114 protein-coding genes, 2 tRNA genes and 1 pseudogene (1 of these 117 running past the window's edge) are annotated in these 110,948 nt (G+C 65.5%); 55 read left to right on the top strand and 62 right to left on the bottom strand.

What is annotated here, in order from left to right; all coding sequences use genetic code 11:
- From ACXYMN_RS10280 to ACXYMN_RS10260, 5 genes are all read right to left on the bottom strand, one after another.
- Positions 1–958 carry the 5' portion of a phage portal protein gene (locus tag ACXYMN_RS10280; RefSeq protein ID WP_459013527.1) on the bottom strand. 227 nt of this gene lie to the left of the window's left edge, so the window shows 958 of its 1,185 coding nt (coding positions 1–958); its start codon is at positions 956–958; its stop codon lies off the left edge, out of view.
- A gap of 163 nt (positions 959–1,121) precedes the next feature.
- Positions 1,122–2,405, bottom strand: a complete 1,284-nt coding sequence (locus tag ACXYMN_RS10275) for a DNA-packaging protein (RefSeq protein ID WP_459013526.1) — start codon at positions 2,403–2,405, stop codon at positions 1,122–1,124.
- Positions 2,383–2,730: a hypothetical protein gene (locus ACXYMN_RS10270; protein ID WP_459013525.1), complete on the bottom strand. Its 348-nt coding sequence runs from the start codon at positions 2,728–2,730 to the stop codon at positions 2,383–2,385. Before ACXYMN_RS10270 ends, ACXYMN_RS10275 begins: the two co-directional genes overlap by 23 nt.
- A gap of 166 nt (positions 2,731–2,896) precedes the next feature.
- Complete coding sequence (locus tag ACXYMN_RS10265; RefSeq protein ID WP_459013808.1) at positions 2,897–4,636, bottom strand: SLC13 family permease; 1,740 nt, start codon at positions 4,634–4,636, stop codon at positions 2,897–2,899.
- Positions 4,637–4,751: 115 nt separating this feature from the next.
- Positions 4,752–5,576, bottom strand: a complete 825-nt coding sequence (locus ACXYMN_RS10260) for a TIGR00282 family metallophosphoesterase (RefSeq protein WP_459013524.1) — start codon at positions 5,574–5,576, stop codon at positions 4,752–4,754.
- A gap of 316 nt (positions 5,577–5,892) precedes the next feature.
- Between ACXYMN_RS10260 and cobT the strand changes: the two genes are divergently transcribed.
- From cobT to ACXYMN_RS10245, 3 genes are all read left to right on the top strand, one after another.
- Positions 5,893–7,767 carry a cobaltochelatase subunit CobT gene (gene cobT / locus ACXYMN_RS10255; protein WP_459013523.1) on the top strand — a complete coding sequence of 625 codons (1,875 nt, stop codon included), beginning with the start codon at positions 5,893–5,895 and terminating at the stop codon, positions 7,765–7,767.
- A gap of 135 nt (positions 7,768–7,902) precedes the next feature.
- Positions 7,903–9,708 (top strand): aminopeptidase P family protein, encoded by a 1,806-nt coding sequence (locus ACXYMN_RS10250; protein ID WP_459013522.1) that lies wholly within the window; start codon positions 7,903–7,905, stop codon positions 9,706–9,708.
- A 67-nt stretch (positions 9,709–9,775) separates the two neighbouring features.
- Entirely contained in the window at positions 9,776–10,120 is a 345-nt protein-coding gene (locus ACXYMN_RS10245; protein ID WP_459013521.1) for a DUF427 domain-containing protein, read from the top strand.
- A gap of 96 nt (positions 10,121–10,216) precedes the next feature.
- Here the strand turns inward: ACXYMN_RS10245 and ACXYMN_RS10240 are convergent, their stop codons facing one another.
- The 18 genes from ACXYMN_RS10240 to ACXYMN_RS10155 all read right to left on the bottom strand — a co-directional run bounded on the left by ACXYMN_RS10240 (position 10,217) and on the right by ACXYMN_RS10155 (position 29,724).
- The gene (locus ACXYMN_RS10240) at positions 10,217–11,923 is read right to left on the bottom strand and encodes a chloride channel protein (protein WP_459013520.1); all 1,707 of its coding nucleotides are present in this window, start codon (positions 11,921–11,923) and stop codon (positions 10,217–10,219) included.
- A gap of 58 nt (positions 11,924–11,981) precedes the next feature.
- Positions 11,982–13,628, bottom strand: coding sequence for a DNA repair protein RecN (gene recN, locus ACXYMN_RS10235; protein WP_459013519.1), 1,647 nt, complete (start codon positions 13,626–13,628; stop codon positions 11,982–11,984).
- A 38-nt stretch (positions 13,629–13,666) separates the two neighbouring features.
- A complete protein-coding gene (locus ACXYMN_RS10230) occupies positions 13,667–14,554 on the bottom strand; it encodes an outer membrane protein assembly factor BamD (protein WP_459013518.1) in 888 nt (295 codons plus the stop codon).
- Between the two features lie 121 nt (positions 14,555–14,675).
- A complete protein-coding gene (lpxC, locus tag ACXYMN_RS10225) occupies positions 14,676–15,596 on the bottom strand; it encodes a UDP-3-O-acyl-N-acetylglucosamine deacetylase (protein WP_459013517.1) in 921 nt (306 codons plus the stop codon).
- Positions 15,597–15,812: 216 nt separating this feature from the next.
- Positions 15,813–17,444 carry a cell division protein FtsZ gene (ftsZ, locus tag ACXYMN_RS10220; protein WP_459013516.1) on the bottom strand — a complete coding sequence of 544 codons (1,632 nt, stop codon included), beginning with the start codon at positions 17,442–17,444 and terminating at the stop codon, positions 15,813–15,815.
- A gap of 173 nt (positions 17,445–17,617) precedes the next feature.
- Positions 17,618–18,952, bottom strand: a complete 1,335-nt coding sequence (gene ftsA, locus ACXYMN_RS10215) for a cell division protein FtsA (protein WP_459013515.1) — start codon at positions 18,950–18,952, stop codon at positions 17,618–17,620.
- Positions 18,953–18,959: 7 nt separating this feature from the next.
- The gene (locus ACXYMN_RS10210) at positions 18,960–19,823 is read right to left on the bottom strand and encodes a cell division protein FtsQ/DivIB (protein ID WP_459013513.1); all 864 of its coding nucleotides are present in this window, start codon (positions 19,821–19,823) and stop codon (positions 18,960–18,962) included.
- Entirely contained in the window at positions 19,811–20,725 is a 915-nt protein-coding gene (locus ACXYMN_RS10205) for a D-alanine--D-alanine ligase (protein WP_459013512.1), read from the bottom strand. The genes ACXYMN_RS10210 and ACXYMN_RS10205 overlap by 13 nt, the downstream gene beginning before the upstream one ends.
- Positions 20,726–20,771: 46 nt before the next feature.
- Positions 20,772–21,746, bottom strand: a complete 975-nt coding sequence (gene murB, locus ACXYMN_RS10200; RefSeq protein WP_459013511.1) for a UDP-N-acetylmuramate dehydrogenase — start codon at positions 21,744–21,746, stop codon at positions 20,772–20,774.
- A 100-nt stretch (positions 21,747–21,846) separates the two neighbouring features.
- A complete protein-coding gene (locus ACXYMN_RS10195) occupies positions 21,847–22,101 on the bottom strand; it encodes a DUF2484 family protein (protein ID WP_459013510.1) in 255 nt (84 codons plus the stop codon).
- Entirely contained in the window at positions 22,098–22,352 is a 255-nt protein-coding gene (locus ACXYMN_RS10190; RefSeq protein ID WP_459013508.1) for a DUF2484 family protein, read from the bottom strand. The genes ACXYMN_RS10195 and ACXYMN_RS10190 overlap by 4 nt, the downstream gene beginning before the upstream one ends.
- A gap of 3 nt (positions 22,353–22,355) precedes the next feature.
- On the bottom strand, positions 22,356–23,759 hold the full coding sequence (gene murC / locus ACXYMN_RS10185; RefSeq protein ID WP_459013507.1) for a UDP-N-acetylmuramate--L-alanine ligase: 1,404 nt from the start codon (positions 23,757–23,759) through the stop codon (positions 22,356–22,358).
- Positions 23,756–24,865, bottom strand: a complete 1,110-nt coding sequence (locus tag ACXYMN_RS10180; RefSeq protein WP_459013506.1) for a UDP-N-acetylglucosamine--N-acetylmuramyl-(pentapeptide) pyrophosphoryl-undecaprenol N-acetylglucosamine transferase — start codon at positions 24,863–24,865, stop codon at positions 23,756–23,758. Before ACXYMN_RS10180 ends, murC begins: the two co-directional genes overlap by 4 nt.
- Before the next feature lie 35 nt (positions 24,866–24,900).
- A complete protein-coding gene (ftsW, locus tag ACXYMN_RS10175; RefSeq protein ID WP_459013505.1) occupies positions 24,901–26,067 on the bottom strand; it encodes a putative lipid II flippase FtsW in 1,167 nt (388 codons plus the stop codon).
- A gap of 301 nt (positions 26,068–26,368) precedes the next feature.
- Complete coding sequence (locus tag ACXYMN_RS10170) at positions 26,369–26,896, bottom strand: peroxiredoxin-like family protein (RefSeq protein WP_459013504.1); 528 nt, start codon at positions 26,894–26,896, stop codon at positions 26,369–26,371.
- A 72-nt stretch (positions 26,897–26,968) separates the two neighbouring features.
- Positions 26,969–27,931, bottom strand: coding sequence for a nuclear transport factor 2 family protein (locus tag ACXYMN_RS10165; protein ID WP_459013503.1), 963 nt, complete (start codon positions 27,929–27,931; stop codon positions 26,969–26,971).
- Between the two features lie 75 nt (positions 27,932–28,006).
- A complete protein-coding gene (locus ACXYMN_RS10160; protein ID WP_459013502.1) occupies positions 28,007–28,975 on the bottom strand; it encodes an alpha/beta hydrolase in 969 nt (322 codons plus the stop codon).
- Entirely contained in the window at positions 28,972–29,724 is a 753-nt protein-coding gene (locus ACXYMN_RS10155; RefSeq protein WP_459013501.1) for an alpha/beta hydrolase, read from the bottom strand. Before ACXYMN_RS10155 ends, ACXYMN_RS10160 begins: the two co-directional genes overlap by 4 nt.
- Before the next feature lie 144 nt (positions 29,725–29,868).
- Between ACXYMN_RS10155 and ACXYMN_RS10150 the strand changes: the two genes are divergently transcribed.
- Both ACXYMN_RS10150 and ACXYMN_RS10145 read left to right on the top strand, forming a co-directional pair.
- Positions 29,869–30,624, top strand: coding sequence for an ArsR/SmtB family transcription factor (locus tag ACXYMN_RS10150; protein WP_459013499.1), 756 nt, complete (start codon positions 29,869–29,871; stop codon positions 30,622–30,624).
- Complete coding sequence (locus ACXYMN_RS10145) at positions 30,621–31,019, top strand: MAPEG family protein (protein WP_459013498.1); 399 nt, start codon at positions 30,621–30,623, stop codon at positions 31,017–31,019. The genes ACXYMN_RS10150 and ACXYMN_RS10145 overlap by 4 nt, the downstream gene beginning before the upstream one ends.
- Positions 31,020–31,062: 43 nt before the next feature.
- Here the strand turns inward: ACXYMN_RS10145 and ACXYMN_RS10140 are convergent, their stop codons facing one another.
- Positions 31,063–32,325: an MFS transporter gene (locus tag ACXYMN_RS10140; RefSeq protein ID WP_459013497.1), complete on the bottom strand. Its 1,263-nt coding sequence runs from the start codon at positions 32,323–32,325 to the stop codon at positions 31,063–31,065.
- Positions 32,326–32,474: 149 nt separating this feature from the next.
- Here ACXYMN_RS10140 and thrS point away from each other — a divergent pair, with 149 nt between their 5' ends.
- From thrS to ACXYMN_RS10115, 5 genes are all read left to right on the top strand, one after another.
- Positions 32,475–34,418 (top strand): threonine--tRNA ligase, encoded by a 1,944-nt coding sequence (gene thrS, locus ACXYMN_RS10135; protein WP_459013496.1) that lies wholly within the window; start codon positions 32,475–32,477, stop codon positions 34,416–34,418.
- A 331-nt stretch (positions 34,419–34,749) separates the two neighbouring features.
- On the top strand, positions 34,750–35,049 hold the full coding sequence (locus ACXYMN_RS10130) for a BufA1 family periplasmic bufferin-type metallophore (RefSeq protein WP_459013495.1): 300 nt from the start codon (positions 34,750–34,752) through the stop codon (positions 35,047–35,049).
- Positions 35,050–35,122: 73 nt separating this feature from the next.
- Positions 35,123–35,980, top strand: a complete 858-nt coding sequence (gene bufB / locus ACXYMN_RS10125; protein ID WP_459013494.1) for an MNIO family bufferin maturase — start codon at positions 35,123–35,125, stop codon at positions 35,978–35,980.
- Positions 35,977–36,714, top strand: a complete 738-nt coding sequence (locus ACXYMN_RS10120) for an HvfC/BufC family peptide modification chaperone (protein WP_459013493.1) — start codon at positions 35,977–35,979, stop codon at positions 36,712–36,714. Before bufB ends, ACXYMN_RS10120 begins: the two co-directional genes overlap by 4 nt.
- 11 nt (positions 36,715–36,725) lie before the next feature.
- Positions 36,726–37,280 (top strand): DoxX family protein, encoded by a 555-nt coding sequence (locus tag ACXYMN_RS10115; protein WP_459013492.1) that lies wholly within the window; start codon positions 36,726–36,728, stop codon positions 37,278–37,280.
- On the opposite strand, the gene ACXYMN_RS10110 is transcribed toward ACXYMN_RS10115, so the two are convergent.
- Complete coding sequence (locus ACXYMN_RS10110) at positions 37,281–37,595, bottom strand: ArsC/Spx/MgsR family protein (RefSeq protein ID WP_459013490.1); 315 nt, start codon at positions 37,593–37,595, stop codon at positions 37,281–37,283. It abuts the gene before it with no gap.
- A gap of 43 nt (positions 37,596–37,638) precedes the next feature.
- Complete coding sequence (locus ACXYMN_RS10105; RefSeq protein WP_459013489.1) at positions 37,639–38,544, bottom strand: LysR family transcriptional regulator; 906 nt, start codon at positions 38,542–38,544, stop codon at positions 37,639–37,641.
- A 96-nt stretch (positions 38,545–38,640) separates the two neighbouring features.
- Here ACXYMN_RS10105 and metF point away from each other — a divergent pair, with 96 nt between their 5' ends.
- Positions 38,641–39,510: a methylenetetrahydrofolate reductase [NAD(P)H] gene (metF, locus tag ACXYMN_RS10100; protein ID WP_459013488.1), complete on the top strand. Its 870-nt coding sequence runs from the start codon at positions 38,641–38,643 to the stop codon at positions 39,508–39,510.
- Positions 39,511–39,555: 45 nt separating this feature from the next.
- On the opposite strand, the gene ACXYMN_RS10095 is transcribed toward metF, so the two are convergent.
- From ACXYMN_RS10095 to ACXYMN_RS10080, 4 genes are all read right to left on the bottom strand, one after another.
- Entirely contained in the window at positions 39,556–40,806 is a 1,251-nt protein-coding gene (locus ACXYMN_RS10095; RefSeq protein ID WP_459013487.1) for a GNAT family N-acetyltransferase, read from the bottom strand.
- A gap of 311 nt (positions 40,807–41,117) precedes the next feature.
- Entirely contained in the window at positions 41,118–41,342 is a 225-nt protein-coding gene (locus tag ACXYMN_RS10090; RefSeq protein ID WP_459013807.1) for a DUF2842 domain-containing protein, read from the bottom strand.
- Positions 41,343–41,370: 28 nt separating this feature from the next.
- On the bottom strand, positions 41,371–42,666 hold the full coding sequence (locus ACXYMN_RS10085; RefSeq protein ID WP_459013486.1) for an adenylosuccinate synthase: 1,296 nt from the start codon (positions 42,664–42,666) through the stop codon (positions 41,371–41,373).
- 102 nt (positions 42,667–42,768) lie between these two features.
- The gene (locus tag ACXYMN_RS10080) at positions 42,769–43,257 is read right to left on the bottom strand and encodes a cupin domain-containing protein (RefSeq protein ID WP_459013485.1); all 489 of its coding nucleotides are present in this window, start codon (positions 43,255–43,257) and stop codon (positions 42,769–42,771) included.
- Between the two features lie 154 nt (positions 43,258–43,411).
- On the opposite strand from ACXYMN_RS10080, the gene secG reads away from it, so the two are divergent.
- From secG to ACXYMN_RS10005, 15 genes are all read left to right on the top strand, one after another.
- Positions 43,412–43,789, top strand: a complete 378-nt coding sequence (gene secG / locus ACXYMN_RS10075) for a preprotein translocase subunit SecG (protein ID WP_459013484.1) — start codon at positions 43,412–43,414, stop codon at positions 43,787–43,789.
- A gap of 250 nt (positions 43,790–44,039) precedes the next feature.
- Complete coding sequence (locus tag ACXYMN_RS10070; protein WP_459013483.1) at positions 44,040–45,683, top strand: CTP synthase; 1,644 nt, start codon at positions 44,040–44,042, stop codon at positions 45,681–45,683.
- Positions 45,684–45,689: 6 nt separating this feature from the next.
- Entirely contained in the window at positions 45,690–46,439 is a 750-nt protein-coding gene (locus ACXYMN_RS10065) for a hypothetical protein (protein WP_459013482.1), read from the top strand.
- Between the two features lie 352 nt (positions 46,440–46,791).
- The gene (locus ACXYMN_RS10060) at positions 46,792–47,556 is read left to right on the top strand and encodes a 23S rRNA (adenine(2030)-N(6))-methyltransferase RlmJ (RefSeq protein ID WP_459013481.1); all 765 of its coding nucleotides are present in this window, start codon (positions 46,792–46,794) and stop codon (positions 47,554–47,556) included.
- A gap of 176 nt (positions 47,557–47,732) precedes the next feature.
- Positions 47,733–48,149, top strand: coding sequence for a tellurite resistance TerB family protein (locus ACXYMN_RS10055; RefSeq protein ID WP_459013480.1), 417 nt, complete (start codon positions 47,733–47,735; stop codon positions 48,147–48,149).
- Between the two features lie 39 nt (positions 48,150–48,188).
- A complete protein-coding gene (locus ACXYMN_RS10050; RefSeq protein ID WP_459013479.1) occupies positions 48,189–48,635 on the top strand; it encodes a tellurite resistance TerB family protein in 447 nt (148 codons plus the stop codon).
- A 137-nt stretch (positions 48,636–48,772) separates the two neighbouring features.
- On the top strand, positions 48,773–49,549 hold the full coding sequence (locus ACXYMN_RS10045; protein WP_459013478.1) for an ABC transporter ATP-binding protein: 777 nt from the start codon (positions 48,773–48,775) through the stop codon (positions 49,547–49,549).
- Positions 49,550–49,578: 29 nt separating this feature from the next.
- Complete coding sequence (locus ACXYMN_RS10040; RefSeq protein WP_459013477.1) at positions 49,579–50,307, top strand: transporter substrate-binding domain-containing protein; 729 nt, start codon at positions 49,579–49,581, stop codon at positions 50,305–50,307.
- 88 nt (positions 50,308–50,395) lie between these two features.
- On the top strand, positions 50,396–51,277 hold the full coding sequence (locus ACXYMN_RS10035; RefSeq protein WP_459013476.1) for an ABC transporter permease: 882 nt from the start codon (positions 50,396–50,398) through the stop codon (positions 51,275–51,277).
- On the top strand, positions 51,274–52,080 hold the full coding sequence (locus ACXYMN_RS10030) for an ABC transporter permease (RefSeq protein ID WP_459013475.1): 807 nt from the start codon (positions 51,274–51,276) through the stop codon (positions 52,078–52,080). Before ACXYMN_RS10035 ends, ACXYMN_RS10030 begins: the two co-directional genes overlap by 4 nt.
- A 248-nt stretch (positions 52,081–52,328) precedes the next feature.
- The gene (locus ACXYMN_RS10025) at positions 52,329–53,663 is read left to right on the top strand and encodes a glutamine synthetase family protein (protein WP_459013806.1); all 1,335 of its coding nucleotides are present in this window, start codon (positions 52,329–52,331) and stop codon (positions 53,661–53,663) included.
- Positions 53,664–53,749: 86 nt separating this feature from the next.
- Entirely contained in the window at positions 53,750–54,439 is a 690-nt protein-coding gene (locus ACXYMN_RS10020) for a type 1 glutamine amidotransferase (protein ID WP_459013474.1), read from the top strand.
- Complete coding sequence (locus ACXYMN_RS10015; RefSeq protein ID WP_459013473.1) at positions 54,432–55,793, top strand: glutamine synthetase family protein; 1,362 nt, start codon at positions 54,432–54,434, stop codon at positions 55,791–55,793. The genes ACXYMN_RS10020 and ACXYMN_RS10015 overlap by 8 nt, the downstream gene beginning before the upstream one ends.
- An 83-nt stretch (positions 55,794–55,876) precedes the next feature.
- Entirely contained in the window at positions 55,877–57,181 is a 1,305-nt protein-coding gene (locus ACXYMN_RS10010; protein ID WP_459013472.1) for an NAD(P)/FAD-dependent oxidoreductase, read from the top strand.
- An 88-nt stretch (positions 57,182–57,269) separates the two neighbouring features.
- Entirely contained in the window at positions 57,270–58,460 is a 1,191-nt protein-coding gene (locus ACXYMN_RS10005; RefSeq protein WP_459013470.1) for a DegT/DnrJ/EryC1/StrS family aminotransferase, read from the top strand.
- 3 nt (positions 58,461–58,463) lie between these two features.
- Here the strand turns inward: ACXYMN_RS10005 and phaR are convergent, their stop codons facing one another.
- From phaR to phaC, 3 genes are all read right to left on the bottom strand, one after another.
- Positions 58,464–59,012 (bottom strand): polyhydroxyalkanoate synthesis repressor PhaR, encoded by a 549-nt coding sequence (phaR, locus tag ACXYMN_RS10000; protein ID WP_459013468.1) that lies wholly within the window; start codon positions 59,010–59,012, stop codon positions 58,464–58,466.
- A gap of 213 nt (positions 59,013–59,225) precedes the next feature.
- On the bottom strand, positions 59,226–59,675 hold the full coding sequence (locus ACXYMN_RS09995) for a phasin, PhaP (protein ID WP_459013467.1): 450 nt from the start codon (positions 59,673–59,675) through the stop codon (positions 59,226–59,228).
- A gap of 417 nt (positions 59,676–60,092) precedes the next feature.
- Positions 60,093–61,898, bottom strand: a complete 1,806-nt coding sequence (phaC, locus tag ACXYMN_RS09990; RefSeq protein ID WP_459013466.1) for a class I poly(R)-hydroxyalkanoic acid synthase — start codon at positions 61,896–61,898, stop codon at positions 60,093–60,095.
- A gap of 108 nt (positions 61,899–62,006) precedes the next feature.
- Here phaC and phaZ point away from each other — a divergent pair.
- Positions 62,007–63,269, top strand: a pseudogene (gene phaZ / locus ACXYMN_RS09985) (polyhydroxyalkanoate depolymerase); the annotation flags it as partial.
- A gap of 613 nt (positions 63,270–63,882) precedes the next feature.
- Positions 63,883–64,302, top strand: a complete 420-nt coding sequence (locus ACXYMN_RS09980; RefSeq protein WP_459013465.1) for a universal stress protein — start codon at positions 63,883–63,885, stop codon at positions 64,300–64,302.
- An 83-nt stretch (positions 64,303–64,385) separates the two neighbouring features.
- On the opposite strand, the gene rpoH is transcribed toward ACXYMN_RS09980, so the two are convergent.
- Together rpoH and ACXYMN_RS09970 are read right to left on the bottom strand one after the other, a co-directional pair.
- A complete protein-coding gene (gene rpoH, locus ACXYMN_RS09975; RefSeq protein ID WP_459013464.1) occupies positions 64,386–65,282 on the bottom strand; it encodes an RNA polymerase sigma factor RpoH in 897 nt (298 codons plus the stop codon).
- A 158-nt stretch (positions 65,283–65,440) separates the two neighbouring features.
- Positions 65,441–66,472: an RluA family pseudouridine synthase gene (locus ACXYMN_RS09970; protein WP_459013463.1), complete on the bottom strand. Its 1,032-nt coding sequence runs from the start codon at positions 66,470–66,472 to the stop codon at positions 65,441–65,443.
- Between ACXYMN_RS09970 and ACXYMN_RS09965 the strand changes: the two genes are divergently transcribed.
- Complete coding sequence (locus ACXYMN_RS09965) at positions 66,471–66,779, top strand: DUF6476 family protein (RefSeq protein WP_459013462.1); 309 nt, start codon at positions 66,471–66,473, stop codon at positions 66,777–66,779. The two genes, ACXYMN_RS09970 and ACXYMN_RS09965, sit on opposite strands and share 2 nt — an antisense overlap.
- Positions 66,780–67,069: 290 nt before the next feature.
- Here ACXYMN_RS09965 and ACXYMN_RS09960 read toward each other — a convergent pair whose 3' ends face one another.
- On the bottom strand, positions 67,070–69,073 hold the full coding sequence (locus tag ACXYMN_RS09960; protein ID WP_459013461.1) for an ATP-binding protein: 2,004 nt from the start codon (positions 69,071–69,073) through the stop codon (positions 67,070–67,072).
- Positions 69,074–69,727: 654 nt separating this feature from the next.
- On the opposite strand from ACXYMN_RS09960, the gene ACXYMN_RS09955 reads away from it, so the two are divergent.
- Positions 69,728–70,162: a response regulator gene (locus ACXYMN_RS09955; RefSeq protein ID WP_459013460.1), complete on the top strand. Its 435-nt coding sequence runs from the start codon at positions 69,728–69,730 to the stop codon at positions 70,160–70,162.
- Between the two features lie 309 nt (positions 70,163–70,471).
- Here the strand turns inward: ACXYMN_RS09955 and ACXYMN_RS09950 are convergent.
- Positions 70,472–70,548 (bottom strand) — tRNA-His (locus ACXYMN_RS09950).
- Between the two features lie 169 nt (positions 70,549–70,717).
- On the opposite strand from ACXYMN_RS09950, the gene ACXYMN_RS09945 reads away from it, so the two are divergent.
- On the top strand, positions 70,718–70,918 hold the full coding sequence (locus ACXYMN_RS09945; protein WP_459013459.1) for a DUF6324 family protein: 201 nt from the start codon (positions 70,718–70,720) through the stop codon (positions 70,916–70,918).
- Here ACXYMN_RS09945 and ACXYMN_RS09940 read toward each other — a convergent pair.
- Positions 70,896–71,396, bottom strand: a complete 501-nt coding sequence (locus ACXYMN_RS09940) for an MmcB family DNA repair protein (RefSeq protein ID WP_459013458.1) — start codon at positions 71,394–71,396, stop codon at positions 70,896–70,898. The genes ACXYMN_RS09945 and ACXYMN_RS09940 overlap by 23 nt on opposite strands.
- Positions 71,397–71,486: 90 nt before the next feature.
- On the opposite strand from ACXYMN_RS09940, the gene ACXYMN_RS09935 reads away from it, so the two are divergent.
- From ACXYMN_RS09935 to ACXYMN_RS09925, 3 genes are read left to right on the top strand one after another with little or no spacing between them, the layout of a single operon-like run.
- A complete protein-coding gene (locus ACXYMN_RS09935) occupies positions 71,487–72,842 on the top strand; it encodes a hypothetical protein (protein WP_459013457.1) in 1,356 nt (451 codons plus the stop codon).
- Entirely contained in the window at positions 72,839–73,576 is a 738-nt protein-coding gene (locus ACXYMN_RS09930; protein ID WP_459013456.1) for a COG3904 family protein, read from the top strand. The genes ACXYMN_RS09935 and ACXYMN_RS09930 overlap by 4 nt, the downstream gene beginning before the upstream one ends.
- Before the next feature lie 6 nt (positions 73,577–73,582).
- A complete protein-coding gene (locus ACXYMN_RS09925) occupies positions 73,583–73,960 on the top strand; it encodes a VOC family protein (RefSeq protein WP_459013455.1) in 378 nt (125 codons plus the stop codon).
- 296 nt (positions 73,961–74,256) lie between these two features.
- On the opposite strand, the gene ACXYMN_RS09920 is transcribed toward ACXYMN_RS09925, so the two are convergent.
- From ACXYMN_RS09920 to ribB, 4 genes are all read right to left on the bottom strand, one after another.
- The gene (locus tag ACXYMN_RS09920; protein ID WP_459013454.1) at positions 74,257–74,574 is read right to left on the bottom strand and encodes a hypothetical protein; all 318 of its coding nucleotides are present in this window, start codon (positions 74,572–74,574) and stop codon (positions 74,257–74,259) included.
- Positions 74,575–74,662: 88 nt separating this feature from the next.
- Positions 74,663–75,157 (bottom strand): transcription antitermination factor NusB, encoded by a 495-nt coding sequence (nusB, locus tag ACXYMN_RS09915; protein ID WP_459013453.1) that lies wholly within the window; start codon positions 75,155–75,157, stop codon positions 74,663–74,665.
- Positions 75,154–75,705, bottom strand: coding sequence for a 6,7-dimethyl-8-ribityllumazine synthase (locus ACXYMN_RS09910; protein ID WP_459013452.1), 552 nt, complete (start codon positions 75,703–75,705; stop codon positions 75,154–75,156). The genes nusB and ACXYMN_RS09910 overlap by 4 nt, the downstream gene beginning before the upstream one ends.
- Positions 75,705–76,832 (bottom strand): 3,4-dihydroxy-2-butanone-4-phosphate synthase, encoded by a 1,128-nt coding sequence (ribB, locus tag ACXYMN_RS09905; protein WP_459013451.1) that lies wholly within the window; start codon positions 76,830–76,832, stop codon positions 75,705–75,707. Before ribB ends, ACXYMN_RS09910 begins: the two co-directional genes overlap by 1 nt.
- Positions 76,833–77,169: 337 nt before the next feature.
- On the opposite strand from ribB, the gene ACXYMN_RS09900 reads away from it, so the two are divergent.
- From ACXYMN_RS09900 to ACXYMN_RS09885, 4 genes are all read left to right on the top strand, one after another.
- Positions 77,170–77,670: a type III secretion system chaperone family protein gene (locus tag ACXYMN_RS09900; protein WP_459013450.1), complete on the top strand. Its 501-nt coding sequence runs from the start codon at positions 77,170–77,172 to the stop codon at positions 77,668–77,670.
- A gap of 164 nt (positions 77,671–77,834) precedes the next feature.
- Positions 77,835–78,647 carry a pyrroline-5-carboxylate reductase gene (gene proC, locus ACXYMN_RS09895; protein ID WP_459013448.1) on the top strand — a complete coding sequence of 271 codons (813 nt, stop codon included), beginning with the start codon at positions 77,835–77,837 and terminating at the stop codon, positions 78,645–78,647.
- Positions 78,644–78,982 carry a tRNA-binding protein gene (locus ACXYMN_RS09890; RefSeq protein ID WP_459013447.1) on the top strand — a complete coding sequence of 113 codons (339 nt, stop codon included), beginning with the start codon at positions 78,644–78,646 and terminating at the stop codon, positions 78,980–78,982. Before proC ends, ACXYMN_RS09890 begins: the two co-directional genes overlap by 4 nt.
- 70 nt (positions 78,983–79,052) lie before the next feature.
- Positions 79,053–80,186 carry a beta-ketoacyl-ACP synthase III gene (locus ACXYMN_RS09885; protein ID WP_459013446.1) on the top strand — a complete coding sequence of 378 codons (1,134 nt, stop codon included), beginning with the start codon at positions 79,053–79,055 and terminating at the stop codon, positions 80,184–80,186.
- 140 nt (positions 80,187–80,326) lie between these two features.
- Here ACXYMN_RS09885 and ACXYMN_RS09880 read toward each other — a convergent pair whose 3' ends face one another.
- From ACXYMN_RS09880 to ACXYMN_RS09865, 4 genes are all read right to left on the bottom strand, one after another.
- Positions 80,327–80,953, bottom strand: a complete 627-nt coding sequence (locus ACXYMN_RS09880) for a thymidine kinase (protein ID WP_459013444.1) — start codon at positions 80,951–80,953, stop codon at positions 80,327–80,329.
- 276 nt (positions 80,954–81,229) lie between these two features.
- Positions 81,230–82,588 carry a 30S ribosomal protein S12 methylthiotransferase RimO gene (gene rimO / locus ACXYMN_RS09875; protein WP_459013443.1) on the bottom strand — a complete coding sequence of 453 codons (1,359 nt, stop codon included), beginning with the start codon at positions 82,586–82,588 and terminating at the stop codon, positions 81,230–81,232.
- A 50-nt stretch (positions 82,589–82,638) separates the two neighbouring features.
- Positions 82,639–83,019: a glyoxalase superfamily protein gene (locus ACXYMN_RS09870; RefSeq protein ID WP_459013442.1), complete on the bottom strand. Its 381-nt coding sequence runs from the start codon at positions 83,017–83,019 to the stop codon at positions 82,639–82,641.
- Complete coding sequence (locus tag ACXYMN_RS09865) at positions 83,003–83,572, bottom strand: GcrA family cell cycle regulator (protein WP_459013441.1); 570 nt, start codon at positions 83,570–83,572, stop codon at positions 83,003–83,005. The genes ACXYMN_RS09870 and ACXYMN_RS09865 overlap by 17 nt, the downstream gene beginning before the upstream one ends.
- A gap of 103 nt (positions 83,573–83,675) precedes the next feature.
- On the opposite strand from ACXYMN_RS09865, the gene ACXYMN_RS09860 reads away from it, so the two are divergent.
- Positions 83,676–84,485: an ABC transporter permease gene (locus tag ACXYMN_RS09860; RefSeq protein WP_459013440.1), complete on the top strand. Its 810-nt coding sequence runs from the start codon at positions 83,676–83,678 to the stop codon at positions 84,483–84,485.
- A 55-nt stretch (positions 84,486–84,540) separates the two neighbouring features.
- On the opposite strand, the gene ACXYMN_RS09855 is transcribed toward ACXYMN_RS09860, so the two are convergent.
- Genes ACXYMN_RS09855 through dapF form a run of 3 tightly spaced genes read right to left on the bottom strand, consistent with a single transcriptional unit; the run spans position 84,541 to position 87,365 of the window.
- Positions 84,541–85,236, bottom strand: coding sequence for a CDP-alcohol phosphatidyltransferase family protein (locus ACXYMN_RS09855; RefSeq protein WP_459013439.1), 696 nt, complete (start codon positions 85,234–85,236; stop codon positions 84,541–84,543).
- A 39-nt stretch (positions 85,237–85,275) separates the two neighbouring features.
- Entirely contained in the window at positions 85,276–86,535 is a 1,260-nt protein-coding gene (gene mtaB / locus ACXYMN_RS09850; RefSeq protein WP_459013438.1) for a tRNA (N(6)-L-threonylcarbamoyladenosine(37)-C(2))-methylthiotransferase MtaB, read from the bottom strand.
- On the bottom strand, positions 86,532–87,365 hold the full coding sequence (gene dapF, locus ACXYMN_RS09845; protein ID WP_459013437.1) for a diaminopimelate epimerase: 834 nt from the start codon (positions 87,363–87,365) through the stop codon (positions 86,532–86,534). Before dapF ends, mtaB begins: the two co-directional genes overlap by 4 nt.
- A gap of 116 nt (positions 87,366–87,481) precedes the next feature.
- Between dapF and ACXYMN_RS09840 the strand changes: the two genes are divergently transcribed.
- From ACXYMN_RS09840 to ACXYMN_RS09830, 3 genes are all read left to right on the top strand, one after another.
- Positions 87,482–87,557, top strand: a tRNA-Lys gene (locus ACXYMN_RS09840).
- 194 nt (positions 87,558–87,751) lie between these two features.
- A complete protein-coding gene (locus ACXYMN_RS09835) occupies positions 87,752–88,126 on the top strand; it encodes a TraR/DksA family transcriptional regulator (RefSeq protein ID WP_459013436.1) in 375 nt (124 codons plus the stop codon).
- A 15-nt stretch (positions 88,127–88,141) separates the two neighbouring features.
- Positions 88,142–88,657 (top strand): VIT1/CCC1 transporter family protein, encoded by a 516-nt coding sequence (locus ACXYMN_RS09830; protein ID WP_459013435.1) that lies wholly within the window; start codon positions 88,142–88,144, stop codon positions 88,655–88,657.
- Between the two features lie 84 nt (positions 88,658–88,741).
- Here ACXYMN_RS09830 and ACXYMN_RS09825 read toward each other — a convergent pair whose 3' ends face one another.
- On the bottom strand, positions 88,742–88,987 hold the full coding sequence (locus ACXYMN_RS09825) for an accessory factor UbiK family protein (protein WP_459013434.1): 246 nt from the start codon (positions 88,985–88,987) through the stop codon (positions 88,742–88,744).
- A 91-nt stretch (positions 88,988–89,078) separates the two neighbouring features.
- On the opposite strand from ACXYMN_RS09825, the gene lgt reads away from it, so the two are divergent.
- From lgt to ACXYMN_RS09800, 5 genes are all read left to right on the top strand, one after another.
- Positions 89,079–89,963 carry a prolipoprotein diacylglyceryl transferase gene (lgt, locus tag ACXYMN_RS09820; protein ID WP_459013433.1) on the top strand — a complete coding sequence of 295 codons (885 nt, stop codon included), beginning with the start codon at positions 89,079–89,081 and terminating at the stop codon, positions 89,961–89,963.
- Complete coding sequence (locus ACXYMN_RS09815; RefSeq protein WP_459013432.1) at positions 89,960–91,024, top strand: class I SAM-dependent methyltransferase; 1,065 nt, start codon at positions 89,960–89,962, stop codon at positions 91,022–91,024. Before lgt ends, ACXYMN_RS09815 begins: the two co-directional genes overlap by 4 nt.
- Complete coding sequence (gene pgeF, locus ACXYMN_RS09810; protein WP_459013431.1) at positions 91,021–91,776, top strand: peptidoglycan editing factor PgeF; 756 nt, start codon at positions 91,021–91,023, stop codon at positions 91,774–91,776. The genes ACXYMN_RS09815 and pgeF overlap by 4 nt, the downstream gene beginning before the upstream one ends.
- Positions 91,777–92,000: 224 nt before the next feature.
- Positions 92,001–92,153 (top strand): hypothetical protein, encoded by a 153-nt coding sequence (locus ACXYMN_RS09805; RefSeq protein ID WP_459013430.1) that lies wholly within the window; start codon positions 92,001–92,003, stop codon positions 92,151–92,153.
- A gap of 420 nt (positions 92,154–92,573) precedes the next feature.
- Complete coding sequence (locus ACXYMN_RS09800; protein WP_459013429.1) at positions 92,574–93,176, top strand: Hint domain-containing protein; 603 nt, start codon at positions 92,574–92,576, stop codon at positions 93,174–93,176.
- A 74-nt stretch (positions 93,177–93,250) separates the two neighbouring features.
- Here ACXYMN_RS09800 and ACXYMN_RS09795 read toward each other — a convergent pair whose 3' ends face one another.
- Positions 93,251–93,751, bottom strand: a complete 501-nt coding sequence (locus ACXYMN_RS09795; protein WP_459013428.1) for an Lrp/AsnC family transcriptional regulator — start codon at positions 93,749–93,751, stop codon at positions 93,251–93,253.
- A 208-nt stretch (positions 93,752–93,959) separates the two neighbouring features.
- Between ACXYMN_RS09795 and trxB the strand changes: the two genes are divergently transcribed.
- Positions 93,960–94,967 (top strand): thioredoxin-disulfide reductase, encoded by a 1,008-nt coding sequence (gene trxB / locus ACXYMN_RS09790; RefSeq protein ID WP_459013427.1) that lies wholly within the window; start codon positions 93,960–93,962, stop codon positions 94,965–94,967.
- Positions 94,968–95,138: 171 nt separating this feature from the next.
- Positions 95,139–96,860, top strand: a complete 1,722-nt coding sequence (locus ACXYMN_RS09785) for a bifunctional sulfate adenylyltransferase/adenylylsulfate kinase (protein ID WP_459013426.1) — start codon at positions 95,139–95,141, stop codon at positions 96,858–96,860.
- A 526-nt stretch (positions 96,861–97,386) separates the two neighbouring features.
- On the opposite strand, the gene ACXYMN_RS09780 is transcribed toward ACXYMN_RS09785, so the two are convergent.
- Positions 97,387–97,614 (bottom strand): DUF1150 family protein, encoded by a 228-nt coding sequence (locus ACXYMN_RS09780; RefSeq protein ID WP_459013425.1) that lies wholly within the window; start codon positions 97,612–97,614, stop codon positions 97,387–97,389.
- Between the two features lie 4 nt (positions 97,615–97,618).
- Positions 97,619–98,029 (bottom strand): Hsp20 family protein, encoded by a 411-nt coding sequence (locus tag ACXYMN_RS09775; protein WP_459013424.1) that lies wholly within the window; start codon positions 98,027–98,029, stop codon positions 97,619–97,621.
- Between the two features lie 175 nt (positions 98,030–98,204).
- Between ACXYMN_RS09775 and ACXYMN_RS09770 the strand changes: the two genes are divergently transcribed.
- The 3 genes from ACXYMN_RS09770 to ACXYMN_RS09760 all read left to right on the top strand — a co-directional run bounded on the left by ACXYMN_RS09770 (position 98,205) and on the right by ACXYMN_RS09760 (position 100,108).
- Positions 98,205–98,429, top strand: a complete 225-nt coding sequence (locus ACXYMN_RS09770; RefSeq protein WP_459013423.1) for a YdcH family protein — start codon at positions 98,205–98,207, stop codon at positions 98,427–98,429.
- A gap of 49 nt (positions 98,430–98,478) precedes the next feature.
- Positions 98,479–98,973, top strand: a complete 495-nt coding sequence (gene purE / locus ACXYMN_RS09765) for a 5-(carboxyamino)imidazole ribonucleotide mutase (protein ID WP_459013422.1) — start codon at positions 98,479–98,481, stop codon at positions 98,971–98,973.
- A gap of 61 nt (positions 98,974–99,034) precedes the next feature.
- A complete protein-coding gene (locus ACXYMN_RS09760) occupies positions 99,035–100,108 on the top strand; it encodes a 5-(carboxyamino)imidazole ribonucleotide synthase (RefSeq protein ID WP_459013421.1) in 1,074 nt (357 codons plus the stop codon).
- On the opposite strand, the gene ACXYMN_RS09755 is transcribed toward ACXYMN_RS09760, so the two are convergent.
- The 7 genes from ACXYMN_RS09755 to ACXYMN_RS09725 all read right to left on the bottom strand — a co-directional run bounded on the left by ACXYMN_RS09755 (position 100,095) and on the right by ACXYMN_RS09725 (position 106,423).
- On the bottom strand, positions 100,095–101,240 hold the full coding sequence (locus ACXYMN_RS09755; protein ID WP_459013420.1) for an alpha-D-ribose 1-methylphosphonate 5-triphosphate diphosphatase: 1,146 nt from the start codon (positions 101,238–101,240) through the stop codon (positions 100,095–100,097). The genes ACXYMN_RS09760 and ACXYMN_RS09755 overlap by 14 nt on opposite strands.
- Positions 101,233–101,982 (bottom strand): alpha/beta fold hydrolase, encoded by a 750-nt coding sequence (locus ACXYMN_RS09750; RefSeq protein ID WP_459013419.1) that lies wholly within the window; start codon positions 101,980–101,982, stop codon positions 101,233–101,235. The genes ACXYMN_RS09755 and ACXYMN_RS09750 overlap by 8 nt, the downstream gene beginning before the upstream one ends.
- Positions 101,983–102,000: 18 nt before the next feature.
- Positions 102,001–102,894 (bottom strand): DMT family transporter, encoded by an 894-nt coding sequence (locus ACXYMN_RS09745; RefSeq protein WP_459013417.1) that lies wholly within the window; start codon positions 102,892–102,894, stop codon positions 102,001–102,003.
- The gene (locus ACXYMN_RS09740; RefSeq protein ID WP_459013416.1) at positions 102,885–103,367 is read right to left on the bottom strand and encodes a GNAT family N-acetyltransferase; all 483 of its coding nucleotides are present in this window, start codon (positions 103,365–103,367) and stop codon (positions 102,885–102,887) included. The genes ACXYMN_RS09745 and ACXYMN_RS09740 overlap by 10 nt, the downstream gene beginning before the upstream one ends.
- Positions 103,368–103,569: 202 nt before the next feature.
- A complete protein-coding gene (gene groL, locus ACXYMN_RS09735; protein ID WP_459013415.1) occupies positions 103,570–105,213 on the bottom strand; it encodes a chaperonin GroEL in 1,644 nt (547 codons plus the stop codon).
- 52 nt (positions 105,214–105,265) lie between these two features.
- On the bottom strand, positions 105,266–105,553 hold the full coding sequence (locus tag ACXYMN_RS09730; RefSeq protein WP_459013414.1) for a co-chaperone GroES: 288 nt from the start codon (positions 105,551–105,553) through the stop codon (positions 105,266–105,268).
- Between the two features lie 195 nt (positions 105,554–105,748).
- Positions 105,749–106,423: a DUF2161 domain-containing phosphodiesterase gene (locus ACXYMN_RS09725; RefSeq protein ID WP_459013413.1), complete on the bottom strand. Its 675-nt coding sequence runs from the start codon at positions 106,421–106,423 to the stop codon at positions 105,749–105,751.
- Positions 106,424–106,503: 80 nt separating this feature from the next.
- On the opposite strand from ACXYMN_RS09725, the gene ACXYMN_RS09720 reads away from it, so the two are divergent.
- Positions 106,504–107,505, top strand: a complete 1,002-nt coding sequence (locus ACXYMN_RS09720; RefSeq protein WP_459013411.1) for a TraB/GumN family protein — start codon at positions 106,504–106,506, stop codon at positions 107,503–107,505.
- Here the strand turns inward: ACXYMN_RS09720 and ACXYMN_RS09715 are convergent.
- On the bottom strand, positions 107,502–109,523 hold the full coding sequence (locus ACXYMN_RS09715) for a M3 family metallopeptidase (protein ID WP_459013410.1): 2,022 nt from the start codon (positions 109,521–109,523) through the stop codon (positions 107,502–107,504). The genes ACXYMN_RS09720 and ACXYMN_RS09715 overlap by 4 nt on opposite strands.
- 325 nt (positions 109,524–109,848) lie before the next feature.
- Positions 109,849–109,992, bottom strand: coding sequence for a hypothetical protein (locus ACXYMN_RS09710; protein WP_459013409.1), 144 nt, complete (start codon positions 109,990–109,992; stop codon positions 109,849–109,851).
- A gap of 434 nt (positions 109,993–110,426) precedes the next feature.
- Here ACXYMN_RS09710 and ACXYMN_RS09705 point away from each other — a divergent pair, with 434 nt between their 5' ends.
- Positions 110,427–110,549, top strand: a complete 123-nt coding sequence (locus tag ACXYMN_RS09705; RefSeq protein ID WP_459013407.1) for a DUF2783 domain-containing protein — start codon at positions 110,427–110,429, stop codon at positions 110,547–110,549.
- Between the two features lie 228 nt (positions 110,550–110,777).
- Positions 110,778–110,948: homogentisate 1,2-dioxygenase (locus ACXYMN_RS09700; RefSeq protein WP_459013805.1), on the top strand; the 171-nt coding region annotated here is incomplete at its 3' end.

Here is a 110,948-nt window from a genome sequence, read left to right as displayed (position 1 = left end):
GCCGGTAGAAGGCCCGGTGCGCTTCCTGGTAATTGGCGAAGGTCGCCTCTCCGGGAATGCCCAGCAGCATCGGTGGCACCCCGAAGGCGACGGCAATTTCGCGCGCGGCGGCTTCCTTGGACTTGTGAAACTCCATGTCCGACGGCGAAAACCCCATCGGTTTCCAGTCGAGCCCGCCTTCCAGCAGCATGGGCCGCCCGGCGTTGCGCGCACCCTGGTGATGTGCCTCCATCTCGCCGACGAGCCGGTCGTACTGCTCGGGGCTCAGCGATCCGTATCCGTCGCCACCGGTATAGACGATGGCCCCGGACGGGCGGGCGGCATTGTCCAGCAGTCCCTTCGACCAGCGCGAGGCCGAATTGTGCACATCCATCGCCTGAGCGGCGGCCTGCATCGGCGACAGGCCATAATGGTCGTCCTGCGGATTGAATGACTTGATGTGGCAGATCGGCCCGAGCTCTCCGGTCATGTCAAAGCGGTGCTTGCGCGCGCCGACGCTGTATTCATACGCCACCGGCCAGCCGTCATTGCCCGGGATCAGCCGCATCCGGTCGGACCGCAGCACGTGCAACTCGTAAGGCAGGCCCGCGCCACCGCTCACCGCCTCGAGGTAGCCGTCGCCCGACAGCAGCAACTGGCCATACAGCGCCTCGAGCAGTTCCGCCCGTCCCTGCCCCGGGTTGGGCTGGCGCAGCAGCGCCGTCAGCGGGTGCGTGTCATAGCGACGTTCCTCATCCTGCAACACCAGCGGCAGGGCGGCGGCGGCCTCGGCGATCAACTTGACCGCGCGAAAACCCACCGGGTTGCCCGAAAAGCCGGTCTTGGTCAGCGACACGGTGTCCCGCGGGGTCCAGGCAACACGGCCCGAGCTTGCGTAAGCGATGACCGGACCGGTGGCCGATGCCTTGGTCTCGGGCAGGACGCTCTGGGCTTTGCCACGGAAAAGCTGAAACACCATGCGGGCTCACTCCTGATTATCACTGGGGCATCGCGCCCCGGGGTCACTGGCGTCCGGGGCGTTGACCCCTCAGCCGATGAAATGAGGTTTAGAGATCGGGGGTTAACGGCGGTTAAGGGGTGCGTTCGGGGCGTCCGGCGGGGCGCAACACCCCGCCGCCCAGTCACAACCCCCGCAGGCCAGGGCGCGCCTTGCGGGTGTTGCGCAGCATCAGATCGGTCAGCGCCCAGACCAGCGCGTCGACCCGGTCGGGCGATCCCTTGCCGTCATACCCGGTCTGCGTCATGCGGCACATCTGGTCCTCGAGCTGGCCCAGACCCCGCAGGTGCCGCACGTGCCCGCGTTCGTAAAGCGCCGCCACCGGTTCGGCCCGCGCAACCTTGCCGCGCGCCGCATGGACCTTGGTCACCGGCACATCCGGATCGACCGAGCGCAGCACCTCCTCGACCATGTCGCCGCCCTGGTTGACCTCGGCGACCAGCCGGTCGGCCTGCCACCGCGCCATTGCCGCGATCGCCGCCTCCGCCCAGGCGGCGGGCCGGACACCCTGAACCGTGGCATCCTCCAGAACCACCGCCACCCCATCGCCGGTCACGCCCGCCACGATGATCCCGCAGGCATCCGACCCCGCATGCCCCGACGCCGGTGGATCCACCGCCACGATCACGCGCACCATCTCGGGCGGGCGTTCCACATGCCCCGCCTCGATCATGCCCGATGTCCAGAGCGCGCCCTCCGCCTCTTCGATCAGCAGTCCGTCGAGTTCCTGCCGTCCAAGCCTCGTGTCCCCATAGCGCGTCTGCACTTCCTCAAGGAACGATGCCGCGAGGTTGGCGCGATTGGCCTCGGTCGCGGCATGGGTGACAGCGGTCGTCTTGCGGCCCAGCAGGTCCTTCAGCACCGCGACATTGCGCGGCGTGGTGGTCACGCAGACCTGCGGATGGGTCCCGAGCCGCAGGGCGAATTGCAGCATGTCCCAAACCGCTTCGCCCTTTTTCCACTTGGCCAGCTCATCCGCCCAGGCCCCGTCGAATTGCGGGCCTCGCAGCGCTTCCGGCTCATGCGCCGAAAACGCCATCGCCTCGGCACCGTTGGGCCAGACCAGGCAATGCCGCGTCGCCAGCCACTTCGGTCGCCGGTCGGGCGGACAGCAGGCCAGGATGCCGCTGTCGCCGAACACCATGACCTCACGCACCTGGTCCAGCGTTTCCCCCAGCAGTGCGATCCTGCGGCAGCGGCCAGGATCGAGGGGTCGTGCCCCCTCGACCTGCGCGCGCACCCACTCGGACCCGGCGCGGGTCTTGCCCGCACCGCGCCCGCCCATGATCACCCAGCTTTTCCACGCGCCCTCGGGCGGGACCTGGTGCGCCATCGCCCAGACCTCGAACAGGTAGGGCAGCGCGATCTGGGTGCCGACGCCCAGTTCAGTCAGGCTCCCCGCGCGCACAGCCGCATTGCGGCAATCGCGCAAGACGGCAGCGCAGCTCTTCTCTGGATTTTTCGAGGTCGAGGCCCCAGGCCCCGGCGATACCGGCCTTTTCGCGTTCGATCTTGACAAGTTCTGCCTCCGTTTCGCGCAGTTGTCTGAGCCAGTAACGCGCCTCTTCGAGGATGCGCTTGCCCTGTGCCTTGTCCTCTTTGGTCATTTCGTCGGCGCGCACCTTCTGTCTGAGGTCCTTCAGCGCCATCCGCAGTTCAGCCAGTGTCTCGAGGAACTCCTCCCGTTCCTCTTCCAGCGCCGACGCGCGGATCTCTGGGGTGATCAGGCTCATATGCTCGATCCTTTCTTGAGGGCGGTCCGCAGACCGGAACACCGCCAGAACCGCCATCCGGCACAATGCCGCCGGGCTTCCCGTCGTCTCGCGATGTTCGATTGGTTTTACGGAAAGGACGTCCGGATTGTCTTACAGGGGCGCACGGCCCTCCGGACAGACGACCTCAGGGCGTGAGCGGCCAGAGCATCGGGATCAGGAACGACGCCACGATGCCGATCACCAGGTTCATCGGCACGCCGACACGAATGAAATCCGTAAAGCTGTAGCCCCCGGGGCCATAGACCAGCGTGTTGGTCTGATACCCGATCGGCGTGGCAAAGGCGCAGGACGCCGCCACCATGACCGCCACCACAAGTGGCCTCGGGTCGACGCCAAGCACGTCGGCCAGCGTGATGGCGATCGGGGTCATGACCACGGCGACCGCATTGTTGGAAACCAGTTCGGTCAGGATGCTGGTCAGGAAAAACACCGCGAGCACCACGAACACGCCGTCCAATCCGCGCATCCACGGGGCAACCCAGTTGGCGATCATCTCGACCGCGCCGGTCTCGTCCAGCGCCGCTCCGATGGCGAGCATGGCGAAGATCAGCGCCAGCAACTGCCCCTCGACGAAGGAAAACGCCTCGTCGGCATCGATGCACCGGGTCAGCAGCACCACCGCCACCGCGACGATGGCCAGGGCCAGGATCGGTGCCATGCCCAGCGCCGACAGCACCACGATGCCCGCCAGCGCGCCCAGCGCAACCGGCGCATGACTGCGCCGAAACGCCCGCGCCGAGGGCTGGGCGACGTCGACCAGCGCCATCTCGTCCGCAAGCCGCTTGATGTCGTCCGGTGTGCCTTCGATCAACAGCGTATCGCCGACCCGCACCACCAGCTCGTCCAGTTGCCGTCCAATATTCTGGTTCCGCCGGTGTACCGCCAGCGGGTAGACGCCAAAGCGCCGCCGCAACCGCAATGCACCCAGCGACCGCCCGACCATCTTGCAGCCCGGCGTGATCAGCACCTCCACGGTCGTCGTCTCCACCGACGAGACCTGATCGACCCGCTTCAGCGACTTGTTGCGCTGCAGGCTCAGGATCTCGGTCATCTGGGTGCGCAGCACGATGCGGTCGCCGACCGCCAGCGTCACCGCCTTCAGGTTGCGTCGCAGCGACTCGTCGCCCCGGATCACGTCCACCAGCCGCACCCCGTCGCGCTTGAACAGCTGCACGCTCAGAACGTCGCGGTCGATCAGGTTCGAGTCGGGCGGAATGACCACTTCGGTAAAGAATTTCATCCGCGACCGGTCGGACAACATGCCCGCCATGCTGGTCCGGTCGGGCAGCAGAATCGGCCCGAGCACGAACAGATAGGCCATCCCGACAAGAACCAGAACAATCGCCAGCGGTGTGATCTCGAAGATGGTAAACGGCTCGAGCCCGCGGGCACGTGCCACACCATCGACCAGCAGGTTGGTCGAGGTGCCGATCAGCGTCAGCGTGCCGCCAAGAATGGCCGCATAGCTCAGCGGGATCAGCAGTTTCGACGGGGCCACGCCCAACGTGCGCGACAATTGCACGAAGATCGGCAGCATGACGACCACGACCGGCGTGTTGTTCATGAAGGCCGAGGCCAGGACCACCACCGCCATGATCCCGATCATCGCCGACTTGGGGTGCTTCTCGGCGCGCGACTGCGCATAGGAGGTAAAGGCGTCCAACGCGCCGGTGCGCACCAGCGCACCCATGACGATGAACATCGCGGCAATGGTCCAGGGCGCGGGGTTCGACAGCACCGCAAGCGCGCTGTCATAGGGCAGAACGCCCAGCACCAGAAGCGTCGCAACACCCCCCATGGCGACCACCTCGACCGGGTAGATCTCGGACACGAACAGCGCGAACATCACGAGGATCACACCCATGGTGACATAGGCCGCCGTTTCCTGGCCGAACTGAAAAATCTCCATGCGTTCTGCTATCCCGCCGCGATCATCGTGCCATATTGACGAGTGTCAGGCGCGCCGACAAGGCGGTGCGTCAGCGCGGTGCCTCGGGCCCGGCCTGTTCCAGCCGACCACCCTGGCGCACCATCGCGATCCGGGTGGCATGGCCGGTGCGGTCATCGGTCTCCACATAGACGCCCGACAGCGTGGCCGCGCCCAGCGCCGGTTGGAACCGCGCCTTGGGCATGCCGGTGATGAAGCGTCGCAGCGGCTCTTCCTTGTCCATGCCGATCACCGAATCGTAGTCGCCGCACATGCCCGCGTCGGACATGAAGCCGGTGCCGCGCGGCAGGATCTGCGCATCCGCCGTCGGCACATGGGTATGGGTTCCGACCACAAGGCTCGCCTTGCCGTCGCAGAAATGCCCCATCGCCATCTTCTCCGACGTCGCCTCGCAATGCACGTCGACAAGGATGGCCTTGGCCTGACCGCCCAGCGGATGGGCCTTGAGAACGCGCTCGAGATGACTGAACGGATCATCAAAGGGCCGCTTCATGAAAACCTGCCCCAGAACCTGCACGACCAGGACCTTGCGGCCGCGCCGGTCCTCGAACAGGCGAAACCCGCGTCCGGGGGCCACCTTGGAAAAGTTCAAGGGCCGGATGATCCGGGTATCCGCCTCGACGCCCTGCAACATGTCCTTCTGGTCGAAGGCATGATCGCCCAGCGTCACGCAATCCGCCCCGGCCTCGAACAGCAGCTTCGCATGCGCCGTGGTAAGCCCCGCCCCGTTGGACGCGTTTTCCCCGTTGACCACGACGAAATCCAGCTTCCAGGCCTCGCGCAGGGCGGGCAAGCGGTCGCTGACCGCCTGTCGGCCCGCGCGGCCCATGACATCTCCGAGAAACAACAAATTCATGCCGCCCCGAGTGCGCGAGCCACGCCGCTTTTGCAAGTCCCTTGTGGCCGGGGCCCCCGCGTTGATGCCGCAAAACGCCGTGCCCTCACGATCGGACCGAAAATACTCCGGAGAGCACGAGAGGCAGCGCCTCTCGTCGCCCGCTTGCGGGCGCCTTGCACAGCGGCGGGCCGCATGTCTCGAACGAGCCGCGGCGCGGCCCCCGTTCCCATGCTTGCAGCGCAGGGCCTGCGCGTCCAGTGTCGCGCAAGACCAGTGTCGCGCAAGGCTCCGAGCGCCCCTTGCGTTTCCGCGGTGCACGAAGGAAAAAGAGGCCATGTCAAAAAGCTCCGACAATCCCGCCGATCCGTTCAAGAAGGCGCTCGCCGAGGCCACCAAGGTGATGGCCCACGACCCCGACCTGACCGTCAGCTACACGGTCGATCCGTCGGGCGTGTCGGGCGACGCCATGCGCCTGCCGCAGGTCTCGCGCCGGATGGGCCGCGACGAGGTGCTGCTGGCCCGCGGCACCGCCGATGCGCTGGCGCTCTATCGCCGTTATCACGACGCGGGCACCCATGCGCGATACTCGCCGCAGGGCGACATGGCCCGCGAGATCTACGAAGCGATGGAAACCGCCCGCTGCGAGGCGATGGGCGCGCGGGACATGCCGGGCACCGCGGGCAATATCGACGCCAAGATCGGCCATGAGGCGCTCCGCAAGGGCTATGACCAGATCCGCGACGCCTCGGACGTGCCCCTGCCGCAGGCGCTCAACTACCTCGTCCGCCATCTCGCCACCGGTCGCGATCTGCCGCCCGGCGCGCAGAACGTCATGGATCTCTGGCGCAACCACATCGAGGACCAGGCCGGCACCACGCTCGACAATCTCGGCGACAAACTGGCCGATCAGTCCGAGTTCGCCCGCTTCACCCGCAAGATGATCACCGATCTGGGCTATGGCGACCAGCTTGGCGACGATCCCGACGATCTCGACGACGAGTCGCAGGATGACGCCGACGAGGGCGGCGAGGAACAGGACGACCAGAACCAGGGCGACGAGGACAGCGGCGAGGAAGACGCCGACGCCTCCCCCGAGCAAAGCCAGGAACAGACCCAGGACGCCAGCCAGGCGCAGGTCTCAATGGAGGATGTGGGCGATCAGGATCAGGCCGATGAGGTCGAGATGCCCGAGGGCGAATCCCCGATGGAGCCGCCGGCCCCCCAGCCGGTGTCGGATGCCGATCCCAACTACCGCGTCTACACCGCCGAATTCGACGAGGAGATCAAGGCCGAGGAACTGGCCGAGCCCGCCGAGCTCGAACGCTTGCGCGCCTATCTCGACCAGCAGCTCGATCCGCTGAAGGGCGCCGTGTCGCGGCTGGCCAACAAGCTGCAGCGTCGCCTGCAGGCGCAGCAGAACCGTTCGTGGGAGTTTGACCTAGAAGAAGGCATACTCGATGCGGGCAGGCTTGCCCGGGTCGTTTCGAACCCGACCACACCGTTGTCTTTCAAGGTCGAGAAGGACATGGAATTTCGCGATACGGTCGTGACCCTGCTTCTGGACAACTCCGGCTCCATGCGGGGACGGCCGATCTCGATCGCGGCGATCTGCGCCGACGTCCTGGCCCGCACGCTCGAGCGCTGCGACGTCAAGGTCGAGATCCTCGGATTCACGACCCGGGCGTGGAAGGGCGGCCAAAGCCGAGAGAAATGGCTCAATTCGGGCCGCGAACAGCAACCCGGACGGCTGAACGACCTGCGCCACATCATCTACAAGGCCGCCGACGCGCCCTGGCGACGGGCGCGGGCCAACCTCGGTCTGATGATGAAAGAGGGCCTCTTGAAGGAAAACATCGACGGCGAGGCGCTCGAATGGGCGCATCGGCGGCTTGCGGGGCGACCCGAGGCGCGGCGCATCCTGATGGTGATTTCCGACGGCGCGCCGGTCGATGACAGCACGCTGTCGGTCAATCCCGCAAATTACCTGGAAAAACACCTGCGCGACGTCATCGCCATGGTCGAGCGCCGCCGCCAGGTCGAGCTGCTGGCCATCGGCATCGGCCATGACGTGACGCGCTATTACGACCGCGCGGTGACCATCACGGATGTCGAGCAACTGGCCGGAGCGATGACCGAACAGCTGGCGTCGCTGTTTGACAGCGACCCGCGCGCCCGTGCCCGGCTGTTGGGCATGAAACGCGCATCGTGATCAGGGGTTTCGGATCGGCTTGACGCCGACCCGACCCTCCCCCCCCCCCCCCCCCCCGGCCCCCTTGCCGCCGGTCGGGACGGCTGGCAGCGTGGGATTTGCGTATTTGGAAAATGGAAAGACGGGGGCAGGGGCATGAGCGGCACGGACAGCGCAGCGTTTCAGAGCTTTGCGGAAACGGCGCGGCCCGAGCAGGGGCCGCCGCGGCTGGCGGCGCTTCGGTGCGAAATGGATCGCAACGGCCTGGATGGATTCGTGGTGCCGAAGGCCGACGCGCACCAGGGGGAATACGTGGCCCCGAGGGACGACCGCCTGGCCTGGCTGACCGGGTTCACCGGATCCGCAGGGCACTGCGTGGTTCTGGCCGAGGCCGCGGGGGTCTTTGTCGATGGTCGCTACCGGGTGCAGGTCCGGGCGCAGGTTGCCGATGAGTTCACGCCGGTCGACTGGCCGGAGGTGTCGCTTGCGGCCTGGATCAACAAGACCGCGCCCCCCGATGCGGCCATCGGCATCGATCCGTGGCTGGTCAGCGTCGATCAGGCCGACCGGCTGACGGCAGAGCTTGCGACAGCGCGGATCCTGCGGACCGACAACCTGGTCGACCGCATCTGGGACGACCAGCCGGGCCCGCCGATGGGCGCGGTGTCGGTGCACCCGCTCGACCTTGCCGGCGAACCCCATGCCGACAAGATCGGGCGGCTGGCCCGGGCGCTGGGTGCCGCCGATCACTTCGTTCTGACCCTGCCGGACAGCATTGCATGGCTGCTGAATATCCGCGGCAGCGACATTCCGAGAAACCCGGTCGCGCACGGATTTGCCATCCTGCACCGCACCGGCCGGGTCACGCTGTTCATGGCCGAGGAGAAGCTGCAGGGACTGGGTGGCCATCTGGGGGCAAGCGTGACAGTCGCCGCGCCGTCGGAGTTTCTGACACAGCTTGCGGGTCTCGACGGCTGTGTCGGAATTGATCCGGTCTCCTGCCCGCTGGCGGTGGCGGATGCGCTCGAGGCCGCGGAGGTGCCCGTGCACCGGGCCGACGATCCCTGCATCCTGCCCAAGGCCTGCAAGTCCGAGACCGAGATCGCCGGCGCGCGCGCCGCGCATCTGCGCGACGGCATCGCCATGTGCCGCTTTCTGGCATGGCTCGATCGGACAGCCCCGGGCGCGTTGACGGAAACGGACGTTGTCACACGGCTGGAAGGTTTTCGTCGCCAGTCCGAAGACCTGCGCGACATCTCGTTCGAGACCATCGCGGGCGCGGGGCCGCACGGCGCCATCGTGCATTACCGCGTCACCGAAAAAACCGACGCGGCGCTTCGCGACGGCCAGTTGCTGCTGGTCGATTCCGGCGGGCAGTATCGCGACGGCACCACCGACATCACCCGCACCATGGCCATCGGCAGCGTTGGCGACGAAGAGCGGCAGACCTTCACCCGCGTGCTCAAGGGGCTGATTGCAGTGAGCCTGCTGCGCTGGCCCGAAGGGCTGGCCGGGCGTGACATCGACCCTTTTGCCCGCGCGGCCCTGTGGCAGGCGGGCCTTGATTACGGCCACGGCACCGGCCACGGCGTCGGCGCGTATCTGTGCGTACACGAAGGCCCGCAGCGCATCGCGCGCACCGGCACGGTCGCCCTGCAGCCGGGCATGATCCTGTCGAACGAGCCCGGCTTCTACCGCGAAGGCGCCTATGGTATCAGGATCGAGAATCTTGTCGTGGTGCAACCGGCAGTCGGCTTGCCGGGCCAGACTGTCGAGAAGATGCTGTCCTTCGAGACCTTGACCTACGTGCCGATCGACCGGCGCCTGATTGTCGCCGAAATGCTGACCCGGGACGAGCGCGACTGGCTTGATGCCTACCACGCAACGTGCCGGGCACGGCTGGCGGATGCGCTAGACGCTGAAACGCGCGACTGGCTCGAGGCTGCGACAGCACCGCTGTGACGCGATCCGGTCCAAGCCCGACGGTCGCCAAGGCGGGCCACAAAACGAAACAACGAGGAAGACTGCGATGACGAATGATATCACGATCCGCCCCGCCGAGGGCACCTGGGTGGTCCGGGCCGGGGGGGCAGTGCTTGGTGAAAGCAGCGCGGCGCTGGAACTTCACGAAACCGGGCACGCGCCGGTGATCTACTTTCCGCGCCAGGATATCGGCATGGCGTTCCTCGACCGGACCGACAAGACGACGACCTGCCCGAAGAAGGGCGTCGCGCATTACTATTCGATCATGTCGAAATCGAAGACCTATGCCGACGCGGTCTGGACCTACGAGGAACCAGGCGAAAACGCGGCTGACATCAAGGAATACCTGGCGTTCCATGTGCAGGATGGCGTGGCGGTCGAACAGCTCTGATCGGCTTGCCCTGGGGGCCGCGGCTAGGGCCGTGTGCCGACCATCGGGCGTCTGCTGGCAGGACAGTGGCGCACGAGCGCCGCGTGCCGCCACGGGTCAGCTGTGTTCTTCCGCGGCGGTGGCCGCCAGCGCGCGGTTATAGGCCTTGAGCGCGTCGACATGGAACAGGGCGCCCTGCATGACGGGCACGTCTGACTCCGCGTCGCGCTTGACCACGGGCAGGAACGCGACGCCGGACTTCTCGAACATGGGCAGGGCCGTCTCGAGCGTCGAGCTGGCGTTCACGAACAGTTCCTGCTCGATCATGGTCTGGCAGGCTTCCGCGTCGGCAGCCTTCAGATCGGTCGGTTTGCGCATCACGCCCGAGACCCCGAACATCGTCAGCAGATAGGCCTGCGGCCCGGCGGCCAGATGCACGTTGCGCTTCCTGAGCTGGCTGAGAAAGAACGACCGGTCCACCAGTCGCGACGCCACCGAGGTCGACATCGAAACCGACACCATCACCGCCAGCCCGGTCTGCCAGTCGCCGGTCAGTTCGAACACGATCAGCGTGGTCGAGATCGGCGCGCCCAGCACCGCCGCCGCGACCGCCCCCATGCCCGCCAGCGCATAGAGCGTCGAAGAGCCCGACTGATTGGGAAAGATCCCTGTTGCAATCAGCCCGAAGGCCAGCCCGGTCAGCGCCCCGATCATCAGCGAAGGCGAAAAGACGCCGCCGCCCATCCGCCCGCCCAGCGTGATCGCGACCGCCACCACCTTGAGCACGACGAAAATGATTGCCTCGTGGGTCAGCAGGTTGCCGGTCAGCGCCAGCGACGTGGTCTCGTATCCGACGCCGATGATATGCGGATAGAAGATCGCAAGCGCCCCCAGCAGCACCCCTGCCACCGCGGGGCGCAGGAAAAGCGGCAGGCCCAGCCGGCGCTGCAACTCGGTGCCCCAATCGTCGGCCATGAAGATCGCGCGCATGGTCACGGCCGCGATCAGCCCTGCCAGCAGCCCGAGAAGCAGGAAGGCCGGCAACTCGAGGTAGAACTCAACCGTCGTGGTCCCGGCGAGGCGAAATTCGGTGACGTCCCCGAAGGTCAGCCGGTTGATCACGGTACCCGCGGCACTGGCCACCACGATGGGCGCGAAGGCGTGCAGGGCGAAGTGCCGCAACACCACTTCCAGCGCAAACAGCGCACCCGCGATCGGGGCATTGAAACTGGCCGAGACGGCGGCAGCCACCGCGCAGCCCAACAGGTCGCGCCCGGTAATGCCGTCCACCCGCAACAGGTTCGACACCCAACTCGCGATCATCGCCGCGATATGCACCACGGGTCCTTCCCGCCCCGACGATCCGCCGGTCGACAAGGTGATCCACGAACACAGCGCCGACGCGACGCCCGCCTTCTTCTCGACCCGCCCATCGTTGAGCGCGGCCCCTTCGATCACGTCCGACACGGTGCGCACCCGCCCGTCCGGGGTGAAGAAATGCACGATCAGACCGACGGTGATACCGCCCAGGATCGGAATCGTCATGACCCAGTACCACGGCAGCGTCTCGGCAAAGCTCGCCAGAAGGTTGGGGTCCTCGATGCCGTAAAGCGCGGTCTGCAATTTCTCGATCGCCAGCCGGAAACCGATGGCGGCAAAGCCCGCCGCGATGCCGACCAGCAAAGCGATGAACCAGAACTGCACCTGTCCCGGCCCCTCGTGGCGCAGCAGGTCCCAACCGCGTCCGGCGCTGGAACTCAGGCTGCGCCACTGACGTGATAGAAAGGCGGGTTCTGTGATCTGTCGCGATGGGGTTTCGGGCATGATGCCCATCCATAAGCCATTCGCCACATCGCGCGAAAGGGGGGCTGGGACCGATGCGCTATCCCTGCAACAGCGCCCGCGCCGCGGCCCGCGCCTGGCTGGTGACCGTGTCACCCGCGAGCATCCGGGCAATCTCGTGCTCGCGCTCGTCCGCATCGAGGGCGGTGACCGTCGAGGTGGTGACATCGTCGCGGACGTGTTTGGCGACCTGCCAATGGTGCGCACCAAGCGCGGCAACCTGCGGCGAATGGGTGACGACCAGCACCTGCCCGCCGTGGGACAGTGCCGCAAGCCTGCGCCCGACCGCATCCGCCGTGGCCCCGCCGACGCCGCGGTCGATCTCGTCGAAGATCATCGTGCGCCCGGCCTCGCCCTCGGCCAGACAAACCTTCAGCGCCAGCAGGAACCGGCTCAACTCCCCGCCCGAGGCGATCTTGTTCAGCGGGCCGGACGGCGCGCCGGGGTTGGTGGCCACCGTAAAGGCCACCGCATCGCGCCCGTCGGGGCCGGGCTCGGCGTGGCCGATCTCGGTTTCGAAGACCGCGCGCTCCATCTTCAGCGGCGCCAGCTCCGTCGTCACCGCCACATCGAGCCGCCGCGCCGCCGCGCGCCGCCGTTCCGACAGCGCCGCCGCTGCCGCGTCGTAGTCGGCATCGGCTTCTTTCAGTGCGCGTTTCAGCGCGCCGACGTCGTCGGCACCGCGGTCCAGCCGGTCGAGCCGCCCGCGCAAGGTCTCGGCAAACTCCGGCAGCGCGTCCGGGGACACCCCGTGCTTGCGCGCAAGGCCCCGGATCGCAAAGAGCCGCTCCTCGACGGCCTCCAGCTCGCTTGCGTCGAAGCGCAGATCGTCGAGGCAGGCCTCGATCCCCGACACCGCATCCCCCAGCTCGACCATCGACCGCTCCAGCGCCGAAACCGGCGCATCGACCGCGCCGTCCGCCCGGTCGGCCACGCCCTCGAGCCAGCGCAGCGCCTCGCCCATCGCCCCCTCCGCCGCCTCTGACAGCATCTGGTGGGCGCGGGCTATATCGTCGCGGATCTTCTCGGCCCCCTGCATCTTGCGGCGCGCGGCATCCAGCTCTGCATCGTCGCCGGGCTGCGGTGCCAGTGCATCCAGTTCCGCAACCGCATGGCGCAGGAATTCCTCTTCGGCACGCACCTCGGCCAGATCCGCCTCGGCCTGCGCCAGCGCCTTCGCCGCTTCGGCCCTTGCCCGCCATGCCCTGCGCGTATCGGTCAATGCCGCCTCGGCGTCCGCATAGGCGTCCAGCAGCACCCGGTGTCCGCGCGGGTTGAGCAAGCCCCGGTCGTCGTGCTGGCCGTGCAGTTCCACCAGCGTCTCGGACAGCCGCCGCAGCACCTCGCCCGAACAGCGCCGGTCGTTGACCCAGGCGGTCTTGCGCCCGTCGCGTGCATTGACCCGGCGCAATATCAGGTCGTCCTCGACCGGCAGACCCGCATCCTCCAGGATGGCCCGCGCGGGGTGGTCCGGCGACAGATCGAACGCCGCCATGACTTCGCCCTGCGCCGCCCCTTGCCGGACCAGTTCGGCGCGCCCGCGCCAGCCCAGCACGAAGCCCAGCGCATCGAGCAGGATGGACTTGCCCGCCCCGGTTTCCCCGGTCAGCACGTTGAGACCCGGCTGAAACGTCAGGCTCAGCCGATCGATGATCAGCATGTCGTGGATTTCGAGCGCTCGAAGCATGAAGGTTGTCCGTCAGGCCGGGCCGTGGCCCGCCCGCCTCAAAGCCATTCGCCCTTGACGGTCTGGCGATAGATCCGCGCCAGCCAGCTTTCGCCGCGCGCCCGCATCTCGAGCCCCTGCCCCGTCAGCAGCGCGAAGCTGTCCTGATACCATTCGGTCGATTGGTAGTTGTAGCCCAGTATCGCGCCGGCGGTCTGCGCCTCGTCGGTCAGGCCCAGCGACAGATACGCCTCGACCAGCCGGTGCAGCGCCTCGGGCGTGTGCGTGGTGGTCTGGAAATCCTCGACCACGACCCGGAAGCGATTGACCGCGGCGGCGTAGTGCTGACGCTTGAGATAGTAGCGCCCGATCTCCATTTCCTTGCCCGCGAGGTGATCGAAGGCCAAGTCGAACTTCAGGATCGACGAGCGCGCGTATTCGCTTTCGGGATACCGCTCGATAACCGTGCGCAGCGATTGCAGCGCCTGGAAGGTCAGACCCTGATCGCGGCCCACTTCCTCGATCTGGTCGTAATAGCTCAGCGCCAGAAGGTACTGCGCATAGGCGGCATCGTCGTCGAGCGGGTAGAAATCGATATAGCGCTGCGCCGCGGACCGGCTGTTCTCGTAATCGCGATCCTGGTGGTAGGCGAAGGCCTGCATGATCAGCGCGCGCTTGGCGAAGTCGGAATAGGGATACAGCCGCTCGACCTCGGCGAAATACTCTGCGGCGTCATCCGGACGGTTGCGATCCAGCTCGAATTCGCCGCGCTCGAAGATCTGCTGGGCGGTAAAGTTTTCGAGAGGCTGGTCCGACGCTTTCGGCTGGCCGCCGCTGAAGAAGTTGCCGACGCTGCTGCTCACGGAACTGGCCGCGCCGCAGCCCGACAGCGACAACGCAAGACACCCAGCCACGAGTGCCGATTTCACCGATGCGCCCCCTGCCATGCCCGCTCACCTTCGTCCGTCTCAGAGGGCCTTGACGCCCGGTTGTCATCCGGTCCTAGCACATAAATTTCCGGGGCAAAACGCCTTAACGGCATTTCAGGATGGCGTGGCGAAAGGCAACTCAGGCGACCGCCGGAACCTCGTCCAGAACGACACCGAAACCCGGCAGATAGGCGCGCGTCACGCTGTCACAGTCGGCCATGCGATAGGCACCTTCGGTGGTGAACAGCGCCTCGAGCAGCATGTTCGTCATCGAGTGCCCGGCGCGCACACCGGTATAGTGCCCGAGGATCGGCGCACCGGCCAATGCCAGATCGCCCATCGCGTCGAGCATCTTGTGCCGCACCGCCTCGTCCGCGTGGCGCAGGCCGCCCGGGCTCAGCACCTTGTCGCCGTCGACGACAACCGCATTCTCGTAGGTGCCGCCAAGCGCCAGACCCTGCGCCTGCATCGCCTCGACGTCGCTCAGGCGGCAGAACGTCCGGCTGTCGCACAGCTCACGCACGAAGGCTCCGTTGACGAGGTTCAGGCGCTTTGCCTGCGCGCCGATGGCGGCGTCCTCGAAATCAATGTGGAATTCCATCGAAGGCGTGCGGCTCGGTTCCAGCCGCGCCCAGCCGCCTGCGGTCTCGACTGTGACCGACTTCATCACCTCGATCGCGCGGACCGGCGCGTGCAGGCTGCGCAGACCGCGTGCGAGGATGGCCTTGACGAAGGGGGCGGCGCTGCCATCGAGGATCGGCACTTCCGGTCCGTCGATCTCGATCATTGCGTTCTGGATGCCACACCCGGCAAGCGCCGCCATGATGTGTTCGATGGTCGACACCGACACACCGGCGCGGTTGACGATGCGGGTGCACAGCGGCGTGCGTTCCGCCGCGTCCCAGCGGGCGGGCACCAGGGTATCGCCGAGCGAGATGTCGACACGCTTGAACCAGATGCCATGCTCCGCCATCGCAGGCCGAACGGTCATCCGGACCGGGCGGCCCAGATGAAGACCGTGGCCTTCGAATGAAATCGGCGCTTTGAGCGTGGTCTGCAATGTAACCCCTTTACGCACCGGGAACGGCGCATGGTTCGTGTTGTTGACTGATGAACTAGTCGCCCCGGGCGGCGGGCTCAAATCAAGTATTGCAACCGGTTGAAACATGCCCTGTAACATTTGGGCGGACCCCCGCCTACCCACCCTAAATTACGGATAACAAACGAAAAACGCCCCCGAAATTCGGGGGCGTTCTGGCTCGTTTGTGAGGTCGGATCAGTTCGCTTGCCGCCTCAGGAAGGCCGGAATCTCGATCCGGTCCTGATCTTCGTCCTCGTGCTGGTCGACAACCGGATCGGGCTGGCGCGCATGCATCGGAGGCTGGGCCCGACGCGCGGGTGCCGCCGCTTCCTGGCCATGACCGGTCATGCGGTTGATCAGCGAATTGATCCCGAAGCGCGGCTTGTCGGCTTCGGACTGACGGGCCTGCGCCGCGGCCTGCGGACGCGGGGCCGGTCGTGCAGGTGCCTCTTCGCGTGCCCGGTCCGCCGCGGCCTGAAGCCGGGCCAGCGTATCGGCCGACGGCGTTCCGGCAGCCTGCGCGCGCGGTGCGATGAAGGCTTCGGGGTTGGCGTCCATTGTATCGGACTGCGGCTGGAACTCGGCCACGCGCGGCTGATAGGCCGGGGGCGGCAGACCGTCGTCCGGCTCGGCTGCGCGCTCGTCCTCGAAGATGTGCTCCATCTCGTCTTCCGCGGCGGCGCGCTGGCTGTCGATCTCGGAAAACAGCGACGGCTCTTCGTCTTCGTAGGTCTCACGCGACTGCGCGGCAACCGCGGGTGCAGGCTCCGGCTCGGCGGCGCGCGGCTCGGGATGGGACGCCTGCTGCTTGAGCGGCTCGGACAGCTTGCGGCGCGGAACCGCCATTTCCGAGGCCCCTTCCGAGGCATCGATGCCGGTGGCCACGACGCTGACGCGCATCTGACCTTCCAGCGAGTCGTCCAGCGTCGAGCCGACGATGATGTTCGCCTCGGGGTCCACTTCCTCGCGGATGCGGTTGGCCGCTTCGTCGAGTTCGAACAGTGTCAGGTCGTGCCCGCCGGTGATGTTGATCAGAACGCCCTTCGCGCCGCGCAGGCTGATCTCGTCGAGCAGCGGGTTCGCGATGGCCTTCTCGGCGGCCTGGATCGCGCGATCCTCGCCCTCGGCCTCGCCGGTGCCCATCATCGCCTTGCCCATCTCGTCCATGACGGCACGGACGTCGGCGAAATCGAGGTTGATGAGGCCCGGGCGGACCATCAGGTCGGTCACGCCCTTGACGCCCTGGTACAGCACGTCGTCCGCCATCGAGAAGGCCTCGGTGAAGGTCGTGCGCTCATTGGCGAGGCGGAAAAGGTTCTGGTTGGGAATGATGATCAGCGTATCGACGACCTTCTGCAGCGCCTCGACGCCGTCCTCGGCCTGCTTCATCCGCTTCGCGCCTTCGAACTGGAAGGGCTTGGTGACCACGCCGACGGTCAGCACACCCAGTTCGCGCGCCGCCTGCGCGATAATCGGCGCGGCGCCGGTGCCGGTGCCCCCGCCCATGCCCGCGGTGATGAAGCACATATGCGCGCCGGCCAAGTGATCGACGATCTGCTCGATGCTTTCCTCGGCTGCCGCGGCACCGACGCTGGCGCGTGCGCCTGCGCCCAGACCCTCGGTCACCTTCACACCAAGCTGGATGCTGGTATGCGCCCGGCTTTGCTGAAGCGCCTGCGCATCCGTGTTCGCGACCACGAAATCACATCCGACGAGTGATTTCTCGATCATGTTGTTCACGGCATTGCCGCCAGCACCGCCCACACCGAACACGGTGATGCGCGGCTTCAGCTCGTCGTGCCCGGGCACGGAAAGATTCAAAGTCATCGCTAATCCGCCTGATTGTTGTGGACCGATTTCTGGCCCTTTTTCGCCTATTTTCCCCAAGTATTAACGCCGGAAGCGCGTTTCGTCACTAAGAAAACTGCAATTTCCTACCAAATGTGGCATTTTCTGGGCAGTTGTTTGCGGTATTTCGCCGATCTACCGACATATTGCGTTTACCAGTTGTCCCGGAACCATTTGACCGCGCGCTGAAACGACTTCGCGGGCAGCCGGTCCACCGGGATCTCGAAGTCCCACCATTCGTCTTGCGGATGCGCGGCAAAGAGGCACAGCCCCACGGCGCTGGCAAACCCCGGCCCGGTCGCGGCCTGCGGCAGGCCATGCACCCGCATCGGCCGCCCGAGACGCACCTGCTGCCCGAGGATCTTCGCGGCCAGCCCGTCGAGGCCGGGGATCTGGCTGCCCGCGCCGGTCAGCACGATCTGCTGGCTTGGCAGGTGGTCGAACCCCGCCGCATCCAGACGGGCGCGCACTTCCTCCAGGATCTCCTCGACCCGTGGCCGCATGATGCCGATCAGCTCGGCCCGGCTGACGGTGCGGCGGTCATGTTCCCAATCGCCGGTCTCGCCGCCGATCTCGATCATCTCGCGGTCGTCCATGCCGGTGGCGACGACGCCGCCATAAAAAGTCTTGATCCGTTCGGCGGTGGCCATCGGCACCTGCAGGCCCATGGAAATGTCGGATGTGATGTGATCGCCGCCCATGCGCACCGCATCGGCATAGATCATGTGCTTCTTGATGAAGATCGACAGCCCCGTGGCCCCGCCGCCCAGATCGATACAGGCCGCCCCAAGCTCCTGCTCATCCTCGACCAGCGCCGCGATCCCGCTCGAATAGGCAGAGGAGGCAAGCCCCGCGAGTTCCAGATCGCACCGCTTGACGCAATGCGCGAGGTTCTGGATCGCCATGGCGTCGACCGTCAGCATGTGCATGTCGGTTGCCAGGTCCTGCCCGATCTGCCCGCGCGGATCGCTCAGACCCGACCGGTGATCGAGCGCGAAGTTCACCGGTTGCGCGTGCAGCACCTCGCGGCCATCGCCGAAATCGGGCACGTCACAGGCCGACAACACGCGCGCCACGTCCTGTTCGCTGACCTGGGTGCCTTCAAGCTCGACCTGCCCGGCAAGCCCGTAGGACCGCGGCTCGGCCCCGGAGAACGCCGCGATCACATGATCGACCCGGATCTGCGCCATCTTCTGTGCCGCCTGCACCGCGGTTCGGATCGCGCGCTCGGTCTCGCCCATCGCCGCAATCTCGCCGAAACGGACGCCGCGCGACCGCGTTGTCGCCGCGCCGATCACCCGAAACCCCGATTGCCCGGCCAGCGATCCGACGCCCTCGGCTTCCATGTCGCGTGTCGTGCCGTCGAAGCGCAGGATCAGACAGGCGATCTTGGAAGATCCCACATCAAGGATCGCCACAACCCCTCGCTGCATCGCGGCCTTGCGCATGTTGCGCATAGCGCGTTGGGATTCATAGAGCTCGATCATGGCGTTGTCAGTCCCCTGTCTCGATTTGCCGGATGCGCCAGAGGTCCTCCAGCGCGGTTTGTGTCATTCGGAGCGTGGGCCGCTCTCTCAATCTCAGATCGACCGCGACGATGTCGCGTTCCAGCAGGTCGACCGCCTGATCCATCGCGATGGCGCGCTCCAGCGCGCGTACCGGACCGGTTTCGGGCAACAGAATGCGCTGGCGCCGGTCCAGAACAATGTCCCAGCGCCGCTCGCCCATGCGTTCGAGTCCGCGCACACGGTGATGCAGCGGCCCCGCGGCAGCCATCAGGCGCAACGCTTCGTTGACGTGCTGATCGGCCCCGGAACCGGCAATCACCGGCAATGTCGGATGTGTTGCGCGCGCCGCCACGGTGCCGGTCATGACGCCCTCGCGGTCAAGCAGCTCAAGACCCGCCTCGGTCCGCCAAAGCACCACCGGCTCGCGCTTGCGAACGTTGATCTGCAGGATGCCGCCCTGTCGCACGAAGATGCTGGCGCTTTTCACCGCATCGAGCCCGACGATGGTCTGCCGCATCGCATCGAGGTCCAGATCAAAGGACGACACCGGGAAATCGACGGGCACGACGGCGCGAATGCTCTCGGAAATCTCCGCGTCGGCACCGTCGATGGCCATGAGCTTGACCATGAATTCGGGCCGTTCCTCGATGGCGGCGCGCGCATCCGCCCAGGCCAGCGCGATCATCTCGCGGTTTCCGTCGATCGACAGCCACCAGCTTGCCGCCCCGAAGGCCAGCGCGAACGGCAGGCCGACGCGCAGAAGCAGCCGGTACAGCGGTGTCAACATCATCCGCTCGACGCGGTATTTCAACCGCGAGGGGGCCGGATCGAAGCGTGTCATCTCTGACATGAGGCATCCTCCACCATCCACCGGCAAAGCTGCCCGAAGGTCATGCCGACCGCCTGCGCCTGTTCCGGCGACAGCGACGTGGGCGTCATGCCCGGCTGGGTGTTGGTCTCAAGCAGCACCAGCCCGTCAAGGCCGCGCTCCGAATCCCAGCGGAAATCGGTGCGCGTGACGCCGCGGCAACCAAGCGCGTCATGCGCCCGGACCGCATATTCGAGGCAGGCGTCGAACACGTCGCCGGGCACCTCGGCAGGCACCACGTGGCGCGATCCGCCGGGCTTGTACTTGGCGTCGTAGTCGTACCAGCCGTCGGTGATGATGTCGGTGACCGACAGGGCGCGATCGCCCACCACGGTCGTTGTCAATTCGCGGCCCGGCGCAAACGCCTCGACCATGACGATCTCGGGCATGTCATCCGACAGGCGGGGCGGCGCTGCGTCCTCGGCCTCGACCAAGTAGACCCCGACGGACGATCCTTCATTGTAGGGCTTGACCACGTAGGGCGGCGTCATCACATGCGCCGCCATCACCTCGGCCTTCGGGGCCAGGCGGCTCTCGACCACCGGCAGCCCGACATCGCGGTAGACCTGCTTGGTGCGTTCCTTGTCCATCGCCAGCGCCGAGGACAGCACACCCGAATGCGTGTAGGGCAGCCGCAGCCATTCCAGCAGTCCCTGCACGCAGCCATCCTCGCCCCACCTGCCGTGAAGCGCATTGAAGACCACATCCGGGGAAGTCTCTGTCAGACGCGTGACAAGATCGGGGCCCGCATCGACCTCGATCACGTCAAAACCTTCTGCCCTCAAAGCGGCGGCGCATTCCTTGCCGGAACTCAGCGACACCTCCCGCTCCGCAGAAGGTCCGCCCATTATTACCGTCACCTTGGGGTGTGCCCTGCTCGACATCCCCAAAACTGCCTCTGTGCGGGGCTTTGCCCCTTGTTGTATCGCGTCACACCTGCCTGGGGCCGCGATCCTGTTCGTGGGGCTTTTCGCCCTCTTCCACGCGCGCCGGTTCACCGATGCGCATGATTTCCCACTCTAGCTCTATTCCACTGGTTTGGAAAACCTTTTTTCGAACGTCTTCGCCCAGACCCTCCAGGTCCGCCGCCGTCGCGTTGCCGGTATTGACCAGAAAGTTCGGGTGTTTCTCGCTCATCTGCGCGCCACCCCGCCGGGCACCGCGCATGCCCGCCTGGTCGATCACCTTCCAGGCCTTGAGGTCATGCACGTCATCGGCCCGCCCGGTCGAGGAATGCCCCGCCGGGTTGCGGAAGGTCGACCCCGCGGTGCGGTCCTTCGTGGGCTGTGTCGCGTCGCGCTTGGCCAATTGGTCCCGCATGCACGCGGCTAGCGCCTCGGGATCGCCGGTCGCCCCCTCGAAAACCGCCTCGACGATCACCATTCCCTCGGGCAGATCCGTCTGGCGATAGCGAAACCCGAGGTCCCGCGCCGTCAGCGTCACCACCTCTCCCGCGCGTGTCACCGCCGTCGCCTCGACGAACACATCCGCCACATAGGTGCCGTAGCAGCCCGCGTTCATGCACACCGCGCCGCCCACGGCCCCCGGGATCGTGCGCAGAAACGTCAGATCCACACCCGCCTCCGCCGCCTTCCTGGCCACATGCGCATCGAGCGCCGCGGCCCCGGCGCGCACCCGCGTCCCCTCGACCGCGATGCCGTTGAAGCCCCGCCCGAGCCGGATCACCACGGCGCGCAGCCCGCCGTCGCGCACGATCAGGTTCGACCCGACCCCCATCGGAAACACCGCCATATCCGCGGGCAGGTCGCGCAGGAAACCGGCAAGGTCGTCCAGGTCCGCAGGCTGGAAGAACCAGTCCGCCGCCCCGCCGACGCGCAGCCAGGTCAGTTCGGCAAGCGGACGCGCCTGGCTCAGGCGGCCCCGGGTTTGCGGCATCTGCGTCATGCCGCGTCTTGTCCCGCGCCACAGCTCGAACCGCAAGCCCCCCCGGCCGGCCTTTCCATTTTCCAAATACGCAGGAAAACCGACATCGCCGCCCCGCGCCTCATGTGCCGGCGCGGAACTGCCGCCGCAGCCAGCGCCCAAGATAACGCATCGGCCAGCGCAGGACGCTCGCGCCGGCGGCAAAGACCAGCAGGCCGACCCACGGCCCGTTCTGATAGGTCACAAATCCCAGCAGCGGAATGCCAACCGCGATCAGCACGTAGGCCCGGGTCCAGTGATTGTCGCGCGACGGGATCATCGCCAGCACATTGGCGGTCAGCGCCCATACCAGCGCCAGTATCAATGACAGGCTCATTCGGGCACGTCCGGCACCTGCCCGCGCATACGGCCCCAGATATAGCGCACCGGATTGCGGAACATCGACAGAAACGCCGCCAGCCCCGCGATCGCCCATATCGCACCGATGCTCAGCCCGATCCAGACCAGCAGCACCGGTGCCGCGATCATCAGGATCGCCCCGAGCAGATATTGCCGCCGCGTCGGCAGGCACGCGACGATCGTTGCCGCGATCACCCAGAAACATCCCGCCAGCAATGCAGGCGCCATCGTTCAGCCCTCCAGCCGTTTCGGCAGGTTGTTCGCCCAGGCCGAGATCGTGCCCGCGCCCAGGCAAACCACCATGTCGCCCGGTCCTGCCTCCGCCCGGACCAGCGCCTCGAGGTCGTCCTCGTTGCTGATCGCTTGGGCGTTGCGATGGCCGTGCCGGACCAGCCCCGCCACCAGATCGTCCCGGCTTGCACCGGGAACCGGGTCCTCGCCCGCCGCGAAGACGTCGGCAATGGCCACCACGTCGGCTTCGTTGAAGCAGGCGCAGAAATCCTCGAACAGGTTCGCCAGCCGCGAATAGCGATGCGGCTGATGCACCGCGATGACCCGTCCGCGGGTCGCATGGCGCGCGGCCTTGAGCACGGCCTGAATCTCCACCGGGTGGTGACCGTAGTCGTCGATCACCGTGACCCCGCCAACTTCGCCCACCCGGGTAAACCTGCGGTTAACGCCGCCGAATTTCGCCAGCGCGTCACGGATCTCTCCGGTCTTCATGCCCAGATGCCGCGCCACCGCCACCGCCGACAGCGCGTTCGAGACGTTGTGATCGCCCGGCATCGGCAGGCTGCATCCCTCGATCACCTGGCCCTCGGCCTGCAGGGCGATGTCGAACTTCGCCACCCCGGCCTCGTAGCGCAGGTTGATGGCGCGCACATCGGCCTGGGAGTTGAACCCGTAGGTCACCACCCGCCTGTCGGTCAGGCGGCCCACCAGCCGCTGCACCTCTTCGTGGTCGGTGCAGCACACGGCCAGCCCGTAGAACGGGATGTTCGAGACGAAATCCATGAAGCCCTTCTTCAATCGCTCGAAGTCGCCCCAATGCTCCATGTGTTCGGGGTCGATATTGGTCACGATGGCGATGGTGGCGGGCAGCCGGTTGAAGGTGCCGTCGCTTTCGTCGGCCTCGACCACCATCCATTCCCCCTGCCCCATCCGCGCGTTCGACCCGTAGGCGTGGATGATGCCGCCGTTGATCACCGTGGGGTCGATGCCGCCTGCGACCAGAAGTTCCGCCACCAGCGTCGTGGTGGTGGTCTTGCCATGGGTGCCGGCGACGGCGATGTTGGATTTCAGGCGCATCAGTTCGGCCAGCATCTCGGCCCGGCGCACGATCGGCAGCCCCTTGAGCCGCGCGGCATCCAGTTCCACATTGCCGGGCTTGATCGCCGAGGAGATCACCACCACTTCGGCATCGGCGAGGTTCTTGGCGTTCTGGCCCACGTAGATGCGCGCGCCAAGGCTCTCCAGACGTTCGGTGATCTTCGACGCCTTCAGGTCCGATCCCTGCACGCTGTAGCCCAGGTTCAGCAGAACCTCCGCAATGCCCGACATGCCGATGCCGCCGATGCCGACAAAATGGATCGGCCCGACATCGGTGGGCAACTTGGTGGCGGCGGCAGCATTCATCGGGCGGTTTCCTTGTCTTTCAGGGCTTCGACCATGGCGGCCAGGTGCAGCGCGGCGTCGGGTCTGGCCACGCTCAGCGCGGCCTGCGACATCTGCAATGCACCCGCCGGGTTCTGCAGCACGCTCTGGATCGCATCGGTCATGGCGTCGATGGTCAGTTTCGATTCCGGAATGCGGATGGCTGCCCCGGCATCGGTCAGGGCGCGGGCATTGGCGGTCTGGTGATCGCTTGTGGCGGCGGCGTAAGGCACCAGGATCGACGGGCGGCCGATCACCGCCAGGTCCGCCACCGAAGACGCGCCCGCGCGCGAGATCACCAGCTGTGCCTCGCTCATCCGGGCGGGAATATCGTGGAAAAAGGGCTGCACATCGGCGTCGATGCCCTGTTCGGCGTAGAACGCCGACACCCGCGGGCCATCCTCGGCACGGGCCTGATGGCTGACGCGAAGGTGGCGCAGGGTTTCCATCGGCAGGGCCGCGATCGCGGGCGGCACCACGTCCGACAGGATGCGCGCGCCCTGCGATCCACCGATCACCAGCAGCGACATCGGATAATCGCCGGGCGAAATGTAGGCCGCGCCCTGCCGCTCATGCACCGACAGCCGCACCGGGTTGCCGGTATGCACGGCCTCGACACCCTCGGGCAGCACCGTGGGCCAGGTGCCGCAGGCCACCGCATCGACGCGCTTGGCAAACATCGCGTTGACCCGGCCCAGCACGCCGTTCTGTTCGTGGATCATGCGTGGCAACCGCAACAGCGTGGCCGCGGCCAGCGCCGGGATCGACGGATAACCGCCAAATCCCACGACGACGTCGGGGCGATCGCGCCGCATCCGGTTGGCCATGCCGATCACGCCGCCGGTCACCCGGAACGGCACCAGCGCTTTTGCCAGGATATTGCCGCGGGCAAAGGTCGCGCTCGTGACCTCTTCGATCTCGACCGAATGGGGAAAGCCGCCGGTGTAGCGTGCGCCGCGCGCGTCCGTGGACAGTTTGACGCGCCAGCCGCGGCGCAGCATCACTTCGGCAAGCGCCTGCGCCGGAAACATGTGCCCGCCGGTGCCGCCCGCCGCCATGACGAGAAGCGGACGTCCGTCCTGTCCCATATCGCCTTGCTCCTCTGCCTTGCGCGCCGGACTGGTCAGCGCAGCCGACCGCGCAGGATATCACCGATCTCTCCTTGCGGGCGCGTGCGTGTAAAGGCAAGAAGCATGCCGACCGAGATTCCCATCGCGATAAGCGAGGATCCGCCATAGCTCACGAAGGGCAGCGTCATCCCCTTGGCAGGCAGCAGCCGCACCGCGACCCCCATGTTGATCATCGCCTGCACGCCGAACATGCAGGCCAGACCGGTCCCCGCGAGCCGGATAAACGGGTCGCGTTCCTTCATCAGCCGCAGCAGCGACCGGACGACGACACCCGCATAGAGGCAGATGATGAACAGGACAAGCACGAGGCCGTATTCCTCGGCGGCAACGGCGATGATGAAGTCGGTATGGGCATCGGGCAGCGACCATTTCACCTGGCCCTCACCGACGCCGACGCCGAAGAACCCGCCCTCCTGGATGGCATTGGTGGCGTAACCGATCTGCGTCGTCGGATCGATGTCGGGATTGAGAAAACCGTCGATGCGACGGGCAAAATGCTCGGAGTTGTTGTAGGCGAACATGCCGCCCATCACCACGAGGCCGGCCATTCCCAGCAGCAGGAACATCGGCGCACCGGCGACGAAATACATCACGCCCCAGCCGAACAGGACAAGGCAGGCCTGGCCGAAATCGGGCTGCATCGCCAGCATCAGCACGATGGCCATGACCAGAAAGAACGACCACAGACGCCCCGGCGGTCCGCCGATCTCGAGCGCGGCGGCCATCATCCAGGCGGCCACGATGATGAACGTGGGCTTGAGGAATTCCGACGGCTGCACCGAGGCGAAGCCAAGGCTGTACCAGCGCACCGCCCCCTTGCCGAAATCGGTGCCGAAGACCGGCAGGAAGGCCAGCGCCACGAAGGCCGCCAGAAAGCCAAGCACCGCCAGCCTGCGCACCAGAAGCGGCGACATCAGCGAGGTCGCGACAAGCGCGATCAACGCCAGCCCGCCGAACACCGCCTGCCGCTGCACGTAATGGAACGGATCGAACCCGTTCCGCTCGGCCAGCGGCGGCGAGGCCGCGAGGCCCAGCAGGATGCCGATTGCGAAAAGAATGAGGATGCAGGACAGCGACCATTTGTCGATTGTCCGCCACCATTTCGGCAGCACAGGTTCGCTGTCGCGCACCCGGACTGTGCCGTAAACCATTTCGGTCATGGAAAAACCGCCTGAATATCTGCCTCGAACGCCCGGTTTTCCGGGTCTGGCGCGAGCCTAGCCAATTCAGGCGCGCAACGCCAGAAAAACAAGCGGCGGCGCGGCGCATGATGGCGGGCGTCGCAAATATGTTCTCGAAGGGCTTGGGATGACGCGCTTGACGCCCTGTTCCGGTGTCCGCGCGACCCGTGCGACCGCAAGTTGCAGACAACGCGGCCCGGACATCGTTGCAGATGCCCGGGCCGCATGGTCAATCGTTCAGCCCGCCGGTCAGGTCAGCGGGGCTGGTTGCAACGGCAGGTCATGCCGCTTTCAGTGTGCCACGGATCGGATAGTCCTTCTCGCGGATAAATCCGATGCCTTTCATCAGTTTCTGCAGATCGGGCCGCGCGAAAGGCGCGTTCGACAGATCGACGATCTGCACATTGCCTTCCGCGTTCACGACGATCAGTGCGGGCTCGGCAAAGGGGCGGTCGGTTTCCTGCGGGCTGCGCGGCTGCGACACGAACAGACCCAGGGCCTGCATGTCCTCGACGCTCAGATCGTAGCCGATCGGCAGGTTGACCCCGGTTTCGGAGGCGAAAACGCGGGCCTTTTCTTCCGGGTCGGCGGACACCGCCAGCAGATCGACGCCCAGTTCGGCAAAGCGCGGCGCGAGGTCCTGCAATTCCTTGAGGTAGCTTTTGCAGATCGGGCAATGCAGACCGCGATAGACCACGACCATCTGCCAATCGTGCCCGCCCTGCGGCGCACCGAGCTTGGCGCTCTGGCCAGACAGGGTTGAAAGGGTGATGTCGGGAAGGGGGTGTCCGGGGGTAATGCGTGGCATGGATGCTCCTGCGTTCGGGTATAGAGTCACGGACAAATGCGCCGCATCCGTGCCCGTTCCATCACGCTGCTGTCATCCGGTCTGCGCCTTGATCTGCATCCAGATCGCGCTCGGGTCGATCAGGGTCCATTCGCGGCGCAGCCCCCCGGGGCCGAATTCGGCCTGGCTCATGCCCATCACGTGCACCTCCGCGCCGGTGGGCGCGCCGAACAGCCCCGGCCCGTCATGCCGCCCCTCGAGCGACCAGCGCAGGAACGCGCGCGGCGGCAGAAGCGGCGACTCGAGCCCGAACCGATGATGCACCGTGAAGCGCGCCGACGGAAACGCCGCACGCAGACCCAGCCAGAAATGCCGCGCCCCGGCACCGCCCCGCCGGGTGATGCGGCCCGGCAACTCGATCTCGGCGGCGGGATCGGTCTGGTCGTCGAACAGATCGAATCCGCCGTCCATCGCACGCACCAGCAGATCCGCCCAGGCGCGCCCCCAGTCGCTGCCGTTGCCCGGCGCGGTGTAGGCTCCGGGCTCGTCGATGGCGGGCCTGAACGGCGCGCTATCGCGATCGCCCCATTGCAGACGATCGGCTGCCCAGCGTTCCGCATCGAGGCCCAGATCGGCGAAGATCGCGGCGGTGTCGCGCAGCCGCCAGATCTCTCCGATGCAATCGCCCTTGGCGGCCACGTCCATCAGCACCCGGTAGGCGGCGATCCGTCCGGTGGGCGGGCCGTAAAGACCGGCACCGGAATGCACGCCCTCGCAGAACATGCGCGCCGCCCCGGCCCGCGTGCCGCCCGCAATCGCCGTCCAGCCGGCATCCTCGATGTAAAGCTTGCGCTCGGGGAAGGCGGCCATCGGCTGCAAGGCCGCGGTGGCAATCGCCAGCCGCCCCTGCAACAGGTGGTCCGGTCCGCGCAGGATGGCGTCGGCGTGCAGGTGCGCGTCGAACCGCGCCCCGAAGTCGGCCCGCCCCCAGACCGCCGCGATCACGTCCCGCAGCGTGTCGGCGAAATCCACGCCCTTGTCGATCCAGTCTTTCAACGCCCTGTCCCCTGACCTGGTCCCTCGTGTCTCCCGGTCTAGCAAGGTATTGGTTAAATGAGCATTAATACACGTTCAGGGCAATTTCCGCGCCCAGTCCACGATCCGCGACGCGACCGGGTCCGTCATCTCGGGCGACAGCAGATCCCCCGCGATGACATGGGCCTGCGGTTCGGTCCGCTCGGCGTCCACCTGCATGATCTCGACCGGGCCACCCCATGCGGCGGCCACGTCGCGGGTCACGCCCGCATCGACCACCTGGTCGCGATCCGAGAAGACCATCAGCGCGGGCACATCGACATCCCCGTGCGGCAAGCCGCGCGCGATCCTGACGCTTTCGGCCATCGGCAAAAGCGCCACGGTCGGATAGCGCGTTGTCCAATGGGCGCGATGCGCCTCACTGACCGGCTCGAAGCCGCGTTCCCGCCCTGCCACCAACGGCCCCCATAGCCGCACGCCGGGCCATGTCAGGATGGTGGCCGCGCGGTTCCTGACCCGGAAATTGGGCGAAACCATCGCGATCCCGGCAACACCCCCGGACATCCGGGGATCATGCGCGGCAATCGTCGCCAGCGACGCGCCGGTCGAGGTCGCGATGATCAGCACCCGGTCGCCGATGGCCCGCCCGATGGCCAGCGCCTCGGCCACATCCGCCATCCAGTCCGGCAGGCTGGCCCCGGCCAGCGCATCGCCGTCCTGGCCATGCCCGGGCAGCCGCGCGAAATACAGGTTCGCGCCAAGCGCTTCGGCGACACGGTCCGGCACCGGCCGGATCTCCTCGGCGCTGGCGGAAAAGCCGTGCAGGTAGACCACTGCCCAGTCGGTGCGCGTCTCGGACGCTCCGGCCCAGACGACGCGCTTCTCGGTGCCGGGGCGGATGCCGTCGACCTGCGCCTCCGTCGCGCGCAGATAGCCGTCGACCCCATCGGCCAGCCGGGCCTCGTCGAAGACCGCATCGACGCGGACAGGTTCCTTCGGTGCCAGCCAGAGCGCGACCGCAAAGGTCAGACCGACCGCCGCTGCGACATAGCCGACCCAGCTCATCGCCGCGACCCGCACAGCACGCTGTCCACCGCGTCTTCGATCAGCGCCAGGCAAGCGGCGTCCGAGAACCGGTGATCCGCGCCCTTCACGAAGGTCAGTTGCATGTCGGGGCTGTCGATATGATCGAACAGGCGCAGCGCAGTCTCGCGCGTGACCGACGCATCCTCGGAGCCCTGCAACAGCCGTACCGGATAGGGCATCGGCAGGGGCGCGCGCAGAACCAGGTGCTGACGACCGTCCTCGATCAGCCGGCGGGTGACGATATAGGGCGCGTCGTAATCCGACGGCATGGCGATCCGCCCCTCCTCCATCAGCCGCTGCCGATCAGCTTCTGAAAACCCGGCCCAGAAGCCGTCCTCGGTGAAGTCGGGCGCGGCGGCGATCCCGACGAAACCGACGACCTCCGGCAGGCGGCGCGTCAGGATCGACCCGATCCAGCCGCCCATGGACGAGCCCACCAGCAGCACCGGTCCCGGTGCCGCGTGCCGGATCACGACCTCTGCGTCCGCCGCCCAATCGCCGATGGCGCCGGCCACGAAGTCGCCGCCCGACACGCCGTGCCCGGAATAGTCGAGCCGCAGAAAGGCGCGGCCCGCGGCCTTTGCCCAGGCTTCAAGATGCACCGCCTTGGTGCCCGCCATGTCCGACATGTAACCGGACAGAAAGACGATGCACGGACCCTGCCCTTCGGACTTGGCATAGGCCAGATCGCGGCCCCCGGGGCCAGCCGTCCGCTGAATGTCACTCATGTCGCGCCTCGCGTTGCTCTGCCCCACCAACATGCCCTCGGCTGGCCCGATCCGCCAGTCCTGCGCATCCCGCCTGCATCCATCCGGCAGCCAAAATACGTTACCCTATTGTCACGTGACTATAGAATCACGTATAAACATCCCATGGACGCCATTTTCAAAGCCCTCAACGACCCTGCCCGCCGCAAGTTGCTGGACGCGCTCCGGCTCAAGGACGGACAGACGCTGACCGAACTGGAAGAGCAGCTCGATCAAAGCCGGTTCGGCGTGATGAAACACCTCAAGGTTCTGGAAGACGCCCACCTGATCGTCACGCGCAGGCGCGGGCGGTTCAAGGACCACTACCTCAACGTGCTGCCGCTGCAGGAGATGGTGGATCGCTGGGTCCATCCCTTCCTGACCGATCAGGCGCGCGGCCTGTCATCCCTCAAGACCAGACTGGAGAGCCGAGCCATGGCCGAGAAACCCGATTTTGTCATGTCCACATTCATCGACTGCACCCATGATGCGCTTTGGGACGCGCTGACCAGGGGGGCGTCGATCGCCGAATATCACTTTGCCTGTTCCGATGTGACGGGCGACTACACCGCCCCCGGCGATACGGTGGTCTGTCGCTTCCCCAATGGCGACCCGCTGCTGACCAACCGCGTCCTTTCGATCGACCCCAAGACCCGGATCGAGCTGGAATTCGCGCCAAGCTGGGGCGGCGACGACACGCCCTCGCGGTGCATCTACCTGCTCGAGCCGCAAAGCTCGGGCATGAAGCTGACCGTCGAGCACTTCGACATCCCGGCCAGCCAGACGGGCATCGCCGACGGTTGGGCGCGCCTGTTCTCTGGCCTCAAGACCTATGTCGAAACCGGCAAGGGGCACCGCTTTGCGCCAGAGCGCGCGTCATGACCCCCGAACTGACGGTCCTGACCCTCGTGGCGGTCCTCGCGGCGTCGCTCTGGGTGCCTTATATCATCGGCGTGAACGTCACCCATGCGCCGCTGCCCGCCGACAGCCGACCGCACGACCCCGGCAGCCTCGCGCCATGGGTGCACCGGGCCTTCCGTGCGCACCTCAACCTTCTGGAACAGGCTTTGCCATTCGGGTTGGTGGTGATCGTCGCGCATCTTGCAGGTGTGACGAACACGCTGACGGTGACCGCGTGCTGGGAATTCGCGGCCCTGCGCGTGGTTCATGCGGTCTGGATGATCGGCGGCTTTCCGGTCCTCCCGGTCCGACCGCTGATCTTTGTCGGTGGCTGGATCGCGATCCTGGCCATCGCCGTCACGGTGCTGCTGGCCTGATTGCCCGCGGTCATCCGCGGACAACCCGACAGGGCGGGGCGTTTCAGCCCCGCTCTTCCACCTCGTTCAGGCCCAGCGCCACCACGGCCCCCATCGCCGACAGGACCGCGAAGACGCCCAGCGCCACCTCCGGGCCCAGCGCGGCCAACCCGCCGCCCAGCGCGCCGACCAGCAGCAACAGCACGCCGATCGTCGTGTTGGCCAGCGCCGCGTATGAGGCGCGCTGATCTTCCGGCGCCATGTCCACCAGATAGGTCGAGCGACCCGAGCGGACGCCTTCATAGGCGATCTGCAACCCGAACAGGATCACCGGCGTGACCCAGATCGCTTCGGTCAGACCGGCAAGCGATGCCAGCACCGCGACCGCCATCGCAGCCCCGCCGCCAAAGCCGGACAGAGCCAGCACCTTGCGCGACGACCTGTCCGACAACCGGCCCCAGACGTAGGACGACAGAAACGCCGCCGCCGCCGAGGCCAGCAGCAAGGCCCCCAGCTTCTGCAGGGCACCGCCGCCCTCGCCGAGCAGGATCAGGTACGGCGGAGCCAGCGCCGTGGCGGTCAGCAGGCCGCGTGCGGCGATGAACCGGCGGAACTGCGCGTCCCGTTTCAGTGGCGCGAGGTTCAGACCTTCACGTTCAGCAGGCTCCGACGCCTCTTCCTCGAGCCGCGAAAAGACCAGCGCCGCCAGCAACCACAGCACCGCCGCCACGCCGACCGCGATGGCCAGCGGCGTGACCTCCTGCAACAGGCCGGACAGCAGCAGCAGCGCAAAGATCAGCACCCCCGCCGACGACACCGATCCGGCAACGCCGCTGACGGCCCCGCGCCGGGACACCTCGATGGTCTTGCCGAGGATATCCTTGTAGCTCACCGAACAGGCCGCCCGCGACACCGCAAGGATCGCCAGAAACCCGCAGATCGCGATCCCGCCGCGCCAGCCTTCAAGCATCAGGGCGGATACCGCGATTCCCGCCGCGGCCCCCCCCTGACCCAGCGATCCGGCCACCCAGACCCACTTGCGATGCGCCATCTGTTCGACCGTGCCCGCCAGCAGCACCTGCGGCAAAAGCGATCCGGCCTCCCGGATCGGCACCAGCAATCCCACCAGAACCGCCGGTGCACCGATCGCCTGCAGGATCCAGGCCAACACCAGCTTGGGCGAAATCAGACCGTCCGCGACCTTGGTCATCGACAGCGACAGCATGTGCCGCAACCCGTTCCGCGCTTCGCGGGCAGAGGCTTCGCCATCATCATCGGTCAGCTTGCCATAGACGTCTTTCACGCGCGGGTTTGTCTGATCGACCATCGGGATGCCTTGCCTTGCCGTGCTTTGTTGCCACAGACCCGAACCCCCCGCTTGACAGCGGGTTCCCTCGCGCGCCATTCAGTCGCAATACGACATAAACCCGCAACCGGGCGTTCCGTGGGCGCCAAACCGACGAGGAGTGCTGGCCGATGGCCCAGATATCCCTGACTTTCCCCGATGGCAACGCGCGCGACTACGCGGCTGGCGTAACGCCTGCCGACGTGGCCGCGTCGATCTCGAAATCGCTGTCGAAAAAGGCGATCTCGGCAACCGTGAACGGCGCGCACTGGGACCTGCAATGGCCCATCGAGGCCGACTCCGCCATCGCCATCAACACCCTGCAGGACGACGCCCCGGCGCTTGAACTGATCCGTCACGACCTGGCGCATATCATGGCCCGCGCCGTGCAAGAGATCTGGCCCGATGTGCAGGTCACCATCGGCCCCGTCATCGAGAACGGCTGGTACTACGATTTCGACCGTGCCGAACCCTTCACCCCCGAGGATCTGGGCGAGATCGAAAAGCGCATGAAGACGATCATCGCCGCCCGCGATCCGGTCCGCACCGAGATCTGGCCCCGCGACAAGGCCGTCGCGCATTACGAGCAGTCGGGCGAACCCTACAAGGTCGAACTGATCGACGCGATCCCGGGCGATGAACCCCTGCGCATGTACTGGCACGGCGACTGGCAGGACCTCTGCCGTGGCCCGCACCTGCAAAATACCGGTCAGGTGCCCGCCGATGCGTTCAAGCTGATGTCCGTTGCCGGGGCCTACTGGCGCGGCGACAGCGACCGCGCCATGCTTCAGCGCATCTACGGTGTCGGCTTCAAGAACAAGGACGACCTCAAGAAACACCTGCACATGCTGGAAGAGGCGGCCAAGCGTGACCACCGCAAACTCGGCCGCGAGATGGACCTTTTCCACATGCAGGAAGAGGCCCCCGGCCAGATCTTCTGGCACCCGAACGGCTGGTCGATCTACACCCAGCTGCAAGACTACATGCGCCGCCAACAGCGCGCAGGCGGTTATGTCGAGGTCAACACGCCGCAGGTGGTCGACCGCCGCCTCTGGGAGGCATCGGGCCACTGGGAAAAGTACCAGGAGCACATGTTCATCGTCGAGGTCGACGAGGAACATGCCCGCGAAAAGTCGGTAAATGCGCTGAAACCGATGAATTGTCCCTGTCACGTCCAGATATTTAACCAAGGGTTAAAGTCTTACCGCGATCTTCCATTGCGCATGGCCGAATTCGGTTCATGCAACCGATATGAGCCGTCCGGTGCCCTGCATGGCATCATGCGGGTGCGTGGCTTCACCCAGGACGATGCGCATATCTTCTGCAGGGAGGATCAGATCGAAGATGAAACAAGACGATTTATCGACTTTCTCAGCGCCATCTACCGCGATCTCGGATTCAAGGATTTCAAGGTCAAGTTCTCCGACCGCCCCGACACCCGTGCCGGATCCGACGCGGTCTGGGACAAGTCCGAAACCGCCCTCAAATCCGCCACGACTGCCGCGGGTTGTGACTTTTCGCTGAACCCCGGCGAAGGTGCGTTCTACGGGCCGAAGCTTGAGTTTGTGCTGACCGACGCCATCGGGCGCGACTGGCAATGCGGCACGCTGCAGGTCGATTTCGTTCTGCCCGAACGGCTGGACGCGACCTATATCGGCTCGGACGGCGGCAAACACCGCCCCGTCATGCTGCACCGCGCGGTGCTGGGCTCGTTCGAGCGGTTCATCGGCATCCTGATCGAGGAACACGCCGGAAAACTGCCGTTCTGGCTCGCCCCGCGTCAGGTCGTCGTCGCCGCCATCGTGTCCGAGGCGGATGACTACGTGCACGAGGTCGTGGCCGCCCTGCAAAAGGCGGGCGTGCGCGCAGAGGCCGACGTGCGCAACGAAAAGATCAACTACAAGGTCCGCGAACACTCCGTCGGCAAGGTGCCCGTGATCCTCGCCGTCGGACACCGCGAGGTCGAGCAGCGCAGCGTGACCCTGCGCCGCCTGGGGGAAAAACAGACCTCGGTAGAGCCGCTGGACGCGGTCGTGCCGGCGCTTGCACGCGAGGCGACGCCGCCCGATCTCTGACCGCCACCACCGGCTGTAACAATCATGACGCGCGCCGTGAGCCCTGCTCCGGCGCGCGTCTTTCTGGTCCGACGCGCTTGCAACATTCCAGCGCAGGACCCTTGCAGGCTGTAACAATCCTGCGCCGACCCGCCGCGCGCCGACATTACAAACTCGCCTGATACCAAGGGATTGCACGCCGACGCGCCCCGCCCCCGCGTGCGACGCGCGATAAGACGCCCGTGATGCACGGCCCTGTGAATGGCGCGACAGGACGTCGCAGACAAGACTGTTGGCGACCCGGTTGACGCAATCCGCCGGGCGTTTGTCCAAAAACAAGGGGTATGACCTTATGTCCACCACGCTCAAGACCGCCGCCATCATCGGTGCCGTCGCCGCAAGTTTCGCAGCCACCGGCGTCAACGCGCAGGCCAAGGAAAAATGCTTCGGCGTTTCGCTCGCAGGTGAAAACGACTGCGCGGCGGGCCCCGGCACGACCTGCGCCGGCACTTCGAAAGTCGACTACCAGGGCAATGCCTGGACCCTCGTCGATGCCGGCACCTGCACCGAGATCGCGTTGCCCGAAATGGCCGACGGCACCGCCCGCATGGGCGCTTTGGAAGCGCTCGACCGCGACCTGCCCACCAGCTGATGCAAGCGCGGCGCGGGGCACGCGTTCTTCCCCGCCCGCTTCTCCAACCCGCCAAGACACAAGGCCCCGCCCCATGTTCAACCACGGCTTCAAGACGCTCCCGGCGGCCCCCGGCATCGGCTACAAGCCGCAACATTTCGCGGCGCTTTGCGACGATCCCGGCCCGGTCCGCTGGCTCGAGATCCACGCCGAGAACTACATGGGCGACGGTGGCCGCCCCCTGGCGCAGCTGGCGGAACTGGCGCAGCGCTTTGCCCTGTCGGTGCATGGTGTCGGGCTCTCCATCGGCGGCGAGGGCCCGCTCGACCGCGCTCACCTGTCGCGCCTGAAACGCCTGGTCGACCGCATCCGCCCGGCCCGGTTTTCCGAACATCTCGCCTGGTCTACGCACACATCCCGCTATCTCAACGACCTGCTGCCCCTGCCCTATACCCCGGCGACCCTGGCCCGCGTCGCCCGGCATATCGACACGGTGCAACAGACGCTCGGCTGCCAGATGCTGCTCGAAAACCCGTCCTCCTATCTTGCCTTCGAGGCCTCGACCCTGTCCGAGCCCGACTTCCTCGCGGCGCTCGTCGACCGCACCGCCTGCGGCCTGCTGCTCGATGTCAACAACGTGTTCGTCTCCGCCACCAATCTCGATTTTCCGGCCCGTGACTACATCGCCGCCTTTCCGCTCGACGCGGTGGGCGAGATCCATGTGGGCGGTCACGACACCGACGCGGACGACCATGGCGCGCCGCTGCTGATCGACAGCCATGGCCGCGAAGTGGCCGATCCGGTCTGGGCGCTGCTGGCCGATGTCCTGGCCCGCAGCGGGCCGAAACCGGTGCTCATCGAATGGGATACCGACGTGCCCGACTGGCCGGTCCTCGCCGATGAGGCCCGCAGGGCCGAAGAGGTGCTGTCCCGTCAGGTTGCCACAGCATGAGCGTCGAGGCCGCCTTCCACGCATCCCTGCTCGATGCCCGCGCCCCGATCCCGCCGGGTCTGATCGACGGCGCGGGGCGTCCCGCAGGCCGCCGTTTCGCAGTCTACCGCAACAACGTCGCTGTCGCCCTGACCGATGCCATCGAAACCGCGTTTCCCGCCATCACCTCGCTCATCGGTCCGGAAAACATGGCCAGGGTCGCGGGCAGCTATATCCGCGCCGACCTGCCCCGCACCCCTGTCCTGTCGCAATACGGGGCGGGCTTTCCGGACTTCCTCGCCGCCAGCGCGCCGCTGGCGCACCTGCCCTACCTCGCGGACGTGGCCCGGATCGATCTTGCCATGCGCCGGTCCTACCACGCCGCGGATCACACCCCCCTGCCCCGCGACGCGCTCGCCCAACTCGACGCAACCTGCCTCATGGCGACCCGGCTGATGCTCGCGCCCTCGGTGCAGCTTTTGTCGTCGCCCTGGCCGATCCTGCAGATCTGGCGCTTCGCCACCCGCCAAACCACCGAAAAACCCACAGGCGGGCCGCAAGACGTCGTCATCCTGCGCGCCGGGTTCGACCCGGAACCGCACGCCCTCGGCCCCGGGGCGCATGCCTTCCTTTGTGCGCTGCAGGCGGGGCATCCCCTCGCCCGGGCAATCGAGGCCGCGGACCCCGATTTCGACCTCTCCGCCACTCTGACGCTGCTCTTCGCGCAAAACGGTCTTGCCGCCCCTCCGCCATAAGGACAACGCCCATGCTCCGCTCGCTTCTCCTTGCCCCCGCCGACCGGGATGATCGATGGCTGCCGCTTCTGGCGCGGTTCGTCTTCGCCGCGACCCTCCTTTTGTACTTCTGGAAATCGGCGCTGACCAAGCTCGATGGCGGGCCCTTCTCGCTCTCGACCGGGGCCTATGCCCAGATCTTTCCCAAGGCCTTCGAAGCGGTCGGATACGACGTCAGCCAGTTGGGGCTGTTCCACTGGATCGTCGTGATGGCGGGCACCTACGCCGAGTTCTTGCTGCCCGCCCTGCTGGTCATCGGCCTTCTGGCCCGCCCCGCCGCGCTTGGCATGATCGGCTTCATCATCGTCCAGAGCCTGACCGACCTCTTCGGTCACGGCGGCATTGCCGACCCCCAGACCCTCGGCGCCTGGTTCGACCGCGTCCCTGACGGCGTGATCCTCGATCAGCGCGCGTTCTGGTGCGTCACGCTTCTGGTGATCGCGGTCAAGGGGGCCGGTGCCCTGTCGGTCGACCGCGTCCTCGCGCAGCGCACGCGCGCCGGCGGCACGGCTGTTCCGACCCGGTGATCAGACGCCCAGCGCCGCGCGGGTCTGATCGTCAAAACCCAGATACAGCGCATCGCCCGTCGCGATCAGCGGACGTTTCATCAGCGTCGGATAGGTCCCGATCAGCCAGACCGGCGCTTTCTTGCGGTCCTCTTCGGACAGGTCCCGCCATGTGGCCGAGCGTGTGTTCAGAAGGCGGTCGCCGAACGTGTCGAGCGCCGCGTTCAGAACCTCTCCCGGCAGGCCGTCTTCGCGCACATCGACAAATTGCGCATCGGGCAGCGCCTTGCGCGCCTTTCGGCAAGTGTCACAGGTCTTGATGCCATAGATCTTCATCGCGGGCTCTCCTCTCATCTCTCGCGCGGTGCCGCAGGTCGCGCTATGCCGCCTGCAGCCTCTTGGCCTCAACGCGGGCCAGCGCGATCAGGTCCCGCACGTATTGCTTTTCCTGATCGACACTGCGCGTCGCGGCGTAAAGCCTGCGGGTGATGCCCGTCTCGGTCAGGGGCCGCGTCACGTAGTCGGAGTTGTACTTGACCTCGCGCACGACCCAATCGGGCAACACCGCCACGCCCCGGTTCGACGCGACCAGGAGCAGGATCACCGCCGTCAACTCCACCTGCCGGATCGCCGCGGGTTCGACTTTGGCGGGCGTCAGGAGTTGCGAAAAGATGTCCAGACGCGACCGCTCGACCGGATAGGTGATCAGCGTCTGCCCGCGAAAATCCTCGGCTGTGACAAAGGGCTTCTGCGCCAGCGGGTGTGACGCCGCGGCGACGAAGACCGGGTTGTAATCGAAAAGTTCCGTGAAGGTCACGCCCGCCAACTCCTCGGGGTCCGACGACACCACCAGATCGACCTCTTCCTTCAGCAACGCCGGCAGCGCGTCGAAGGCAAGGCCCGGGCGGATGTCCACATCCACATCCGGCCAGGATTTCCGGAACCCCTCGAGCACCGGAAACAGCCATTCGAAACAGGCGTGACACTCGATGGCGATGTGCATCCGCCCGGTCACCCCCTTGCGCAGACCGTCGAACTCCGCCGCCAGCGCCTCGATCTGCGGCAACACCTGTTCGGCCAGCCGCAACAGCCGCAAGCCCGCAGGCGACAGCTTCATCGGCTTCGAACGGCGCACGAACAACTCGACCCCGGCCTGATCCTCAAGCCCCTTGATCTGGTGCGACAGCGCGCTTTGGGTGATATTCAGATGCTCCGCCGCGCGCGCCACGCCGCCGGCATCGTGGATCGCCTTGATGGTTCGAAGATGACGGAATTCGATGTGCATTCGCGGTCCAGCTCATGTTAATCTTTAGTTTTATGAGTTTGTTTCACAAACGCTGGCATGCGACAAGCATCCTCAAGAAATGAAGGAATCGCAAAGATGACCCGCCGCCCTGACGTCTCGTTCGAGTTTTTCCCGCCGCAAACACTGGAGGCGTCTTTCCGTCTCTGGGACACGGTGCAAACCCTTGCTCCCCTCGATCCGCGTTTCGTGTCCGTGACTTACGGTGCGGGCGGCACCACGCGCGAACTGACGCGCGAAGCGGTCGCCACGATCCACAAACACTCGGGCCTGCGCACCGCGGCGCATCTGACCTGCGTCAACGCCACCCGCGAAGAGACGCTCGATATCGCGCGCGGCTTCGCCGAAGTCGGCGTCACCGACATCGTCGCCCTGCGCGGCGACCCGCCCAAGGGCGAAAAAACCTTCACCCCGACCGAAGGCGGCTTTCGTAACAGTTGCGAGTTGATCGCGGCACTGAAGGAAACCGGCGATTTCACCATTCGCGTCGGCGCCTATCCCGACACCCACCCCGAGGCCCCGACCGACACGGCGGATGTCGAATACCTCAAGCGCAAGTTCGATGCCGGTGCGGACGAGGCGCTGACCCAGTTCTTCTTCGAGGCGGACACCTTCTTCCGCTTCCGCGACGCCTGCGCCAAGGCGGGTATCGACAAGCCCATCGTGCCGGGCATCTTCCCGATCGAGAACTGGAAGGGCGCGCGCCGCTTTGCCGAGGCCTGCGGCACCAAGATCCCCGCCTGGGTCATCGAGGCGTTCGAGACCGCGACCCGCGACGGGCGCGAGGACCTGCTGGCCACGGCCCTGTGCAGCGAGCTTTGCTCGAACCTGATCGACGGGGGTGTCGACAAGCTGCATTTCTACACGTTGAACCGCCCCGAACTGACCCGCGATGTCTGCTTCGCGCTTGGCGTCACCCCCGAAGCGCGGCTCGAGAACGTCGCCTGATCGCGCCGCCCTGTGCATCGCCCCGGACCGCCACGTCGCTTTGCGTCAGATCGGCAGCGTCGCAAGGCAGGTGGCACCGGCTTCCGCCTCGTCGACGCGCCCCTTGCGGGCAAACCGGGCGACCTGACGCAGCGCGGGCCTGAGGCAGAGCGGATCGAAATACCCCGTTTGGCCGCGCCCGCGCCGCTGAATGGTCAGATACCCGACCTGAGTGACCTCGGCGCCGAACCGGAACTTGTACTCCTCGTCGCCATGGCAAAAATCGTAGCATTGAAAGCCATGTTCGATCGCCCACTGGATCGAGGCGGCGTGCAGCAACATGCCGACCGAGGCGTCCGGCACGGTTTCGTCCCGACCCGCGACCAAGAAATGCACCCGGTCCATGTCCTGATCCAGCACATGCCCCAGCGCTGCCAGCGGGCGTTCACCGTCCCAGAGCACCGACAGGCAAAGGCAATCGGTCTTGAACGCATTGGCCAGGATCGCGCGATAATTCGCGGCCACGCGCGTGGCCTGCGCCGCCCCTTTCACCGGTGCCCATTTCTGCGTCCAGTGATCGATCAGGATGTCGAGGTCGCGCTGGAACGTGTCCGCATCCGAAAAGGTGACGCGCCAGGCGCCGTTCTTGAAATGCCGCCGCCAAAGCCGCCGCAGCTTTTGGCGGGTGTTGCGCGACGGCAGCGCCGACAGGTAGGTCTCGAAACTCTCGGGCAGGGTCACGCGCGGACAGGCCAGGTTGTCGACCACCCCCTTGTTGATCCGGTATTCGGGAAAGTCGACCTTGAAGCCACTGTCCCCGGCGAAGGCCTCGGCGAAGTGCCGTAGCCGCGTCTCCGTGGCCTCGTAGCGCATCTCGAAGCTGATCCACGGCATTTCCTTCAGCGCGGCCCCGGTGATCCGGATCGCGTCGGGGTCGTAGTCCGGATGACAAAGCCAGCCGACATATTCCGACCGGATCAACCGCCCCGCGGGTTCGACCGCCGTGCGGAATTCGCCCCGGCGCGCCACCCAGCTTGTCTTGATCCGCAGCGGCAGAATGCAGACCGGCGCGTCGCCCTGTGCTGCGTCCCGCACCACCAGAACGCGCCATTCCTCGGGGTTGTCGCGAAACACCCGGTTCAGCCACGTCCAGCTGAGAAACACCGTGCAATGGGGGTCCGCGGCCTCAAGCGCCTGCCAGTCGAACTTCATCGCCCGAAACGCCGGGTAGGTCTCGACGACGCTGACGCTGAAAGCATGATCGCCGATCGCAAAGACCGACGCCGTATCTGCGTTTATCGAACTTCCATCAGGCATGTCTCATCCCCGCACCACAAATTTTGCAAAGCGCTTTGCAACACGCGCCGCATCCTCCGCCGCAAGGCGCCCACGCCCTGCGGTTGGCGCAGCCATCAGCGGTGAATTGGCGGATCCCTGCGTCGGGCCCGCGCATCGCGCATCGTATCTCGCCGTTCCGCTGCTAAACTGGCCGTTTCTGAACATTCCACTGCTCCCTGCGCGCAGCATGCAAAAGGCAAGCGGCAGGAAATATGCAAAATTGAGGCTATTTCAGGAAAGGCCCGGGCCCGCCTTGTGCGCCACGGCGGTGAGGCGGCGCGCGGCGGACATCACTGTCCGGCGCTGTCGTCACCCGGATCATGCTGCCCGACGCCAAGAAACACCCACTTGAACGGCAGCGCCCAGAGGATGCCCAGCACCGCGTAGATCAGCAGCTCGACCAGGATCGGCGGCCGATCGAGCCAGGTCATGATCGACACCGCGATCACACCGTAGACCGGCAATCCGACCAGCAGGATCAGCAGCGCGAGGCGTTTCTTGGTCTTGTGCGTCAGGGTCTCTCTCCTCCAGCGGAATCTGGCCTCAGTCGGAAAACGGATCGGTCACGAGGATCGTGTCTTCGCGTTCCGGTGAGGTTGAGAGTAGGGCAACCGGGCATTCGATCAATTCCTCGACCCGGCGCACATACTTGATCGCCTCGGCGGGCAGGTCGGCCCAGCTGCGCGCGCCCTCGGTCGAGGCCGACCAGCCCGGCATCTCCTCGTAGACCGGGGTGCAGCGCGCCTGTTGGTCCGCCGCCGTCGGCAAGTAGTCCAACCGCTTGCCGTCCAGATCGTAGCCGGTGCAGATGCGCAACGTCTCGAACCCGTCCAGCACGTCGAGCTTGGTCAGCGCGATGCCGTTGACGCCCGAGGTGGCGCAGGTCTGCTTGACGAGGCAGGCATCGAACCAGCCGCAGCGCCGCTTGCGTCCGGTGGTGGTGCCGAACTCGTGGCCACGTTCGCCCAGACGGTTGCCGTCATCGTCCGTAAGCTCGGTCGGAAACGGCCCCTCACCCACCCGGGTGGTATAGGCCTTCACGATGCCCAGCACGTAATCGATGGCCGACGGGCCAAGCCCCACACCGGTCGCCGCCTGCCCCGCGATCACGTTGGACGAGGTGACAAAGGGATAGGTGCCGAAATCGATGTCCAGCAGCGCGCCCTGCGCGCCTTCGAACAGGATGCGTTTTCCGGCCTTGCGCTTGTCGTTGAGCACTTTCCAGACCGGCGCGGCGAAGGGCAGGATGTCGCCCGCGATGGCGGCAAGCTGGTCGATCAGCGCCTGCCGGTCGACCTCGGCGATGCCCAGACCCTTGCGCAGCGCGTTGTGATGCGTCAGCGCCCGGTCCACCCGCGCCTCCAGCGTCGCGCGGTCGCCCAGATCGGCCACCCGGACAGACCTGCGACCGACCTTGTCCTCGTAGGCGGGGCCGATGCCGCGCCCGGTGGTGCCGATCTTGGCACCGGGATTGGCGGCCTCTTCCCGGGCGCGGTCCAGCTCGCCGTGAATGGGCAGGATCAGCGGGGTATTCTCGGCGATCATCAGCGTCTCGGGCGTAATCTCGACGCCCTGGTCGCGCACGGTCGCGATCTCCTGCATCAGGTGCCAGGGGTCCAGCACGACGCCGTTGCCGATCACCGACAGCTTGCCGCCCCGCACAACGCCTGACGGCAGCGCGTGCAGCTTGTAGACCTTGCCGTCGATCACCAGCGTGTGGCCCGCATTGTGCCCACCCTGGAAGCGCGCGATCACATCGGCGCGCTCGGACAGCCAGTCCACGATCTTGCCCTTGCCCTCATCGCCCCACTGGGCACCCACGACGACCACGTTTGCCATTTCGACCCCTCGTCACGATGTTCCAAACGGTGCCCTCTTACCGGGCGTTGCGGCAAGGGGAAACCGGGAAAAGCCCCGCACGGGGCGATGACCGCCCGCCGGTCAGCGTTTTGCGCCCGCCTGCGGAAAGTCCAGATCGTCCAGATCCGCCACCGCCCATGGCAGACCGGCATTCCGAAAGATGCGCTTGCCCTTCTCGGGGTAGTCGCCGACGTCGTGGTCCAGCCGCTGGCCGATCACCAGCAGACGCAGCGTGTCGGTGCCGGTATTCTCGATGTCATGGGCCGCGCCGCCCTTGGCATAGCCGATGAAATCCCCCGGCGCGATGGCGTGCCGGTCCGCCCCGATCCGCGCCGTTCCGGTTCCCGCCAGCACGTAGACGCATTCGTCCTCGTGATAATGCCTGTGATATTCGGTGGTAAGATCGCCCGGTGCCACTTCGACCATATGCACGCCGATCCCGGTCAGGCCGCAGAGATCCCCCAGCGACTTGTTCACCCGCCGCGCACGATCATTGAGGAAATGAGTCTTCGCCAGCCCCGCCATCGCGGCGATTTCGGCGGCAGGCAGATGGGTGCGCTCTTCGGTCATGGCAGGCTCCTTCGCGGCTGTGGCACCGGCCCCTTGCGCCGGTCACGCAGGACGAGATGCCAGAACGCCGCACAACACAAGAGAGCCGGGTTGCGGGCGGCGCGCAAATCCCCTATCTCGCATGCGATCGCAGCCCAGGCCAAAGCGGACAATCATGCAGAACGTCATTCTCATCGTGCACCTACTTCTCGCGCTCGCGCTCATCGGCGTCGTGCTGCTGCAGCGCTCCGAGGGCGGCGGGCTCGGCATGGGCTCTGGTGGCGGCGGCGGGGCAATGTCCGCGCGGTCGGCGGGAACGGCGCTTGGCAAGGTGACCTGGGCGCTGGCCGCGGCCTTCATCGCGACCTCGCTCACGCTGACGATCTTCGCCGCGCAAAACTCGGCCACAGGCTCTGTGCTGGACCGCCTCGGCGTGCCGTCGACAGCGACCGACGATGCCGGCACCGGCGTGCCCGCCCTGGAAACCGACGGCCTGCTGCCGCCGCCCTCGGGTGCCGACGGTGACGGTCCGCTCATTCCCCAGGCCGACTGAGCCAGCCGCCAAACCAGCCGGCAGTCCGACCGACGGCCAACCGACAGACCGAAGCCGGGCCCTCGCGCCCCACCACCCTTTGCGGATACGCTCACCGGCGCAACAGCATCTTGCGTTCGGCTTGCCTCGGGCGTGCGAATCCCTTACGATCCAAATCCCGTGATGCTGCGGTCCGAGCGGGCCGTGGGTGGGGCAGATCATGCCCCCCATCGCTCGATAAAATTGAGGCAAATCACGGGGTTCGCGGCATATGGCACGCTTCATCTTCATCACTGGCGGCGTTGTGTCTTCCCTGGGCAAGGGGCTGGCCTCGGCGGCACTTGGCGCATTGTTGCAGGCGCGCGGCTTTTCCGTCCGGCTGCGCAAGCTCGACCCCTATCTCAACGTCGATCCCGGCACGATGAGCCCGTTCGAACATGGCGAGGTTTTCGTCACCGATGACGGGGCCGAAACCGACCTCGATCTTGGTCATTACGAACGCTTTACCGGGGTGCCCGCGCGCAAGACCGATTCCATCTCGTCCGGGCGGATCTACACCAACGTGCTCGAGAAAGAGCGCCGCGGCGACTACCTTGGCAAGACGATCCAGGTCATTCCCCACGTCACCAACGAGATCAAGGATTTCATCTCGATCGGCGAGGATGAGGTCGACTTCATGCTTTGCGAAATCGGCGGCACCGTCGGCGACATCGAGGGCCTGCCCTTCTTCGAGGCGATCCGCCAGTTTTCGCAGGACAAGCCGCGCGGCCAATGCGTCTTCATGCACCTGACGCTGCTGCCCTATCTCAAGGCCAGCGGCGAACTGAAGACCAAGCCGACGCAGCACTCGGTCAAGGAACTGCGCTCCATCGGGCTGGCCCCCGACATCCTGGTTTGCCGCTCCGAAGGGCCGATCCCGCAGAAAGAGCGCGAAAAGCTGGCGCTGTTCTGCAACGTGCGCCCGGATGCGGTGATCGCCGCGCAGGACCTCAAGTCGATCTACCTGGCACCGCTGGCCTATCACCGCGAGGGGCTGGACCAGGCCGTGCTCGACGCGTTCCAGATCACCCCCGCGCCCAAGCCCAACCTGACCGTGTGGGAAGACGTCGCCGACCGCATCGCCAACCCCGAGGGCGAGGTGAACGTCGCCATCGTGGGCAAGTACACCCAGCTTGAAGATGCCTACAAATCCATCGCCGAGGCGCTGACCCATGGCGGGCTGTGGAACCGCGTGAAGGTCAATGTCGAATGGGTCGATGCCGAGATCTTCGACCGCGAGGATCCCGCCCCGCACCTTGAAGGCTTCCACGCCATCCTCGTGCCCGGCGGTTTCGGCGAACGTGGCACCGAGGGCAAGATCAAGGCCGCGCAATACGCCCGCGAACACAAGGTGCCCTATCTCGGTATCTGCCTCGGCATGCAGATGGCGGTGATCGAGGCCGCGCGCAACGTCGCGGGCGTGGCCACCGCCGGGTCCGAGGAGTTCGACCACGAGGCCGGCAAGAAGCGTTTTGAACCGGTGGTCTATCACCTCAAGGAATGGGTGCAGGGCAACGAGAAGGTCAATCGCAGCGTCGCCGACGACAAGGGCGGCACCATGCGGCTCGGGGCCTATGACGCGGTGCTGAAAGAGGGCAGCCGCGTCGCGGGCATCTACGGCGCCACCACCATCGACGAACGCCACCGCCACCGCTACGAGGTCGACGTCACCTATCGCAAGCAGCTTGAGGAAGCGGGCCTGTGCTTTTCCGGCATGTCGCCCGACGGCAAACTGCCCGAAATCGTCGAATGGTCCGACCATCCGTGGTTCATCGGCGTGCAATTCCACCCCGAGCTGAAATCGAAGCCCTTCGATCCGCATCCGCTGTTCAAGGATTTTGTGCGGGCGGCTAAGGATGTTTCGAGGTTGGTCTAGTTTTCTATGCTTCTTTCACTTAAAAAGGCCGTTTCTAGAGAGCCGCTTGCTTTTATTGCTATTCTAGTTGCCTTGCTCCCACACACCGCAAGTCTTATCAAAGACCACTTGGAAAAATTTCGCTATGAGATTGAATGCGCGGCTCCATTGAATACTGATTTCGGCCTTGCTGATGGCTTTCTTTACTATTTAGCAGACTGTATTTATTCAAACACAGACAGCGACCCTATCTCAATCATAAATATTGAACCAGTTGCTCTTAATGGATCTTTCTCGAGGTCTCTTATAAGACGCCAAGATTTCATCCCAGAGTTGACACCTGAATTTTTCGAGACTTCAGGTATAGACCTTACGAACATCTCAGCGGCAAATCTTCCCGTACATTTATCGCATAACGAAGCACTATCCTTCCGAGGCCTATTTGCCTTTCCAATAGGAGGGTTGAGAATTGGGGAGAGCTGTGAGACCTCAGCTCCATTAGAACTGGTTGATCTTTCACATGGCGCATGCTTTGAGAAATCAAGGATATCTCCAATCAACTCCATTCTTAATCGCATTCACTTTGGCTTTGATTCTGCAGATAGTTTTGGAATTAGGATTACCCTTTCTAATAGGTCGCGAATAGTTTTGGAATTTAACACCAAGGAACTCCATGGTTATAGGTGCGATGATTCAAAGTATCAAATCGCGTGCCCAAATTTCGATTACCAGCCAAAGTCTTGGCTTGAGAGCGGTCTATCTCTCGATGTAGATTGATTCCGCCAAAAAAGAGTCGCTGTCCACATATTTTGGCCCGAATAGCACCGAAGGTGCCAGGCCTGCGCCGGACCGGTCCCGCCGGTCTGGCGCGTCGTCAAAGCCAGCGCACCGCTCGACCAGAGCAATGACACCCCAACCATAAAGCGCCCACCACAACCAAAGCAGCGCCAGCCCCCCGGCCCGGCGCAGGCCCGACACCCCCAGCGGTTCAAGCATTGAGACGTCATCCTCGGGCTTGACCAGAGGACCTCCCCGCAACCCGTGCACCCTGCGGACAGAGATCCTCGGGCCAAGCCCGAGGACCGCCCCCACCTTGCGCGTCCCCTTCGCAAGGCCTAATCCCGACCCCATGCTGTCCTACCAACACGCCTATCACGCCGGAAACGCCGCCGACCTGCACAAGCACGGGCTCTTGGCGGTGATGCTCAATTACTTGATGCGGAAAGACAAACCGCTCAGCTATATCGAAACCCATGCCGGGCGCGGCCTTTACGACCTGCGCAGCCCCGAGGCGCTGAAAACCGGCGAAGCGGCGGCGGGTGTGGGCCGCATCGCCCTGCCCGAGACGCATCCCCTGGCCCGTGCCCTGACAGCGATCCGCGCAAGACACGGCCCCGATGCCTATCCCGGCTCTCCGCTGATCGCCGAAACGCTGCTGCGCGACACCGACAGCCTGCACCTGGCCGAGTTGCACCCCGCCGAATACGCCGCCCTTGCCCGCGTCACCCAAACCCGCACCTTGACCCACCACCAGGACGGCTTCGACCTCGCGCACAGCCTGACCCCGCCCGATCCGCGCCGGGGCCTGCTGCTCTGCGACCCGTCCTACGAGGTCAAGGCCGACTACACCGCGATCCCCCGCCACCTGGCGCAGCTGCACCGGAAGTGGAACGTCGGTATCCTGGCGCTCTGGTATCCGATCCTGCGCGATGCCCGCCACGCCCCCATGGTGCGCACCCTCAAGGCGCAGTTTCCGGACGCGCTCTGCTCCGAGGTGGCGTTTGCTCCGGCCCGCGACGGGCATGGCATGGTCGGGTCGGGCCTGTTCGTGGTCAATCCGCCCTGGGGCCTGGCCGACGCCGCCCGCGCGCTCGCCGATCTGATCCAAACCTGACCCGAAATCAGACCCGGGACCCGACACAGGCCGCATTGATGCAAATGCAGCCTTGCAAATGGGTCGTAGACAACGCAGCGCCCCTCGGACACTCTGGTCAGCGAGAGTCGCGTCAGCCCGCGACATGACCGCGGTCGCCATCGGGGCGTCGCCGGATCAATCGCGCGGAGCATGTGATGTCAAAGCGTCTCCTCTACTGGCTCAACGCCCCGCATGCCGCGTGGCTTGACCCGGCCGATACTCCCATGGCGCTTGCCGCCCTGGCGATCCACACGGCAAAACGCGACCTGCCCGATGCCCTGATCGGTGCCTCCGAAATGGACAGCATCCTCGCGCGCCGCTTCGACCTGACCCGCCGCGAAGCCGCCGAGATGCGCGCCTCCTGCGAAGACCTGGCCCGTGCCGTGCGCTCGGGCGAAGAACTCGCCCGGCTGGTCACCAGCCACGTCCCCGAGGGCGAGCGCAAGCTGCTGGCCGAGTGCATGTCCGAAGAGGTGCGCCGCCGTCACCCCGATTCGCGCCGCCTTGAGCGAACGCTGTCGGCGCGCTTCGGCCTGCCCGGGCGGTCCACCGGCAGCAGGCGCGCCGTTTAGGGGCTTTGACCTGCGCGCAGGAGTGACTATCTGTCCGTCATGTTCAAGGATTTCCTCAACCGCCTCACCGCGCCGTCACCCGCCCCCCTGGCCGATACCGACGCGCGGCTGGCGCTGTCGGCGCTTCTGGTGCGGGTAGCCCGGGCCGATGGCGTGTTCGACGACGCCGAACAGCGCCGTATCGACCGCATCCTCGCCGACCGCTACAATCTATCGCCCGAGGCCGCCATGGACCTGCGCCGCGACGCCGAACAGCTCGAGGCCGAAGCCCCCGATACGGTCCGCTTCACCCGCGCGATCAAGGACGTGGTCAGCTTCGACAACCGCATCGCCGTAGTCGAGGCGCTCTGGTCGGTCGCCCTGGCGGACGGCACGCGCGAACCCGAAGAGGACTCGCTGCTGCGCCTGGTGGCGAATCTGCTCGGCGTCAGCGATCACGACAGCGCCCGCGCCCGTCACCGCATGGAAGCCCGTCCACCGCACTGATCGATTGTTGATCGCTTGACCCTGGGTCACCAGGGCCCGTTGCACCGCGCGATGCGGCTTTCGCGTTGCAAATGCGCTCAGGATGTTCTCATCTTCCGGGTAGAAACACCTGTCCTTATCCGGAACGAGTCCCGCTTTTGTCCGATCAGACCCCCGTTCTCGAAATCCGCGACCTGCACAAGGCCTATGGCTCGCTCGAGGTCATCAAGGGTGTAAGCCTTGCCGCCTCTCGGGGCGATGTGGTGTCGCTGATCGGCTCTTCGGGCTCCGGCAAGTCGACGCTGCTGCGCTGCGCCAACCTGCTCGAGGACAGCCAGCAGGGCGACATCCTGTTCAAGGGCGAACCGGTCAGCTGGAAGGGCACGGGCCACCACCGCCATCCGGGCAACCCAAAACAGGTGCTGCGCATCCGCACCAACCTGTCGATGGTGTTCCAGCAGTTCAACCTGTGGTCCCACATGACCATCCTGCAGAACGTGATGGAAGCGCCGGTCACCGTGCTGGGACGCGACCGCCCCGAGGTAGAGCACGCCGCCCGCAAGTATCTCGACAAGGTCGGCATCGGCGAAAAGGCCGACAACTACCCCGCCCAGCTATCCGGGGGCCAGCAGCAACGCGCCGCCATCGCACGCGCGCTCTGCATGGAACCCGAAGCGCTTCTGTTCGACGAACCGACCTCGGCGCTCGATCCCGAACTGGAACAAGAGGTCGTGCGCGTGATCAAGGACCTCGCCACCGAGGGCCGGACGATGCTGATCGTGACGCATGACATGAAGATGGCGCGCGATGTGTCCAACCACGTCGTGTTCCTGCATCAGGGCCTGATCGAAGAACAAGGCCCGCCCGAAACGCTGTTTACCGCGCCGAAGTCCGAACGGCTCCGCGGCTTCCTCAGCTCCACGATGCACGACTGAAACACGCAAAAAACTTTGGGAGACGATCTATGAAAACTCTGCTCATGTGCACCGCCGCACTGGTCCTCGGCAGCACCGCGGCCTTCGCGGCAAGCCACTCCGTGGTCCGCCTCGGCACCGAAGGCGCCTACCCTCCGTACAACTACCTCGACGACGCGGGCGAGGTCGCGGGCTTCGAGCGCGAGCTTGGCGACGAACTTTGCGCCCGCGCCGAGATGACCTGCGAATGGGTCACCAACGACTGGGATTCGATCATCCCCAACCTCGTATCCGGCAACTACGACGCGATCATCGCGGGCATGTCGATCACCGCCGAGCGCGACGAGGTCGTGGACTTCACCCAGAACTACACGCCGCCCTCGCCATCGGCCTATGTGGGCATGTCGGCGGATGCGGATATCGAAGGCGGTATCGTCGCGGCCCAGACCGGCACGATCCAGGCCAGCCATGTGGCCGAAACCGGCGCCACCCTGCTGGAATACCCCACGCCCGACGAAACCATCGCCGCGGTCATGGCGGGCGAGGCCGACGCGGCAATGGCCGACAAGGACTTCCTTATTCCGATGGTGGAAGCCAATGCCGGCATGACGTTCATCGGCGACGACATCCCGCTCGGCGGCGGCATCGGCATGGCCTTCCGCGAAAGCGACCCCGAGATGCGCGAAGCCTTCGACGCGGCGATCCAGTCGATGAAGGATGACGGCACCCTCAACGAGATGATCGTGAAGTGGCTCGGCGAAGACAGCCCGCGCTTCTGATCCATGACCCGCGGAGGGGGCCCGCGCGGCCCCTTCCGCCTTTCCATTTCGAAAAATACGCAATCCAACCGCATTCACCGGGCACCCCATGCTGACATGCGCCGATCCGAGCCAGCTCTCCGGCCTGTCCTGGCTGATGTGCTACCTGACGACGGGCAAGCACCTGTCGCTCTACGTCTCGGTGGGGACCGTGTTGCTTCTGCTGGCGGTGACCGCCCCCACCGCCCTGCTGTTCGGCTTTGGCGGGGCAACGGCGGCGCGGTCGCGCTTCGCCCCGCTGGCCTGGTTCGGCAAAGGCTATATCGCGCTGGTGCGCGGCGTGCCCGACATCGCGTTCTTTCTGTTCTTCGTGATCGCGCTCGACCAGGGCTTCGAATGGCTGCGCCACAAGTGGAAATGCCCCGACTGGTCCGAGCCGATCCGCCAGGGCGCGGATTTCATCGTCTGCGCCGAGGCCAAGCTGCCCTTGGGCACCGCGCCGCAATGGGTGCATGAGGTCTACGGCTTCTTCGTTGCGGTGCTGACCTTCGCCATCGTCTTCGGCGCCTTTGCCGCCAACGTGCTCTTTGGCGCCATGCGCGCCGTGCCGCGCACCCAGATCGAGACCGCCGAGGCCTACGGGCTCAGCCACCGCCAGACCTTCTGGCGCATCCTGGTGCCGCAGATGTGGGTCTATGCGCTGCCGGGGCTGTCGAACCTCTGGATGGTGCTGATCAAGGCAACCCCGCTTCTGTTCCTGCTCGGCATCGAGGATATCGTCTACTGGGCGCGCGAACTGGGCTCTGCCAAGACACCGCGCTTCACCGACTACCCGCATGGCGATTGGCGGATGTGGTATTTCCTCGCGCTGCTGGTCTTCTACCTCGTCTTCACCCGCATCTCCGAGGTGGTGCTCGACCGGATCATGTCCCGGCTGACGCGCGGCCAGGCGACGCTGGCGGGCGAAGCCCAGAGGAAGGCCGACGCATGAGCTGCCTCCAGACCATATCGGATTACGGATTGCGCGCGCTCGGCATCGGCGAACGGCTGCTGCCGCGCTCGGATTTTACCCTCTGCCAGCAATTCACGCTGATCGGCTCGGGCATGATCTGGAACGTCTATTTCGGTATCTTCGCGCTGAGCTTTGGCTTTTTCCTCGCCACCGCCGTGGCCCTGGGCAAGGCCTCGTCCAACCCTGTGCTGCGCAAGCTGTCGGAATGGTTCATCTTCGTCTTCCGCGGCTCGCCGCTCTTCATCCAGTTCTTCTTCGCCTATTTCCTGTTCCTGGCGCTCAAGCCGGTGGCGCCGTTCTTCAACGTGCTGTCCTCGGCATGGCTCGGCGCGCTGATCGTGCTGTTTCTCAACACCGCCGCCTATTCCGGAGAGATCTTCTACGGCGCGCTGCAATCCGTTCCGAAGGGCGATCTCGAAGCGGCGGACGCCTACGGCCTGACGGGCTGGCCGCGCTTCCGGCGGATCACCTGGCCCACCATGCTGCGGCTTGCCTGGCCCGCCTATACCAACGAGGCGATCTTCCTCTTTCACGCCACAACGCTGGTCTTCCTGTCGGGCTTCCCGGCCTGGCAGCAACGCGGCGATGCGCTCTATTACGCCAACTATTTCGCCGACAAGACCTTCAACCCCTTCGTGCCCTACCCGATCCTTGCGGGCTATTTCATCCTGTTGACGCTGGGCGTGATCTCGCTGTTCGGGTGGATCAACCGCCGCCTCAACCGCCACCTGCCCGCCGACAGGCGGGCGCGGCTGAAGATGAAGATGCCGCTGATCCGCTAGGCCCCGCCCCACCCTGCCCCGTCCGCCCCGCGCCCTGCGCGCTGCATCGCCCGGCGCCAACACCGGTTCAGCGGTCGGTGCCGCGCGCCCCTTGCCCGGCCCGTCGCCCGCGCCCGCGCACCAGCCCCGCTCGCGCGCCCCGGCATGTCCCCTTCGGCGCGCCGCAATCCGGCCCCCTTGCCTGTTTCGCCCAGCCGTGCCAGATTTGATCAAATTCCCCAAAGGCGTCCACCATGTCTTCGCTCGTGATGAAAAACTACCTCCGCAAGCACCCCGAGATCCGCACCTTCCGCGTCGCGGCCTGCGATCTGAACGGCCAGCCGCGCGGCAAGCGCGTGCCTGCGCGCTTCGGTGACAAGATCGTCGCGGACGGCACCCGTTTCCCGCTTTCGGTGCTCAATCTCGACATCTGGGGCGAAGATATCGACGACAGCCCGCTGGTCCTCGAAACCGGCGATCGCGACGGTGTGCTGCGGCCCACGGAACGCGGCTTCCTGCCGATGCCCTGGCTCGAGGCCCCCACCGCCCTGCTGCCGATCTGGATGTTCCGCGAGGACGGCCGCCCCTACGAGGGCGACCCGCGCCACGCATTGCGCGCGGTGCTCGATCGCTACACGGCGCACGGCCTGACCCCGGTCGTCGCGGTCGAGCTCGAGTTCTTCCTGATCGACGATTCGGGCCGCACGCTCGAAGTGCCGCTGTCGCCGCGGTCGGGCAAGCGCCGCAAGGCCGCCGAGACCATGTCGATCCGCGCCCTCGATGCCTTCGACACCTTCTTCACCGACCTCTACGACGCCTGCGAGGCGATGGATATTCCCGCCGACACCGCCATCTCCGAGGCGGGGCTGGGCCAGTTCGAGATCAACCTGATGCATTGCGACGACGCGCTGCGCGCCGCCGACGATGCCTGGCTCTTCAAGATGCTGGTCAAGGGGCTGGCCCGCAGCCACGGCTTCGCCGCGTCCTTCATGGCCAAACCCTATGAGGATTATCCCGGCTCCGGCATGCACGCGCATTTCTCGGTGCTCGACGCCAATGGCGACAACATTTTCGACGATGGCGGCTCGCAGGGCACCGACACGCTGCGCCACGCGCTGGCGGGGTGCCTTGCAGCGATGAAGGATTCCGCGCTGATCTACGCGCCGCATCTCAATTCCTATGACCGGCTCGTGCCGGGGGCGCATGCGCCGACCGGGCTGTGCTGGGCCTACGAGAACCGCACCGCCGCCCTGCGCGTGCCTTCGGGTGCGCCCGCCGCCCGCCGCATCGAACACCGGGTGTCGGGCGGCGACGTGAATCCCTATCTCTCGGTTGCGGCGATCCTCGGGGCCGCGCTCAACGGCATCGAGGACAAGGCCGCGCCGCCGCCGCCGATCAGCGGCAACGCCTATGCGCTCGACCTGGAACACATGCCCGACAACTGGTCCGATGCCATCACCCTGTTCGAACAGAGCGCGATCATGCCGCGGATCTTTTCGGCGGAACTGATCAACAATTACCTGCTGACCAAAAAGCAGGAACGCCACTACATGGCCGAGCTTTCCCCCAAGGAGCAGGTCGAGATATACCTTGATACGGTATGACCTCTGCCGCCGCGTGACGACCGACCACCCACCGAAACCAAGCGACCGAAACTGCCCCTACGACCGAAACCCACATCTGGTGATCCATGAAAATCGGCATCCTTCTGACAGGCCTGGTCCCGGCTGAAATCTCTGACCGCCCGGACCAGTATTCGGCGTTCTTCGAGACGCTGCTGGGCGACCGGGGCTTTATCTTCCAGACCTGGCGCGTGGTCGATGGTGAATTTCCGGACGGCCCCGACGACGCCGATGGCTGGCTGATCACCGGGTCGCGGCACGGTGTCTATGACGATCTGCCGTGGATCGCGCCGCTCGAGGCGCTGATCCGCCAGATCTATGCCGACGGACGCCCGCTGATCGGGGTCTGCTTCGGCCACCAGATCATCGCCCAGGCGCTGGGAGGCCAGGTCGAGAAGTTCGACAAGGGCTGGTCGGTGGGTCCGACCGATTATGCCTTCCCGGACGGGCCGTTGAAGATCCACGCCTGGCACCAGGATCAGGTCATCACCCCGCCCGCCGATGCCCGCGTCATAGCCTCGAGCGACTTCTGCACCAACGCCGCCCTGCTCTATGGCAAGCGCGCCTATACGGTGCAGCCGCATCCCGAATTCGACGACGCCTTCCTTGGCCTGCTGCTCGACAAGCGCGGCAAGGGCGTCGTTCCCGACAGCCACCTGGCAACGGCGCGCGATGCCATCGGGCGTCCGCTCGATCGCGACCGGATCGCGGACCAGTTCGCCCGCTTCTTCCGCGGCGAGGAGATCTTCCATGAGTGACTGGACCGACACCCTGCCCGAAGCCGCGCACAGCTACCTCGAAGGCCGGCGCCTCGACGAGGTCGAGTGCATCATCTCGGACATTCCGGGCATCGCCCGCGGCAAGGCGGTGCCGGCGTCGAAATTCGCGCGGCAGAAGGTGTTCCATCTGCCCGACTCGATCTTCTTCCAGACCATCACCGGCGACTGGAGCGAGGCGGCCGACGAGGAAGAGGGCTTCATCGAGCGAGACATGATCCTCAAGCCGGACATGAACACCGCCACCGCCGCCCCCTGGACCGCCGACTGGACGCTGCAGGTGATCCACGACGCCTACGACCGCAAGGACCAGCCGATCCCCTTCGCGCCGCGCAATGTGCTCAAGCGGGTGGTCGAGCTTTATCGCAAGCAGGGCTGGCAGCCCATCGTCGCCCCCGAGATGGAGTTCTACCTGGTTGCCCGCAACGTCGATCCGGCGCAGGACATCATGCCGATGATCGGGCGCACCGGGCGCCCCGCCGCCGCGCGCCAGGCCTATTCGATGACCGCTGTTGACGAGTTCGGACCCGTGATCGACGACATCTACGATTTTGCCGAAGCCCAGGGCTTCGAGATCGACGGCATCACCCAGGAAGGCGGCGCCGGGCAGCTTGAGATCAACCTGCTGCACGGCGATCCGGTGAAGCTGGCCGACGAGGTGTTCTACTTCAAGCGGCTGATCCGCGAGGCGGCGCTGCGGCACGATTGCTTCGCGACCTTCATGGCCAAGCCGATCGCGGACGAGCCCGGATCGGCGATGCACATCCACCACTCGGTCAACGACATCAAGACCGGAAAATCCATCTTCTCGGGCCCGCAACGCGGCGAGACGGACGCCTTTTTCCACTTCATCGGCGGTTTGCAGACCTACCTGCCCGCCGCCACCGCGGTGATGGCCCCTTACGTCAATTCCTATCGCCGCTACGTCCGCGACCATGCCGCGCCGATCAACCTTGAATGGGCCCGGGACAATCGCACCACCGGCATCCGCATCCCGTTGTCGGGACCGGAATCGCGCCGGGTGGAAAACCGGCTCGCGGGGATGGACTGCAACCCGTACCTCGGCATCGCGGCGTCGCTGGCCTGCGGTTATCTCGGCATGATGGAGGAACGCTGGCCCTCCAAGCAGTTCAAGGGCGACGCCTATGACGGCGATGGCGATCTGCCCCGGGTGCTGGGTCAGGCGCTCGAGATATTCGAGGCGGCAACCGCCCTGCACGAGGTGCTCGGGCCCGAATTCGCGCGGGTCTATTCGATTGTCAAACGCTCGGAATACGAGGAGTTCCTGCAGGTCATCAGCCCGTGGGAACGCGAGCATCTGCTGCTCAACGTCTGAGCATCTGGCGCTGCCGGGGGGCTGTCTGCCCCCCAGACCCCCCGAGAGTATTTCCGGTCCAGTCGTAACGAAAGGACGCGCCTTTGGATCTGCTTTTCGCCAATGACAGGCGCGGTCGGTATCCTGACAGCTGGTATGCCGCGACCGCCGATCTGCCCGAGGCCAGCGCGCCGTTGCGCGGTGCCGCCAGGGCCGATGTCTGCATCGTGGGCGCGGGCTATACCGGGCTTTCGGCGGCGCTGCACCTGGCCGAGGCCGGGCGCGATGTGGTGCTGCTCGAGGCGCATCGCGCGGGTTTCGGGGCGTCGGGGCGCAATGGAGGTCAGTTGGGATCGGGACAGCGCATCGACCAGGTGGGACTCGAGAAGATGCTCGGGCGCGAGGATGCGCGCCGGTACTGGGATCTCGGGGAGGACGCCAAGAGACTGGTGAAGGATCTGATCGCGCGGCACGATATCGCGTGTCATCTCAAGCCCGGCGTCGCCGAAAGCGCGTCGAGCGTGGCGGGGGTGCGGGCGCTTGAAGCGCATGCGGAGCACATGGCAGCGCGGTACGATTATCCGCATATCGAGACATTCTCGGCCGAGGCCTGGCACGCGCTTTGCCCCTCGCCTGCCTACCGGGGCGGCGTTCTGGACCACGATGCCGCGCATCTGCACCCGTTGCGGTTTGCGCTGGGGCTGGCGCGCGCGTGCGAGGCGGCGGGGGTGCGGATTTTTGAGGGCAGCCATGTTCATCACGTCGAGGACGGTCGCCCCGCCACCGTGCAGACCGATGCCGGGCGCGTCGCGGCGGAGCACGTGATCCTGGCGGGCAACGGCTATCTTGGCGGGCTGTCGGGGCAGGTGGCCGGGCGCGTCATGCCGATCAACAATTTCATCGTCGCGACCGAACCGCTGGGCGCGCGCGGCGCCGAGGTGCTGGGCCGCGACGTGGCGCTGGCCGACGACCGGTTCGTGGTGAACTACTTCCGGCTGTCGCATGACGGGCGGCTGCTGTTCGGCGGCGGCGAAAGCTATGGCTACCGGTTTCCCGACGATATCCGCGCCGTGGTGTCGAAACCCATGCTCGAGGTGTTCCCGGGCCTGCGCGATGTGCGGCTCGACTATGCCTGGGGCGGCACCCTTGCCATCACCCGCAAGCGCCTGCCCTATCTTGCGCGGACAGGTCGACGCATCCTGTCCGCGTCCGGCTATTCCGGCCATGGGCTGGGCACCGCGACCCATGCCGGGAAACTCATGGCGCGCGCGGTCATGGGCGAGACGGATGGCTTCGATGCGATGTCGCGCCTGCCGACGCCGCGCTTTCCGGGACGGGGCGCGCTGCGGACACCGCTTCTGGCGCTTGCGATGAGCTGGTACGCGTTGCGCGACCGGCTGGGTCTCTGACCCGCGTCGCCGGGTCGCGGGCCATTAGTGCTTGGCGGCACCGCGAACGGACATTAACACTTTCGGCGACAAGAGGCAGGAGAGACCGATGACGCGCATCCCCGACATGCACGACGCAGAACCGATCCCCGAGGCCGCCCGCGCCGAGGTGGAACGGCTGTTTTCGACCGGTGACCTGTTTCGCTATCACACCACCGAGAACAATCCCGTCACGCTTCTGGAAGACGAATTCGCCGCGCTGCTCGGCAGCCGCTACGCGCTTGCGGTCTCAAGCTGTTCGGCGGCGCTGTTTCTGGCGCTCAAGGCGCTCGATCTGCCGCGCGACGCCCGCGTGCTGCTGCCAGGGTTTACCTTTGCCGCCGTGCCGTCGTCGGTGATCCATGCCGATTGCGTGCCGGTCCTGTGCGAAGTGGGGGACGATTTCCGCGTCGATCTGGCGGATTTCGAGGCCCGGATCGACGGCGTCTCGGCGGTCATCATCAGCCACATGCGCGGCCACACCTCGGACATGGACGCGATCCTGCGCATTGCCGCCCGACACGACGTGCCGGTGATCGAGGATGCGGCGCACAGCCTTGGCACCACCTGGGGCGGGCGCAATATCGGGACACTGGGCGCGATGGGCTGTTTCAGCTTCCAGAGCTACAAGCTGGTGAATGCCGGCGAAGGCGGGCTGCTGGTCACCGACGATGCGGATCTGGTGGCGCGCGCCATCATCATGTCGGGCGCTTATGAGCAGAACTGGAAAAAGCACAGCGCCGTCGACGCGGCTTGTGCGCGCTGGCAGAACAAGCTGCCGCTTTACAACCTGCGCCTGTCGAACCTGTCCGCCGCGATCATCCGTCCGCAGCTGGCCGAGATCCCGCGAAGGGTGCGCGACGGGCGGCGCAACCACGACTACGTGGCCGCGATCCTGCGCCGGTCCGAGTGGTTCGATGTGCCGCACCCGCTTGGCCCCGAGCAACGCGCGCCCGACTCGCTTCAGTTCAACCTGTGCGGAATGTCCGATGCCGACGTGCGGGCCTTCGTCGCCGCCGCGTCGGAGATCGGCGTCAAGGTGCAGGCCTTTGGCCTCAGCCGCGACAATGCCCGCGCCTTCTGGAACTGGGAATTTCTGCCCGAACGACCGCACCTGCCCCGGACCCGCGCGATGCTGATGCGGGCCTGCGACACCCGCCTGCCCGCGCGCCTCTCGCTCGAGCAATGCGCGGCGGTGGCCGATGCGCTGGTCGGTGCCGCCGAAAGCGTGATGGGACCGGCCCGCGCCTACGGCACCTGAGCCTCAGCCGCCAAGCTTCGATATCTTCTTCTGCAGCTCGGCGAAGTCCTTTTTCAGCGCTTCCAGTTCGGCTTTGGTCTCGGGGGCGCCTTTCGCGTCGTCGGCGTGCGACCCGGCGGTGCCGCCGGTCATCGCCTTCATGAAGGCATCCTGCTGCGCCTGCATCGCCTCGAACCCGGGCATCTTGGCGATCGGGTTCATGGCCCCCATGTTCTCGACCCATTTCGACTGGCTGTCGCGGAACATCTCGAAGCTTTGGGCCAGGAACTGCGGCACCATCGACGTCGCCTTGCTGGTGTAGCTGCGCACCAGGTCGTTCAGGATGTTGACCGGCAGCACCGACTCGCCCCGGCTTTCATGCTCGGCGATGATCTGCAGCAGGTATTGCCGCGTCAGGTCGTCGCCGGATTTCAGATCGACGATCTGCACCTCGCGCCCATCGCGGATGAACCCGGCGATGTCCTCAAGCGTAACGTAGTCGCTGGTCTCGGTGTTGTAGAGCCTGCGGGACGCGTAGCGCTTGATGAGAAGGGGCTTGTCAGTCTTGGCCAAGTCTCGGCCTCCCAATTTGCAAATGCAGCTGTGCACAAACCCTACGCTGCAGCCCAGCATATGAGCAAGGCTTGTCGTCACACTTCGCAACACGGGCCCGTCGGAAACCGGCGCCGAAACGAAAAAAGGCGGACCCGAAGGTCCGCCCCAGGTTGCGCGCGCCTCTCAGGGAGGAGGGAGGGTGCGCAATTCCTGTCGACGTGTCGCGTTCGATTACTTCGAAGCGGCGGTCGCTTTCTTGGCGGTCGCGGTCATGTCCGCGGTTGCCTTCTTGAAGGTCGCCGATGCGTCCTCGGAGATGTCCTTGCCAGCGGCCATCATCAGCTCGACGGTGTCCATCTGAACCTTTTTCGCGATCTCGGCGAAAGCGGCCATGTGCTCGGAAGTCACTTCAGCCTGGGCCGATGCGAAATCGGTGATGGCTTTGGCGTAGTCGGCAGGCTCGGCTTTGGCTTTGGCCAGATCGCCCATTTTCGCCAGCGTGTCGCGGGTCCACTTGGCGGACAGCTCGGACGACTTCTCGGCGGCTTCGAGTGCAACACCCGAGAGCTTCTCGTTCAGGGACGCCTGGGTCTTGAACGCGTCTTCCATCGACTTCGTGTCGACCGGGAATGCGCCCATCATGTCTTTCATCATCGCGGTGAAGTCTTGTTGCTTAGCCATCTCGTTAATCCTTTTCGCTTACTTGTCTGCGGCGGGCCCACCCCGTCGCTGTCGTTGAAGCATGGGATGAATATGCATGCTGCACCGCAGCATTTCAAGCCTAATCGCTGCGTCGCAGCATAATTTTTGCAAGGAGTTGCCAAGGCTTTGAAACGACGTCAGGAAATGATGCGGCTTCGCGCCCACAGGCGCGCGGAAGATCCGGTGAAACGCCGCATTCCGGCCTGTTTTTCTGCGAATCGTCGGTGTCGGGGGTCCTGTCGGTCGGCTTTTCAAAAACCCCGACGCGCCCGTTCGGGGCCGTGCGACGCGGCCAGTCCACTGCCCCGTGCCTGCCCCGATGCGCCCCGTGCACACTGTGCGAGGCCCGGTGTCCGGCGCGCCGGAGTCGGGCGCGCCGGGGCGGTCGCTCTGCGGTCAGGATTGGATCTCGCGCGCCTTGACCATGACGTAGGTGCCGGGGGCCGGGCCAAGCGACGGGTGCTTGGCATCCCCGGGCGTCCGGGCCGCGACCAACTTGCCGGAATGCCCGGCCAGCCACGTCTCCCAGACCGGCCACCACGACCCCGCGTGATGGACGGCGTTCTGCTTCCAATCCTCGGCGGTGCCGTCGAAATCGTCGTTCAGATAATGGCCGTACTTGTTCTTGGACGGCGGGTTCACGATGCCCGCGATATGGCCCGATTCCGACAGGATGAAGGTCCGGTCCTTGGACCCCATCATGCTTACGCCGCGGTAGCAGTCCGGCCAGGCCGCGATGTGGTCCGTCTCGCACGCGATCGAGCAAAGCGGCACGTCCACATCCTCGATCTTCAGCGTCTCTCCCAACAGTTCGATCCCCTGCCCGTCGCAGAACGCGTTGTCCTGACAGAGCCTGCGCAGATACTGCACCGCCATGCGGGCCGGCAGGTTCGAACCGTCGCCATTCCAGTACAAAAGATCGAAGGCCGGCGGCGTCTGGCCCATCATGTAGTTCTGGATCAACGGCCGATAGATCAGATCGTTCGAGCGCAGATAGGAAAACGTGCGCGCCATGATGAAGGACCGCAGCACGCCGGACTTCTCGACTTCTTCCTCGATGCCGTTGATGAAATCGTCCTGCAGGAACGGCGTGAACTCGCCCTGATCGGAGAAATCGGTCAGCGTGGTAAAGAAGGTGGCAGACCGGATCGATTTGTCGCCGCGCTTCTTCATCAGCGCCAGCGTCATCGACAGGGTCGTGCCCGCGATACAGTAGCCGATGCAGTTGACCTGCTTCTGTTTGGTGATCGCCTTTACCTCATCGATGGCGGTCAGGTAGCCCTCCTCGATATAGGTGTCGATGCCGACATCGCGGTATTCCGGGCCCGGATTGACCCAGCTCACCACAAACAGCGTGTAGCCCTGATCGACCACCCAGCGGATAAAGCTGTTCTTCTCGCGCAGATCGAGAATGTAGAACTTGTTGATCCAGGGCGGGAACAGGATGATCGGGGTCTGCTTCACCTTTTCGGTCGTGGGGTGGTACTGGATGATCTCCATCATCCGGTTGCGAAAGATCACCTCGCCCTTTGCCGTGGCGATGTTCTCGCCGATCTTGAAGGCGTCTTCATCGGCAAGCTTCACAACCAGCTCGCCGTCGTTCGCCTCCAGGTCCGCGATCAGGTTCTCCATCCCCTTGACCAGGCTCTCCCCCTCGGTCTCGATGGCCTTTTCCAGCACATCCGGGTTCGTCGACATGAAGTTCGTCGGGGCCATCATGTCGATGATCTGGGTCGCGAAGTACCTCAGGCGCTGCTTCTCCTTCGGGTCCATGTCGTCGATGGCGTCGACCGCCTGCTCGAGCGCGCGGGAATGGATCAGGTACTGCTGCTTGATGAAGTTGAAATAGGGATGCGTGTCCCACAGCGGGTTCGAAAAGCGCTTGTCGGACGGTCCCGAATCGTCTGGTGCCCTGAACGTCCCCGACGCCAGCGCCTTTTGCGCCGCGGTCAGGTGCTTCACCGTATCCGACCAATAGGAAAACTGCTGTTCGATGACCTGCCCGGGGTTCTGCATCCACGCCTGCCAATAGCCCTGGACGGCCTTGGCATACACCTCGTGATCGGGCGCCTGCAGTGCCGGACCCAGCGGTTTGCGCTTGGTCATCGCCGCGATCAGGCGCTGCGACAATTCCTCCACCCGCGACAGGTTCTGTGTGAACTTCTCCACATTCTTATCTGAGTCCAAGGTCTCTGTTGTCATTTTCCGAGTTCCCCCTTACTTTTGCTGCTACGCAGAAATTTATCGCCCAAGTGCGGATGGGACCTTACCGGCCCACATTCTGTTTCCAGGCGAAAGGAGTCCACACTAATGCGATACATGGCCACCTATGACATGATGGAGACCGTGCGTAACACCAACCAGTGGTTGGGTGCCACCGCCCGGACGATTGCATCCCTGCCAGGCCTCGCAATGATTCCAAACCCCGCAATCCGGTGGGTCGAGGCTTGGGGCGAAGTGACCGAACGCAGCTTCGAACGCATGGTCATCAAGCCCGACTGGCGTATCGATACCTTCACCTGCGAAGACGGCCGAGACCATATCGTGACGCCGAAGACCGTCGTCAGCCGACCCTTCGGCGATCTCGTCCACTTCGAAGTGACCGGTCGCAAGAAACAGCCACGCCGCATTCTCCTGGTCGCGCCGATGTCCGGGCATTACGCAACGCTCCTTCGCTCGACGGTGAAATCGCTCATCACCAATTGTGAAGTCTATGTCACGGACTGGCACAACGCGAGGGACATTCCCGTCAGTTCCGGTAAATTCGACGTCGAGGATTATACCCTCTACCTCGTGGACTTCATGCGCGAACTGGGCCCCGACACCCATGTGATCGCGGTCTGCCAGCCAGCGCCGCTGACCCTCGCGGCCACCGCCTACCTGGCCGAGGAAGATCCCGACGCACAGCCCCGCACCCTGACCCTGATCGGCGGTCCGATCGACCCCGAAGCCGCGCCGACCGAGGTTACCGACTTCGGCGCTCGGGTGACCATGGGCCAGCTCGAGGAGAGCATGTGTCAGCGCGTCGGCTTCAAGTATGCCGGTGTCGGTCGCCGGGTCTACCCCGGCCTGCTGCAGCTGTCCTCCTTCATCGCGATGAACTCCGAAACCCATATCGAGGCGTTCAACGAACAGATCCGCCGCGTCGCCCGGGGCGAGGCGTCCGACTACGACAAGCACAACAAGTTCTACGACGAATACCTCGCCGTGATGGACATGCCGGCCGAGTTCTACCTCTCGACCGTTGATCGGATCTTCAAGCGCTGCGAGATCGCCAACAACGAGTTCACCGTTCAGGGCAAACACGTCGATATCGGCAAGATCACCAATGTCGCGGTCAAGACCGTCGAGGGCACCAACGACGACATCTCGGCCCCCGGCCAGTGCATCGCCGCGCTCGATCTGCTGACCGGCCTGCCCGACGACATGAAGGCCTCCCATCTCGAGGACGGTGCCGGGCACTATGGCATCTTCGCGGGCCGCAGCTGGCGCGACAACATCCGCCCGCTGGTCCTGAACTTCATCGACGCCAATTCCGGCACGCGTCGCAAGGCCGGACGCAGATCCGCCGCTGCCGAGGCATCCGTCGCCAAGCCGAAGGTCGCAACTGACACCCCCAAGGCCCAGCCGAAGGCTGCCGCCGAGGCCCCCAAGGCCCAGCCGAAGGCTGCCGCCGAGGCCCCCAAGGCCCAGCCGAAGGCTGCCGCCGAGGCCCCCAAGGCACAGCCGAAGGCTGCCGCCGAGGCCCCCAAGGCACAGCCGAAGGCTGCCGCCGAGGCCCCCAAGGCACAGCCGAAGGCTGCCGCCGAGGCGCCCAAGGCCCAGCCGAAGGCGCAGGCGGAAAACGCCGCCGAGGCTCCCAAGGCAAAGCCTGCAGACGCGTCCAAGGCCAAGTCGCAAAACGCCGCCTGAGCCACTCACTCTTGAAGACCACGACGCGCCCGGGCAACGCCCGGGCGTTTGTCGTTCCAGCAGGCGTTACCGCGCCTTGGCAGCGACCTTGCCCGCCGCTGCCCCCGGCACCAAGCACCCCGTGCCACACCAGGTGGCGCCCGCCCCGACCACCAACCCTGCCGTTTTGACTTAAGACAAGGTTGCGCCCCGCGCGGGCCGCTAAGGTCTGCAATCAACCCCTTTCCTGCGCGGGTCCGCCCGGGCAGCCTTCCCAAACCAAAGGAGACCGGGAATGTTCAAACATATCATGGCACCCGTCGATCTGGCCCATATCGAACGCCTCGCGCGCGCGCTTGCGGTAACCGCGGATGCCGCCAAGCATTACGGCGCCAAGGTCACATTTGTATCGGCAACAGCCTCGACCCCCGGATCCGTGGCGCATTCCCCCGAAGAATTTCGCGACAAACTTGCGGATTTCGCGGCCAGCCAAGCCTCGGAACACGGCATCGACGCGACGTCCCATCCGCTTGTGTTGCACGATGCGGCGGTCGATCTCGACCATGCCCTGCTCAAGGCCGTCGACGCGCTTGACGTGGACCTCGTGATCATGGCCTCGCACAAGCCAAGCCTCGCGGATTACTTCTGGTCGTCGAATGGCGGGGCCATCGCCGGACATGCAGGCGTCTCGGTCATGATCGTGCGCGACATCTGAATGCACCACGCACGCGAAAGCCGCCGGAACGCTCTCCGGCGGCTTTCATTCTGTCGACCGTCAGGGGCCCTGCCCGAAGCAGTTCAGTTGGCGGGCATGATCCCCTGCGCCTTTGCCAATTCGGTCATCCGCTTTTGCAATTTCTCGAAGGCACGCACTTCGATCTGCCGGATACGCTCGCGGCTGACGTCGTATTCGCCGCTGAGATCCTCCAGCGTCATCGGCTTTTCGGCCAGTCGCCGCTTGGTCAGGATATCCTTCTCGCGATCGTTCAGGACTTCCATGGACTCGGCCAGAAGGGCCCGCCGGATATCCAGCTCGTCTTTTGCCTCATAGTCCTGGGCCTGGTTCGCGTCCTCATCCTCGAGCCAGTCCTGCCACTGCATCGACCCGTCGTCTTCCTGCCCGACCTGCGCGTTGAGCGATGCATCGCCCCCCGACATCCGCCGGTTCATCGAAATCACCTCGTCCTCGGTCACGCCCAGATCGTGTGCGATGCGCTTGACGTGCTCGGGCCGCAGATCGCCATCTTCCAACGCGCCGATCCGGCTCTTGGCCTTGCGAAGATTGAAGAACAGCTTCTTCTGCGCCGACGTCGTACCCAGTTTGACCAGGCTCCAGGACCGCAGGATATACTCCTGAATGGCCGCTCTGATCCACCACATCGCGTAGGTCGCAAGGCGAAACCCCTTCTCGGGATCGAATCGTTTGACCGCCTGCATCAGGCCCACGTTGGCCTCCGAAATGACCTCGGCCTGCGGGAGACCGTAGCCGCGATAGCCCATGGCGATCTTGGCAGCCAGCCGCAGATGGCTGGTCACCATCTGATGCGCGGCCTCGGTATCGCCATCCTCGACCCAGCGCTTTGCCAGCATGTATTCCTGTTCGGGTTCCAGCAGCGGGAACTTGCGAATTTCCTGCAGGTACCTGCTCAGTCCCGCTTCCGGAGACGGTGCCGGAAGATTTGCGTAATTGCTCATTCCCATCCCTCCAATGTTTATTAACTTAACATCCCATATGGGAGCAAGTTGTTGGGGTTTCAAGCGTCTGGCCTGCCAGTTCTTGTTCTAGAGTAAACGCCCGAACCCGGCAGTTGGATCCCCATTTCAACGTTCTCAAGCGCATGTGCACATGTGTTTCAGGCCCCGCGAAGCGTCGCCAGAAGGCTGTCCATGTCCTCGGGCAGCGCCGCCTCGAACGACATGTGCTCGCCACTGACCGGATGCTCGAATCCCAAAGTTGCCGCGTGCAGCGCCTGGCGCGGGAATGCCGCAACGTCGTGAAGCGCCGCCTCCGGGACAGCCTTGGGGCTGATCCTGCGACGTCCGCCATAGACCGGATCGCCGACCAGCCCGAACCCCGCATGCGCCATGTGGACGCGGATCTGGTGTGTGCGCCCGGTTTCGAGCCGGCATTCCAAAAGCGCGAGTGCTGCCGGGTGGCCGAACGTCTCCAGAACCCGTGCGCGGGTAATCGCGTGCCGTCCCTGCCCGTCAAAGTAGACCGCCTGCCGTTGCCTGTCAGTCTTGTGCCGTGCGAGGCCGGTGGTGATCTTCATCACATTGCCAGGCTCAAAGGACACACCGCGTATGCCCCGCAACCGCGGATCCCCGGTATCCGGCACCCCGTGGCACAGCGCCAGATAACGCCGCTCCACGCTGTGCGCCTCGAATTGGTTGGCCAACCCGTGATGCGCACGGTCGGATTTCGCCACCACCAGCAGGCCGCTCGTATCCTTGTCGATCCGGTGAACAATGCCTGGTCGTTTTTCACCCCCGATGCCCGAAAGCGCCCCGTCGAAATGATGCAACAGCGCATTCACGAGCGTCCCCGAGGGCGAGCCCGGCGCAGGATGGACGACCATGCCCGCCGGTTTCGAGATCACGATCAGATCGTCATCTTCGTGCAAGATCTCGAGAGGGATCGCCTCGGGCCGGATATCGACCTCAAGTGCATGGGCCACTTCAATCTCGACCTGCGCACCTTCGGCAACCTTGGCCTTGGGGTCCACCGCTGCCTGGCCATCGATTCGCACCGCACCGATCGCGATCAGGGCCACCAGACGGGTTCGCGACAGTGCCGCGTCGTCTGGCACATCCCGCGCCAAGGCCTTATCAAGCCTGGAGGGTGGGTTTGGCCCGATTTCAAAACGATGCGTGGTGACGCTCATGGACGATCTTTCTCAACCTGATGCGTCGGCGCGCGGCGACGTCCGGTTCCTCAAATTTCTGGTCACAACGCTGACGGCGACGATGATCGCGGGCCTTCTAGTGATCATTGCGCTCTTTGTCATCCGCTTCCGTGAACCCGCCACGCTGGCCCTCCCGTCCGAATTGGCTATGCCGACCGGCGCACGCCCGATATCTGTTGCCACCGCGCGCGACCTGATTATCGTTGTCACTGACCAGAATGACATTTTGGTCTTCTCTCCGGCCGGAGAACTGCGTCAGGCCATCGCGCTGACGCCAGTCGAATAGATCCGCCCTGGCCTGGTTTGCGCAGGGGCCATCGACCACCGCGCCACCGAAACCGACCGCCACCTGCAGAGTTTGGTGCCAGCCCACACTATGGGTCAGCGCGCAATTTCGAGCCGAAGGCACCGACGCCGGTGCTTCAATCCGGCGCTTCTGTGCGCCACTCACGCCGAAATCATCGGGGCGCCCGATGTAGCTTGGCGTCATCCGGGTTCTCGTGGCCAAAAACCTGCTGCCGCAACTGCGATGTGGCACCGCTTCTTCGACCGCCAAGATCTGGCCCGATCGCAAGGTTACGCCGCCGCGCGCCCCGTGTCCCGCCCCATATGTCCTTTCCCCTCGGGTATGGTGAACCGGAAGACGCTGCCCCGCGCACCGCAATTTGCAACCGAAACCGTTCCGCCCCAGGCATTGACTGTTTTTTGGACAAAAGACAGGCCCAGGCCGCTGCCCTCCACGACATCTTTCGGTTTCAGCTTTTCGAACTCTTTGAAAATTCGATCATGGAACATTTCCGGAATACCTGGCCCGTCATCCTCGACCTCGACCACAACTACGCCTTCCTTACGGTATGCGCGGATCAAAAGATGGACCTCTTCCTTGTCGTGGTGTTTGACGGCATTGGAAACAAGGTTTCGCAGAACGACTTCGAACGCGGTCTGATCCACTTCGATCACTGCGACGTCGAGTAGTTGTGTCACTTGCGCCGTCTCCGGCAGACCAGTGAGCTCGATCGAGTGAGCCACGGCCTGCTCCAGTTCGAACTCAGTTGGCCGACCGGCGGCCTTTCCGACCAATGCAAAGGTCAGCAAGTCATCGATCAGGCGTGTCATTCGCTGCGATGACTGCTCGATCGTATCGAACGTATCCACCAAGTCGTCCGTCAGAGTTCCGTATTGATGAGCGAGGTCTTCCTTGAGCCATCGCGCCGACATCGACGCATGCCGTAACGGCGCCCGCAAATCATGGGCCGCGATGTTCACAAACCCCTCCAACTGCGTATTGCGTTCTTCCAATTCGGCTTTCTGAGCTTCAATGATATCACCTTGCTCCGCGATCAAGGAAATGTCGCTGCGGACGGATGCATAGATGGAGGGGGCCACGCGGGCGTCACAGACGTCGTAGGTTCGTCCGTCCTGCGTCTTGAGGATCCGGCGCACCACCTCGCCGTCACGAACCCGATCGGCAATCTCGCGCGCATGCCTATTGGCCTCGTCCCGCGTCAACTTTGGCAGAAAGACACCGTTGATGCGGGATTGCGCCAATATCTCGACAAAGGACCTGCGTTCGCGCAGCAATGCGACTTGTTCGGAAGCGTAAAGCTTGCACAGGTCATTCCAGTAGATTGGTCGCATCTCTTCATCATAGATGGTCACGAGGATATCAAGGTTCTCTAGCGCATCTGCCATGTGCTCGACAACGGCTAATTCCTGTTCAAGTTGCTTCGCCCGCCTGCGATTCCTGATACTGACCGATATCGAGGTTATTGCTATTCCAAATGCAGCACACCCTATCAAAATCCAATGCGCACCAAGCTTGGGACGACCCAAGTCCGCAATGCCAAACCACTTTTCGTGGAGATTTTGGGCCTCTGCTGGCGAAAAATTTTCAGCAATCGCTTGATCAAGATCTGCCACAACCTGTTGCAAGTCACGCCGAACTAGAAATCCACGGGGTCGGTCGGACAGGGCCGGTTCGAGAATAGTGACCCGATGATCGTCTCTGACTGCCTTTAGCAAAGACATGAAGGCTTCGGTTGCGGCGACCACGCCATCAACGCGTCCCGCGAGCAGCGCCACAAGCATTTCGGACTGCGTGTCGAAGCCCATAAGCACGACGTCATCGAGAGACGCGGCTGTGCGCGCAGCCCCTGAAGATCGGACGAATCCAATCCGCTTTCCTGAGATGACTGCATGATCCGTGATCTCCGAATCTTTTAACACGATCAGATTGTTGGTGAACCGACCTATCGACTTCGTGAAGCGCGCAAGGTTCTTTCGCTCAGGCGTTTCCGCCAATATGGGAAGAACATCGACTTCCCCACGCTCCAATAACTCAAGCATATGGCCAAGGCCGGTGGACGGAACAAATTCAAGCTCGTAGCCAGCGCGTTTTGAAAGCAATGTGATCAGATCGATTGAGTACCCCACCGGCTGATTACTTTCGTCCGTAAAGACAAACGGATGAAATTCGTTGTGCCCAACCCTAAGAGTACGATCCGCTTCGTCGCTAGAGGCTTCGACAGCCAAACCTATGGCAAAAACTGTGACCGACAAGACCCTCAGCAGGAACCACAAGGCACCCCCTTCAGACCTGCGTTTTACCTGGCAATGGGCTACGACTCGCATCGGACCTTTCCACGACGTGCTCTCTATTCTTGCGACTCACGCGTTACGAATTCGTAAAAGCATGCAAAAATTTCTGACGGAATCGTAAAATCCACGGCATGTCGATAGCAGGATTTACGGTGTATTTTTGGAACTTAAACCAGTGACTGCATTATAAATAACAGAGGACGCCCCTTTTTATCAGGGCATTCCTTCCATTATAATAATTTTCCGAAACCTTTCTTATACGTAAATGGATTTCATTAAATTTTGACACTTTCCAATTATGAGACAATTCAATTTTTTGTTTCATAACTGAATCCATTGCTGCAGATTTGCGAAGCCGACATAGTTGAACAGTGAACACACCGAATCATCGCAAGAGCACAGAAACTCAGATTCTCCATTTCTTGGACAAGGACACTCACCGACCTAAAAATAGACCATATGTGCGTCGTCGAACATCGCGAGAGCAGATTGTTGCGTCTGACTAGCTTCAAAAATTCGGCAGCATGGCGGGGCGTCAGGAGAATAAAAACTACTTAACGAGTCGATATCCTACTTTGCCACTCAACGGCCAGCACGAGCAAGCGTGATGCACAATCAAAAAAAATGGAAACTGTTATGAATGTTGTGTGTACGCCGCTTGATATCATCCTTGTCGAAGATGACGATTTCGATGCGAAAGAGGTGCGTCGGACACTCGCAAGAACTGGTACACCTGTTAACCTGAGGCGTTTCATCGATGGAGTCGACGCGTTTAAGTTCCTCAAAGGAGACGAGGGAAAACTACTAAAAAGATTTGTGATCTTGCTCGACCTGAATATGCCGCGAATGAGCGGCCTCGGATTTTTGGCTGCGATTCGCGCCGACGCACGCCTGAAAAGCATGGTCGTGATTATCATGACAACATCCCTGAATGAACGCGACATATCTGCTGCGTATGAGTTGAACGTAGCAGGATATCTACTCAAAGGCCGATATGACGGTCAGAACGAGCCGATATTGGGAACTCTTCATCGCTACTGGCAGCACGCAGAGCTACCCGTGCTGCGATAATGGAGCCGGCATTCGATTTCCCACCACTTCATCGCAAATAAAAGGCAATTCGGAATATTCACTGTCTGAACGGCCTTTCCAATTCGGCTACCGTTGATTGAAATTCCGCCCCTATGTCAGTTTGGATTTCTGGAAAGCAACTTGGGCACAACTACCATATGAAATGCACATTTTCAGCCCAGATATGTACATTGGCTTTTGCATACCGACTGGTTTCTGCGCCTTTGCACCGGTCAATTGCTGGCATGAACCGGACCCGCGCTGGCGCAAAGGCCACCTCAGATCGCACCTGTCGTATCAATGAGAAGGTGGTACCGCCTCCCCGGCTCGAACGGGGGACCTCTAGATCCACAATCTAGCACTCTAACCTACTGAGCTAAGGCGGCACTGGCGGCGGAAATACCGCTGACGCTTCTGCATTGCAAGCCCCGATTGTCAGCCCGGATCTGGCACCGGGTTGCGGATCGCTCAGGTTCGACGCGGCTTGAAATCACCGACACGGTCGCTACACCGGCTGCACGATCACGACATGCAAATTGAACCGGGAAGGCCGACATGGGCATCAACGACGAACGCGACATCGAGGCAAACCTTCAAATCGGTCCAACCGACCAGGGCATGGTACGCTTGTTCGTTGCTGCCGATGGGCTTGAGATCCCGATGGATTTTTCCCCCGACGAAGCAGAAGACATCGCCGAGGAGATCCGCGCCGCCGCAGCCGCAGCCCTGAGGGTCAACTCCAGGAAGGGGCGCTGAGACCCGCATCCGGATCCCGCATCGCCTGCAGTCGCAAAGACGCGTGCCTGGCGAATCTGCGAATCAGCGCATTTCGTCGCGCGCCCGCAAGCTTATGTTCCGGTGCCATGCGCACGATCTCGGCGTCATAGGGGTCGGCGATGATCAGTCCGGTCTCTTCCGGCAAAAGGTCGGTCGGGAAGTCCTGATCGACAGCCCAGAAATACCTGTCGCACCAGTCGAGATAGCCCTGCCACTTGCCATCGGACATGAAATCCGCCCGGGACGATTTGCATTCGACGACCCAGATTTCACCCCGTCCCCCCAATCCCATGACATCCACGCGTCGTCCGCGTTCCGGAGCGAACTCCTCGATGCAGGCAAACCCATGGGCATGGATCAGGTGTCTCGACACACCGCGCGCCAGAAGCTGGCCGGGCAACAGGGAGGGCGTATCGGGAACATTCATACCGTCAAAATACGAACAATTCATGAACATGCCAAGCCTCACTTTTTTGGCACATGATTTGCACCCATGTTAACGAAGCATAAATCACCAGCACGCAATATAGCCGGAGTGCGCCCACCAATGGCCAAGCAACCCAACCCCGCCCCGGTCCGTCAGGGCGGGCCCGATGAGCGGGGCATTCAACATGCCCGCGAACTCGAGGCGCATGTTACCTGGCTCGAAAGTTTTTCGGGCGCGGCTCTGGGCGTCCTCGCGGTTGCCTCGGGCATCTATACCTATCTCGGCGTGTCGTCGTTGCTGGACGACAACGGGGCCATGTCGGTGTTTGCGGCCATCGCCTATTCGGTCGCGGTCTCGGTCGGGATCTTCGTGTTCTGGTCCTATCTGCTTCGGCTGTTTCCGGCTGTGCGGACCGCCCGTGCCCGCACCGGTCTTCTGGGGGCGATGGGGCTTGGATCGCTTGCCATTGTCGCGATGTCGTCTTGGCTGAATGCCGCGGCGCTGGCGGGATCGGCGGCGGTTGAACAGCACCTGGCCAAAACCGTGCAGGACTACCAGTCGAGCCTGGAGCGCGCGCATGAAATCGCACTCTCGGCGCAGTCACTGGAACGGGATGTCGCGCGCGTGCGGCAAAGCTTTGTGGACCTGTCCGAACAGGAAGCCGAAGGCACCCTGTCCGGGCTTGCCGGACGCGGCGCGGTCTTTCGCGTGCTGCGGCAGAAGGCCTCCGAACTCGGCGCGCTGGAAACCCAGATCGCGGCGCAGACCCCGCGCGTCGAACAGGCGTTCGCGGAAGGCAATGGCATCCTCAGCCGGATGCGTGCGCTGACGGTCGAACCCGGCCCCGTCGAGGCGCGATCGGTGGAGTTTTCGGAGGCCGCGGTCAATCTGCAGGGTCTGATCACCCAGCTTCGCCAGCTGTCGGTGGCGACCCTTGTCGAACGCGCGGCGCAGGATCTGGCGGCGTCGGTAGTCCTGCCCGAACTCGATGGCCGAACCGAGGCCAATCGCGGCGACCAGGCCGCGACGATCACCTCGGTGCTGGAAGTGTTGGGCCAAAGGGCGCAAACCCTTGAAGGGGCGGCGCAAACGGTCATCGCCATGATGCCCGCGCCCGAGGTGACCTATACCCCGGTTTCGGCGGCGGATGCGGTTATTCTTTACGCGCGCAACTTTGTGCCATCCTGGGCCGGGGCCATCGCCATCGACCTCTTGCCAGCCGTTCTGGTGTTGATCCTCGCGGTCACCCAATCGGCGATTCGCGACGGGCGCGAAGGTGCGGCCATCGCCGACACCATGACCCTGGGCGAGTTGCGCGCCGCGATGACGGCCTTCCGCGAGGTCGAGGCCGACGCGACCAAGGCCGCCACAACCGACATCGCCGCGCCCGCATCCCCCCCGGAACAGGCGGCGGACCGCACGCCCGAGCCAGACACCACGGGTGCTGTCGCCCCCCTGCGCAAGAGCGCGCCATGAGCGCCGTCTCCGTCGGTCGCGCCCTCAAGGGCGTGCTGGCTTTCCAGCTTGTGATTGGTGGCGCACTGGTCCTGGGTGACATGTCCAAAAGCGGCTTCCGCCTGCCGGGCTTCGGGCCCGGAACACCGGCGCTGACCGAACCGGTGCGCCCTGGCGACCAGCGTCGTACCTTCGATCCCGGGCGGGTAAACCCCAACCTGAACCCGGTGCGCGACCCGGGCGCGTTGCCCGACCGGCTGGCGCTGACACAGATCGAATCGGACACCTGGCGGCTTGAGGGCGGGATCGAGCCGGGCGATGCCGAGCGTATCAGGAATCGCCTCGCGGAAGTGCTGCCCACGCCGCGCACGCTGGTGCTGCAATCGCCGGGCGGGTCGGTGCGGGACGCCCTTGACCTCGGGCGGCACCTCCGGGCCGAGGGCATCGCGACCGAGATGCTGGCAGGGGAATACTGCTATTCCGCCTGCCCGTACCTATTCGCGGGTGGTGCCGAACGCACCCTCGAAGACGGGGCCTCGCTTGGCGTGCACCAGCATTATTTCGGTCAGTCGACCCTGTTGCCCGCCTTCGTCGCGGTCGAGGATATCCAGCGCGGCCAGGGCGAGGTGATGACCTATCTCGACGACATGGGCATCGATCCGCTGGTGATGCAGCACGCGCTCAGCACGCCGCCCGACGAGATCTACGTGCTCCTGCCCGAGGAAATCGCCCGCTACCGGTTTGAGACCGAGTGAACCGCGATGCTGGCTGCCATCGACCATATCGTGCTGACGACCGCAGATGAGGACGCCTGCATCGCCTTCTACACCACCCTTGGCTGCACCCTCGTGACCTTTGGCGCCGGGCGCCGCGCGCTGGCATTCGGCCGCCAGAAGATCAACATCCATCGCGCCGGGCACGAGATCGCGCCCCATGCGCGTCATCCGCGCCCCGGCACACTGGACCTGTGTTTTTTGGCGGATCGCCCGCTGGACGCGGTCATCGACGCATTGAACGCGTCAGGCATCGCCATGCTCGAAGGTCCGGTGCCGCGCACCGGGGCCACCGGGCCGATCCGCTCGATCTATCTGCGCGACCCCGATGGCAACCTTGTCGAGATCTCCGAGCCTGCGACATAATGCGAAAAAGCGCGTGCCCCCCCTTGTCCGACGCACCCGCGCGGCATAGCTCATGAGCAGGCGGGTTCTGCCCTTCTTGTGCATGGTTGCATTCCGGTGGCCTTAAGCAATTCCGAGGGAGCTGGCTCTGTTCTGGCCCTGGCCTGATTACCTGGCGCCCACCTGTATATACAGGTCCTCGGGAATGAGATAGCCACACGGTTGTGGTGGGCCCGCCGCCAAAAAGCCGACCTCCTGGACGGGGTCGGCTTTTGCTTTTGCCCTTGCTGACGCGGACATCGCAGGCAGGCGGTGGCTTACAACAGCCGACGCCGCGTCGTTTCCACCACGACCGGCACGCGCAACCCGCCATGCGGCGTGTCGTCATTGTCGGCATCGGTGTCGCTGTCACTGTCCTCGTGCATCGCGAACAGCGCGATGCCGGTCTGCGCCCCGGCAAAGATCGTACCGCTGAAGAACCACAACAGCGCCGCCCCCAGCAACCCGTCGGCGTTGCGGGTCAGCAAGCTGCCCAGCCCCATCACGTCGAACCAGATCAGGCCCGCGACGAAAACCGCCGAGAGGGCGAACCCGATCAGCGAGTGGCGAATGTAGAATTTGACAAGCGTCGGCATGGCTTTCCCGCCTTTCCAGTGCATGGTGCATCTTAAGACACCTAGCGCCGGAAGGCAGCCCGGCAAAGGGACGCAGGACCGCGTCCGCTCAGAACGCGTCGGGCTTGGCCTCGCGCGCCATGTGATCAAGCACCGCGTTGACGAATTTCGGCTCGCGCCCGTCGGGATAGAAGTCGCGCGCGATATCGACATATTCGACTATCACGACCTTGGGCGGCACGTCCGAATCCACCAGTTCCGCCCCCGCCGCGCGGAACAGCGCCCGCAACGTCGGGTCGATCCGCGCGATCGGCCATTTCTCGACCAGCGCCCGGTCGGTCATCTGGTCGATTCTGGCCTGCCAGTTCACCGCCTTGTCGACGATCTGGCCAAACAGGTCCACGTCCCCGTCGATCATTTCCTCGCCGTCGTCGATTTCAGCCCCGAAGCGGAAATTCAGGAATTCCTGGCGCACGCGGTCGGCGGAATGTTCGGAATGCTCCATCTGGAACAACGCCTGCACCGCATAGAGACGCGATGCGGAACGGGCCATCTTGCGGGCCTGGCGCGCCTCGCGCTTCGGATCGGTTTTCTGAGCATTCATACGGTGGGCGTGCCCTTGCTGTCGCCTGCGACCTGATATTCGTCGCGCTGGGGCACAAAGCCCGCGCCCTTGCGCGAAGCGCCCCACTTACGGGCGAGGCCCAGAAGATGCAAGGCCGCCGCCGCTGCCCCGCCACCCTTGTCCTGCCCGTCTGTCGCGGCGCGGACATCGGCCTGCACCTTGGTCTCGACGGTCAGGATGCCATTGCCGATGCAAAGCCCCTGCAGACCCAGCAGCGTGATGCCGCGACTGCTGTCGTTGCACACCGTTTCGTAATGCGTGGTCTCGCCGCGAATGACGCAGCCCAGCGCCACATATGCATCGAAGTTCGACATCCGCTCGGCCATGCCGATGGCGGTCGGCACTTCCAGCGCGCCGGGCACCTCGATCAGCTCATGCGTGGCACCCCAGGCTTCGATCTCGGCGCGGGCACCGGCGATCAGCTGGTCGGCAACATCGCGGTAATAGGGCGCCACGACGATCAGCACCTTGGTGGGCTTGTCGACCGTGCCGCGCGGCAGGGTGTAATGTGCTTCGTTCACCGCCATCAGCCCAGCTCCGAGATTTTTCGCGTGCCGACGATCTCGAGCCCGTAGGCATCCAGCCCGACCACCTTGGGCGTCGGAGAGTTCGTCAACAGCACCAGTTTCGACAGACCCAGCGACGACAGGATCTGCGCGCCAAGCCCGTATTGCCGCAGCGTCGACGGGCTGACCTCTGCCGCGTTGCCGATCTTCATCGACGTGTCACGCAACAGAACCACCGCGCCGCGCCCCTCTTCGGCAACGGTCCGCATGGCGTCGCGGAATTCATCCGCGCGCTTCGCGGGCCCTGCCCCCACCACGTCCAGCATCGGGTCGAGCGCATGCATCCGCACCAGCACCGGGGCCTCGCCCGAGATGTCGCCCTTCACCAGCGCGATATGCTCATCGCCATGGGTGCTGTCGGAAAACACCTGCATTTCCCACGTGCCGCCGAATTCCGACGTGATCGTCTCGCGCTTCTCGACCCGCACGAGGTTGTCGTAGCGCCGCCGGTACGAGATCAGATCCGAAATGGTGCCGATCTTGATGTTGTGCCGCTGCGCGAAGGCCACCAGTTCCGGCAGCCGCGACATCGTGCCGTCCTCGTTCATGATCTCGCAGATCACCCCCGACGGGTTCAGCCCCGCCAGCCGCGAGATATCGACCGCCGCCTCGGTATGGCCCGCGCGCACCAGTACGCCGCCATCCTTGGCCCGCAGCGGAAAGACATGGCCGGGCGTCGCGATGTCCTGCGGCCCCTTGGCATTGTCGATGGCCACCGACACCGTCCGTGCCCGATCCGCCGCCGAAATGCCCGTGGTCACCCCCTCGCGCGCCTCGATCGAGATGGTGAACGCGGTCTCGTGGCGCGACGAGTTGTTCGATGACATCAGCTCAAGCCCCAGCGCGTCGATCCGCTCGCGGGTCATCGACAGGCAGATCAGACCGCGGCCATGGGTCGCCATGAAGTTGATCGCGTCCGGGGTCGCCATCTGCGCCGGGATCACCAGATCCCCCTCGTTCTCGCGGTCCTCGTGATCGACAAGGATGAACATCCGCCCGTTGCGGGCATCGGCGATGATTTCCTCGGTCGACGAGATCGCATCCCGCCAGTTCTCCTCGACGGGGCCAGGGGCTTCGTAATCAGTCATCGGGACTCCTGCTGACGTGCCCGCGCCAGATAATCCAGATGCGGCACAAAGACCAGTCACAGCGCGCAGATGTCGTGGCGAACATGGACCCGCCCGGCAGGTCGGGACCGCGATCGCCCGCCAACTTATCCACATATCCACAGCCTGCATCTGGGTCAGCGGCAGCACTCATCCACAACTTATTGCCGGTTCCCCGAAAATATTGCTTTACAGATGCGTGCCACCACAGGCACCATATGTCGTATGGGGCGACAACGTTCGTCCCTGTACTAGAGCAGGCACCTAGCGCTTGGGGCGCTGCCAGCCCCCCTCCGCTACATGAAAATTGAGGTGGCCCATGGCATTGTCCGAGGCATATCTGTCCGAAGATCTTCACCCCATCGACATCGTCGAACACCTGGCCGAGCATCACGAATGGGATTTCGACCGGATCGGCGAGGATCGCATCGCCATGGCCGTCGAGGGCCAGTGGCGGACCTATTCGATCACCCTGGCCTGGTCGGGCCATGACGAGACGCTGCGGCTGATCTGCACCTTCGAGATGGAGCCCCCCACCGAGCGGCTGCCGGCCCTCTACGAAGGGCTCAACCGCGCCAACGACCAGTGCTGGGCCGGGGCGTTTGCCTATTGGGACGACCAGAAGCTGATGGTCTACAAATACGGGCTGATCCTCTCGGGCGGCCAGATCGCCGTGCCCGAACAGATCGACACCATGATCGGCGCGGGCGTGATGGCCTGCGAACGCCTCTACCCCGCCTTCCAGCTCATGGTCTGGGGCGGCCAGACACCCGCCGAAGCGATGCAGATCGCCATCGCCGAGGCCTACGGCACGGCCTGATCCGGCGTTTCTCCCCGCCGGGTCAACTCCGCCGACGCGACCGCGACCCTCCCTCGCGGTCGCGTTTTACGGCTCCGGCGCCGGACAGCCCCGGGCGGCTTGCCACGCGCCGGACCGGACGCTACCCCTGAGGGTCAGTGACATGCAGTTGCCGGGGGGCTTTCATGAACGACACCGAAATCGCCAGACGCGGCCTCGTGCTCCTGGGATGCGGCAAGATGGGTTCGGCCATGCTCGAGGCCTGGCTGGCGCGCGGACTTCCCGCCACCAGCGTCACCATCCTCGATCCCGCGCCCTCGGACTGGGTGCGGGGCACCGGCGCGCATCTCAACACTGACCTGCCCGACAGTCCCGCCATCGTCCTGCTGGCGGTCAAACCGCAGATGATGACCGACGCCCTGCCCGCGCTGCAATCGCTGGGCAACGGCACGACGCTGTTCCTGTCGGTCGCCGCGGGCGTGCCCATTGCCCGGCTCGCCGCCCTGCTCGGCGACCGGACCCCGATCATCCGCGCCATGCCCAACACCCCTGCCGCCGTGGGCCGCGGCATCACCGCGATCGTCGGCAACGCGCCCACCAGCGACGACCAGTATGCCCAGGCCGACCTGCTGCTGTCGGCGGTGGGCGAGGTCGTGACCCTGACGGACGAGGCGCAGATGGACGCGGTCACCGGCGTCTCGGGCTCCGGCCCCGCCTATGTCTTTCACATGATCGAATGCCTGGCCGCCGCGGGCAAGGCCGAGGGGCTGTCCGCCGATCTCGCCCTGGCTTTGGCCCGCGCCACCGTCGCGGGCGCGGGCGCGCTGGCGCAGGAAACCGGCACCGATCCGGGCACGCTGCGCCGCAACGTGACCTCGCCCAACGGCACCACGCAGGCCGGTCTCGATGTGCTGATGGACGAGGCGCAGGGCCTGGCCCCGCTCATCCGCAAGACCGTCGCCGCCGCCGCCGCGCGCTCTCGGGCGCTGGGCGCATGAGCGCCCCGATCGCCTTTGACGACTTTCTGCGCGTCGACATCCGCGCGGGCACCGTCACCCGCGCCGCGCCCTTCCCCGAAGCCCGCACCCCCGCGATCAAGCTCTGGATCGATTTCGGCCCCGAGATCGGCGAACGGAAGACCTCGGCACAGATCACCGACCACTACACCCCCGAGGCACTGGTCGGTCGTCAGGTCATGGCGGTGGTCAACTTTCCGCCGCGCCAGATCGGCCCCTTCATGTCCGAGGTCCTGACACTCGGCTGTGCGGACGGCGCAGGTATCGTGCTGCTGGCGCCCGACCATCCGGTCCCGAACGGCGCGCGGATGCACTGACCGCCCGGCACTTGCGGTTGCGGGCACGCCCCCAACGCAATATCCCGGTCCGAAGCTTCTGGAGGCAGACATGCATCACCCCGCGATCACCGGCACCGGCGTCTTCACCCCGCCAGAGACGATCTCGAACGACGAGTTGGTGGCGGCCTTCAACGCCCATGCCGATCTCTTTAACGCCGAGCACGCCGACGCCATCGCCGCCGGTGACATCGCGGCCAAGCCGCACTCCTCCTCCGCCTTCATCGTCAACGCCTCGGGCATCGAACAGCGCCACGTGATCGACAAGCACGGCGTGCTCGATCCCGCCCGGATGTATCCGCAGCTGCCCCCGCGCGATGACGACGCGCTGTCGCTGATGGCCGAGATCGGCCTCGACGCCGCCCGCACGGCCCTGTCCGAGGCCGGACGCACCGGGCCCGAGGTCGACCTGGTGATCTGCGCCGCCTCGAACCACGAACGCGCCTATCCCGCCATCGCCATCGAGATCCAGCAAGCCCTCGGCGCGGGCGGCTTCGCCTTCGACATGAACGTCGCCTGCTCCTCGGCGACATTCGGCATCCAGGCCGCCGCCGACATGATCCGCGCGGGTTCGGTCCGGACAGCACTGGTAATCTCGCCCGAAATCACCTCGGGCCACCTCGAATGGCGCGACCGCGACTGCCACTTCATCTTCGGCGATGTCGCCACCGCCGTTCTGCTGGAGCGGGCCGAAGATGCAAAAGGCGCGCATTTCAAGGTTCACTCGACCCGCTGCGCCACGGAATACTCGAACAATATCCGCAACAACAACGGCTTTTTGCGCCGCACCCGCAACGCGATGGACGACCGGCGCGACATGCAGTTCATGCAGAACGGCCGCAAGGTCTTCAAGGAAGTGCTGCCGCTGGTCTCGGCCCATATCGCCGCGCACATGGCGGATGCGGGCTGGGCCCGGGACGATCTCAGGCGCGTCTGGCTGCACCAGGCCAACAAGGCGATGAACGACTTTATCGGCAAGAAGGTCATGGGCCGCACGCCCGCGCCCGAGGAACAGCCGAACATCCTGCAGGACTACGCCAACACCTCCTCCGCAGGCTCGATCATCGCCTTCGCCAAACATTCCGGCGATCTGGCGCCGGGCGACCGCGGCGTGATCTGCTCCTTCGGGGCGGGCTACTCGGTGGGCTCGGTACTGGTCGAACGCGCGGCCCCTCAAGCCTCCTGAGCCGCCGCGCGCAGCCCACGCCACTCCCCCCGGACCATCAGCGCATCCCGCGTGCCCGCGCCCCCTCACGATCGGACCCAAAATACTCCGGAGAGCGCGAGAGGCAGCGCCTCTCGCCGCCCGCTTGCGGGCGCCCCCGCTCAGCCCGCGCCCACCGCCGCGCGCCAATGCCGCCGACACAGGCTCACATAGGTCTCGTTGCCGCCGATCTGCACCTGCGCGCCGTCCATCAGCACCCGTCCCCCGGCATCCTGCCGCACCACCATGGTGGCCTTGCGCCCGCAATGGCAGATCGTGCGCACTTCGCGCAGGTCGTCCGCCAGCGCCAGAAGCGTGGCCGAGCCTGGAAACAGCTTGCCCCGGAAATCCACCCTGAGCCCGTAGCACATCACCGGCACGCCCAGATCGTCCGCCACGCGCGCCAGCTGCCAGACCTGGGCTTCCGTCAGGAACTGCGCCTCGTCGACGAAGACGCAGGCCAGCCCCGCCCCGTCCTCGTCCGGCCCGGGCTCTCCCGCACCGTCCTCTCTCGCCCCGTCCCGCCGCGCCGCGATCCGCGCGAACAGATCGCTGCGCGCATTGAACACCTCGGCGCTGCGGCCCAGCCCGATGCGGCTGCCGATGCGCCCCGCGCCCGCGCGGGCATCGACCTCTGCGGTCAGCAGCATCACCGCCATGCCGCGTTCCTCGTAGTTATGCGCCGCCTGCAGCAGCAGCGTCGATTTCCCGGCGTTCATCGTGGAATACATGAAGTAAAGCTTGGCCATGCCGTTTCCTGCCGCCCTGCCGGGCCGTTGGCAAGACGGTGCCGGACCGATCCGGACCAAAAAAGGGCGCCCCCCGAAGGAGACGCCGTCTGTGCTTGAATACAGACCGAATAAATGTGGCGCGTCGCAAGACGTCGAAACCGGGGGCCAAGTCTACGAGGCAGCGGACTTGCGTCCAATGGCCACCCGGGTCCGGTGCGCGCTTCCCGCGCTGCGCCCGGTCACCGATGGAAACACCTATATCCTACCACAAAAACCGATTCGCCCCGACTCCAATCAGACCCGATGACCCCAGAGGTCGTATTCGCCCGCCTCGTCCACCCGCACGCGCACGATGTCGCCCGCGCTCAGATCCTCGAAACCCTGATCGACGAACAGGCAGCCGTCGATCTCGGGCGCGTCGGCCTTGGTGCGGCAGGTCGCGGCATCCTCCTCGACCAGATCGACGATGACATCCATCTCCTGACCGACCTTGGCGGCCAGCTTGCGCTCCGAGATGGCCTGCGCCTTCTCCATGAACCGCGCCCAGCGCGCCTCCTTGACCTCGGGGGCGACGTGATCCGGCAAGGCGTTCGACCGCGCGCCCGCGACGTTTTCGTATTGAAAGCACCCGACCCGGTCCAGCTCGGCCGCGTCCATCCAGTCGAGCAGGTACTGGAATTCCTCTTCGGTCTCGCCGGGATAGCCGACGATGAAGGTCGAGCGCAGGGTGATATCCGGGCAGATGGCGCGCCAGGCCCGGATCTCGTCCAGCGTCCGCGCCGAGGCGGCAGGCCGGGCCATGCGTTTGAGCACATCCGCATGCGCATGCTGGAACGGGATGTCGAGATAGGGCAGCACGCCACCCTCGGCCATCAACGGGATCATCTCGCGCACATGCGGATAGGGATAGACATAGTGCATCCGCACCCAGGCCCCGAGACTGCCGAGGTCGCGCGCCAGGTCAAGGATCGGCGCCTTGCTGTCGCGATCCTTCCAGTCGGTGCCGTAGGCGCTGGTATCCTGGCTGATCACCAAAAGCTCGCGCACCCCCGCCTCGACCAGTTTCTCGGCCTCTCGCATCACCGCCCGGTGCGGTCGCGACGCAAGCCTGCCGCGCATGTCCGGGATGATGCAGAACTTGCACTTGTGATTACAACCCTCTGATATCTTAATATAACTGTAATGCCTCGGGGTCAGGCTGACGCCCCGCGCGGGCAACAGGTCGATAAAGGGATCGGGGCGCGGCGGCACCACCGCGTGGACCGCATCCAGCACCTGTTCATATTGCTGCGGCCCCGTCACCGCGAGCACCTTCGGATGCGCCCCGGTGATGTAGTCGGGCTCCGCCCCAAGGCAGCCCGTCACGATCACGCGGCCATTCTCGCGCAGCGCCTCGCCGATGGCCTCGAGGCTTTCGGCCTTGGCGCTGTCGAGAAAGCCGCAGGTGTTCACGATCACCGCCTCTGCACCCTGGTAGTCGCCCGAGATGCCGTAGCCCTCGGCGCGCAGCCGCGTCAGGATGCGTTCGCTGTCGACCAGGGCCTTGGGACAGCCAAGCGACACCATGCCGATCGTCGGCTGGCCGTCGCGGCGGCTGTCGTCAACCCGGGCACGGGCAAGGTCGGGGCGCAGATCGGGGGGGTTCTGTGTCATGCAGGGGCGTATAGCGACAGGCGCGGGCCGGGGAAAGTGCGCGTTGCGGGCTAGACCCCTGTCCAGAACACCAGCCGGTTGCCCGACGGGTCCATCAGGATGATCTCCCGGTCGCCCCAATCCTGCATCTGGATGGCCGGACGGGCCCGGGGATGACCCCGATTGGTGATCTCGTCCAGAAATGCGTCCAGCCCGGCCACCTCGATCCGCACCGCCGAAATCGGGGTGGCATCGCCGTGATGTTCGGACAGATGCAGCTGCGCGTCGCCCCGGCGCAGCCCCATGTAAAGCGGCATGCCGGGGCCGAACCTGTGCTCGAAGCGCACGTCGAAGCCCAAAAACCGCAGGTAGAAATCGCGCGTTTCAAGCTCCGAGAAGGACCGCAGGATCGGGACCGAAGCCCCGAAGCGCGGTTCAGCGCCGCCGGTCACGCCGCGACGACATCGGCTGGAAGGCCACCCCCACATGCGCCTCGCAATAGGGCTTGCCTTGCTGCACCGGCAGACCGCAGAACCAGAAATCCACCGTCGCCGGGTCGCCCACCGGCCATTTGCAGGTGCGCTCGGTCAGTTCCATCAAAGAGATCTTCTTGGCTTTCTTCTCGACCGCGTTGACCTTGGCCAGCGCTTCGGGGCTGATCTCGTTGGCCGAGGGCTGCGGCGGCAAAGGCTGGCCCGCCGGGATGATCTTGGGGCGTGCCGCGGCCACCGGAGTGGCGGATTTGGTCTCGAGCACCGGCTTCTCGGGCTTCGGCTCGGGGGCGGGTTTCGCGGCCTTCGGTTCGGGCTTGGGCTTGGCGGCCTCGGCCTTCGACGCGGCGTCGCCCGCATCGCTTCCGGCGCGGTTCGACAGCCCCAGACGGTGCACCTTGCCGATGACCGCATTCCGGGTTACCCCGCCCAACTCCTTCGCGATCTGGCTGGCCGATTGACCATCCGCCCACATTTTCTTAAGCGTTTCAACGCGTTCATCGGTCCACGACATGGCCACCTCAATGAATAAAGCGGCCCCGGAACAGAGCCGCCTGACATCTCGTCTGTTGCCCCTATTTTAAGTATGAAAGCCCGACTTACAACCCGGAGACCACATGTCCGACACGATAAGCCAAGACCATGGAACCCGCCGCTTCGGCCGCGTCAACTGGATGGGTCTGTATACGCTGGGCGAACGCGAGATCCTGCGCTTTGCCAATATCTGGACGCAGACGCTGCTGGCTCCGCTGGTGACGGCGGGGTTGTTCATGCTGATCTTCTCGATCGCCATCGGATCGCGGCGCGGCGACGTCATGGGCGTGCCCTTCACCACCTTCATCGCGCCGGGCATCCTGATGATGACGGTGATCCAGAACGCCTTCGCCAATACCTCGTCGTCCATCGTGGTGGCCAAGGTGCAGGGCAACATCATCGACACGCTGATGCCGCCCCTGTCGGGTGCCGAGATGGTGCTGGGCTACCTCGCGGGCGGCATCGCCCGTGGTCTGGTGGTTGCGGTGGTGATCACGCTGGCCTTCGGTCTGCTTCTGGGGCTCTGGCCCGCGCACCCGCTGGCGGCACTGACCTTCATCGTGGTGGGCGCGGCGTTTCTGGCCGGGATCGGCATCGTGGCCGGGATCTATGCCGACAAGTTCGACCAGATGGCCGCCATCACCAACTTCGTGGTGACGCCGCTGGCGTTTCTGTCGGGCACCTTCTACTCGGTCGAGGCGCTGCCCCCGGTCCTGCGCGAGATCACCTATTTGAACCCGATCTTCTACCTGATCGATGGCGCCCGCTGGGGCATGATCGGCGTGTCGGATGCGAACCCGGTGATTGGCCTCGTGATCGGGCTGGTGGCGACCGTCGGCGTCAACCTTCTGGCCTGGCGCATGTTCAGCCGCGGCTACCGGCTGAAGGCCTGATCCCGCGCGCCCCGCGGCAACCGGCGAGGCCCCGGAGCTCATCCGGGGCCTGTGCTCAGCCGTCCCGCGGCGGCCAGATCTGTTGCGCCACGCCCGCCACCAGTAGGTAGGCGGACGACGCCACCAGCACCCAGTTGGCCCATGTGTCGGGCGGGAAATCGACCCAGGCCGCCCAGCCCGCGCTGCCGGTCCAGAGCAGCGCCACCGGCAGTGTCACCACCCGCCACCGCTCGGTCCGCACCGGATGCACGAATTTCAACCGCAGGAACATCGCCACCGCCAGCACCGCGATCAGCGCCACGATCACCCAGAACGACGGCTTCACCGCGAACAGCACCAGAACCAGCATGTTCCAGCAGCCCGGAAAGCCCTCGAACGAAAAATCGTCGGTCTTCATCCGCGTATCGGCGAAATACATCGCCGAGGCATAGGTGATCACGATGATCGCGAACCACCCGGTCCAGCCCGGCAGCAGCCCCGACTGGAACAGCGCAAAGGCCGGGATGAACACGTAGGTCAAATAATCGATGATCAGATCGAGCATCACCCCGTCGAACCGCGCGGCATAAACGCTGACCTTGTAGCGTCGCGCCAGCGGCCCGTCGATGCCGTCCACCGCAAAGGCCACCACCAACCACAGAAACATGATCGACCACTCGCCCTGCGCCGCGGCAAGCAGCGCCAGCATGGCAAACACCGCGCCGGACGCGGTCAACAGGTGGACGAGCAGGGCCTGGGTCCGGGGTCTCATATGTCCCTGATGCCGGATCGCGATGCGTGCCGCAATGGTTCAGGCAAGCAAGCACCGGCTGTCGTGGCCGCTGATCCGGGCTGTGACAATTTCGCCCTCGGGTCGGGGCACGTCGAAACGGACCTCGGTGAACTGCTCGGTGCGGCCCATGCCCGGGGCCTCCATCAGGATGCGATGGGTCCGGCCCGTCTGTGCCGCAAGATGACGCTCGACCGCGCGGGTGCCCGCCGCGCGCAGCCGCCTTGCACGGTCCTTGATGCGTGCGCCCGCGACCTGCGGCATCCGCGCGGCGGGCGTGCCCGGGCGCGGGGAATAGGGAAAGACATGCAGCCAGGTCAGCCCGCAATCCTCGACCAGCTTCAGCGAATTGTCGAAATGCGCCTCGGTCTCGGTCGGGAAACCCGCGATGATATCGGCCCCGAAGGTCATCTCGGGGCGCAGGCGGCGCGCCTCCTCGGCAAAGCGGATCGCGTCGTCGCGCAGATGCCGCCGCTTCATGCGCTTCAGGATCAGGTCGTCGCCATGCTGCAGCGACAGGTGCAGATGCGGCATCAGCCGGGCCTCGGTGGCGATGGCCGCCATCAGGTTGTCGTCAACCTCGATGCTGTCGATGCTGCTGATCCTCAGGCGCGGCAGATCTGGCACCAGTCGCAGGATCCGCATCACCAGATCGCCCAGCTTCGGCCCGGCGGGCAGGTCCGCCCCCCAGGACGTCAGATCGACGCCGGTCAGCACCACCTCGTTGAAGCCTTCCTGCACCAGCCGCTTGATCTGGTCCACCACCACACCCGCGGGCACCGACCGCGAATTGCCGCGCCCGTAGGGGATGATGCAGAAGGTGCAGCGATGATCGCAGCCGTTCTGCACCTGCACATAGGCGCGGCTGCGGGTGCCGAAACCGTCGATCAGATGCGTCGCCGTCTCGGTCACGGACATGATGTCGTTGACCATCACGCGCTCGGTCTCGCCGACGAAATCGACGGCCATCCGCGCCCAGGTGTCGGGCGTCATCTTTTCGGCGTTGCCGATGACCTGGTCGACTTCGGCCATGGCGGCGAAGGTCTCGGGCTCGGTCTGGGCGGCGCAGCCGGTGACGATGATGCGCGCTTCGGGGTTGTCGCGGCGCAGACGCCGGATCTCCTGGCGGGCCTTGCGCACCGCCTCTGACGTTACCGCGCAGGTGTTCACCACCACCGCCCCCGCCAGCCCCGCCTCCTCGGCCATGCGCTTCATCGCTTCGGTCTCGTAGGCGTTCAGGCGGCAGCCCATGGTGGTGAATGTCGGCGGCCCCCCGGTCATCCCTGCGCCTCCAGCCAGTCGGCGCGCAACACGCCGTCAAACACATGCGCCGTGCCGCCGGTCATCCAGACGCCATCCTCGCGCCAGTCGATCATCAGCGTGCCACCATCCAGATCGATCCGCACCGACCGCCCGGTCAGCCCGCGCCGCGCCGCCGCCACCGCCACAGCGCAGGACGACGACCCCGAGGCCAGCGTCACGCCCACGCCCCTTTCCCAGACCCGCATGCGGATGTGATCGGGACCGATGATCTGCGCCACCTGCACATTGGTACGCTCGGGGTATAGCGGATGATGCTCGTAGCGCGGCCCGAAGGTCGCCAGCGGCACCGCCTCGGCATCGGTCACGAAAAAGGTGCAATGCGGATTGCCCATGCCGGTCGCCACCGGCGCGCCCTCGATCGGCAGTTCCAGCGTGTCCATCGCCTCGGCCAGCGGCACCTCGCGCCAGTCGGTCTGCGGCGGCCCCATGTTGACCGACACCGCGCCGCTGTCGGTCCGCACCACCGGCAGCGCGCCGCGATCCGTGGTCAGCGTCAGACGCGTCACGCCGGCCTCGCGCATCAGGAAATCGCCGACGCAGCGCGTGGCATTGCCGCAGGCCGCCGAGGTCGACCCATCGGCATTGTAGAACGTCAGATGCGCGTCGCCCTCGCCCCGCGCCTCGATCAGCGCCAACTGGTCGAATCCCACACCGCGATGCCGGTCGCCCAGCGCGCGCGCCAACGCCGGGGTCACATCGACACCGCGCGCACGCCCGTCCAGCACGACAAAATCATTGCCGAGCCCGTGCATCTTCATGAAAGCAAGTGTGCCGCGCGTCTGTACCATGGCCGCGCATATACGCCCCAGTCCTGCGGCTTTCCAGAGCCTGCCGCAAACCCCTTTGCATTTCTGACATTTTTGGGTTGACCCTTTCGGGCGCTGTTTCTAAGTAGCGCGCCAGTGGGCCGTTAGCTCAGTTGGTAGAGCAACTGACTTTTAATCAGTGGGTCGCAGGTTCGAATCCTGCACGGCTCACCACTGATCCATCCGAAATCAGGCATGAATCCTGGGCTTCCGGGCCTTCGCACCGGGCCCTCGCACTGCCGCGGGCAATACCCCGCAGCCGCAATGTCGCAGCCGCGCGCACCGCTTGACGCAAATCAACGCGCGCCCTCCCGCGCCCTGTCTATGCTCTTCCCTGACCAACGACCCCCTTGATCGGAGCGAACACCATGACCGACGACGTCCAGGCCAAATGGGCCGACCAGATCGCGCGACTGAACGACTGGCGCGCCGAGCTGATGGCGCGCACCGCCCAGCTCGACCAGGAACTTGATCAGGCGCTCGACCGCGACATCGAGGAGCAGGCCATCGAAACCGAGCACCGCGAAGTTGCCGAACGGCTTGGCGCGGTCGGCCTGCGCGAGATCCGCGCCATCGACGCGGCCCTCGCCCGGATCGAGTCGGGCGAATACGGCATCTGCGGCATCTGCGGCGACGACATCTCCGAGGCGCGCCTGTCGGCTGTCCCGACCACGACCGAATGCCGGAACTGCGCCCAGGCGCACGAGGCCAAGGCGGCGCGCGCAGGTGCCCAGGCCCGATAGCGCGGAGCTGCGCCGATGGATGCGCTGTTCTTTCGCCGCCACCTGCGCGACATGGTCTATGGCAGCTTCGACGGCGCGGTGACCACCTTCGCCGTGGTCGCGGGCGTGCAGGGGGCGGGGCTTCCGGCCTCGGTGATCCTGATCCTCGGGGCAGCCAACCTGATCGCCGACGGTATCTCGATGGCGCTGGGAAACTTCAGCGGCACCCAGGCCGAGAACGAAGCGGCGGTGCTGCATCCGGACGCGAGTATCTCGGTGACCGCGGCCAACCCGGTCGCGGCGGCGGCAATGACCTTCGTGGCCTTTCTTCTGGCCGGGATCATCCCGCTGATGCCGTTCATCCTGGCCGCCGAGTCCGCCTTCCGGATCTCGATCTTCGCCACCGGCTGCGCGTTCTTCACCATCGGTGCGCTGAAAAGCATCTTCACGCCTGCCCGCTGGTGGTGGGCCGGAACGCAGACCCTCGCGATCGGATCCGTCGCCGCCGGCGCGGCCTACCTTGCGGGCAACGTGGTCGGCCACTTCGTCTGACGCGCGCCCGGACCGGCCATCAAAAAGGCGCCGCCCCCGGGGGACCGCGCCTTTTTTGCACGTCGCGACGCTGGTCCCGACGGCTCAGTCGCGGCCGTTTTCCAGCGCATCGAGCCGGGTCTTCAGCGCCTCGTTCTCTTCGCGGGCCTTCTGCGCCATGGCGCGCACCGCGTCGAATTCCTCTCGGGTGACGAAGTCGCGGTCGGCAAGCCACCGGTCCATCATCGACTTCAGCGCGGTCTCGGCTTCGGTCTTGGCCCCCTGCGCCACGCCCATCGCGTTGGTCATGAGTTGGCTCAGATCGTCGAATACTTTGTTGCGGGTCTGCATGATTATCTCCTGATCACTTCTGCTCTATATGGCCCCGCCTGCCGCCGGTCTCAAGGTTGACTCTGCCCGCGCTCCGTGGCCTCTCGCGGCCATGACAGGTGCCCTTCCCTTCCCGCAGATTTCCCCGGAGATCTTTTCCGTCTCAATTGGCGACTTCGAGTTTGCCCTGCGCTGGTATGCGCTGGCCTATATCGCGGGCATCCTGATCGGCTGGCGCATCGCGCTGGCCGCCGTCAGACGCCCGGCCCTCTGGCGCAACGACACCCCGCCGATGGACGCACCGCAGGTCGAAGAGCTGCTGACCTGGATCATCCTCGGGGTGATCCTCGGCGGGCGGCTGGGCTTCGTGCTGTTCTACCAACCCGCCTATTACCTGGCCAATCCGCTGCAGATTCTCGCGGTGTGGCAGGGTGGAATGTCGTTCCACGGCGGGCTTCTGGGGGTCACCACCGCCATGCTGCTTTATTGCCGCAAGGTGCGCGCGCCGGTGCTGTCCACCGCCGACATGCTGGCCATCGCCACCGCGCCCGGCCTGCTGCTCGGGCGGATCTCGAACTTCATCAACGCCGAGCTTTGGGGCCGCCCCACGGATCTGCCCTGGGCGGTGATCTTCCCCGGTACGGCGGCGCAGGACTGTGGACAGCCGCTGGGTACGCTCTGCGCGCGGCATCCCTCGCAACTCTACGAGGCGCTGCTGGAGGGTGCGATCCTGGGCGCGGTCCTGCTCTGGCTGGCGTACCGGCGCGGCGCGTTGCGGCGTCCGGGTCTGCTGACCGGCGTCTTCGCCACCGGCTACGGCCTCGCGCGGTTCGTCGTCGAATTCGTGCGCCAGCCCGACGCGCAGTTCGTCACCCCCGGCAATCCCCTCGGCCTCGCGTTCGAGGTCGGCGGCTACGGGCTGACCATGGGCCAGATCCTGTCGCTGCCGATGATCGCGCTGGGGCTCTGGCTGATCCTGCGGACCCGAGCGGCATGAGCCTTGCCGATCTTCTGGTCCGCCGCATCGCCGCCGAAGGGCCGATGTCCATCGCCGAATACATGAGCCTCTGCCTGCACCATCCGCGCTTCGGCTACTACGCCACCCGCGATCCCCTGGGGGCCGCGGGCGACTTCACCACCGCCCCCGAGATCAGCCAGATGTTCGGCGAACTCATCGGCCTCGCGCTGGCCCAGACCTGGGTCGATCACGGCGCGCCCGCCCCCTTCCTCCTGGCCGAACTGGGACCCGGGCGCGGCACCCTGATGGCCGACGCCCTGCGCGCCACGGCGCGGGTGCCGGGATTTCACGCCGCCGCCCGCATCACCCTGGTCGAGGCCTCGCCGACGCTGCGCGCGCGCCAGCAGCAAACCCTTGGGGACCACACCGCCACATGGGTCGACAGCGTCGCGGCGCTGCCCACCGACGCGCCGCTTTACCTTGTGGCCAACGAGTTCTTCGATGCCCTGCCGATCCGCCAGTTCCTGCGCGACGGCGCGGGCTGGCGCGAACGGGTGGTCGGACTGACCGGCACCGCGCTGACCTTCGGGCTGGGCGACGCCACCGCGCGCCCCGACCTCGCCCACCGCCTTGCCGACACGACAGAGGGCGACATGGTCGAGGTCAGCCACGCCAGCCAGGGCGTCGCGACCGAACTTGGCGCGCGCATCGCGGATCAGGGCGGCGCGGCCCTGATCATCGACTACGGCGCTCCGGACAGCCTCGGCGATACCTTCCAGGCGTTGCGGGCGCATCGCAAGGTGGCCCCGCTCGCGACCCCGGGCGATGCCGACCTGACCGCGCATGTGGATTTCGGCGCCCTCGCCCGCGCCGCCGCCCCCGCAGCCGCGACCGGCGTCACCCCGCAGGGGGTCTTTCTCGAACGCCTCGGCATCACGCCGCGCGCCCAAAGCCTCGCCGCCGCGCTCGGCGGTCCGGCTCTGGAGTGTCACATTGCCGCACATCGCCGGTTGACCCACCCCGACGAAATGGGCTCTGTCTTCAAGGTAATGGGAATCGTGCCCCGCGGGGCCAGCCTTCCCCCCGGACTGGACAGATGACGCTCGACATAATCACGTCTGATACGCTGGCACCCATGCGACATGGGTTCTTCTCTCGGCGCGGAGGCGCGTCCTCGGGCGTCTTTCACGGGCTGAACTGCGGCACCGGATCGACCGACCAGTCCGAAATGGTGCGCATCAACCGGGCCCGGGCCGCCGCCGCGATGGAGGTCCCGCCCGAGGCGCTGGCCACCGTCCACCAGGTCCATTCCGCCGAAGTGGTAACCGTCACCGACGGCCTGCCCGACCCGCGCCCCTGCGCCGACGCCATGGTTACCGCCACGCCCGGCATCGCCCTGGGGGTGCTGACCGCCGATTGCCAGCCGATCCTGTTCGCCGATGCCCATGCCGGCGTGATCGGTGCCGCCCATGCCGGCTGGCGGGGCACGCTCGACGGTGTGCTCGAAGCCACCATCGCGGCGATGGAGGCGCTGGGGGCGACGCGCCAGAACCTGCGCGCGGTGATCGGCCCGACGATCAGCCAGCGCAACTACGAGGTCGGCCCCGACTTCCTCGAAAGTTTTGTCGCCGAAGACCCCGAATATGTCCGCTTTTTCGCGGGGGGCGCTGGCGACCGGATGCATTTCGACCTGCCCGCCTTCGGCCTTCACCGGTTGCGCCAGGCCGGGATCACCGCCGAGTGGACGCGCCATTGCACCTATGCCGATCCGGCGCGCTTCTATTCCTACCGGCGCGCGACCCACGCGAAAGAGGCCGATTACGGCCGCCTGATCTCGGTCATCCGGCTCTGATCTGCCCCTATTTGGTCGCATTTGCGGCCCCGCCCGGAAACCGGACCGCCGGATTGTCCTTGTTTCGTGGACAATCGCGCCCCTCCGGCCCCGCGCCGCGAATGGCGACAGCTTTCGTCAAATTGTCCAGAATGGGTCCAACACGCGCCCCAATGCCCGGCGATCTTGGGGTTAACGGATCAACAGACCCGACCCACAACCACGACGCCCGAAGGAACAGCCCCATGACCACCCAGACCCCCCAGCGCCGCTTCATCAAGTCCGTCCTCAAGGCCGCAGAAGAGTGCGAGACCCAGATGCCGTGGCAGCGTGGCAGCCGCCGCGCCGCGATGATCGACCGCCGCACCGCCAAGCCGCTGGCCCTCAAGCGCGCCTGACGGTCCCCGATTCGGGGCGGCCCGCCACCCAAATGTGGCAGGACTGACGGTCGGGTCATCAACAATGATCGTGCGACAAGACGGATTGGACGGCGTGAAGCCTCCAATCCGTTTCTTTTTTTGACCCATTGCGCAGAGTATGGCTTCTTAGTGTCGAACGTAGTCGCAACGTCCGTTCGTCGTTGTTGGTGGGGGCCAGCACGGATGTGACCAACCTTCAGGGGTGATCACATGGCCAGTCTCCACACGACGATTTCCAACGTCGACGCACCGCGCTCTTTCAGGGTCCCGCGGGACCAGTTTGCTCGTCCGGACGGGCGGCCTCGGCGCTCTCAATCTCTCATGCGCAAATACGAGGCCGCCGCCCTCCTTCCGGATCTTTCTGTCCAATATGTATCCCGGACCGCACCGGCAGATCCGGTGTTCGAAGAGGCCGCCAGCGGGTTCGCGCGCGGCACGCTTCTGCAGACCGTCGGCGGCCCCGTCGCGGTCGAAGACCTGGTGCCCGGCGACTATATCCAGACCGGCACCGGCGCAGAGCCCATCCACTGGATCGGCTCGACCAACTACGTCCCCCGCGTCGAGGACAGCCAAAGCATCCTGACCACGCTTTACCGCGTGACGGCGGGCGCGTTCGGCCCCGAGGCCCCGGGCAGCGACATGGTGTTCGGCCCCGGCGCGCGCGTGCTGATCCGGCGCGAGGCGTTCCGCGCGGTAATCGGCCACGACGCGGTGTTCGTGCCGCTGGCGGATTTTGCAGATGGCGAACGGGTGATCCCGATCCAGCCGGGCGGCGCGGTCCAGATGTTCCACATCGCGCTGCGCGATCACGGCACGCTGCGCCTTGGTGCGCTCGAAATGGAAAGCTATCATCCCGGCCTCGGTGTGCGCCGCGCGCTTGGCCCGGCCGCGCTGGAAAACTACATGGCGCTGTTTCCCAACCTGTCGCGGATCGAGGATTTCGGCGACCTGACCTATCCGCGCACCTCGCGCGAGGCGGTTCTGCGCCTCGGCGGGCGCTAACGCCACTGGGGTCGCTAACGCCACGGGGGTCGCGCGCGCCTGTCGGCCGCAGATCTTTCTGTCGCGTCTTCCGCTCAGGCGCTGCGCGACAGCCGTTCTTCCAGCACCTCGAAGGGCACCCCCGGCTCGTCCTTGGCGCCGCGGATCACCAGCGACGTCTTGACGCTGCCGACATTCGGCGCGGTCAAGAGCGCGCCGGTCAGAAAGCTCTGGAAGGTCGACAGGTCCGGCGACACGCATTTCAGGATAAAATCGACCTCGCCGTTCAGCATGTGACACTCGCGGACCAGCGGCCAGGCCCGGCACCGTTCCTCGAAGGCCGACAGGTCCGCCTCGGCCTGGCTTTGCAGACCGACCATGGCAAAGACCTGCACCTCGAAGCCCAGCGAGCGCGGATCGACATCGGCATGATAGCCGCGAATGAACCCCTGCTCTTCCAGCGCGCGCACCCGCCGCAGACAGGGCGGCGCAGAGATCCCGACCCGTTTGGCCAGTTCGACATTTGTCATCCGCCCGTCCGCCTGCAACTCCGCGAGGATTTTTCTGTCGATCAGGTCAAGCCTGTGGCTGGGCATTCCGTGTCTCCCGCGTGAATTTGGGATTCTTATAGCACCTGCGCCGCCAAGCGCAATATTATGTCGCGTTTGAGAAATTATCTTGCCTCACCCGACCTTGATCATCCCATTTGCACCTGGCCGTCCAAGCGGTTTGCGCTGGGCAGACGGGATGCGTATATCCCGTTTGAAACCACCACAAGACCCCAAGGCTCCGGAGGCTGCCCCCATGTCCGAGACCAAGCGCACCAAGGTTCTGATCATCGGCTCCGGCCCCGCGGGCTACACCGCGGGCGTCTATGCCAGCCGCGCCATGCTGGAGCCGGTCCTGGTCCAGGGCATCGAACCCGGCGGCCAGCTGACCACCACCACCGAGGTCGAGAACTGGCCGGGCGACACCGAGGTGCAGGGCCCCGACCTGATGGTCCGCATGGAGGCTCACGCCAAGGCGATGGGCACCGAGATCATCGGCGACATCATCACCCGCATCGATTTCGACCAGCGCCCCTTCGTGGCCCATGGCGACAGCGGCACGACCTACGTGGCCGATGCGCTGATCCTCGCGACCGGCGCGCGCGCCAAATGGCTGGGCCTGCCCACCGAAGAGAAGTTCAAGGGCTTCGGCGTTTCGGCCTGCGCCACCTGCGACGGCTTTTTCTATCGCGGGCAGGAAATCGTGGTGATCGGCGGCGGCAACACCGCCGTGGAAGAGGCGCTGTTCCTGACCAATTTCGCCTCCAAGGTCACCCTGATTCACCGCCGCGACGAATTGCGTGCCGAAAAGATCCTGCAGGACCGGCTGTTCAAGAACCCCAAGATCGAAACCCTGTGGCATCACCAGCTCGACGAGGTAGTGGGCACCGAGAACCCGCTCGGCGTCGAGGGCGTGCGTGTCCGCCACGTGGATACCGGTGCCATCACCGAGATCCCCGCCAAGGGTGTCTTCATCGCCATCGGCCACGCGCCGGCCAACGAACTCGTCAAGGACGTGCTCGAGACCCACATGGGCGGCTACGTGGTGACCAAGCCCGACAGCACCGAAACCTCGATCCCGGGCGTCTTTGCGGCGGGCGACCTAACCGACCACAAATATCGTCAGGCGGTGACCAGCGCCGGCATGGGCTGCATGGCCGCGCTCGAGGCCGAACGCTGGCTGGCCGAACAGGATCTCGATGACGGCAAGGACGAAACCCTGCCGCTGGGCTACGGCGCGCCCGTCGACAGTGCCGCCGGATAACTCGCGATCCGGTCCGCGGGCGGGCCCGGCCCCCGCGCGGCATTTTCGTCTCAATTCCCACAGATTGCCCGCGCAGGCTTGCCAAGCAAAGCCTCAAGGCGCTAAGGCGCGCGAGACGGGCCATTGTCGCGCTGTCATTGATTTTTGAGCCATTGCAAGAACGAGATCGCCATGTCCTCCAGTCTGTCCAACCTCGCCCCCCTTCCCGAACTCTACGTCTCGCACGAGAGCGCCCAGAAGCTGAAAGTCGAGGCCGGGGACCTGACCAGCTGGGACATGACACCGCGTCAGATCTGCGATCTTGAACTGTTGATGAACGGCGGCTTTTCCCCGCTCAAGGGCTTCCTCGGGCAGGATGACTACAACGGCGTCGTCAACGACATGCGTCTTGCCGATGGCAGCCTCTGGCCAATACCGATCACTCTTGATGTGTCCGAAGCCTTTGCCGACGGCGTCGAAGAGGGCCAGGACATCGCCCTGCGCGACCAGGAAGGCGTGATCCTCGCCACCATGTCCGTCACCGACAAGTGGGAACCGAACAAGTCGCTCGAGGCCGAGAAGGTGTTCGGTGCCGACGACACCGCCCACCCGGCGGTCAACTACCTGCACAACACCGCGGGCAAGGTCTATCTCGGCGGTCCGGTCACCGGCATCCAGCAGCCGACGCATTACGACTTCCGCGCCTCCCGCGACACCCCGAACGAGTTGCGCGCGCGCTTCCGCAAGCTGGGCTGGCGCAAGGTCGTGGCCTTCCAGACCCGCAACCCCCTGCACCGTGCCCACCAGGAGCTGACCTTCCGCGCCGCCCGTGAGGCGCAGGCCAACCTGCTCATCCACCCCGTCGTCGGCATGACCAAGCCCGGCGATGTCGACCATTTCACCCGCGTGCGCTGCTACGAAGCGGTGCTCGACAAGTACCCGGGTGCGACCACCACCATGAGCCTGCTGAACCTTGCCATGCGCATGGCAGGCCCGCGCGAGGCGGTCTGGCACGGCCTGATCCGCGCCAACCACGGCTGCACCCATTTCATCGTCGGTCGCGACCACGCGGGCCCCGGCAAGAACTCCGCCGGAGAGGATTTCTACGGGCCCTATGACGCCCAGGACCTGTTCCGCAAGCACCAGGCCGAGATCGGCATCGAGATGCTCGACTTCAAACACATGGTCTATGTCCAGGAACGCGCCCAGTACGAGGCCATCGACGAGATCGAGGACAAGGACAACGTCACCATCCTCAACATCTCGGGCACCGAACTGCGGCGCCGCCTGCGCGAAGGCCTCGAGATCCCCGACTGGTTCTCGTTCCCCGAGGTGGTCACGCAGCTGCGCCGCACCTCCCCGCCGCGCTCCGAACAGGGTTTCACCGTATTCTTCACCGGCTTCTCCGGCTCGGGCAAATCGACCATCGCCAACGCGCTCATGGTCAAGCTGATGGAAATGGGCGGCCGCCCGGTGACCCTTCTCGACGGCGACATCGTGCGCAAGAACCTGTCGTCGGAACTCGGCTTCTCGAAGGAACACCGCGACCTGAACATTCGCCGCATCGGCTACGTCGCCTCCGAGATCACCAAGAACGGCGGCATCGCCATCTGCGCGCCCATCGCGCCCTACGCCACCACCCGCCGCGCGGTGCGCGAGGACGTCGAAGCCTACGGCGCCTTCATCGAGGTCCATGTCGCGACCTCGATCGAGGAATGCGAACGCCGCGACCGCAAGGGCCTCTACAAGCTCGCGCGGGAAGGCAAGATCAAGGAGTTCACCGGCATCTCCGACCCCTACGACGTGCCCGAGACTCCCGAATTGCGGGTCGAGACCGAAGGCACCGACGTCGACAATTGCGCCCACCAGGTGCTGCTCAAGCTCGAATCGATGGGCCTGATCGCCGCCGACTGATCCCGTTACACATAGCGAAAAGGGCGCGCATCACGCTGGTCCGCGCCCTTTTTCGCGCCCGCCTTTTCACATTCGCCACCCGGACCCGACGCGCGTGCAAGGAACCGAGACCCGGCGCGTCCGATGAGCGCCCAGGGCGGCGCCCGCGCTGCAGTCTGGCTGAGCGGCGCCCGCGCCGCGGTCAGGCAGCCCGGCGCCCGCACCGCGCTCAGATGGGTCGCCCGCTCCCCCTTGCTCCGCGAAATCACGCCTGCCGCGCCTTGGCCCAGACCCGACGCCCTGCGTTGCGCCCGCGCCGCCGCTTGCCCGGGCCGAAACCCGGCAAACCCACGATTGGCCGTCAGGCAAAAGCAGCAGAATACGGCAATGACAAACTCGAACACGCGCTTTCCCTCCTCGCCCTTTGCATCTTGAGGAAAGCTCCTTTCGAGGACGTTAAGCCCCCCGAAAAAATGTCCCGGCACATGACCAGACCACAAAAGCCGCCCCTTGGGGCGGCTTTTTCACGTTCACCTGTCTCGGAAAATCAGTGCACCGTCACCGGCGACATGTCGTTCTGACGTGCCAGAATGAACGCCAGACTGCGGTCCTTCACCACCGCCAGCCGCTCTCCGTCCGCGGCATGCACCGCATAGAGCGTCTTGGCCGTACCGACCTGATCGCGCATATCCTCGGGAAGATCGGCCAGTTGCACGGGCCGGATATAGACCGTCCGCCCCTGTTCGAACTTCGAGAAATCAAAAACCGTATTCATAAGCTCAACCCCGCTTTATCTGTATGTTCTGAACCACCGTTTCAGGCCGCGCGACCGTCAGATCGACGTGCAACAACCCGTTCTCCAGCATCGCCTCGCCAACCTCGACGCCATCCGCCAGCACAAAACTGCGCTGGAACTGGCGCGCCGCAATGCCGCGATGCAGATAGGCCCTACCGGCGTCCTCTTCGGACTGGCGACCGCGCACGACCAGCTGCCGGTCCTCGACCGTGATCGACAGATCGGCCTCCGAAAACCCGGCCACCGCCAGCGTGATGCGATAGGCATCCTCGGCAGTGCGCTCGATGTTGTAGGGCGGATAGCCTTCGGCGGACTTCGCCGTCCGCTCGAGAAGGCGCTCAAGCTGTTCAAAACCCAGCATATGGGGGTTGGACCCCAAGGTCATCTTCGTCATCGACGCATCCTTTTCGAAAGCGAACGTCATGCCAGGCCCCGTTCTGGCGGCCTGTGCTATGAAATATGGGCGCGCAGGCCCCGCCATGCAAGATCCGCGGCGCTTTGGGGCTATGCTAAGCACGGCATTTTGGCTATTTTTAGGCTTCGGCGCTGCCATCACACGGGAATCCGCAATGAACGCCTTCACCGACATCGCGATGAAATCCGACGACGTCCTGCGGGTCGAGATCGCGGTGCTGAAAAACGAACATCGCGATCTCGACCACGCCATCACCGCCCTGCAGGAACGCGGCACCGCCGACGCCCTGACGATCCAGCGGCTGAAAAAGCGCAAATTGCAGCTGAAAGACATGATCGCCTATATCGAAGACCGGCTTTTCCCCGACATCATTGCCTAACCGCGCCCGGCAGGCTAACCCGACGCGCAAACGACAAAAGGGACAGCCGATGACCGAGACTGCCGTAGAGGTCGGCATCATCATGGGCAGCCAGTCGGACTGGCCAACCATGCGCGAAGCCGCCGACATCCTCGATGCGCTCGAGATCCCCTACGAGACCCGCATCGTCTCGGCCCACCGCACCCCCGACCGGCTCTGGGACTATGGCCGCGCCGCCGCCGGGCGTGGCCTCAAGGCAATCATCGCAGGCGCGGGCGGCGCCGCCCACCTGCCCGGCATGATGGCCTCCAAGACCCGCGTGCCGGTGATCGGCGTGCCGGTCCAGACCCGTGCGCTCTCGGGCGTCGACAGCCTCTATTCCATCGTCCAGATGCCGCGCGGCTTCCCGGTCGCCACCATGGCCATCGGGTCTGCCGGTGCCGCCAATGCAGGCCTCATGGCCGCCGCCATCCTCGCAAATGGCGACCCGGCGCTGGCCGCCCGGCTCGACAGATGGCGCGCCGATCTGGCAGCCTCCATCCCCGAGGCACCGGTGCGCGACTAAGGCCGCCTTTCCATTTTCCAAATACGCAACCCTGCCCCTGCCCCCCATCCCGAGGCCTCACATGAGCGATACGCCCCTGCCCATCGGCGCAACCATCGGCATTCTCGGCGGCGGCCAGCTCGGTCGCATGCTCTCGGTGGCCGCCGCCCGCCTCGGGTTCCACACCCATATCTACGAACCGGGTGCCGCACCGCCCGCGGCGCATGTCGCCCACCGCGTCACCACCGCCCCCTACGACGACGCCGACGCCCTGCGCGCCTTCGCGGCGGATGTCGACATCGTCACCTTCGAGTTCGAGAATATCCCCGCCGACGCGCTCGATGCGCTGGCCGCCCGGTGCCCGATCCGCCCCGGCATCGACGCGCTGCGCACCAGCCAGGACCGCCTGACCGAAAAGGATTTCCTTTCGGGTCTCGGCCTGTCGGTCGCGCCCTATGCCGACATCCCCGATGCGGCGGCGCTCTCCGCCGCGCTGGCCACCATCGGCACGCCCGCGATCCTCAAGACCCGGCGCTTCGGCTATGACGGCAAGGGCCAGGCGCGCATCGCCACGCCCGAGGACGCCGCGGCCGCGCTTGCGGACATGGCCGGGGCCCCCGCGATCCTCGAAGGTTTCGTCGACTTCAGCCACGAGGTCTCGGTCATCGCGGCGCGCGGCATCTCGGGCGAGGTCGCCTGCTTCGACCCCGGCGAGAATCTGCACAAGGACGGCATCCTGCGCAGCACCACGGTGCCCGCCCGCCTGACCGCCGCCCAGCGGCAGGACGCGGTGCTGCTCGCGGGGCGCATCCTGACCGCGCTCGACTATGTCGGCGTCATGGGGGTCGAGCTCTTCGTGACGCCGCAGGGCCTCATCGTGAACGAAATCGCCCCTCGGGTGCACAACTCCGGCCACTGGACCCAGAATGCCTGCACCACGGACCAGTTCGAACAGCATATCCGCGCGGTGGCGGGCTGGCCCCTGGGCGATGGCAGCCGCTTTGCGGACGTGGTGATGGGAAACCTGATCGGTTCCGATATGGACCAGGTGCCGACGCTGCTGCGCGACCGCGACGTGGCGCTGCACCTCTATGGCAAGGCCGAGGTCAAGCCGGGCCGCAAGATGGGCCACGTCAACCACATCATCCGGGGGTGACAAACCGCCGGGCGACCGCGCCGGTCAGATAGGCCACGCGGCCCGCCGCGATGGTCGCCCCGACATGGTCATGCGCATCGAGGACGATGAGATCGGCGCGCGCGCCCTCTGCAATCGTGCCGCGATCGGCCAGACCCAGCAGCCGCGCCGGACCCGACGACACCAGCGCCCAGGCCGCGCGCCAGTCACACAGGCCCTCTTCGACCAGCGTCAGTGCCGCCGCCAGCGGTGCCGGGTAGTGGTAATCCGATGCCAGCGCGTCGCACAGCCCGGCGGCAACCAGATCGCGGGCCGAGGCATTGCCCTTGTGGCTGGCCCCGCGCGCCACGTTCGGCGCGCCCAGAATCACCCCCTCGCCTTCCGCATGGGCCGCGCGCGCCGCCGCCTCGGTCTCGGGAAATTCCGACAGGCGCACGCCCCGCCGCCGCCACGCCGCGCGGGTTTCGGCATTGGCATCGTCATGCGAGCCCATGCGCACGCCGCGCCCGCGCAGCCTTGCCGTCAGCCCGTCCAGCGCCTCCGGCACCGCGTCGCCCGCCGCGTGCAGCGCCTGCAACAGGGCCAGATGCGCCTCGGGGTTGCGCCCGGATTTCAGCGCCTGACCGGTCAGCCGCGCGGGCCTGCGCCCCGCCGCCAGCCGGTCATGCGGCAGGTGATCGTTGAACACCACGTAGTCGATGCCGTAGCGCGCAATCGCGGCCTCGGCCCTTGCATAGCTCTCAAGGTAGTGCGTCTCGAGCCGCAACTGCAGGCGCAGGTCGATCTCGAGCCGGTCGCGCATCCCGGCGACGCTGGCAAAGACCGCTTCGGCGAAGTCCGGGCCGCGCAGGCCCCCTTCCCAGGACCAGAACTGCGCCAGCACGCCGGTGGTGATGCCGTTCGCCGCCAGTTCCGCCGCGGCGGCCACCACCCCGCGCCCCGCCGCGCGCAAGGCGCCGCGACGCGGGGCCATGTGCCGCTCGAACCCGTCGCCATGCGGATCGACGATGCCCGGCAACACCCGAAAGCCCGACAGGTCTACCGCCCGCGCATCGGCATCCGCCGCGAAGATGCCCCCGGCCCAGGCCACGTCGCCTGTCCGCCAGCCCTCGGGCCCCAGCACCCGCGCCCCGGTCAGCCGCAGATCAGTCATCGCAGAACCCGATCAGGCAGGGCAATTCGTCCAGCGGCAGAATGCTGCCCCATTGCCCGATCCGGCCGAACGCGCCGTCGCGCAGGAACAGGATGACCTGCGCCATCACCTCGGGGCTCTGCATGATGAAGGTGTGGGTGACCGGCAGAATCAGATGCTCTTTCATGCCCGCCACCCGGGTCGAGGCGATCGACACCTTGCCATCGTCCGTGCCCGGGATCAGCGCCGAATAGACCGGGTTGAGCGAGCGTGACCCGGCAATCACCCCCAGTTCGAAATCGACCGGCGGCAGCCGCGCGGGCAGATCCTCGGCGCCGGTGCCAAGTTCGGCCCCGGCCGGCCCGTTGAGCCACTCGAACAGCTCCAGCCCGCCCAACTCGTCCACCAGTTCGCTGCCGTGGTTCGGCGGTGCCAGCATCACCACCCGACCCAGCCTTGCCGGTCGGTGATCGGCCAGCCAGACCCGTGCCAGAATGCCACCCATGGAATGGGTGACGATATGCACGGTCTGGTCGCCGCAATCGGCAAAGGCCTTGGGCAGCGTTTCCTGAACCAGCGTCTCGATGCGTTTTTCGGTCGACGGATAGCCCGGCACCACGGTCTTGTAGCCCTCAAGCTCCAGGATTTCGGCCATCGGCAGAAACGACGCCTCGCTGCGCGCCAGCCCGTGCAGCAGAACGACGCAATCGGCCCGCACCGGGGCCGCGAGCAGCAGAAACAGGGCAAGGAAACACCAGCGCATGGGCCTGCACATAAGCGCTCAGCGCGGCTTCTTAAACGGCAAAACCGACACCGCAACGCCGCCCAGCACCATAACGCTCGCGATCGCGAAGCCCAGCGTCAGCGTCTCGCCCAGAAACACCATGCCGCCACCCAGCGCGATGATCGGAACGGTCAGTTGCGCCACCGCGGCAACGCTCGCGGGCAGGGTCGGCAGCACGCTGTACCAAAGCGCGTAGCCCAGCCCCGAAGTCACCGCCCCGGACAGCACCGCCAGCGCCACACCGGCCATGGGCAGCGCGCCGCCCGCCTGCCCCGCCAGCGCCAGAACACCGCCGAGGATCAGCCCGACCGGGGCCGCGATCACGAAATTCGCCGCCGTGCCCAGCAGCGGGTCGCCCGCGCCGCGTCCGGCCAGCGAATAGATCCCCCATCCCAGCCCCGCCGCCGCCATCATCAGCCCATGCGCGAGGCTGACACCGCCCCCCGAACCGGCCGCAACGTCGGCAACTTCGACACCGGGGGCACCGGGGGCCAGCAGCCAGCCCAGCCCGGCAAAGGCCAGCGCCGCCCCCGCCCAGCGCCGCGCCGGCGGTCGTTCGCCCTGCACCAGCGCGCCGCCAAACATCGTGATCTGCACGCAGCCGAACAGGATCAGCGCCCCGAGCCCCGCATCAAGCGCCCGGTAAGCCGCTGAAAACCCGTAGATATATACCAGAAGAGACACCACCCCCGCGACCCGCCCGGGGCCGCCCGGCGACACCCCTCGGCGCAGCATCAGGCACAGCACCGCCAGCATGACCGCGCCCGCGAAAAGCCGGATGGTGCCGAACCAGACCGCATCCATCCCGACCTCGACCAGCGCCATGCGGTTGAGCACCGAATTGGCCGCGAAGGCGACCATGGTCAGCGCGGTCAGCAGGATCAGGCGCACGGCCCGGCCCCGAAGGCCGCGGGATAGCCCAGCGCCGTGCCGTCGGGCGCGCGGGCCGGTCCGGCGACCAGCGTGTGATCGATGGGATAGGGCGACCGCAGCCCCTCGGCCATGCGGAACCCGCAGCGGCGGTAGAACACCGGATCGCCCAGCACCACGAGCGTCTGGCCCGACGCCTCGGCCCAGCCCACCACGAAGCGCACCATGCGCCGCCCGATCCCCAGGCGCTGATGCTCGGGCGCCACCGCGACCGGGGCAAGGCACAGCCACCCCTCGGGCGCGGTCATCGCCGACAGCGCGAGGTAGCCCGCCACATTGCCGCCGATGGTGACGACCTGCTCACCGGCGATCGCGCGGGTCTTGCGCAGCGCCGCCACGAGGTCGGCCTCGTCCGGCCCGTCAAAGGCCGCGCGCAGCAGGGCGTCGACCTGCGCTTCCTCGCCCGCCCGCATCGCGCGCATGAAATCCGCCATGACCCGTTCCTTTCGCCGTTGCGCCGCGAAAAGACCCGGTGGCGCAGGGTCCGTCAATGGCAGGCTGCGCATTCCGGCGCGAAATCCGCCCGGAACCCGGCGCGCGATCCACCCGGCCTCCGTCCCCCGGCCCATCCCCCCAACAGCAAAGGGGCCCGCGCTTGGCGGGCCCCCTCGTTCGTGTCGACCGTTGGTCGGCAGATTACATCATGCCGCCCATGCCGCCCATGTCGGGCATGCCGCCGCCACCATGGCCACCATCTTTCTGCGGCTTGTCGGCCACCATGGCTTCCGTGGTGATCAGCAGACCGGCGATGGAGGCTGCATCCTCGAGCGCGGTGCGCACGACCTTCGCGGGGTCGATGACGCCGAACTTGAACATGTCGCCATATTCGTCGGTCTGGGCGTTGTAGCCGAACTTCGGGTCCGACGATTCGCGGATCTTGCCGGCAACGACGGATCCGTCGACGCCCGCGTTCTCGGCGATCTGGCGCAGCGGTGCTTCCAGGGCGCGGCGCACGATGGTGATGCCCGCGTTCTGGTCGGAGTTGGCCCCGGTCAGACCCTCAAGCGACTTGGCACCCTGCACAAGGCTGACACCGCCGCCGACGACGATACCTTCCTGAACAGCCGCGCGGGTCGCGTTGAGCGCGTCGTCGACGCGGTCCTTGCGCTCTTTCACTTCGATCTCGGTCATGCCGCCAACGCGGATGACCGCGACACCACCGGCAAGCTTGGCCACACGTTCCTGCAGCTTCTCGCGGTCGTAATCCGACGTGGTCTCTTCGATCTGGGTGCGGATCTGGCCGACGCGCGCCTCGATCTCGGCCTTTTCGCCGTTGCCGTCGATGATGGTGGTCTCATCCTTGGTGATGTCGACCTTCTTGGCCGACCCCAGCATGTCCATCGTGACATTCTCGAGCTTCATGCCCAGGTCTTCCGAGATCACCTGACCGCCGGTCAGGATCGCGATGTCCTGCAGCATGGCCTTGCGGCGATCGCCGAAGCCCGGTGCCTTGACGGCCGCGATCTTCAGACCGCCGCGCAGCTTGTTGACCACCAGGGTCGCCAGCGCTTCGCCTTCGACGTCCTCGGCGATGATCAGAAGCGGCTTCTGGCTCTGGATTACCTGCTCGAGCAGCGGCACCAGCGGCTGCAGCGAAGAAAGCTTCTTCTCGTGCAGAAGGATCATGCAATCCTCAAGCTCGGCAATCATCTTCTCAGAGTTGGTCACGAAGTAGGGCGACAGGTAACCGCGATCGAACTGCATGCCTTCGACCACCTCGACCTCGGTGTCCATGCCCTTGTTCTCTTCGACGGTGATCACACCTTCGTTGCCGACGCGCTGCATCGCATCGGCGATCTGGCGGCCGATGGTCTCTTCGCCGTTGGCAGAGATGGTGCCGACCTGTGCAACCTCGTCAGAGTTCTCGACGGTGCGGGCGGCGGACCGGATATGCTCGACGACTTTCGAGGTGGCCAGATCGATGCCGCGCTTGAGGTCCATCGGGTTCATGCCCGCGGACACGGCCTTGACGCCTTCCTTGACGATGGCCTGGGCCAGAACCGTCGCGGTGGTGGTGCCGTCGCCGGCCTCGTCATTGGTGCGCGATGCCACTTCCTTGACCATCTGCGCGCCCATGTTCTCGAACTTGTCCTCAAGCTCGATCTCTTTGGCCACAGACACACCGTCCTTGGTGATGCGCGGGGCACCGAACGACTTGTCGAGGATCACGTTGCGGCCCTTGGGGCCGAGGGTCACCTTGACCGCATCGGCCAGGGTGTTGACACCCTTCAGCATGCGGTTGCGGGCGTCGGTATCGAATTTCACATCCTTGGCAGACATAAGCTTCACTCCTAAGAATTCGTTTCGGAAAGTCGTCTCTGGGTCGGTGCGCTTACGCGATGACGCCCAGGATGTCGCTTTCCTTCATGATCAGCAGCTCTTCGCCGTCGATCGTCACTTCGGTGCCGGACCACTTGCCGAAAAGGACCTTGTCGCCCTCTTTCACGGCCATCGCGATCAGCTCTCCGCTGTCCTTGCGCGCACCTTCGCCGCAGGCCACGATCATGCCCTCGGCGGGCTTTTCTTTCGCGGTTTCGGGGATGATAAGACCACCCTTGGTCTTGTCGTCGCTCTCGACGCGACGAACCAGCACGCGGTCATGAAGCGGTTTAAATGCCATCTTCGAGTCTCCTTGGCCCAAAGTTTGTTCCAGATCGTGTCCCCCCGGGGGCAGACACATCAGCACTCACCGTAGCTGAGTGCTAACGACGCGGAGATAAGGAGCGGGCCGGGGCGTGTCAACACGCACATGTCAAAAATCCAAACGGCTTTGTGACTGCAGACCCCGTGCCCGGCGTGCCCGGCGCCCGCCGCGTCATTCGTCGCGGTCGCTGCCGCCCCAATGGGCCAGCCCCTTGCGCCCTTCCGGGCCCAGCGCATAGACGCCCTTTTCGACCTTCACGAACCAGCCGTAATGGTTCTCCCGCATGATCCGCGTGGCCGTCGGCACCCCCGTCGCCCGCGCCACCAACGCGCCCTTCTCGGCACCGCTCTCGGCCAGATAGGCCGCACAGGCCAGCGCATCCTGCCGATACCCCGTCACCAGCCCGTGCCGCGTCGCACCGCCGTCGTTGGGATCGCCGCGAAGACGCGCGAACGCGCGGAGAAGCTGCGTCTCCGCCCGCTTGTTCCGCCGCGGCGCATAGGGCCCCGGATCGCACAGCACCTCGACCGCCCCGTCCCGCGCGCGCACGGTGATGAATCCCAGCCCGAGCCTGCGGCACAGCGCCAGGTTGTCCTTCAGCGCCCGCCTGGCCCTCGGCCCCGTGGGCCGCGCCACGGCGATATAGACGTGCTCGCTGACGCTCAGACGCGCCACCGCCTGATGGAACAACCCCAGCGTCACCGACAGCTTCAACTCGACGATGACCGGCGGCGCGCCGTCGCGCAGCCCGACGACATCGGCGGCCCCGACCTCGCCCTTGACCACATAGCCCTGCCCCTCGAGCAGCCGTTTGACCGGCGCGTAAAGATCACGTTCCCGCTGCATCACCGACCCAGCCTCGCGCCTCGCCTTGCCCCGCGCAAGCCCCGCGCCTAGCTTCATGTCATCACATCCGGAGACGTTGCATGCGGACCCTTCTTGCCGGCCTGATCTGGCTTACCTCGGCCGCCCTGGCGCTGGCCCCTTCCCTGGCGCTGGCCGAATGCGCGGGCACCGATCTGCGCCCGGGCCTGTCCGACGCCACCCGCGCCGAGATCGCCGCGACCGTGGCCACCATGCCCTATGCCGAGGGCAATCACTGGATTGCCCGCCGCGACGACCAGACCGTCCACCTCATCGGCACCATGCATGTGGACGATCCGCGCTTCGATCCGATCGCCCTTCGCCTGCGCCCGGTCATCGCCGGGGCGCGGCTGCTGTTTCTCGAGGCGACCAAGGTCGAACAGCAGGCCCTGACCGCCAGCCTCGCCGCCGACCCGTCGCTTCTGGTGCTGCAGGACACCACCCTGCCCGAACTGCTCGGCGATGACGACTGGGCCGCCCTGTCCGAAGCCGCCGCCGCGCGCGGCATTCCCGGTTTCATGGCGGCCAAGATGAAACCCTGGTACCTGTCGCTGGTGCTGGCCCTGCCGCCCTGCATGGCCACCGATCTGGCCGCGGCCAACGGGCTCGACACCCGGCTCGAGGCGCTGGCCGACGCGCTTGGCACGCCCACCAGGGCGCTGGAAGACCCGCGCACCGTCTTTGCGGCCTTCGAAAAGGCCCCGCTGGCGGAACAGGCCGCGATGATCCTGCCCTCGGTGATGCCGCCCGACGTCGCCGAGGACATGTTCGCCACCATGCGCGCCGCCTATTTCGAGGAAAAGCCCGCCGAAAGCTGGGCGCTCTCGACGGTCCTCGCCGCCCGGTTGTCGCCCGCCGAACCCGACCTGGTGACCGCCGCCATGGCGCAGACCGAATCCGCGCTGCTGCACGACCGCAACCGTGCCTGGATGTCGCTGATCCTCGCCGAACTCGGCCCCGCGCCGATCGTCGTCGCCGCCGGAGCCGCGCATCTGTCGGGCAAGGTGGGCCTCCTGGCGCTTCTCGAACAGCAGGGCTTCACCCTGACCCGGGCGGCGTTCTAGGCCGCCAGCCCGCGCCCCTTCAACAGCGCCGCGACCCCGGGCATCTTGCCCCGGAAGCCCACATACAGATCCTCGGCCTCGGCCGATCCGCCACTGGACAGGATGAACCGCTCGAGCTTTTCGGCCATCACCGGGTCGAACGCGCCGCCCGCCTCCTCGAAGGCCTCGAACGCATCGGCATCCATCACTTCGGACCACATGTAGCTGTAATAGCCCGCGGAATAGCCGTCGCCGGAAAACACATGCGCGAAGTGCGGCGTCGCGTGGCGCATCGCGATGGCATCGGGCATGCCCAGATCCTGCAGGATCTGCGCCTGTCGCGCCATCGGATCGTCCGGCACCGCGCCGTCGTGAAACTCCAGATCGACCAGCGCCGACGCGATGTATTCGACGGTCTGGAAGCCCGCGTCATGGGTCGCCGCCTCCAGCACCTTGTCGAGCATGGCCTGCGGCATCGCCGCACCGGTCTCGGCATGGGTGGCAAACTCGCGCAGCACCTCGGGCACTTCCAGCCAATGTTCGTAAAGCTGGCTCGGCAGCTCCACGAAATCCCGCGCCACCGACGTGCCCGCCATCGACCCGAAGGTCACGTCCGACAGCATCTGGTGCAGCGCGTGGCCGAATTCGTGAAACAGCGTCCGCGCGTCGTCATAGGACAACAGCGCGGGCGCACCCTTCGACGGCTTGGCGAAGTTGCAGACATTGACCACGATGGGCGTCTTCACCTCGGGCTCTTTCGCCTGCATCCGCATCGCCGAACACCACGCCCCGGACCGCTTCGAGGCGCGGGCGAAATAATCGCCGATGAAGACCGCGCAATGCCGCCCGTTCCGCGTCACCTCCCAGGCCCGGCAATCGGGATGGTACAGGTCCACCTCCAGCGGCGTGAACTCCAGCCCGAACAGCCGGTTGGCACAGGCGAAGGCCGCCTCGATCATCCGGTCGAGCTGCAGGTACGGCTTCAGGGCCGTCTCGTCGAGATCATGCTCCTCGCGTCGGCGCGCCTCGGAATAGTAGCGCCAGTCCCAGGGCTGCAGCGGTCCGTTCACCCCGTCCGCGCGCATCCGTTCGGCCAGGGCTTCGGCATCCTCCAGGGCCCGGGCGCGGGCCGGGGTCCAGACCGCCATCAGCAGTTCGCGCACCTTGTCGGGCGCGCCCGCCATCTCGGTCTCGAGCTTGTACTCCGCGAACGTGTCATGGCCCAGCAATCGCGCCCGTTCGTGGCGCAGGCCCAGCACCTCGGCGGCGATGCCGCGATTGTCGGTCTCGCCGCCATTGGCCCCGCGCGCCGTCCAGGCCCGCCATGCCCGCTCGCGCAGGTCGCGCCGCGGCGAAAACTGCAAAAACGGCACGATCAGCGACCGCGACAGCGTGATCACCGGCCCGTCCGCGCCGCGCTCTTCCCCCGCCGCCCGGGCCGAGGCCTTGACGAATTCCGGCACCCCCTCCAGGTCGTCCTCGGACAGCGCCATTTGCCAGTCCGCCTCATCCGCCAGCAGGTTCTGCGAAAACGCCGTGCCCAGCACCGACAACCGGCTCTTGATGGCCTTCATGCGGTCCGCCTGCGCCCCGGTCAGCGCCGCCCCCGCCCGCACAAAGCCGCGCCGCGTCAGCATCAGAAGCCGCGCCTGATCGGGGCGCAGCCCCAGCGTCTCGCGCCCGCCCCACAGCGCCTCGATCCGCGCGAACAGCGCCGCATTGGCGTAGATGGCGGCAAAATGCCCGGCCAGCCGGGGCGAAAACGCCCGCTGCAATTCCTGCCGCTTGGGGTTGGTATCCGCACCCGCCACCGAAAAGAACGTCGACAACACCCGGTCGAGCGTCCTGCCCGCCCCCTCCAGCGCCAGCACCGTGTTCTCGAAGCTGGCAGGCTCGGGATTGTCGGCGATCGCCGCGATCTCGGCATCGTTCTCGGCCAGTGCGGCCTCCAGCGCGGGCTCGAAATCGGCGTCGTCGATATCGGCAAAGGGCGGCAGGCCGAACGGGGTGGACCAATCGGCCAGAAGCGGGTTGTTCATGGGGCAAACTCCTTTGTCCCGTTACCTAAGCCCGCTTGCCCGCCCCGGCAATGACCGAAGCACCCCAACCGGAAGCACGGGGCCGAAGCACGGGGCCGACGCGCGACACACGCTCCCGACCGCCGTCACGAGCGGACCAGAAATACTCCGGGGGTGAATTCGGGCCCGCAGGCCCGAAGAGGGGGCAGCGCCCCGTTCCCGGCCGTTAATTGTCGTTTTCTTCCAGCCGGTTATATCTGACCATAGCTTGCCATACGCAAAAGGCCACGCTCCGTGCGTGGCCTTTCTCGATTACTTGTTGGTCGGGACTGTCTGGGTAGCCGGGCTACGCGTCGCCGCCGATGCCGGTAGCGGCGCGTAGCGCTACCAAATCGGTCTCGATGTTGACAGACAGCCCGCTTTCTTCCTGGGGGGCGGGTGTCAACGTGATGCGTCGGATCAGCGCCGACAGGTGCTCGTTGGCTTGCACGACGGTTTCGGGGCTCCCGAGGAGAGCCGCCATTCGCTGCGGTGGCGAGGGCGTGTCTGTCCGACAGCGGGAGCCGACATTCGCCTGACGGTCGTTTCGCGACGCCAAGTTGCGGGCACCGGAGTGGCGATGATCCTGCCCGAACACGGGCTTGGCGAATGGGACCGCGAAGGTGCCGCTCTGCACAACGCCGATGGTTTGGAGGCCTTTCTGGCAGAGCTCGAGGCGACTTGCCCGACACCGTGAATGCCCACCGAATTTCCTGCCATATCAACGACGCAGCGTTCGCGGAAAAGGCGCTGGAGATTTTCGACGGCTGGTGCGCGGACGGGACGGTCAGGCGATAATTGCAGGCTCCTTATTTTGCGCATCAAAATGTAGGGATAATCTGATGGCTGCCACCGGGTGCGAGACCCGCACATTCATCGATCAAGGTGACACGCCAACCCTGCGCGGTGCGGCTGTCGACGATAATAATCACGTCAGTTATCCTTGTCCTGGCCAATCACGTGGGCGACAGGACTCTGTTGCGGTCAGCCTTAGCTGAAGCCAGATAGCGGTCTCAAACGGTTAAACTTCGTAAAATCGGTTGACTGAGGCGACCCCGTTACCGAAGTCCTGACCCTGGTCCAACACCCTTAGAGAGTCATGTCTTCACCCTGGTCGCGCGCACTGAACGTTCCACTTGGTGAAACGCGTTCTCGACCCCTCCATCAGAAAAACTTAGGTTTTCGGCGATATCGCGGTTGATGAACCGACCATCGTCAGTGGGCAGGAGGTGTTAGATGAGCATTGAAGACAAAAGACCGGTGATGAAGGCCGATGGTACGACGACCACCCCCGGTTACATGCCGGGCTTCGGCAATGATTTCGAGACCGAGGCATTGCCCGGCGCGCTGCCGCAGGGCATGAACTCGCCGCAGAAGGTCAATTACGGCCTTTACGGCGAGCAGCTT

It is taken from the genome of Roseivivax sp. CAU 1753 (assembly GCF_054482575.1).
This window is presented reverse-complemented; position numbering and strand designations above follow the sequence as displayed.

Coding starts and splice junctions, on each gene's coding strand:
- ACXYMN_RS10270 (WP_459013525.1), bottom strand. CDS start 2,730: ATGAGCCTGATCACCCCAGAGATCCGCGCGTCGGCGCTGGAAGAGGAA.
- ACXYMN_RS10265 (WP_459013808.1), bottom strand. CDS start 4,636: ATGGGTGTGATCCTCGTGATGTTCGCGCTGTTCGTGTCCGAGATCTAC.
- ACXYMN_RS10260 (WP_459013524.1), bottom strand. CDS start 5,576: ATGAATTTGTTGTTTCTCGGAGATGTCATGGGCCGCGCGGGCCGACAG.
- cobT (WP_459013523.1), top strand. CDS start 5,893: ATGTCAAAAAGCTCCGACAATCCCGCCGATCCGTTCAAGAAGGCGCTC.
- ACXYMN_RS10250 (WP_459013522.1), top strand. CDS start 7,903: ATGAGCGGCACGGACAGCGCAGCGTTTCAGAGCTTTGCGGAAACGGCG.
- ACXYMN_RS10245 (WP_459013521.1), top strand. CDS start 9,776: ATGACGAATGATATCACGATCCGCCCCGCCGAGGGCACCTGGGTGGTC.
- ACXYMN_RS10240 (WP_459013520.1), bottom strand. CDS start 11,923: ATGCCCGAAACCCCATCGCGACAGATCACAGAACCCGCCTTTCTATCA.
- recN (WP_459013519.1), bottom strand. CDS start 13,628: ATGCTTCGAGCGCTCGAAATCCACGACATGCTGATCATCGATCGGCTG.
- ACXYMN_RS10230 (WP_459013518.1), bottom strand. CDS start 14,554: ATGGCAGGGGGCGCATCGGTGAAATCGGCACTCGTGGCTGGGTGTCTT.
- ftsZ (WP_459013516.1), bottom strand. CDS start 17,444: ATGACTTTGAATCTTTCCGTGCCCGGGCACGACGAGCTGAAGCCGCGC.
- ftsA (WP_459013515.1), bottom strand. CDS start 18,952: ATGATCGAGCTCTATGAATCCCAACGCGCTATGCGCAACATGCGCAAG.
- ACXYMN_RS10210 (WP_459013513.1), bottom strand. CDS start 19,823: ATGTCAGAGATGACACGCTTCGATCCGGCCCCCTCGCGGTTGAAATAC.
- ACXYMN_RS10205 (WP_459013512.1), bottom strand. CDS start 20,725: ATGTCGAGCAGGGCACACCCCAAGGTGACGGTAATAATGGGCGGACCT.
- murB (WP_459013511.1), bottom strand. CDS start 21,746: ATGACGCAGATGCCGCAAACCCGGGGCCGCCTGAGCCAGGCGCGTCCG.
- ACXYMN_RS10195 (WP_459013510.1), bottom strand. CDS start 22,101: ATGAGCCTGTCATTGATACTGGCGCTGGTATGGGCGCTGACCGCCAAT.
- ACXYMN_RS10190 (WP_459013508.1), bottom strand. CDS start 22,352: ATGGCGCCTGCATTGCTGGCGGGATGTTTCTGGGTGATCGCGGCAACG.
- murC (WP_459013507.1), bottom strand. CDS start 23,759: ATGAATGCTGCCGCCGCCACCAAGTTGCCCACCGATGTCGGGCCGATC.
- ACXYMN_RS10180 (WP_459013506.1), bottom strand. CDS start 24,865: ATGGGACAGGACGGACGTCCGCTTCTCGTCATGGCGGCGGGCGGCACC.
- ftsW (WP_459013505.1), bottom strand. CDS start 26,067: ATGACCGAAATGGTTTACGGCACAGTCCGGGTGCGCGACAGCGAACCT.
- ACXYMN_RS10170 (WP_459013504.1), bottom strand. CDS start 26,896: ATGCCACGCATTACCCCCGGACACCCCCTTCCCGACATCACCCTTTCA.
- ACXYMN_RS10160 (WP_459013502.1), bottom strand. CDS start 28,975: ATGAGCTGGGTCGGCTATGTCGCAGCGGCGGTCGGTCTGACCTTTGCG.
- ACXYMN_RS10155 (WP_459013501.1), bottom strand. CDS start 29,724: ATGAGTGACATTCAGCGGACGGCTGGCCCCGGGGGCCGCGATCTGGCC.
- ACXYMN_RS10150 (WP_459013499.1), top strand. CDS start 29,869: ATGGACGCCATTTTCAAAGCCCTCAACGACCCTGCCCGCCGCAAGTTG.
- ACXYMN_RS10145 (WP_459013498.1), top strand. CDS start 30,621: ATGACCCCCGAACTGACGGTCCTGACCCTCGTGGCGGTCCTCGCGGCG.
- ACXYMN_RS10140 (WP_459013497.1), bottom strand. CDS start 32,325: ATGGTCGATCAGACAAACCCGCGCGTGAAAGACGTCTATGGCAAGCTG.
- thrS (WP_459013496.1), top strand. CDS start 32,475: ATGGCCCAGATATCCCTGACTTTCCCCGATGGCAACGCGCGCGACTAC.
- ACXYMN_RS10130 (WP_459013495.1), top strand. CDS start 34,750: ATGTCCACCACGCTCAAGACCGCCGCCATCATCGGTGCCGTCGCCGCA.
- bufB (WP_459013494.1), top strand. CDS start 35,123: ATGTTCAACCACGGCTTCAAGACGCTCCCGGCGGCCCCCGGCATCGGC.
- ACXYMN_RS10120 (WP_459013493.1), top strand. CDS start 35,977: ATGAGCGTCGAGGCCGCCTTCCACGCATCCCTGCTCGATGCCCGCGCC.
- ACXYMN_RS10115 (WP_459013492.1), top strand. CDS start 36,726: ATGCTCCGCTCGCTTCTCCTTGCCCCCGCCGACCGGGATGATCGATGG.
- ACXYMN_RS10110 (WP_459013490.1), bottom strand. CDS start 37,595: ATGAAGATCTATGGCATCAAGACCTGTGACACTTGCCGAAAGGCGCGC.
- ACXYMN_RS10105 (WP_459013489.1), bottom strand. CDS start 38,544: ATGCACATCGAATTCCGTCATCTTCGAACCATCAAGGCGATCCACGAT.
- metF (WP_459013488.1), top strand. CDS start 38,641: ATGACCCGCCGCCCTGACGTCTCGTTCGAGTTTTTCCCGCCGCAAACA.
- ACXYMN_RS10095 (WP_459013487.1), bottom strand. CDS start 40,806: ATGCCTGATGGAAGTTCGATAAACGCAGATACGGCGTCGGTCTTTGCG.
- ACXYMN_RS10085 (WP_459013486.1), bottom strand. CDS start 42,666: ATGGCAAACGTGGTCGTCGTGGGTGCCCAGTGGGGCGATGAGGGCAAG.
- ACXYMN_RS10080 (WP_459013485.1), bottom strand. CDS start 43,257: ATGACCGAAGAGCGCACCCATCTGCCTGCCGCCGAAATCGCCGCGATG.
- secG (WP_459013484.1), top strand. CDS start 43,412: ATGCAGAACGTCATTCTCATCGTGCACCTACTTCTCGCGCTCGCGCTC.
- ACXYMN_RS10070 (WP_459013483.1), top strand. CDS start 44,040: ATGGCACGCTTCATCTTCATCACTGGCGGCGTTGTGTCTTCCCTGGGC.
- ACXYMN_RS10065 (WP_459013482.1), top strand. CDS start 45,690: ATGCTTCTTTCACTTAAAAAGGCCGTTTCTAGAGAGCCGCTTGCTTTT.
- ACXYMN_RS10060 (WP_459013481.1), top strand. CDS start 46,792: ATGCTGTCCTACCAACACGCCTATCACGCCGGAAACGCCGCCGACCTG.
- ACXYMN_RS10055 (WP_459013480.1), top strand. CDS start 47,733: ATGTCAAAGCGTCTCCTCTACTGGCTCAACGCCCCGCATGCCGCGTGG.
- ACXYMN_RS10050 (WP_459013479.1), top strand. CDS start 48,189: ATGTTCAAGGATTTCCTCAACCGCCTCACCGCGCCGTCACCCGCCCCC.
- ACXYMN_RS10040 (WP_459013477.1), top strand. CDS start 49,579: ATGAAAACTCTGCTCATGTGCACCGCCGCACTGGTCCTCGGCAGCACC.
- ACXYMN_RS10035 (WP_459013476.1), top strand. CDS start 50,396: ATGCTGACATGCGCCGATCCGAGCCAGCTCTCCGGCCTGTCCTGGCTG.
- ACXYMN_RS10030 (WP_459013475.1), top strand. CDS start 51,274: ATGAGCTGCCTCCAGACCATATCGGATTACGGATTGCGCGCGCTCGGC.
- ACXYMN_RS10025 (WP_459013806.1), top strand. CDS start 52,329: ATGAAAAACTACCTCCGCAAGCACCCCGAGATCCGCACCTTCCGCGTC.
- ACXYMN_RS10020 (WP_459013474.1), top strand. CDS start 53,750: ATGAAAATCGGCATCCTTCTGACAGGCCTGGTCCCGGCTGAAATCTCT.
- ACXYMN_RS10015 (WP_459013473.1), top strand. CDS start 54,432: ATGAGTGACTGGACCGACACCCTGCCCGAAGCCGCGCACAGCTACCTC.
- ACXYMN_RS10005 (WP_459013470.1), top strand. CDS start 57,270: ATGACGCGCATCCCCGACATGCACGACGCAGAACCGATCCCCGAGGCC.
- ACXYMN_RS09995 (WP_459013467.1), bottom strand. CDS start 59,675: ATGGCTAAGCAACAAGACTTCACCGCGATGATGAAAGACATGATGGGC.
- phaC (WP_459013466.1), bottom strand. CDS start 61,898: ATGACAACAGAGACCTTGGACTCAGATAAGAATGTGGAGAAGTTCACA.
- ACXYMN_RS09980 (WP_459013465.1), top strand. CDS start 63,883: ATGTTCAAACATATCATGGCACCCGTCGATCTGGCCCATATCGAACGC.
- rpoH (WP_459013464.1), bottom strand. CDS start 65,282: ATGAGCAATTACGCAAATCTTCCGGCACCGTCTCCGGAAGCGGGACTG.
- ACXYMN_RS09965 (WP_459013462.1), top strand. CDS start 66,471: ATGGACGATCTTTCTCAACCTGATGCGTCGGCGCGCGGCGACGTCCGG.
- ACXYMN_RS09970 (WP_459013463.1), bottom strand. CDS start 66,472: ATGAGCGTCACCACGCATCGTTTTGAAATCGGGCCAAACCCACCCTCC.
- ACXYMN_RS09955 (WP_459013460.1), top strand. CDS start 69,728: ATGAATGTTGTGTGTACGCCGCTTGATATCATCCTTGTCGAAGATGAC.
- ACXYMN_RS09945 (WP_459013459.1), top strand. CDS start 70,718: ATGGGCATCAACGACGAACGCGACATCGAGGCAAACCTTCAAATCGGT.
- ACXYMN_RS09940 (WP_459013458.1), bottom strand. CDS start 71,396: ATGTTCATGAATTGTTCGTATTTTGACGGTATGAATGTTCCCGATACG.
- ACXYMN_RS09935 (WP_459013457.1), top strand. CDS start 71,487: ATGGCCAAGCAACCCAACCCCGCCCCGGTCCGTCAGGGCGGGCCCGAT.
- ACXYMN_RS09930 (WP_459013456.1), top strand. CDS start 72,839: ATGAGCGCCGTCTCCGTCGGTCGCGCCCTCAAGGGCGTGCTGGCTTTC.
- ACXYMN_RS09925 (WP_459013455.1), top strand. CDS start 73,583: ATGCTGGCTGCCATCGACCATATCGTGCTGACGACCGCAGATGAGGAC.
- ACXYMN_RS09920 (WP_459013454.1), bottom strand. CDS start 74,574: ATGCCGACGCTTGTCAAATTCTACATTCGCCACTCGCTGATCGGGTTC.
- nusB (WP_459013453.1), bottom strand. CDS start 75,157: ATGAATGCTCAGAAAACCGATCCGAAGCGCGAGGCGCGCCAGGCCCGC.
- ACXYMN_RS09910 (WP_459013452.1), bottom strand. CDS start 75,705: ATGGCGGTGAACGAAGCACATTACACCCTGCCGCGCGGCACGGTCGAC.
- ribB (WP_459013451.1), bottom strand. CDS start 76,832: ATGACTGATTACGAAGCCCCTGGCCCCGTCGAGGAGAACTGGCGGGAT.
- ACXYMN_RS09900 (WP_459013450.1), top strand. CDS start 77,170: ATGGCATTGTCCGAGGCATATCTGTCCGAAGATCTTCACCCCATCGAC.
- proC (WP_459013448.1), top strand. CDS start 77,835: ATGAACGACACCGAAATCGCCAGACGCGGCCTCGTGCTCCTGGGATGC.
- ACXYMN_RS09890 (WP_459013447.1), top strand. CDS start 78,644: ATGAGCGCCCCGATCGCCTTTGACGACTTTCTGCGCGTCGACATCCGC.
- ACXYMN_RS09885 (WP_459013446.1), top strand. CDS start 79,053: ATGCATCACCCCGCGATCACCGGCACCGGCGTCTTCACCCCGCCAGAG.
- ACXYMN_RS09880 (WP_459013444.1), bottom strand. CDS start 80,953: ATGGCCAAGCTTTACTTCATGTATTCCACGATGAACGCCGGGAAATCG.
- rimO (WP_459013443.1), bottom strand. CDS start 82,588: ATGACACAGAACCCCCCCGATCTGCGCCCCGACCTTGCCCGTGCCCGG.
- ACXYMN_RS09865 (WP_459013441.1), bottom strand. CDS start 83,572: ATGTCGTGGACCGATGAACGCGTTGAAACGCTTAAGAAAATGTGGGCG.
- ACXYMN_RS09860 (WP_459013440.1), top strand. CDS start 83,676: ATGTCCGACACGATAAGCCAAGACCATGGAACCCGCCGCTTCGGCCGC.
- ACXYMN_RS09855 (WP_459013439.1), bottom strand. CDS start 85,236: ATGAGACCCCGGACCCAGGCCCTGCTCGTCCACCTGTTGACCGCGTCC.
- mtaB (WP_459013438.1), bottom strand. CDS start 86,535: ATGACCGGGGGGCCGCCGACATTCACCACCATGGGCTGCCGCCTGAAC.
- dapF (WP_459013437.1), bottom strand. CDS start 87,365: ATGGTACAGACGCGCGGCACACTTGCTTTCATGAAGATGCACGGGCTC.
- ACXYMN_RS09835 (WP_459013436.1), top strand. CDS start 87,752: ATGACCGACGACGTCCAGGCCAAATGGGCCGACCAGATCGCGCGACTG.
- ACXYMN_RS09830 (WP_459013435.1), top strand. CDS start 88,142: ATGGATGCGCTGTTCTTTCGCCGCCACCTGCGCGACATGGTCTATGGC.
- ACXYMN_RS09825 (WP_459013434.1), bottom strand. CDS start 88,987: ATGCAGACCCGCAACAAAGTATTCGACGATCTGAGCCAACTCATGACC.
- lgt (WP_459013433.1), top strand. CDS start 89,079: ATGACAGGTGCCCTTCCCTTCCCGCAGATTTCCCCGGAGATCTTTTCC.
- ACXYMN_RS09815 (WP_459013432.1), top strand. CDS start 89,960: ATGAGCCTTGCCGATCTTCTGGTCCGCCGCATCGCCGCCGAAGGGCCG.
- pgeF (WP_459013431.1), top strand. CDS start 91,021: ATGACGCTCGACATAATCACGTCTGATACGCTGGCACCCATGCGACAT.
- ACXYMN_RS09805 (WP_459013430.1), top strand. CDS start 92,001: ATGACCACCCAGACCCCCCAGCGCCGCTTCATCAAGTCCGTCCTCAAG.
- ACXYMN_RS09795 (WP_459013428.1), bottom strand. CDS start 93,751: ATGCCCAGCCACAGGCTTGACCTGATCGACAGAAAAATCCTCGCGGAG.
- trxB (WP_459013427.1), top strand. CDS start 93,960: ATGTCCGAGACCAAGCGCACCAAGGTTCTGATCATCGGCTCCGGCCCC.
- ACXYMN_RS09785 (WP_459013426.1), top strand. CDS start 95,139: ATGTCCTCCAGTCTGTCCAACCTCGCCCCCCTTCCCGAACTCTACGTC.
- ACXYMN_RS09780 (WP_459013425.1), bottom strand. CDS start 97,614: ATGAATACGGTTTTTGATTTCTCGAAGTTCGAACAGGGGCGGACGGTC.
- ACXYMN_RS09775 (WP_459013424.1), bottom strand. CDS start 98,029: ATGACGAAGATGACCTTGGGGTCCAACCCCCATATGCTGGGTTTTGAA.
- ACXYMN_RS09770 (WP_459013423.1), top strand. CDS start 98,205: ATGAACGCCTTCACCGACATCGCGATGAAATCCGACGACGTCCTGCGG.
- purE (WP_459013422.1), top strand. CDS start 98,479: ATGACCGAGACTGCCGTAGAGGTCGGCATCATCATGGGCAGCCAGTCG.
- ACXYMN_RS09760 (WP_459013421.1), top strand. CDS start 99,035: ATGAGCGATACGCCCCTGCCCATCGGCGCAACCATCGGCATTCTCGGC.
- ACXYMN_RS09755 (WP_459013420.1), bottom strand. CDS start 101,240: ATGACTGATCTGCGGCTGACCGGGGCGCGGGTGCTGGGGCCCGAGGGC.
- ACXYMN_RS09750 (WP_459013419.1), bottom strand. CDS start 101,982: ATGCGCTGGTGTTTCCTTGCCCTGTTTCTGCTGCTCGCGGCCCCGGTG.
- ACXYMN_RS09740 (WP_459013416.1), bottom strand. CDS start 103,367: ATGGCGGATTTCATGCGCGCGATGCGGGCGGGCGAGGAAGCGCAGGTC.
- groL (WP_459013415.1), bottom strand. CDS start 105,213: ATGTCTGCCAAGGATGTGAAATTCGATACCGACGCCCGCAACCGCATG.
- ACXYMN_RS09730 (WP_459013414.1), bottom strand. CDS start 105,553: ATGGCATTTAAACCGCTTCATGACCGCGTGCTGGTTCGTCGCGTCGAG.
- ACXYMN_RS09725 (WP_459013413.1), bottom strand. CDS start 106,423: ATGCAGCGGGAACGTGATCTTTACGCGCCGGTCAAACGGCTGCTCGAG.
- ACXYMN_RS09720 (WP_459013411.1), top strand. CDS start 106,504: ATGCGGACCCTTCTTGCCGGCCTGATCTGGCTTACCTCGGCCGCCCTG.
- ACXYMN_RS09715 (WP_459013410.1), bottom strand. CDS start 109,523: ATGAACAACCCGCTTCTGGCCGATTGGTCCACCCCGTTCGGCCTGCCG.